At 27.9% G+C, this 115343-nt stretch carries 112 protein-coding genes and 1 other annotated feature (1 of these 113 running past the window's edge); of the genes, 108 read left to right on the forward strand and 4 right to left on the reverse strand.

Annotation, left to right across the window (positions count from 1 at the left end; genetic code table 11):
• Nucleotides 1-361 precede the first annotated feature (361 nt).
• From QZ321_RS00005 to QZ321_RS00295, 59 genes are all read left to right on the forward strand, one after another.
• Nucleotides 362-835: a C-GCAxxG-C-C family protein gene (locus QZ321_RS00005; protein WP_291739978.1), complete on the forward strand. Its 474-nt coding sequence runs from the start codon at nucleotides 362-364 to the stop codon at nucleotides 833-835.
• Between the two features lie 228 nt (nucleotides 836-1063).
• Nucleotides 1064-1354: a hypothetical protein gene (locus QZ321_RS00010; RefSeq protein WP_291739980.1), complete on the forward strand. Its 291-nt coding sequence runs from the start codon at nucleotides 1064-1066 to the stop codon at nucleotides 1352-1354.
• A 235-nt stretch (nucleotides 1355-1589) separates the two neighbouring features.
• Nucleotides 1590-2384: a histidinol-phosphatase HisJ family protein gene (locus QZ321_RS00015; protein ID WP_291750388.1), complete on the forward strand. Its 795-nt coding sequence runs from the start codon at nucleotides 1590-1592 to the stop codon at nucleotides 2382-2384.
• A 192-nt stretch (nucleotides 2385-2576) separates the two neighbouring features.
• Nucleotides 2577-2951 (forward strand): metalloregulator ArsR/SmtB family transcription factor, encoded by a 375-nt coding sequence (locus QZ321_RS00020; protein ID WP_291739984.1) that lies wholly within the window; start codon nucleotides 2577-2579, stop codon nucleotides 2949-2951.
• Nucleotides 2952-3329: a NifB/NifX family molybdenum-iron cluster-binding protein gene (locus QZ321_RS00025; protein WP_291750389.1), complete on the forward strand. Its 378-nt coding sequence runs from the start codon at nucleotides 2952-2954 to the stop codon at nucleotides 3327-3329.
• Nucleotides 3330-3668: 339 nt separating this feature from the next.
• Nucleotides 3669-4649 carry a hypothetical protein gene (locus QZ321_RS00030; RefSeq protein WP_294195878.1) on the forward strand — a complete coding sequence of 327 codons (981 nt, stop codon included), beginning with the start codon at nucleotides 3669-3671 and terminating at the stop codon, nucleotides 4647-4649.
• 344 nt (nucleotides 4650-4993) lie between these two features.
• Nucleotides 4994-5548 carry a metal-dependent hydrolase gene (locus QZ321_RS00035; RefSeq protein ID WP_291748116.1) on the forward strand — a complete coding sequence of 185 codons (555 nt, stop codon included), beginning with the start codon at nucleotides 4994-4996 and terminating at the stop codon, nucleotides 5546-5548.
• Between the two features lie 589 nt (nucleotides 5549-6137).
• The gene (locus QZ321_RS00040) at nucleotides 6138-6638 is read left to right on the forward strand and encodes a PRC-barrel domain-containing protein (protein WP_291748108.1); all 501 of its coding nucleotides are present in this window, start codon (nucleotides 6138-6140) and stop codon (nucleotides 6636-6638) included.
• A complete protein-coding gene (locus QZ321_RS00045) occupies nucleotides 6622-7650 on the forward strand; it encodes an AI-2E family transporter (RefSeq protein WP_291748106.1) in 1029 nt (342 codons plus the stop codon). Before QZ321_RS00040 ends, QZ321_RS00045 begins: the two co-directional genes overlap by 17 nt.
• A 66-nt stretch (nucleotides 7651-7716) precedes the next feature.
• Nucleotides 7717-7895: a binding site (T-box leader), on the forward strand.
• 89 nt (nucleotides 7896-7984) lie between these two features.
• On the forward strand, nucleotides 7985-10633 hold the full coding sequence (gene alaS / locus QZ321_RS00050; protein WP_291748103.1) for an alanine--tRNA ligase: 2649 nt from the start codon (nucleotides 7985-7987) through the stop codon (nucleotides 10631-10633).
• Nucleotides 10634-10764: 131 nt separating this feature from the next.
• Nucleotides 10765-11022: an IreB family regulatory phosphoprotein gene (locus tag QZ321_RS00055; protein WP_291743137.1), complete on the forward strand. Its 258-nt coding sequence runs from the start codon at nucleotides 10765-10767 to the stop codon at nucleotides 11020-11022.
• Nucleotides 11023-11102: 80 nt separating this feature from the next.
• Complete coding sequence (gene ruvX, locus QZ321_RS00060) at nucleotides 11103-11528, forward strand: Holliday junction resolvase RuvX (RefSeq protein ID WP_291743139.1); 426 nt, start codon at nucleotides 11103-11105, stop codon at nucleotides 11526-11528.
• A gap of 27 nt (nucleotides 11529-11555) precedes the next feature.
• The gene (locus tag QZ321_RS00065) at nucleotides 11556-11831 is read left to right on the forward strand and encodes a DUF1292 domain-containing protein (RefSeq protein WP_291743142.1); all 276 of its coding nucleotides are present in this window, start codon (nucleotides 11556-11558) and stop codon (nucleotides 11829-11831) included.
• Nucleotides 11832-11854: 23 nt separating this feature from the next.
• A complete protein-coding gene (locus tag QZ321_RS00070; protein WP_291743144.1) occupies nucleotides 11855-12316 on the forward strand; it encodes a Fur family transcriptional regulator in 462 nt (153 codons plus the stop codon).
• 62 nt (nucleotides 12317-12378) lie between these two features.
• On the forward strand, nucleotides 12379-14046 hold the full coding sequence (locus QZ321_RS00075) for a ribonuclease J (RefSeq protein WP_291743146.1): 1668 nt from the start codon (nucleotides 12379-12381) through the stop codon (nucleotides 14044-14046).
• Between the two features lie 173 nt (nucleotides 14047-14219).
• Entirely contained in the window at nucleotides 14220-16046 is a 1827-nt protein-coding gene (gene typA / locus QZ321_RS00080) for a translational GTPase TypA (protein WP_291743149.1), read from the forward strand.
• Nucleotides 16047-16140: 94 nt separating this feature from the next.
• Nucleotides 16141-17184 carry an endolytic transglycosylase MltG gene (gene mltG / locus QZ321_RS00085; protein WP_291748099.1) on the forward strand — a complete coding sequence of 348 codons (1044 nt, stop codon included), beginning with the start codon at nucleotides 16141-16143 and terminating at the stop codon, nucleotides 17182-17184.
• Nucleotides 17185-17202: 18 nt separating this feature from the next.
• Nucleotides 17203-17847, forward strand: a complete 645-nt coding sequence (locus tag QZ321_RS00090; protein WP_291748095.1) for an O-methyltransferase — start codon at nucleotides 17203-17205, stop codon at nucleotides 17845-17847.
• A 6-nt stretch (nucleotides 17848-17853) separates the two neighbouring features.
• Entirely contained in the window at nucleotides 17854-19098 is a 1245-nt protein-coding gene (locus tag QZ321_RS00095; RefSeq protein ID WP_291748092.1) for a U32 family peptidase, read from the forward strand.
• A 15-nt stretch (nucleotides 19099-19113) separates the two neighbouring features.
• The gene (udk, locus tag QZ321_RS00100) at nucleotides 19114-19731 is read left to right on the forward strand and encodes a uridine kinase (protein WP_291741393.1); all 618 of its coding nucleotides are present in this window, start codon (nucleotides 19114-19116) and stop codon (nucleotides 19729-19731) included.
• Between the two features lie 53 nt (nucleotides 19732-19784).
• Nucleotides 19785-21401 (forward strand): penicillin-binding transpeptidase domain-containing protein, encoded by a 1617-nt coding sequence (locus tag QZ321_RS00105; RefSeq protein ID WP_291741395.1) that lies wholly within the window; start codon nucleotides 19785-19787, stop codon nucleotides 21399-21401.
• A 347-nt stretch (nucleotides 21402-21748) separates the two neighbouring features.
• The gene (gene sigK, locus QZ321_RS00110) at nucleotides 21749-22444 is read left to right on the forward strand and encodes an RNA polymerase sporulation sigma factor SigK (RefSeq protein ID WP_291741398.1); all 696 of its coding nucleotides are present in this window, start codon (nucleotides 21749-21751) and stop codon (nucleotides 22442-22444) included.
• An 87-nt stretch (nucleotides 22445-22531) separates the two neighbouring features.
• Complete coding sequence (locus QZ321_RS00115; protein ID WP_291741402.1) at nucleotides 22532-23587, forward strand: type IV pilus twitching motility protein PilT; 1056 nt, start codon at nucleotides 22532-22534, stop codon at nucleotides 23585-23587.
• Between the two features lie 398 nt (nucleotides 23588-23985).
• Nucleotides 23986-25101: a cell division protein FtsZ gene (ftsZ, locus tag QZ321_RS00120; RefSeq protein WP_291741405.1), complete on the forward strand. Its 1116-nt coding sequence runs from the start codon at nucleotides 23986-23988 to the stop codon at nucleotides 25099-25101.
• A gap of 249 nt (nucleotides 25102-25350) precedes the next feature.
• Nucleotides 25351-26154 (forward strand): sigma-E processing peptidase SpoIIGA, encoded by an 804-nt coding sequence (locus QZ321_RS00125; RefSeq protein WP_291741408.1) that lies wholly within the window; start codon nucleotides 25351-25353, stop codon nucleotides 26152-26154.
• 13 nt (nucleotides 26155-26167) lie between these two features.
• Nucleotides 26168-26875 carry an RNA polymerase sporulation sigma factor SigE gene (gene sigE / locus QZ321_RS00130; RefSeq protein WP_291741411.1) on the forward strand — a complete coding sequence of 236 codons (708 nt, stop codon included), beginning with the start codon at nucleotides 26168-26170 and terminating at the stop codon, nucleotides 26873-26875.
• An 81-nt stretch (nucleotides 26876-26956) separates the two neighbouring features.
• Complete coding sequence (gene sigG / locus QZ321_RS00135; protein WP_291741414.1) at nucleotides 26957-27730, forward strand: RNA polymerase sporulation sigma factor SigG; 774 nt, start codon at nucleotides 26957-26959, stop codon at nucleotides 27728-27730.
• Nucleotides 27731-27840: 110 nt separating this feature from the next.
• Complete coding sequence (locus QZ321_RS00140) at nucleotides 27841-28119, forward strand: YlmC/YmxH family sporulation protein (RefSeq protein ID WP_291741417.1); 279 nt, start codon at nucleotides 27841-27843, stop codon at nucleotides 28117-28119.
• A 60-nt stretch (nucleotides 28120-28179) separates the two neighbouring features.
• Entirely contained in the window at nucleotides 28180-28638 is a 459-nt protein-coding gene (nrdR, locus tag QZ321_RS00145; protein WP_291741425.1) for a transcriptional regulator NrdR, read from the forward strand.
• 202 nt (nucleotides 28639-28840) lie between these two features.
• Complete coding sequence (gene pgeF, locus QZ321_RS00150) at nucleotides 28841-29578, forward strand: peptidoglycan editing factor PgeF (RefSeq protein WP_291748089.1); 738 nt, start codon at nucleotides 28841-28843, stop codon at nucleotides 29576-29578.
• Nucleotides 29579-29596: 18 nt separating this feature from the next.
• Entirely contained in the window at nucleotides 29597-30292 is a 696-nt protein-coding gene (locus QZ321_RS00155) for a response regulator transcription factor (RefSeq protein WP_291748086.1), read from the forward strand.
• A gap of 5 nt (nucleotides 30293-30297) precedes the next feature.
• Nucleotides 30298-31977, forward strand: a complete 1680-nt coding sequence (locus QZ321_RS00160; RefSeq protein ID WP_291748083.1) for a HAMP domain-containing sensor histidine kinase — start codon at nucleotides 30298-30300, stop codon at nucleotides 31975-31977.
• 288 nt (nucleotides 31978-32265) lie between these two features.
• Nucleotides 32266-33099: a phosphate ABC transporter substrate-binding protein gene (locus QZ321_RS00165; protein WP_291744247.1), complete on the forward strand. Its 834-nt coding sequence runs from the start codon at nucleotides 32266-32268 to the stop codon at nucleotides 33097-33099.
• A gap of 94 nt (nucleotides 33100-33193) precedes the next feature.
• Complete coding sequence (gene pstC, locus QZ321_RS00170) at nucleotides 33194-34087, forward strand: phosphate ABC transporter permease subunit PstC (protein WP_291748080.1); 894 nt, start codon at nucleotides 33194-33196, stop codon at nucleotides 34085-34087.
• A 2-nt stretch (nucleotides 34088-34089) separates the two neighbouring features.
• Nucleotides 34090-34914, forward strand: coding sequence for a phosphate ABC transporter permease PstA (gene pstA, locus QZ321_RS00175; RefSeq protein ID WP_291748078.1), 825 nt, complete (start codon nucleotides 34090-34092; stop codon nucleotides 34912-34914).
• A 38-nt stretch (nucleotides 34915-34952) separates the two neighbouring features.
• Nucleotides 34953-35717 (forward strand): phosphate ABC transporter ATP-binding protein PstB, encoded by a 765-nt coding sequence (gene pstB / locus QZ321_RS00180; RefSeq protein ID WP_291748075.1) that lies wholly within the window; start codon nucleotides 34953-34955, stop codon nucleotides 35715-35717.
• A 28-nt stretch (nucleotides 35718-35745) separates the two neighbouring features.
• Entirely contained in the window at nucleotides 35746-36402 is a 657-nt protein-coding gene (gene phoU / locus QZ321_RS00185) for a phosphate signaling complex protein PhoU (RefSeq protein WP_291748070.1), read from the forward strand.
• Nucleotides 36403-36516: 114 nt separating this feature from the next.
• Nucleotides 36517-37854 (forward strand): DUF512 domain-containing protein, encoded by a 1338-nt coding sequence (locus tag QZ321_RS00190; protein ID WP_291740566.1) that lies wholly within the window; start codon nucleotides 36517-36519, stop codon nucleotides 37852-37854.
• Nucleotides 37854-39173: a ribosome biogenesis GTPase Der gene (gene der / locus QZ321_RS00195; RefSeq protein WP_291748067.1), complete on the forward strand. Its 1320-nt coding sequence runs from the start codon at nucleotides 37854-37856 to the stop codon at nucleotides 39171-39173. The genes QZ321_RS00190 and der overlap by 1 nt, the downstream gene beginning before the upstream one ends.
• A 2-nt stretch (nucleotides 39174-39175) precedes the next feature.
• Nucleotides 39176-40168, forward strand: coding sequence for an NAD(P)H-dependent glycerol-3-phosphate dehydrogenase (locus tag QZ321_RS00200; RefSeq protein WP_291740564.1), 993 nt, complete (start codon nucleotides 39176-39178; stop codon nucleotides 40166-40168).
• A gap of 391 nt (nucleotides 40169-40559) precedes the next feature.
• Nucleotides 40560-42038, forward strand: coding sequence for a stage IV sporulation protein A (spoIVA, locus tag QZ321_RS00205; protein WP_291740561.1), 1479 nt, complete (start codon nucleotides 40560-40562; stop codon nucleotides 42036-42038).
• Nucleotides 42039-42212: 174 nt separating this feature from the next.
• On the forward strand, nucleotides 42213-42617 hold the full coding sequence (locus QZ321_RS00210) for a PBECR2 nuclease fold domain-containing protein (protein WP_291748065.1): 405 nt from the start codon (nucleotides 42213-42215) through the stop codon (nucleotides 42615-42617).
• 327 nt (nucleotides 42618-42944) lie between these two features.
• Nucleotides 42945-43913: an asparaginase gene (locus QZ321_RS00215; RefSeq protein WP_291748063.1), complete on the forward strand. Its 969-nt coding sequence runs from the start codon at nucleotides 42945-42947 to the stop codon at nucleotides 43911-43913.
• Between the two features lie 311 nt (nucleotides 43914-44224).
• Nucleotides 44225-45106 carry a YicC/YloC family endoribonuclease gene (locus QZ321_RS00220; RefSeq protein ID WP_291740555.1) on the forward strand — a complete coding sequence of 294 codons (882 nt, stop codon included), beginning with the start codon at nucleotides 44225-44227 and terminating at the stop codon, nucleotides 45104-45106.
• Nucleotides 45107-45120: 14 nt separating this feature from the next.
• Complete coding sequence (gene remA, locus QZ321_RS00225; RefSeq protein ID WP_291740554.1) at nucleotides 45121-45390, forward strand: extracellular matrix/biofilm regulator RemA; 270 nt, start codon at nucleotides 45121-45123, stop codon at nucleotides 45388-45390.
• Nucleotides 45390-46028, forward strand: a complete 639-nt coding sequence (gene gmk / locus QZ321_RS00230) for a guanylate kinase (protein WP_291740553.1) — start codon at nucleotides 45390-45392, stop codon at nucleotides 46026-46028. The genes remA and gmk overlap by 1 nt, the downstream gene beginning before the upstream one ends.
• Entirely contained in the window at nucleotides 46009-46227 is a 219-nt protein-coding gene (rpoZ, locus tag QZ321_RS00235; RefSeq protein ID WP_133014227.1) for a DNA-directed RNA polymerase subunit omega, read from the forward strand. The genes gmk and rpoZ overlap by 20 nt, the downstream gene beginning before the upstream one ends.
• Before the next feature lie 2 nt (nucleotides 46228-46229).
• A complete protein-coding gene (gene coaBC / locus QZ321_RS00240) occupies nucleotides 46230-47420 on the forward strand; it encodes a bifunctional phosphopantothenoylcysteine decarboxylase/phosphopantothenate--cysteine ligase CoaBC (protein WP_291748056.1) in 1191 nt (396 codons plus the stop codon).
• A 119-nt stretch (nucleotides 47421-47539) separates the two neighbouring features.
• On the forward strand, nucleotides 47540-49747 hold the full coding sequence (gene priA / locus QZ321_RS00245) for a primosomal protein N' (protein WP_291748053.1): 2208 nt from the start codon (nucleotides 47540-47542) through the stop codon (nucleotides 49745-49747).
• An 11-nt stretch (nucleotides 49748-49758) separates the two neighbouring features.
• Complete coding sequence (gene def, locus QZ321_RS00250; RefSeq protein ID WP_291748050.1) at nucleotides 49759-50202, forward strand: peptide deformylase; 444 nt, start codon at nucleotides 49759-49761, stop codon at nucleotides 50200-50202.
• A gap of 13 nt (nucleotides 50203-50215) precedes the next feature.
• Nucleotides 50216-51142 carry a methionyl-tRNA formyltransferase gene (gene fmt, locus QZ321_RS00255; RefSeq protein WP_291748047.1) on the forward strand — a complete coding sequence of 309 codons (927 nt, stop codon included), beginning with the start codon at nucleotides 50216-50218 and terminating at the stop codon, nucleotides 51140-51142.
• Nucleotides 51143-51160: 18 nt separating this feature from the next.
• Nucleotides 51161-51856, forward strand: coding sequence for a zinc metallopeptidase (locus tag QZ321_RS00260; RefSeq protein ID WP_291740541.1), 696 nt, complete (start codon nucleotides 51161-51163; stop codon nucleotides 51854-51856).
• Between the two features lie 10 nt (nucleotides 51857-51866).
• Nucleotides 51867-53180 carry a 16S rRNA (cytosine(967)-C(5))-methyltransferase RsmB gene (gene rsmB, locus QZ321_RS00265; protein ID WP_291748044.1) on the forward strand — a complete coding sequence of 438 codons (1314 nt, stop codon included), beginning with the start codon at nucleotides 51867-51869 and terminating at the stop codon, nucleotides 53178-53180.
• Between the two features lie 11 nt (nucleotides 53181-53191).
• Nucleotides 53192-54223: a 23S rRNA (adenine(2503)-C(2))-methyltransferase RlmN gene (rlmN, locus tag QZ321_RS00270; RefSeq protein WP_291740535.1), complete on the forward strand. Its 1032-nt coding sequence runs from the start codon at nucleotides 53192-53194 to the stop codon at nucleotides 54221-54223.
• Between the two features lie 15 nt (nucleotides 54224-54238).
• Complete coding sequence (locus QZ321_RS00275) at nucleotides 54239-54955, forward strand: Stp1/IreP family PP2C-type Ser/Thr phosphatase (RefSeq protein ID WP_291740532.1); 717 nt, start codon at nucleotides 54239-54241, stop codon at nucleotides 54953-54955.
• Between the two features lie 2 nt (nucleotides 54956-54957).
• Nucleotides 54958-57372 carry a Stk1 family PASTA domain-containing Ser/Thr kinase gene (pknB, locus tag QZ321_RS00280; protein ID WP_291740530.1) on the forward strand — a complete coding sequence of 805 codons (2415 nt, stop codon included), beginning with the start codon at nucleotides 54958-54960 and terminating at the stop codon, nucleotides 57370-57372.
• A gap of 129 nt (nucleotides 57373-57501) precedes the next feature.
• Nucleotides 57502-58365 carry a ribosome small subunit-dependent GTPase A gene (gene rsgA / locus QZ321_RS00285; RefSeq protein WP_291740528.1) on the forward strand — a complete coding sequence of 288 codons (864 nt, stop codon included), beginning with the start codon at nucleotides 57502-57504 and terminating at the stop codon, nucleotides 58363-58365.
• Entirely contained in the window at nucleotides 58365-59012 is a 648-nt protein-coding gene (gene rpe / locus QZ321_RS00290) for a ribulose-phosphate 3-epimerase (RefSeq protein WP_291740526.1), read from the forward strand. The genes rsgA (QZ321_RS00285) and rpe overlap by 1 nt, the downstream gene beginning before the upstream one ends.
• 2 nt (nucleotides 59013-59014) lie before the next feature.
• Nucleotides 59015-59653 carry a thiamine diphosphokinase gene (locus QZ321_RS00295; RefSeq protein ID WP_291748039.1) on the forward strand — a complete coding sequence of 213 codons (639 nt, stop codon included), beginning with the start codon at nucleotides 59015-59017 and terminating at the stop codon, nucleotides 59651-59653.
• A 322-nt stretch (nucleotides 59654-59975) separates the two neighbouring features.
• Here QZ321_RS00295 and rpmB read toward each other — a convergent pair whose 3' ends face one another.
• Nucleotides 59976-60167, reverse strand: coding sequence for a 50S ribosomal protein L28 (rpmB, locus tag QZ321_RS00300; RefSeq protein ID WP_005213497.1), 192 nt, complete (start codon nucleotides 60165-60167; stop codon nucleotides 59976-59978).
• Between the two features lie 218 nt (nucleotides 60168-60385).
• Here rpmB and QZ321_RS00305 point away from each other — a divergent pair, with 218 nt between their 5' ends.
• From QZ321_RS00305 to QZ321_RS00330, 6 genes are all read left to right on the forward strand, one after another.
• Nucleotides 60386-60736: an Asp23/Gls24 family envelope stress response protein gene (locus tag QZ321_RS00305; protein ID WP_195988894.1), complete on the forward strand. Its 351-nt coding sequence runs from the start codon at nucleotides 60386-60388 to the stop codon at nucleotides 60734-60736.
• Nucleotides 60737-60747: 11 nt separating this feature from the next.
• Nucleotides 60748-62394 (forward strand): DAK2 domain-containing protein, encoded by a 1647-nt coding sequence (locus tag QZ321_RS00310; RefSeq protein WP_291748035.1) that lies wholly within the window; start codon nucleotides 60748-60750, stop codon nucleotides 62392-62394.
• 98 nt (nucleotides 62395-62492) lie between these two features.
• Nucleotides 62493-64523 carry an ATP-dependent DNA helicase RecG gene (recG, locus tag QZ321_RS00315; protein WP_291748032.1) on the forward strand — a complete coding sequence of 677 codons (2031 nt, stop codon included), beginning with the start codon at nucleotides 62493-62495 and terminating at the stop codon, nucleotides 64521-64523.
• A gap of 112 nt (nucleotides 64524-64635) precedes the next feature.
• Nucleotides 64636-65193: a 16S rRNA (guanine(966)-N(2))-methyltransferase RsmD gene (gene rsmD, locus QZ321_RS00320; RefSeq protein ID WP_291748026.1), complete on the forward strand. Its 558-nt coding sequence runs from the start codon at nucleotides 64636-64638 to the stop codon at nucleotides 65191-65193.
• 15 nt (nucleotides 65194-65208) lie between these two features.
• Nucleotides 65209-65688, forward strand: a complete 480-nt coding sequence (gene coaD / locus QZ321_RS00325) for a pantetheine-phosphate adenylyltransferase (RefSeq protein WP_291743449.1) — start codon at nucleotides 65209-65211, stop codon at nucleotides 65686-65688.
• Between the two features lie 16 nt (nucleotides 65689-65704).
• Nucleotides 65705-66241 carry an ATPase gene (locus tag QZ321_RS00330; protein ID WP_294195910.1) on the forward strand — a complete coding sequence of 179 codons (537 nt, stop codon included), beginning with the start codon at nucleotides 65705-65707 and terminating at the stop codon, nucleotides 66239-66241.
• Here the strand turns inward: QZ321_RS00330 and ylbJ are convergent.
• On the reverse strand, nucleotides 66227-67462 hold the full coding sequence (gene ylbJ / locus QZ321_RS00335; protein ID WP_366665120.1) for a sporulation integral membrane protein YlbJ: 1236 nt from the start codon (nucleotides 67460-67462) through the stop codon (nucleotides 66227-66229). The two genes, QZ321_RS00330 and ylbJ, sit on opposite strands and share 15 nt — an antisense overlap.
• Before the next feature lie 9 nt (nucleotides 67463-67471).
• On the reverse strand, nucleotides 67472-68677 hold the full coding sequence (locus QZ321_RS00340) for a nucleotidyltransferase (RefSeq protein WP_291743821.1): 1206 nt from the start codon (nucleotides 68675-68677) through the stop codon (nucleotides 67472-67474).
• Between the two features lie 227 nt (nucleotides 68678-68904).
• Here QZ321_RS00340 and pta point away from each other — a divergent pair, with 227 nt between their 5' ends.
• The 19 genes from pta (at nucleotide 68905) to QZ321_RS00435 (ending at nucleotide 86315) form a co-directional block, all read left to right on the forward strand.
• Nucleotides 68905-69912, forward strand: a complete 1008-nt coding sequence (gene pta, locus QZ321_RS00345; protein WP_291743819.1) for a phosphate acetyltransferase — start codon at nucleotides 68905-68907, stop codon at nucleotides 69910-69912.
• Between the two features lie 33 nt (nucleotides 69913-69945).
• Nucleotides 69946-71145: an acetate kinase gene (locus QZ321_RS00350; protein WP_291743816.1), complete on the forward strand. Its 1200-nt coding sequence runs from the start codon at nucleotides 69946-69948 to the stop codon at nucleotides 71143-71145.
• A 159-nt stretch (nucleotides 71146-71304) separates the two neighbouring features.
• A complete protein-coding gene (locus QZ321_RS00355) occupies nucleotides 71305-71802 on the forward strand; it encodes a DUF177 domain-containing protein (protein ID WP_291743815.1) in 498 nt (165 codons plus the stop codon).
• Between the two features lie 12 nt (nucleotides 71803-71814).
• Complete coding sequence (rpmF, locus tag QZ321_RS00360; RefSeq protein ID WP_005213472.1) at nucleotides 71815-72000, forward strand: 50S ribosomal protein L32; 186 nt, start codon at nucleotides 71815-71817, stop codon at nucleotides 71998-72000.
• A 59-nt stretch (nucleotides 72001-72059) separates the two neighbouring features.
• Nucleotides 72060-73061 (forward strand): phosphate acyltransferase PlsX, encoded by a 1002-nt coding sequence (plsX, locus tag QZ321_RS00365; RefSeq protein ID WP_291749745.1) that lies wholly within the window; start codon nucleotides 72060-72062, stop codon nucleotides 73059-73061.
• A gap of 144 nt (nucleotides 73062-73205) precedes the next feature.
• Nucleotides 73206-73436 carry an acyl carrier protein gene (gene acpP / locus QZ321_RS00370; protein WP_133014202.1) on the forward strand — a complete coding sequence of 77 codons (231 nt, stop codon included), beginning with the start codon at nucleotides 73206-73208 and terminating at the stop codon, nucleotides 73434-73436.
• Nucleotides 73437-73557: 121 nt separating this feature from the next.
• Nucleotides 73558-74256, forward strand: coding sequence for a ribonuclease III (gene rnc, locus QZ321_RS00375; protein ID WP_291749740.1), 699 nt, complete (start codon nucleotides 73558-73560; stop codon nucleotides 74254-74256).
• A complete protein-coding gene (locus QZ321_RS00380) occupies nucleotides 74249-75280 on the forward strand; it encodes a radical SAM protein (protein ID WP_291749738.1) in 1032 nt (343 codons plus the stop codon). The genes rnc and QZ321_RS00380 overlap by 8 nt, the downstream gene beginning before the upstream one ends.
• A gap of 284 nt (nucleotides 75281-75564) precedes the next feature.
• Nucleotides 75565-79122: a chromosome segregation protein SMC gene (gene smc, locus QZ321_RS00385; RefSeq protein WP_291749735.1), complete on the forward strand. Its 3558-nt coding sequence runs from the start codon at nucleotides 75565-75567 to the stop codon at nucleotides 79120-79122.
• An 11-nt stretch (nucleotides 79123-79133) separates the two neighbouring features.
• On the forward strand, nucleotides 79134-80048 hold the full coding sequence (gene ftsY / locus QZ321_RS00390; protein ID WP_291749732.1) for a signal recognition particle-docking protein FtsY: 915 nt from the start codon (nucleotides 79134-79136) through the stop codon (nucleotides 80046-80048).
• 217 nt (nucleotides 80049-80265) lie between these two features.
• Nucleotides 80266-80595, forward strand: coding sequence for a putative DNA-binding protein (locus tag QZ321_RS00395; RefSeq protein ID WP_291749729.1), 330 nt, complete (start codon nucleotides 80266-80268; stop codon nucleotides 80593-80595).
• 16 nt (nucleotides 80596-80611) lie between these two features.
• Entirely contained in the window at nucleotides 80612-81961 is a 1350-nt protein-coding gene (ffh, locus tag QZ321_RS00400; RefSeq protein WP_291743665.1) for a signal recognition particle protein, read from the forward strand.
• Between the two features lie 39 nt (nucleotides 81962-82000).
• Nucleotides 82001-82246 (forward strand): 30S ribosomal protein S16, encoded by a 246-nt coding sequence (gene rpsP, locus QZ321_RS00405; RefSeq protein ID WP_291743667.1) that lies wholly within the window; start codon nucleotides 82001-82003, stop codon nucleotides 82244-82246.
• 61 nt (nucleotides 82247-82307) lie between these two features.
• Nucleotides 82308-82538: a KH domain-containing protein gene (locus QZ321_RS00410; protein ID WP_291749751.1), complete on the forward strand. Its 231-nt coding sequence runs from the start codon at nucleotides 82308-82310 to the stop codon at nucleotides 82536-82538.
• A 155-nt stretch (nucleotides 82539-82693) separates the two neighbouring features.
• Nucleotides 82694-83191 carry a ribosome maturation factor RimM gene (gene rimM, locus QZ321_RS00415; protein WP_291749726.1) on the forward strand — a complete coding sequence of 166 codons (498 nt, stop codon included), beginning with the start codon at nucleotides 82694-82696 and terminating at the stop codon, nucleotides 83189-83191.
• A complete protein-coding gene (gene trmD, locus QZ321_RS00420; RefSeq protein WP_291749723.1) occupies nucleotides 83181-83894 on the forward strand; it encodes a tRNA (guanosine(37)-N1)-methyltransferase TrmD in 714 nt (237 codons plus the stop codon). Before rimM ends, trmD begins: the two co-directional genes overlap by 11 nt.
• A gap of 113 nt (nucleotides 83895-84007) precedes the next feature.
• The gene (gene rplS / locus QZ321_RS00425; RefSeq protein WP_291743673.1) at nucleotides 84008-84358 is read left to right on the forward strand and encodes a 50S ribosomal protein L19; all 351 of its coding nucleotides are present in this window, start codon (nucleotides 84008-84010) and stop codon (nucleotides 84356-84358) included.
• Nucleotides 84359-84543: 185 nt separating this feature from the next.
• Nucleotides 84544-85497, forward strand: coding sequence for a ribosome biogenesis GTPase YlqF (gene ylqF / locus QZ321_RS00430; protein ID WP_291749721.1), 954 nt, complete (start codon nucleotides 84544-84546; stop codon nucleotides 85495-85497).
• Nucleotides 85497-86315, forward strand: coding sequence for a ribonuclease HII (locus tag QZ321_RS00435; RefSeq protein WP_291743676.1), 819 nt, complete (start codon nucleotides 85497-85499; stop codon nucleotides 86313-86315). Before ylqF ends, QZ321_RS00435 begins: the two co-directional genes overlap by 1 nt.
• Before the next feature lie 87 nt (nucleotides 86316-86402).
• Here QZ321_RS00435 and QZ321_RS00440 read toward each other — a convergent pair whose 3' ends face one another.
• A complete protein-coding gene (locus QZ321_RS00440; protein ID WP_291749718.1) occupies nucleotides 86403-86774 on the reverse strand; it encodes a YraN family protein in 372 nt (123 codons plus the stop codon).
• 167 nt (nucleotides 86775-86941) lie between these two features.
• On the opposite strand from QZ321_RS00440, the gene QZ321_RS00445 reads away from it, so the two are divergent.
• The 24 genes from QZ321_RS00445 to QZ321_RS00560 form a co-directional block, all read left to right on the forward strand.
• Entirely contained in the window at nucleotides 86942-87190 is a 249-nt protein-coding gene (locus tag QZ321_RS00445; RefSeq protein ID WP_291749716.1) for a hypothetical protein, read from the forward strand.
• Between the two features lie 92 nt (nucleotides 87191-87282).
• Nucleotides 87283-88806, forward strand: a complete 1524-nt coding sequence (locus tag QZ321_RS00450; protein ID WP_291749713.1) for a YifB family Mg chelatase-like AAA ATPase — start codon at nucleotides 87283-87285, stop codon at nucleotides 88804-88806.
• Nucleotides 88807-88820: 14 nt separating this feature from the next.
• Nucleotides 88821-89876 carry a DNA-processing protein DprA gene (dprA, locus tag QZ321_RS00455; RefSeq protein ID WP_291749711.1) on the forward strand — a complete coding sequence of 352 codons (1056 nt, stop codon included), beginning with the start codon at nucleotides 88821-88823 and terminating at the stop codon, nucleotides 89874-89876.
• A gap of 50 nt (nucleotides 89877-89926) precedes the next feature.
• Nucleotides 89927-92026 (forward strand): type I DNA topoisomerase, encoded by a 2100-nt coding sequence (gene topA / locus QZ321_RS00460; protein WP_291749708.1) that lies wholly within the window; start codon nucleotides 89927-89929, stop codon nucleotides 92024-92026.
• A gap of 154 nt (nucleotides 92027-92180) precedes the next feature.
• Nucleotides 92181-92957, forward strand: coding sequence for a GTP-sensing pleiotropic transcriptional regulator CodY (gene codY, locus QZ321_RS00465; RefSeq protein ID WP_291749705.1), 777 nt, complete (start codon nucleotides 92181-92183; stop codon nucleotides 92955-92957).
• 464 nt (nucleotides 92958-93421) lie between these two features.
• Nucleotides 93422-94123, forward strand: coding sequence for a 30S ribosomal protein S2 (rpsB, locus tag QZ321_RS00470; RefSeq protein WP_133014184.1), 702 nt, complete (start codon nucleotides 93422-93424; stop codon nucleotides 94121-94123).
• An 86-nt stretch (nucleotides 94124-94209) separates the two neighbouring features.
• The gene (gene tsf / locus QZ321_RS00475; RefSeq protein WP_294195921.1) at nucleotides 94210-95124 is read left to right on the forward strand and encodes a translation elongation factor Ts; all 915 of its coding nucleotides are present in this window, start codon (nucleotides 94210-94212) and stop codon (nucleotides 95122-95124) included.
• 69 nt (nucleotides 95125-95193) lie between these two features.
• Nucleotides 95194-95904, forward strand: a complete 711-nt coding sequence (gene pyrH, locus QZ321_RS00480; protein WP_291749640.1) for a UMP kinase — start codon at nucleotides 95194-95196, stop codon at nucleotides 95902-95904.
• Nucleotides 95905-95917: 13 nt separating this feature from the next.
• Entirely contained in the window at nucleotides 95918-96475 is a 558-nt protein-coding gene (gene frr / locus QZ321_RS00485; RefSeq protein WP_291743695.1) for a ribosome recycling factor, read from the forward strand.
• Nucleotides 96476-96573: 98 nt separating this feature from the next.
• Nucleotides 96574-97332: an isoprenyl transferase gene (locus tag QZ321_RS00490; protein WP_291743694.1), complete on the forward strand. Its 759-nt coding sequence runs from the start codon at nucleotides 96574-96576 to the stop codon at nucleotides 97330-97332.
• Nucleotides 97333-97351: 19 nt separating this feature from the next.
• Nucleotides 97352-98146 carry a phosphatidate cytidylyltransferase gene (locus tag QZ321_RS00495; RefSeq protein WP_291743692.1) on the forward strand — a complete coding sequence of 265 codons (795 nt, stop codon included), beginning with the start codon at nucleotides 97352-97354 and terminating at the stop codon, nucleotides 98144-98146.
• A 207-nt stretch (nucleotides 98147-98353) separates the two neighbouring features.
• Entirely contained in the window at nucleotides 98354-99334 is a 981-nt protein-coding gene (locus tag QZ321_RS00500) for an AI-2E family transporter (RefSeq protein WP_291749644.1), read from the forward strand.
• Between the two features lie 9 nt (nucleotides 99335-99343).
• Nucleotides 99344-100504, forward strand: coding sequence for a 1-deoxy-D-xylulose-5-phosphate reductoisomerase (dxr, locus tag QZ321_RS00505; protein ID WP_291749647.1), 1161 nt, complete (start codon nucleotides 99344-99346; stop codon nucleotides 100502-100504).
• 11 nt (nucleotides 100505-100515) lie between these two features.
• The gene (gene rseP / locus QZ321_RS00510; protein ID WP_291749650.1) at nucleotides 100516-101535 is read left to right on the forward strand and encodes an RIP metalloprotease RseP; all 1020 of its coding nucleotides are present in this window, start codon (nucleotides 100516-100518) and stop codon (nucleotides 101533-101535) included.
• Nucleotides 101536-101545: 10 nt separating this feature from the next.
• Nucleotides 101546-102595 carry a flavodoxin-dependent (E)-4-hydroxy-3-methylbut-2-enyl-diphosphate synthase gene (ispG, locus tag QZ321_RS00515; RefSeq protein WP_294195927.1) on the forward strand — a complete coding sequence of 350 codons (1050 nt, stop codon included), beginning with the start codon at nucleotides 101546-101548 and terminating at the stop codon, nucleotides 102593-102595.
• A 319-nt stretch (nucleotides 102596-102914) separates the two neighbouring features.
• Nucleotides 102915-104150 carry a cytosine permease gene (gene codB, locus QZ321_RS00520; RefSeq protein WP_291749697.1) on the forward strand — a complete coding sequence of 412 codons (1236 nt, stop codon included), beginning with the start codon at nucleotides 102915-102917 and terminating at the stop codon, nucleotides 104148-104150.
• Between the two features lie 12 nt (nucleotides 104151-104162).
• Complete coding sequence (gene codA / locus QZ321_RS00525; protein WP_291749656.1) at nucleotides 104163-105428, forward strand: cytosine deaminase; 1266 nt, start codon at nucleotides 104163-104165, stop codon at nucleotides 105426-105428.
• 137 nt (nucleotides 105429-105565) lie between these two features.
• Nucleotides 105566-106816, forward strand: a complete 1251-nt coding sequence (locus tag QZ321_RS00530; protein WP_291749658.1) for a hemolysin family protein — start codon at nucleotides 105566-105568, stop codon at nucleotides 106814-106816.
• Nucleotides 106817-106977: 161 nt separating this feature from the next.
• On the forward strand, nucleotides 106978-108123 hold the full coding sequence (gene fliB / locus QZ321_RS00535) for a flagellin lysine-N-methylase (RefSeq protein WP_291749662.1): 1146 nt from the start codon (nucleotides 106978-106980) through the stop codon (nucleotides 108121-108123).
• 115 nt (nucleotides 108124-108238) lie between these two features.
• Nucleotides 108239-108400, forward strand: coding sequence for a hypothetical protein (locus QZ321_RS00540; RefSeq protein WP_294195934.1), 162 nt, complete (start codon nucleotides 108239-108241; stop codon nucleotides 108398-108400).
• A gap of 37 nt (nucleotides 108401-108437) precedes the next feature.
• Entirely contained in the window at nucleotides 108438-108998 is a 561-nt protein-coding gene (locus QZ321_RS00545; protein WP_291749665.1) for a GNAT family N-acetyltransferase, read from the forward strand.
• Between the two features lie 308 nt (nucleotides 108999-109306).
• The gene (rsgA, locus tag QZ321_RS00550; protein ID WP_291749668.1) at nucleotides 109307-110392 is read left to right on the forward strand and encodes a ribosome small subunit-dependent GTPase A; all 1086 of its coding nucleotides are present in this window, start codon (nucleotides 109307-109309) and stop codon (nucleotides 110390-110392) included.
• Between the two features lie 123 nt (nucleotides 110393-110515).
• Nucleotides 110516-111457, forward strand: coding sequence for a ribonuclease Z (locus QZ321_RS00555; RefSeq protein WP_291749672.1), 942 nt, complete (start codon nucleotides 110516-110518; stop codon nucleotides 111455-111457).
• A 56-nt stretch (nucleotides 111458-111513) separates the two neighbouring features.
• Nucleotides 111514-115343 carry the 5' portion of a PolC-type DNA polymerase III gene (locus tag QZ321_RS00560; protein ID WP_291749675.1) on the forward strand. The gene runs 517 nt beyond the window's last position, so 3830 of the gene's 4347 nt are visible here — the first part of the coding sequence; it begins with the start codon at nucleotides 111514-111516; its stop codon lies beyond the right edge, outside the window.

Raw genomic sequence — 115343 nt, forward strand, 5'->3', positions numbered from 1 at the left:
GATTAGTTCTTACAATAACAGGTGGAGCTATAGCTTTCATTACAGGAAAAAGTAGTAAAACAATAAGAAAAGAAAAATAAAGTATAAATAAGGTTTATCTTATAAATTAAAAAAAGTCTACTAATCATTTTTAAATTAGTAGACTTTTTTATTTAATTAAGTTGTATATTTTTTACTTTAGAGTCTAGGAAAATTTATTTCAACTTATTTAAATTAATATTAAAAATCTTATAAAATTAAAATAAGAATATTTTTTATTGAAATAAATAATAATATTCGTTAAAATACGAATATAGAGGTTGATTTAACAGATAAAATTAACAAAAATAATCATTTATTTATTTTTAGGAGTGATTTTAAAATGCAAATGAAGAAAGAAATTAGTATTAAAAAAGTAAAAAAGGATGCAGAAGATTTATATAGAGGAGGATTTTTCTGTTCAGAAGCAGTTGTAAGCAGTATAAGAAGTAACTTTGAACTTGATATACCTGAAATTGTTATTGCAATGGCATCAGGTTTCCCAGTTGGAATAGGTAGATCGAAGTGTTTATGTGGAGCAGTATCTGGAGGGGTAATGTCATTAGGTTTATTTTTTGGAAGAACCTCTCAAAATGACCCTAAGGTTGAAAAAAATTTAGAAGTAGCAAAGGAATTACATGATTATTTTAAGGCTAACAATGGGAAAAACTCTTTATGTTGTCGTATATTAACAAAAGAATTTGATATGGGGCAAGGTGAACATAAAGAACAGTGCATTAATTACACTGGATTAGTAGCAGAAAAGGTTGCAGAAATAATAATTAGAGAATTTCGTTTGACAAATATTGATGAATAAATTTAAAAAATTTAAGCAAAATACAGGGTTTTAAGTGCTTTTGATAATTTTATTAAAATTATTTTATAAAAATTAATTTATGAAAAGTTAGAATTAATAACTCTTTGGGAAACGAGGATTATATTTCCAAAAAATCAATAACAAGTTTCGACACACTATTTTTAAAAAGTTATGTATAATAATTTTTGTAAAGCGGTAAGGTTCATTTTTAAGCAGGGGGAATAAGTTATGAGTACAAAGGATAAATTTATTGAATTAGCAGAGGAAGCTATAGAAATAATAAAAGAAGTAATTAACGATACAAAAGAAGAAAATCAATTAGTTGATGTAAATTATGTTGATTGTGGACGTGCTATAAGTTTCACATTAAAAAACAACAAAACTGTAGAATACAGTTTAAGCGAATTAGGGTACATTTTCAAAGATGATTTAGAAGGTTTTGAGATTTTTTCAATAAAGAGGTTTAGAGAGAGTTATATTAAACTTAACAACATTCAATCACAAACAGAAGCTTTATAGTTTAAGGGGTAAAACTAGTGTGACGTATACTATGGTAAAAGCACTTTTTTAGATTGAAGTATTAAAAGTTTAAATTTTAATAATATAATTTTAAGGGTTAGTACATGAATTAAATGTTAGGAGAGCTAGAGCATTTAATTCAGAAAGGGATGTACTAGCCTTTTTTATTTTTTTAAAATAAATTTATGCTATACTATGTCAGTGTAATAAAATTTTAAAAATAAGGAGAGCATATATGTATTTAATAGATTATCATATTCATTCAAACAATTCTTTTGATAGTAAGGAAACTATAATGTCAGTTTGTGAAGCTGCCATAGAAAAGGGAATAAATGAAATTTGCTTTACTGAACATTTTTCAGTTAAGAAAGGATTAAAAAGTCATGGATTTTTAAACTTAAAAAAATATAGTGATGAAATAAGAGAATGTAGGGAAATTTTTAAAGATAAGCTTATAATAAGAGCAGGGATTGAAATTTGTGAACCCCATGAAAATAAAGAAGAGTTAAAAGTGGTGCTTGAAAATATACCTTTTGATTTTATTTTAGGCTCAGTACATAATTTTGATTATAATGTTAGTCTTATAGCATACATGAATGGTAATTCAAAGGAGGAAAGCTATAAAAGATATTTTAAAGAAGTAAATAAGGTTTGTACTTCTCCTCATATTGATGTTATAGCTCATTTGGATTTGATGAAAAGATATGCTTTTAACCTGCATGGAAATTATGATTTTAATGATTATAAGGAAGAGATAGAGGAGGTTCTTAAAAATATAATTAATGCTAAAAAAGGAATTGAGGTTAATACCTCAACTTTAAGAAGTATGGTAAATGAAACTATGCCATCAATTGATATATTAAAAATGTATTATGATTTAGGTGGAGAAATAATAACTGTAGGTTCTGACTCACATAAAGCAGAAGATGTTGGGGCAGGTATTAAAGAAAGTATTGAGGTATTAAAGGCTATTGGATTTAAACATGTATATAGATTTGAAGGTAGACAAGCAATTCCAGTGGAAATTTAATATTAAAGAAGATTTTATATAAGTAGTAATTAATTATATTTACTGTATTTGGAAGAAAGGGTAAGTTAAATAATGAATTTACTCTTTTTTAGCTTGTTATCAAATTAATTTGCCTTAAACGGAATTTGAGAAAATTGATTAAGAGGAATACAATTTAATTAATCAATCACTTAATTAAATTGAGGTGTGTTTATGAATGAAGAAGTTAAAGTTTTTAAAGCCTTAGGTGATGAAACAAGGTTAAAGATACTTGTTTTATTATCTAATAAAAATGTATGTGCAAAGGGAATTGCAAAAAATTTAGAGATTTCAGAAGCCTGTGTATCACAACATATAAAAATTCTTAAAGAAGCAAGTCTTATAACTGCATATAAAGAAGGATATTACGTTATGTATGAGTTAAATAAAGAGGTTTTAGAAAGAACTAAAGGCTTTGTTAATCTTCTTATTCATGAAGATATAGATTCACTAAATAATAAATATAATTTTAAAATTGGTGATTTCAATATAGTTAAGTGTAAATCAATAAAATGCTGTTGCAGAAAAAAGTTTAAGGAGGAATTATAAATGAAAGTATGTTTTCCAGTTAAATCAAATGAAGGTTTAAGTAGTGTGCCTTATAATCACTTTGGTAGTGCTCCAGAGTTTGTTATTTGTGATTTAGAATATAATGATGTTAAATCTATAGGAAATGGAGATTTAGGACATGAACATGGAAAATGCCAACCTATTAAAGCTTTATCTGGTGAAGTTGTTGATGCTGTTGTAGTTGGTGGAATTGGCAAAGGTGCTATAGTTAAATTAAATTCTATGGGAATAAAGGTTTATCAAGCTACAAGTGGAACTATAGAAGAAAATATTAATTCATTAAAAAATGGTGAGCTTAAAGAATTTGATGCAAATCATACATGTAACCACGATGGTTGCTCACATCACCATCACTAAATTATATAATTAAATAGAAAAAATATTAAATAAGAAATAAAAATTAATAGATAAAACGATAAATAAAAACTTAGTTAAATTAAGGTTTGTGGTCTTAAAATGCTAATGCTGCATTATTCTAATAAAAGTGAATGGGATTTTAAAAAAGAACAAGTTGATAAGATTGCTATTATAAAAATGGAAGTTACAAATTGGTCTTGTAAAGAACATTAAATTTGTGTAACGAAAAAATAAAAAAATAATTTATAAGGGCTAAATATTCAAAGTGGATATTTAGCTTTTTAGTTTAAGAATAAAAAAATATAGGCTATAATATAAACATAGAAAGTTGGTGTTTATTTGGAAAAGGAGAAAGTGAAATTAGATGAAGTATTGAAATTTTTATTTTCAACATCCAATAAAGTGCTAGTAAAACTATTAAATGGAATATTTGATGAAAAGTTCGATGTAGATGAAGTTGAATTAACTGTAAGCAATAATGAGTTTGTTGAAGATGATTTAGGAATATTAAGAGGAGATATGTTTTTTGATATTCTAAATAAAAATCATAACAAGGCAAGTTATCATATAGAATTTCAAACAAAGAATGATAACACAATGGTTATAAGAATGTTTGAATATGGCTTTAAAAAAGGAAAAGAACAATTAAAAAATTCAAAGAAGTTTAAAGAAGAAATAAAAACAATATATTTTCCAAAGCAAAAAGTAATATTTTTTGAAGAAAACAAAAGCATTAAAAATCAATTAAAGTTAAAAATAATATTTCCAGATGAACAAGAAATAATTTATACAGTAGATGTAATAAAATATTGGGAATATACAGATAAAGAGCTTAAAGAAAAGAAGATGTATCCCCTAATGCCCCTGCAACTATTTAATTTAAGAAAAGAATTAGAAAAAGCTCATAATAAAAATGACTTAAAGAAGATAAAAGAATTATCTAAAAAAGCTAAAAATCTTGCAGAAAAGTTAGCAAAAGAATCAGCAAAGCTATTTGAAGAAGATGAAATATTAGGTGAAGATTTTCATAAAATGCTATTAGCAATACAAAACCTAATAGAATACTTAAATAGAAATTATATGAAAGATGAAAATATAGAAAATGAGGTGAATAAAATGACAAAAACATTATATGATCCTGAAGTTGAAAAAAGAGGAATAGAAAAGGGAATAAAACAAGGAATAAAGCAGGGAAGAGAACAAGGGATAAAAAGTGCCATAGAAAAAATGTTGTTAAAGGGAATGAAGGAAGCAGATGTTGCTAATATACTAGATACTGATATATCTTTAGTTAAAGAAATTCTAAAGAAAATAAATTAAAGACTTAAGTAAAAATAATTTAAAAGAAATAGAAAATAATTTTAAATTATTGGTAAAAATTATGGGAAAATTATTTAATTAAGGGAGCTAAAATTATATTGAAAATTTTTAATTCAATATTTTATAGCTCCTTTTAATTTTATTAATATAGTCCATATTGGAATAAGTTTTTTTATTTTCCCTTTATTTACTATATTTTTGATAATTAATTAACTTTATAAGGTTGAAGTAATAAATATTTATATAAAAAGTTGATTTTAATTTAGGAATAAAAAGAACGTACTTTCACTTTATAAAAAAATATAGTAAAATAAAAAATATTAAAAATATAAGGATGGAAACAAATGAAGGGAAAAGAACATATGATTGTTGGAACTACAGCAACAGCAACTATGGGAATTGGATTTTTAATTACCAAAACCTTTGATAGTGCTTTATATTTAGTTCCTTTAATTATTGGTGGATTTATTGGTTCCTATATGCCAGATATTGATTCACATAACTCTAAAGCAAGACAGGTTTTTAATAAAATATTAACCTTTATAATAATAGCAATTGTTGTAGGATATATGTTAGGAGTTGCCTTAAATATAAAAGATGTATTAAAATTTTTAGATAATAATTTTAAAAATTGTTTTGCAACAATTATGTTTTGTGTAACAACTATATTAGGAAAATTATCTCCTCATAGAATGTTTACTCATAAATGGCTTGGAACTTTAATGTTTTGTGGAAGTGTTTATTTAACAGGAAATATATATTTAACATTAGGTTTTTCAATGGGATATATGTTGCATATTGTTTGTGATAGATTTTCTCCACGAGGAAAAAATTTAAGATTCTTTGAATTTAAATTGCCATGTAAAAACTCTAAAAATAAAACAACAGTTTCATGGTAAAATTTTTTAATTATTTATAAAAATTTTTTAAAAAATAATATGGTAAATGTTTACAAATAGAAATTTAGGGTGTATAATATATTTATAGTAGTTGAAGGAAAGAAATTTAAGACTGCTAAATATAAAGTTTTTATAACATAAAAGCTAAAGGGGTGGTGCTTCTAAATGTCGTTATTAGATGATGTTCAGTTCTTGAACAAATATGATAGAGAGGAGGCGTGCATTAAGCTTAAAAATAAGCTGTCAATTGATGTTAAAGTTAAAGTGCATAAATGTTTTAAAAAAGGAGATGATCTAGCTATCTAATACATTTGTAAAGGAGGATAGAATTTTCTTTAATTAAAAAAATAAATTTTTAAACATTTTAATTTTAAAAGTAATTTAATAAAATAATTTAATAATGTATATAAAAAGGAGCTAGCTTTTTAGCTCCTTTTAATTTTTATATTTTATAGCTAATTTACTGATGTTCTACTTTATGACTTATTTAATAAAAAAATAAACTAAAACATAAAAAATGTACAAATTTTACTAATAATAACCATGGTATTTGCAAATACTATGGTTATTATATTTTAGAGGTGAAGATATGTTTAAATGGAGAGATTTTTACTTAATGAAAGTATATGATTCTAAAAATAAGTATATTGGTGTTATTGAAGACATTTCTATAGATTTAAATAAAGGAATTATAGAAGGGTTTGAAATTTCACCAGCTTCTATAATGAAAAAGCATACCTTTGTCCTTAGTGATTCAATTATATCTATAGATAATACAATGAAAATAAAAGAAGTTTCAAAAAGCAAAGGAATTAAATTTAAAAATATTAAATTTATAGATATATTAAATGAAAACAATACACTAATTGGTGTGCTTGAAGATTTAATAATAGATAAAGAAAGCTTTAGTATAAAAGGGCTTATTATTAGTTCAGGAATTTTCGATAAGATGTTTAAAGGAAAAGAAATAATAACACTAAAAAATTGTAAATTTTATGATGATTATATTTTATATAATGGAAATGAGCGTATTAAACTTAAAACATTACCTCATAATTTAGGGAGATTAAAGGATGTTAGCAAAGCATAAAAAATTAATTTGTAAATCAATAATAGCAATGGCTTTAATAATACTTAGTATTTTTATATATTTATATTTTACTCCAATAAGAGATGTTATTAATTTATTAGTAATTTCATTTATAATAGCATATACATTAAAGCCTCTAAGAAATTATTTTAGTGAAAAGCTAAATATATCGGCAAAAAAAAGTTCACTTTTAATTATATTTTTACTTTTATTATCCTTTGTAGGACTTTTATATAGCATAGTTCCTTCAATAATAAAAGAAAGTGGAAACTTTGGAATTATGTTAGATAGCATAGAAGAATATATTTTAAATCTTGCAGTTAAGTTTAAATTAGATAGGTTGCCAATTTTTGAAACTATATATATGCAAATTGGTGAAAAAATAAATATGATTTTAAGCAGTGCATCAACAAATTTAATAGATAATATGATTTTACTTGGTGAAAATATAGTTGCACTTGCAGTTGTACCTATTACAATTTATTATTTATTAGCTGATGGAGATTTAATTTACAAAAAACTATTATTAATTTTTCCAACTGATAAAAGAATTTTAATAAAAAATATAAATAATAATATAGATAAAATTTTAAGTAGATATATATTAAGTCAGCTCTTACTCTCCTTAATAATTGGAGCATTATCCTTTGTTTTATTATTAGTACTTAGAATAAAGTTTCCATTAGTTTTATCAATAATAAATGCTATAGCAAATATAATTCCATACTTTGGGGCAATTATTGGAGGTGTTCCTATAATTTTTATGGCACTTACAGGTTCTGTTACAAAGGGAATATTAGCAGCTATAGGAGTATTTTTAATTCAACAAGTAGAGGGAAACTTTTTAGCTCCAAAAATAACAGGGGATAGCACAAATATGCATCCTATAATAATTATTATTTTGCTTATATTAGGTGAGAAAATAGGTGGAGTAATAGGTATGGTTTTAATTGTTCCAATTGCTGTAATTATTAAAGTTGTATATGATGATATAGATTATTATTTATTTTAAAATGAGCTTTTATAGTTTATTGACATAAGCATTTAAATGAAATATAATTTTCTCATAAATACATAAAATAAAGCAATGAAGAGAATGAGTAAATATGATATAAATATTAAGAGAGGAAGTGGCTGGTGAAAACTTCTTATTTAACATATTGAAGCTATCTTGGAGCTTTTTTAACTTAAGTGATGTATATTTTTATATACATAATTAGGGTGGTACCGCGGAAATTATAAGTTTTCGTCCCTTTTCTTTAGGGATGGAGACTTTTTTTATTTGGTTAAATTCTAAAGTATAAAAAGTTTAATTACAATTAAGAAAAGAGATGGAGGTAAAAAACATGAAATTCATGGGAGCAAATGAATTAAGAGAAAGTTTTATTAACTTTTTTGAATCTAAAGAGCATTTAAGAATGGAAAGTTTTCCATTAGTGCCTAAAAACGATAATAGTTTATTATTAATAAATGCAGGTATGGCACCCCTTAAGCCATACTTTACAGGAATACAAAAGCCACCAAAGACTAGAGTTACAACTTGCCAAAAGTGTATTAGAACTGGTGATATAGAAAACGTAGGAAAAACTTCAAGACATGGTACTTTCTTTGAGATGTTAGGTAACTTCTCGTTTGGAGATTACTTTAAAGGTGATGTTATTCCATGGGCTTGGGAATATGTAACAAGGGTTTTAAAATTACCTAAAGAAAAATTATATGTAACAATTTATTTAGAAGATGATGAAGCTTATGAAATTTGGACTAGTAAAACAGATATAGACCCAAAGAGAATATTTAGATTAGGAAAAGATGATAACTTCTGGGAAGTTGGAACTGTAGGACCATGTGGACCATGTACAGAAATTCATTTTGATAGAGGGATAGATGTAGAACCTGTTACAAACGTAGAGGATTTTGTAGCTGCTTCTGATGCAGATAGAATAGTTGAGTTTTGGAACTTAGTATTTATTCAATTTGACAAACAAGAAGATGGAAGCTATGCACCACTTAAAAATAAAAATATAGATACTGGTATGGGGCTTGAAAGAATTGCAACTATAATGCAAGGTGTTGATAACATATTTGAAATTGATACAGTAAAGAATATAGTAAATAAAGTATCTTCACTTTCAGGTGTAGAATATGGAAAAGATGCAAATAGCGATATATCATTAAGAATAGTAACAGACCATGTTAAAGCTGTAACTATGCTTATATCTGATGGTGTTCAACCAAGCAATGAAGGTAGAGGATATGTTTTAAGAAGACTTTTAAGAAGAGCTGCAAGACATGGAAGACTTCTTGGAATTAAAGGATTATTCTTAAAAGATGTTGTAGATGCTGTTGTTGAAAACTATGGTGGAAACTATAAAATATTAGTTGAAAACAAAGATTATATAACTAAAATAATCACTTTAGAAGAAGAAAGATTTAATGAAACTATTGATGCTGGAATGAACATCTTAAATGGATATATTAAAGAATTAGAAGAATCTAACTCTAAAGTTTTATCTGGGGAAAAAGCATTTAAGTTATATGATACTTATGGATTCCCATTAGAGTTAACAGAAGAAATCTTAGAAGAAAAGAATATGACTGTTGACAGCGAAGAGTTCAAAAAGGAAATGGAAGCTCAAAGAGAAAGAGCAAGAAGTGCAAGAGGGGAAACTTCTTACATGGGAGCAGATGAAAGCCCAATAAACAAAGTAAAAGCTGATATTGAAACTGAATTTGTTGGATATACTTCTGTAGAAGGAGTTGGAAAGGTTGTAGTTCTTGCAACTGATGAAGAGTTTGTTTCAGAATTAAAAGAAGGAAGCAAAGGATATATATTAACTGATAAGACTCCTTTCTATGCTGAAATGGGTGGTCAAATTGGTGACACTGGTATGATTACTGGAAAAACTGGAACAGCTTATGTATATAACACTAAGAAAAATGTTGGTGGAAAGACTGTTCATTATGTTGAAGTTAAAAATGGAAGCATAAAAAATGGTGAAGAAGTTACTTTAACTGTAGATAGATCAAGAAGAGCTAATGTTTGTAAGAATCATACAGCAACTCATATGTTACAATCTGCATTAAAAGAAGTTATTGGTAGCCACGTTCATCAAGCAGGTTCTTTTGTTGATAATGAAAGATTAAGATTTGACTTTACTCATTTCCAAGCTATGACTTTAGAAGAAATACAAAAGGTTGAAGATTTAGTTAACGATAAGATAATGGAAGTTTCTTTAGTAGAAACTAAGCTTATGACAATAGAAGAAGCAAGAGAATCAGGAGCAACAGCGTTATTTGATGAAAAATATGGAGATAAAGTAAGAGTTGTAGCTGCTGGAGAATTCTCAAAAGAACTTTGCGGTGGTACTCATGTATCTAATGTTGGAGAAATTGGATTATTTAAAATAGTTTCTGAAACAGGTGTAGCTGCTGGTATTAGAAGAATAGAAGCTTTAACAGGAAGAGCTGCTATAAAATACATGGAAGAAAAGCAAAGATTATTAAGAGAAGCTTGCATGGCACTTAAATGTACTGAAAAAGATGTTTTAAAGAAAATATCAACTCAAGGTACAGAACTTAAAGAAAAAGATAAAGAAATTGCAGAACTTAAATCAAAGCTTACAAGTGGAGCTTTAGATGATATATTAGCTTCAGCTAAGGATATAAATGGAGTTAAAGCAATTTGTTATAGCCTAGAAGGTGTAGATGGAAATGCTTTAAGAGATTTAGCAGATAAGATAAGAAGTAAGATGGGCTCAGGAGTTGTAGTATTAGTAAGTAATCTAGGAGACAAAGTTAATTTAGTTACTATGGCAACTAAGGATGTATTAGATAAAGGAATACATTCAGGTAAAATAATTAAAGAAGTAGCTACTGTTGTTGGCGGCGGCGGTGGTGGAAGACCAGATATGGCTCAAGCTGGTGGAAAGAAACCAGAAAATATAAATAAGGCTATAGAAGTTGCATTCCAAACAATAGAAAATTTAGTAAAATAGTTTTTTAAATAGTATACAATTATATTATTTTAGGTTATAATATAAATAATAAAGTCGTATAAATCAAAGGATTAAAAATAAATAAAAAACTTTCGTAAGGGGGTGAAGTTGCTAAGTAGGCAACGAACGGTATGGATAATAATCTTGACAGAACAATGCAATTTGACTTAAGCATTAACAAAGAGGATTTAACTAAATCAATTCTAAACGATGTGTATATAGCATTGAAGGAAAAGGGATATAACCCAATAAATCAGTTGGTAGGTTATCTAATTTCAGGTGATCCTTCTTACATTACTAGTTATAACGGAGCAAGAGCTTTACTTAGAAAACTTGAAAGAGATGAAATACTTGAAGAGGTAATAAAATCTTATCTAGAAATAAAATAAAAGGTGCCCGTTAATCGGGCATCTTTTGTTTATTAAAAATTATTTTTATTCTCGATTTAATTAAACAAAGGAGAAACTTTATGAGAATATTAGGACTTGATATGGGATCAAAAACTATAGGTGTTGCTTTAAGTGATCCATTAGGGTGGACTGCCCAAGGAATTACAACAATAAGACGTACTAAAAAGGAACAAGACTTAGAAGAATTGCATAAAATATGCAATGAATATGGAGTAGAAACTGTAGTTGTTGGACTTCCTAAAAATATGAATGGAACTATTGGAGAGTCTGGAGAAAAGGCTTTAGAGTTTGCAGAGCTATTAAAAGAAAAAACAGGACTTGAAATAGAAATGTGGGATGAAAGATTAACAACAGTAGCAGCACATAGAGCAATGTTAGAAGCTGACCTTTCAAGAAATAAAAGAAAAAAAATAGTAGATAAAATAGCTGCAACATACATATTGCAGGGCTATCTTGACAAATTAAGATTAAGTAACAATAAATAATTCAAAAGAAAAGGAGACTAAAAAATAATGGAAAAAGATTTAAAAACAATACAATTATTTGATGAAGAAGGAAATGAGATAAATTTAAACGTAATAGCATTCTTTGATATGGTAAATCCTGAAACAGAAGAAAAGAGCGAATATGTTATAGTTCAAGAACAAGGATATGAAGACGAAAATCCTTTTGCTTTAAAGGTAGTAAAAGATGAAAATGATGAAGATATATTTGAATTAATTGAAAATGAAATAGAGTTAGCAGCTATAGAAGAAGCATATAACACTATTTTTATGGATGAAGAATAATAAAGAAATGAGGTGTTAAGTATATGAGTACAGTTAATATAGATATTGAATCATTAAAAGAAAACTTAAAACAAAAAGGATATAAGTTAACGCCTCAAAGAAGAGCTATAGTAGATGTAATCATTGAAAAAGAGGGAGAACACTTAACCGCAGAAGAAATTTATGATGAAGTTAAGAAGATATGTCCTGATATAGGTTTAGCAACAGTATATAGAACTGTATTATTATTAGAAGAAGTTGGTGTTATTTTTAAATTAGATTTAAATGATGGATGTAGCAGATATGAACTTGTTCATAGTGAAGAGGAGCATAGACATCATCATTTAGTATGTAATGAGTGTAAATCAGTATTTGAGGTTCAAGATGACCTTTTAGATGAACTTGAAGAAAGCATTGAAAATACATATGGATTTAAAATTTTAGACCATAGCGTAAAGTTCTTTGGAATCTGTGCTAACTGCGTAAAAAAACAAAAAGGTGAATAAAAGGATATTAGTAGTATGTATATACTTTAAAATACATAATGGAAGAGAGAAGGAGGGGACATATGAAGAATGAAAAAGCAAAGGTTAAGATTATTCCTTTAGGTGGAGTAAATGAAATAGGAAAAAACTTAACAGCAATAGAATACAAAAATGATATAGTTGTAATAGACTGTGGGCTTAAATTTCCAGATGAAGATATGTTCGGAATAGATTTAGTTATACCTGATATAACCTACCTTATGAAAAACAAAGAAAAAGTATCTGGAATATTCTTAACTCATGGTCATGAGGATCACATTGGAGCATTACCATATGTTTTAAAACAATTAAATGTTCCTGTATATGGAACAAAATTAACATTAGGAATAGTAGAAACTAAATTAAAAGAACATGGATTACTAAGTTCAACAGAGCTTATAAGAGTAAAACCAAGAGATGTAATTAGATTAAAGTCAGTATCAGTAGAGTTTATAAAAACTAATCACTCAATTGCTGATTCTGTAGCAATTGCAATACACACACCACTGGGCGTTGTACTTCATACAGGAGACTTTAAAGTTGATTATACACCAATTGATGGTGAAACCATGGATTTTGCAAGATTTGCAGAGCTTGGGAAAAAGGGAGTTCTTGCTATGATGGCAGACTCTACAAATGTTGAAAAAACTGGATATACAAATTCTGAAAAAATAGTTGGAGAAAGCTTAATTAGAATATTTGGAAAAACTAAGGGCAGAATAATTATTGCAACATTTGCTTCAAATATCCATAGAATCCAACAAATAATTGATGCTGCTTCTGTATATGGAAGAAAGGTTGCAGTATCAGGAAGAAGTATGGAAAATATAATGAATGTAGCTATGGAGCTTGGTTATATTGAAGTTGACAAAGATACTTTAGTATCTATTGACCACATTAATAAATATAATAATGACCAAATAGTTATAATAACTACAGGAAGTCAAGGTGAGCCAATGTCTGCATTATCAAGAATGGCATCATCTGAGCATAGAAAAGTAAATATTGTTGAAGGAGATACAATAATTATTTCTGCAACACCTATTCCGGGAAATGAAAAGCTTGTATCAAAAGTTATTAATCAATTATTTAAAAAAGGTGCAGAAGTTATATATGGTTCTAGAGAAAACATTCACGTTTCAGGTCATGCTTGCCAAGAAGAATTAAAACTTATGCAAACTTTAATTAAACCAAAGAACTTTATTCCAGTTCACGGTGAATATAGACATTTAAAACAACATGGAGAACTTGCTATAAAATTAGGGCTTGATCCTAAAAATGTAGTTATTCCTGAAGTTGGAGATGTAATAGAAATTACTAGAAGTAGCATTAAGAAAAATGGAAGTGTTATTTCAGGTCAAATATTTGTTGATGGACTTGGCGTTGGAGATGTTGGAAATATAGTATTAAGAGATAGAAAACATTTATCTCAAGATGGTATATTAACAGTAGTTGTAACTTTATCAAAAGAAAACAAAACTATAGTAGCAGGCCCAGATATTATTTCAAGAGGATTTGTATATGTAAGAGAATCTGAAGGATTAATGGATGAAGCAAAAGAAATTGTTAGAAGTACTCTGCTTGATTGTGAAGAAAAGAAAATTACTGATTGGGCAACATTAAAATCAAATGTAAGAGACGATCTTAGAGCTTATCTTTATGAAAAAACTAAGAGAAAACCAATGATACTACCAATTATTATGGAAATATAAGTATTAGTTGACAAGTATCAAAGATAATAGTAGAATAATTTAGAGATTTGGAAATTGGATACGAGTGTATCCAATTTTCTTTTTGGGTAAAATAATAATAGGTTTACAAGATTAAAAATTTAAATTTTAAACTTATTAATTTTTTAACTTTAAAGGTTAATGGAGGAAATTAAATGGAATTAATAACTAGAGATGATATTAGAAATATAGCAATAATAGCCCACGTTGACCATGGTAAGACAACCTTAGTTGATGCCATGTTTAAAGAAAGTCACGTGTTTAGATCAAATGAAAAAATGGACGAAAGAATAATGGACTCTAACGATTTAGAAAAAGAAAGAGGAATCACAATTCTTTCAAAAAATACTGCCGTTATGTATGATGGAATAAAAATAAACATAGTTGATACACCGGGACATGCTGACTTCGGTGGAGAAGTTGAACGTGTACTTAAAATGGTTGACTCAGTTTTACTTGTTGTTGATTCTTATGAAGGGCCAATGCCACAAACAAAATTCGTTTTAAAGAAAGCTTTAGAGTTAAAATTAAAACCAATTGTTGTTATAAATAAAATAGATAAACCAAATGCTAGACCAGAAGAAGTTATAGATGAAGTATTTGACTTATTCTTAGAATTAGGAGCTGATGATGAGCAATTAGATTTTCCAATCATATACGCTTCTGCTAGAGAAGGTTTTGCAAGATATAATTTTGAAGATACAAATTCAGGAATGGAACCATTATTTAGAACAATAATAAATCACGTTGAACCACCAAAGGGATACATAGATGAACCTTTCCAAATGTTAGTTACAACTTTAGATAGTAATGCTTTCGTTGGTAAAATTGCTATTGGTAAAGTACATAGAGGTAAAGTTAAGAAAAATCAAAGCGTTGCTTTAGTTAGACAAGATGGAAGTAAAGCAAACTATAAAATAACAGCTGTATTTGGATATAACGGATTAAAGAGAGAAGAAGTTGAAGAAGCTGGACTTGGAGACATTATAGCAGTAAGTGGTATCATGGATGCTAATATTGGAGAAACTATAGCTGATTCTTCTGCTCCAGAAGCATTACCATTCGTTGAAATTGATGAACCAACACTTAACATGAACTTCATGGTTAATGATTCACCATTTGCAGGTAAAGAAGGTGAATTTGTTACTTCAAGACATTTAAGAGATAGATTAATGAAGGAATTAGAAACTAACGTAAGTTTAAGAGTTAAAGAAATAACTCCAGATTGCTTTGAAGTATCAGGAAGAGGGGAACTTCACTTATCAGTTCTTATAGAAACAATGAGAAGAGAAGGTTTTGAATTACAAGTCTCTAAACCAAATGTTATCTTCAAAGAAGAAAATGGTAAAAAATTAGAACCAATGGAATACTTAACTATAGACGTACCAGAAGAATTCATGGGTGCTGTTATGGAAAAAATGGGACCAAGAAAAGCTGAAATGGTTAATATGACTTCAGCAGTTAATGGATATACTAGATTAGAATTCGTAATTCCTGCAAGAGGTCTTATAGGATTTAGAAATGAATTCATGACAGATACAAAGGGTAATGGTATAATGAACCACGTATTTGAAGGCTATGCTCCATACAAAGGAGAAATTGAATCAAGAAGCAGAGGTTCAATAGTATCATTTGAACAAGGTGAAGCTATTGCTTATGGTTTATTTAATGCTCAAGAAAGAGGTAGATTATTCATAACTCCAGGTACACCAGTATACCAAGGTATGGTTGTTGGAGAATGTTCTAGAGCTGAAGATTTAGATATAAATGTTTGTAAGGGTAAAAAATTAACTAATACAAGAGCTTCAGGTTCTGATGATGCTGTTAAATTAGTTCCAGTTACTACTTTAACATTAGAACAATCAATTGAATTTATCGGAAATGATGAATTAGTTGAAGTTACTCCAGAAAGCATTAGAATAAGAAAGAGATACTTAGATGCTGCTGAAAGAAAGAGAATGATAAGCAGAAGCAAAAAATAATTATTTAAATTCTTTATAACTTTATATAAAAGTATTATAATAGTGAATAGCTAATAGATTTTTAGCTATTCACTTTTAAATACAGGGGGTATTTATGAAAAAAGATATTAAAAATACCAAAAGGTCTTTTAGAAGAAAAAGATTTAATAAATTTAAAAGGAATATGATTATTTTATTGTTAATTACTTTAATAGCTTTAGCTTCTATTTATATATCAACTATTAAAAGACCCCTTAAAATTTCAGATTCAGAAGTTGTAACAGTAAAAGAAGGCGATAGTTTTTATAATATTGTAAATAGATTATCTAGTGAAAATAAAATTAAAAGTCCATTTATAATAAAAATTTATTCAAAGTTAACATCCCTTGACTTAGAAGTTATTCCAGGAACTCATACTTTAGATAAGAAGATGAGTGTAAAGGATATAGCGAGAACTTTAAAAGATAGTAATGATGAAAATAAAATAGTTTTAACTATTCCAGAAGGGTTTAATATAGAAGATATTGCAACTAGAGTAGAAGAAAAAGGAATTTGCACAAAAGATGAGTTTTTAAATGCAGTAAAAAGTTATCCACTACCATCTTATGTAAAAAACAATCCAGATAAAAGATTTAATTTAGAAGGATTTTTATTTCCAGATACATATAATTTTGAAATTGGTGTTAAGCCAGAGTACATAATAAAAACAATGATAAAGAGATTTGAAGAAGTGTTTAGTAAAATAACACAAGGGCTTAACATAAAAGAAGAAGATGTTGAAAATATAATTAATGTAGCCTCTATTATAGAAAAAGAAGCAAGGGTAGACGAAGATAGACCATTAATAGCTTCCGTAATTTATAATAGATTAAAACAAGATATGCCTTTGCAAATTGATGCAACGGTTATTTATGCGCATGGGTATTATATAGAAAGTGTAAGAAATAGACATTTAGCAATTGAATCAAAGTATAATACATATTTGCATAAAGGACTACCAGTAGGGCCAATATGTAACCCAGGTTCTCCATCTATAAAAGCTGCATTAAATCCAGCAAGTACAAATTATTTATTTTATCTATTAGCATCAGATAGTGAACATTATTTTACTGATAATTATGATGACTTTTTAAAAAAGAGAGAAAAATTAGGATATTAACATATACGGAGGTTTAGTATGAGCAAAATTACCTACGATTATATGGAAGGATATATAAGAGGATTAATACCAGAAAGTGAAGGAAGACTAAGAGAATTAGAAGTTTTTGCAACTGAAAATGGTGTACCTATAGCTCAAAAAGAAACAATAAAATTCCTAGAATTTATGGTTAGTATGAAAAAGCCATTAAGAATATTAGAACTTGGTACTGCAATTGGTTATTCTGCAATAATAATGCATGATGCAGCAAAAACAAATCCTCATATAACTACCATAGAACGAAGCGAAGAAATGATAACATATGCAAAAGAAAATATAAAATCTTTTGGACTTGAAGATAAAATAATTATTGAAGAAGGCGATTGCCTTGAAATATTAGAAAAACTAAAAGAACCCTATGATTTAATCTTTATGGATGCAGGTAAGGGACATTATAATCATTTTCTGCCGCATTGTTTAAGACTTTTAAAAGAAGATGGAATAATAATTGCTGATAATGTTTTATTTAGAGGCATGGTGGCAAGTGATGAATTAGTTAAAAGAAGAAAAATAACTATAGTCAAAAGAATGAGAACTTACTTAGATTTAGTATCACAAGATAAGAGCTTAATAACATCAGTAATTCCTATGGGAGATGGAATTGCTATTACAAAAAGGAGGTAATTTAAGATGAGAAGACCTGAAATATTAGCACCAGCTGGTAATTTAGAAAAGCTAAAAATAGCTATAGATTATGGTGCAGATGCAGTATACATAGGTGGAGGTAAGTTAAATCTTAGAGCCTTTTCAAATAATTTTTCAAACGAAGAAATGATTGAAGGAATTAAGTATTGCCATGATAGAGGAAGAAAGCTTTATGTAACATTAAATGTTTTTGCAAGAAATCATGATTTACCTTCAGCAGGAGAATATATTAAAGGACTTTATGATATAGGAGTAGATGCAGTAATAGTTGCAGACCCATCATTAATTGCAATTTGCAAGGAAGTTGCACCAAATTTAGAAATACATTTAAGTACTCAAGCAAATACTGTTAACTGGATGGCAACTAAATTCTGGCATGATTTAGGAGTTAAGAGAATAGTTTTAGCTAGAGAATTAACCTTTAAAGAAATAAATGAAATAACTGAAAATATTCCAAAGGGTTGCGATATAGAAGCGTTTATTCATGGTTCTATGTGTGTTGCATATTCAGGAAGATGTTTAATATCAAACTACATGATTAAAAGAGATGCCAATAAAGGTATTTGTGGTAATGTATGCAGATATAAATATCATTTAGTTGAAGAAACTAGACCAGGAGAATATTATCCAGTTATTGAAGATGATAACGGAACATATATAATGAACTCAAAGGATTTATGTATGATTCACTATATTCCTGAACTTGTTAAAAGTGGAATTTACTCTTTCAAGATTGAAGGAAGAATGAAGAGTGAATTTTATGTAGCTTCTGTTGTTAAGGCTTATAGAGAAGCATTAGATAGCTATTTAGAAAATCCAAGCAATTATAAATTTAAAGATGAGTGGATGGATATGCTTAGAAAAGTAAGTCATAGACCATATCATACTGGTTTCTATTTAGGAGTAAATGGAGAGCAAAATTATGATGATGCAGGGTATGTTAGAGACTATGAAATTGTAGGTATGGTAAAATCTTATGACCCTGAAACTAAAACTGCAACAGTTCTTCAAAAAAATAGAGTATTTGAGGGTGAAGAAGTTGAAATTTTAAGACCAGATGTACCATATTTTAAAATTAAACTTGAAGATATGTACGATTTAGATAAAGATAGAAAAACAGATGTTGCAAATAGAGCACATATGATGTTTACAATTAAGGTTGATACACCATTAAAAGTTAATGATATGCTTGTAAAAGCAAACAATGTTATTAATATTAATAACAACTAAGGAGGTCTATAACAAATGAAAAAACCTATTTTAATAGGAATTACTGGAGGAACAGGTTCTGGTAAAAGTACAATAGCTGATGCTTTATACTCTAACTTTTCAAAAGATTGTATAGCAATGATACAACAAGATATGTATTATAAAGATCAAAGTCATTTATCTATGGAAGAAAGAGTAAAAACTAACTATGACCATCCTATGGCTTTTGATAATGATTTATTAGTTGAACATTTAAAACAATTAATAAATGGAGAAGCTATAGAAAAGCCAAGTTATGATTTTACTGTTCATAATAGAGCTAAAGAAACTACAACTGTAGAATCAAGAGATATAATTTTAGTTGAAGGTATCTTAATATTAGAAGATGAAAGAATAAGAGATCTTTTAGATATAAAAGTTTATGTAGATACTGATGCTGATATAAGAATCTTAAGAAGATTAGTAAGAGATATAAATGAAAGAGGCAGAACTGTTGAATCAGTAGTTGACCAATATTTAAGCATTGTTAGACCCATGCATCTTCAATTTACAGAGCCATCAAAAAAATATGCAGATATAATTGTTCCAGAAGGTGGACATAACTATGTTGCAATAGACTTATTAATGGCAAAAATAAGAGATATACTTAAGTAATTTGAATAAAACACCTCATTTTAGTCGAGAATTTAACTAAAGGAGGTGTTTTTTTGTATAGCTATAAAATTGATAATAAAAAATCACTAATTGTTTGTATAGCATTTTTTAGTGTTTTTATTGCTTTAACTATAAGATTATATGTATTAATGATATATCCAACAACTTCTGTTCAAGGTGAACTTGAAAACCATCAAGTTGAATATACTAGTGATAGCAATTATAAGTTATTTGATACAAATGGAAATAATCTTATAAATTATAAAAATAAATATATTATGGTTATTGATACAAAACCTTTTAAATTAAATAATTATGAAGAAACATTAAAAGATTTATTAGCTTTAAACTTTATAATGAAGTCAGAAAATAAAGATTTTAATTTTACTGATATAATGAATCAAAGTGGTAAACTTTACTATACTATAACTCAAGAAACTTTTGAAAAAATAAATAACTTAAATGATATAAAAGGAATATACACTTATGTTTATAATGAACTAGACTTAAAAGAAAGATGGAGTGTAGAAAATATTATTGCATCTATAGATAAAGAAAATGTAAGCGAGGATTCTTTTGATAGTAATATTGTAAACATAATTAAAGATAATAAAAGACCAACAATAGGTTTTCATTTAGATGAAAAATCTATATATAGAAGTAATGACACAAACTATGGAGAAAATAATAAAAATATAAGACTTACTATTAATGGAGATTGGTCAAATGAAATAAGAGAGGTTTTAAATAGTGATGCTTATAGCACTTTAGATAATGTAGGGGTAGTTTTATTAGAACCTGATACAGGTAAAGTAAGGTCTATGGTACAAAAGGACGAATCAGAAGCAAATATTAATTTAGGTATAGGACAATTAGGGTTTGAGCCGGGTTCTATATTTAAAATTATAACAGAGGCTATTGCTTTAAATGAAGGTTTAATTAATATGAATGATAAGCTTTATTGTAGTGGTGCTATTTGTAGTAATGGTGGTAAATCACATGCTCATGGAAGCCTTACAATAAATGAAGCTTTTGAAGTTTCATGTAATGATATATTTGCAAAGCTTGGTCAATCTATAGGCTATGAAAAGATGTTAAAATATACTACTAACTTAGGCTTATACAATAAAGTTTTAGGTTTAAGTGGAGAAAATAGAGAAGAAGCTATAGGAGTGATGGCAAAGCCTAGTGATGGTATTAATAATTTTGCAATAGGTCAATGTATAACAGTAACACCGCTTCAAATTGCAGGAGCTATTAATGCAGTAGTAAATGATGGTATATATGTTAAACCATATTTTATAGAAGCATTAGTTGATGAGGATAATAATGTTATAGAAAGTACTCAAAATGAAGGAAACAGAATATTTACTTCAACTACATCAAAGTTAGTTAAAAATAGTATGAGTAATGTTATTGGAAAAGGAACTGGTATTGCAGCTAAAATAGAAGGAATAACTCAAGGAGGGAAAACAGGTACAGCTACAGGAGAAGGTGGAGGAACTACCCATGGTTGGTTTGCTGGATATTTTGAACTAGATAATAAATTATATACATTAGTAGTTGTAGCACCAAATATAAATGGTGTAGATGCAAATGGAAATGAATTAGGTGGGGGAAATACAGCAGCACCTATTTATAGAGATATAATTAAGGCATTAATGAAATAATATAAAATATTAAAAATGAAATTAAAATCGACAAAACAATATTATAAATAAAGTTAAAATTTATGAAATAATAATACAAATACATTATAAGAAAAGTTAAATTTAATATTTTGATTATACTTAGGTAATATATAAGAAGTAAGATTAAAAATTAATCTTACTTCTTAATATATACTTTTTTAAAAAATATTAATATTATGACAAGTTAATAAATAGTAAGATAATAGTTAATAGATTTTTTATATTTATATGTTTAAAATCTTGTCAAGAAAATTAATTTAAATTCTTTAAGCAATATTTCAAAAAACTATCATATTATATAATAAGCACTACTAGGAGGAAGCTTAGTGATAGTTATTGGTAATATATTGGAATTATTGTGCAGTAATGTATTTTTAACTGGGTATATTTCTGGTAATAATACCTTTCCACAGCCTTTAGATGAAAAAGAAGAACAAAAATATTTGGAGCTTTTAAAAGCTGGTGATAAAAAGGCTAAAGGCATACTAATAGAAAGAAACCTTAGATTAGTTGCACACATTGTAAAAAAGTATCAAATACCTAATAAAGATATAGATGAACTTATATCTATTGGTACAGTAGGATTAATTAAGGCTATAGATTCATTTGATGCATCAAAAGGTACAAGATTAGCTACATATGCATCTAGATGCATTGAAAATGAAATTTTGATGTTATTTAGAAGTAGTAAAAAGCAAAAAGGGGAAACTTTTCTTCATGATCCAATTGGAGTTGATAAAGAGGGAAATGAAATAAGCTTAATAGACGTATTAAGCAGTGACAAGGATTCTGTTATTGATAAGGTTGAAACTAACATACAAATTAAGGCTTTATACTCTAAAATAAATACTTCTTTAAATGAAAGAGAAGGAGAAATTATTAAAATGAGATATGGTTTAATTGATGGAAAATGCAAAACACAAAGAGAAATTGCAAGTTTGCTTGGTATATCAAGGTCTTATGTTTCTAGAATAGAAAAAAAAGCATTAAAAAAACTTAAAAAAGAATTAACCTTTAAATAAAAACTAAAATTTTAAAAAAGTTGAATTACTGGGCTTATTTTACTAAAATATAAATATACTTATAGATAAAGTAAGCGGGGAGATAAAATGTATTTATTAAAAGAAATATTAAAAAAGACTATAGAAATAAATGGTTCTGATTTACACTTAACTGTTGGACTTCCACCAACTATAAGATGTAATGAAAGGCTTATTCAAGTTGGAGAAGATAAGTTATTACCTAAGGATATGGAGGAGTTTTCTAAAGAAATTTTGGAAGAAAAATATGAAGAGTATTTAAAAGTTGGTGAATTTGATACTTCTTATTCTATTCAAGGGGTAGGAAGATTTAGAGTAAATATTTTTAAGCAAAGAAATAGTGATGCTATAGCAATAAGAGTTATTACACTTAAGGTTCCTACATTAGATAAATTAAATTATCCATCAGTACTTAAAGAAATTGTTAATAAAAAAAGAGGGCTTATATTAGTAACAGGACCAACTGGAAGCGGAAAAAGTACGACTTTAGCTGCTATGATAAATGAAATTAATAATACTAGACAAGCTCATATAATTACATTAGAAGATCCTATTGAATATTTGCATAAGCATAACAAGTGTATAATAAATCAAAGGGAAATTGGAAAAGATAGTCAAAGTTATAAAAATGCATTGAAGGCAGTTTTAAGAGAAGATCCAGATGTCATTTTAATTGGGGAGATGAGAGATTTAGAGACGATTTCTATAGCAATTACAGCTGCAGAAACTGGACATTTAGTTTTATCAACATTACACACAATCGGAGCAACAAAGACAATTGATAGAATAATAGATGTATTTCCGCCACATCAACAACAACAAATAAAAGTTCAATTATCCTCAGTATTACAAGCAGTTATATCTCAACAATTATTACCGAACATATATGAAGATGGAAGAGTAGGTGCCCTTGAAATTATGGTTACAACACCAGGTATTCAAAATTTAATTAGAGAAGGAAAGACATATCAAATTGAATCTGCTATTCAAACTGGTAGTAAATATGGAATGAGGACTATGGATATGTCAATTGCTGAATTATATAAAAAAGGTGTTATTTCAAAGGATACAGCAATGAGTTATGCAGTAGATAGAGAAATATTAAAAAGAATGATGATTTTATAAAAATAAAGGAGTGTAAGAAAGATACACTCCTTTATTTTGGAAAAATTTAAATAATTGTTAAAAAATAGAAGGTTTTTTTAGTGTACGTTGAATAGTATTTATGATAGAATTAAAATATAATATATTAATAATATTATTAATTAAATTTAAGCGTAAGCTAACTTAAGTTAAATTGGAAAATTTAGATACTTGTTTTTACAAAAGTAGAGAAAACATTACAAAATTCTTCAAGAATTAACAATTTGCTATTGTTAACAGATATTTAATGATGTAAAATTAGAATGCGGAATAATTTTTTATTTTATTTATTTTAAGTTATAATTAAAATTGAAGTAGTGAAGTTAATTTTATGAAAGTATTTAAATTACTAATAGAGAAAGTTTTAAGGAGGAGTTATTTTGTTAGATTTTGAATTAGATATGCAAGAATTAACTAATATAAAGGTAATAGGCTGTGGTGGTGGCGGTGGTAATGCCGTTAACAGAATGATAATTGAAGGATTAAAAAATGTTGAGTTTATTGTGGTAAATACAGATAAGCAAGCATTATTACTTTCTCAAGCAAATACTAAGATTCAAATAGGTGAAAAACTTACAAAAGGTCTTGGTGCAGGAGCTAATCCTGAAATTGGGAAAAAGGCTGCAGAAGAAAGTAGAGAAGAAATTGCAGAAGCAATAAAGGGAGCTAATATGGTATTTATCACTGCTGGTATGGGTGGTGGAACTGGTACAGGTGCCGCTCCAGTAGTTGCTGAAATTGCTAAGTCTATGAATATCTTAACAGTAGGTGTAGTTACTAAGCCTTTCCCTTTTGAAGGAAAGAGAAGAATGAGACATGCTGAAATGGGATTAGAAAACTTAAAACAACATGTTGATACATTAGTTATAATTCCTAATGAAAAACTTTTAGCTATGGCAGATAAGAAAACAACATTATTAGATTCTTTCAAATTAGCTGATGGAGTTTTAAGACAAGGGGTACAAGCGATATCTGACCTTATAACAATTCCTGGGGTAGTTAATGCCGACTTTGCTGATATTGAAACAGTAATGAAGGATAAAGGATTAGCTCACATGGGAGTTGGTTATGGAAAAGGTGATAACAAAGCTCAAGATGCAGTTAGACAGGCGATATCATCTCCATTATTAGAAACTTCTATTGACGGTGCAACAGGAGTTATAATAAACTTTACAGGTGGGGTAGATTTGGGAGCTATAGAAGTTTACGAAGCAGCTGAAATTGTTAGAGAAGCAGCAGATGTAGATGCTAATATCATATTTGGAGCAGTTATTGATGAAAGCTTAAATGATGAAATTAGATTAACTGTTATTGCAACTGGATTTGAAGAAGATAATGGTAATTTAGTTGCAAGTACTAGTGAGCCAAGAATTGAGCCAAAACCAGTTGAACCAGTAAAGAAAGAAGAAGAGCCAACTCAATATCACACTGACCCATTATTAGACTTAGATAGAGACAGTGTAAATATTCCAAGTTTCTTAAGATCAAGAAAATAGTTTGGTTAATATAAACAGATAGATTATGTAATTGAGATTTACATAATCTATCTGTTTTTTATTTTTTAAAATTTCATTATTTTTATAAAAAGAGAATAAAAGGAAGATTAAAAAAGTAATAAAATCTTTAAAGCAAAAACTAGTTATAAAATGTAAAAAAACTTGGTTTAAAACTTTGTTTAGACTACTCTAATATGACAAAAAAAATATACTAATAAATGTATAATTTATATATTAGGGGGCGGTTATATGGAGGTTTATATTGATATATATTTATTAGAAAATATAATAATCAATTTATTCTTATTGCTACTTACTTTTAAACTATTAAGACTTGATTACAAAAAAAAGAATTTATATTTATCTAGTTTATTAGGTGGAATATATGCGTTAGTTATTTTTTGTAATGTAAAGATTTTTAGTTCTATAGGAGTAAAGGTGTTAGTTCCAGCAATTATGATATACATTTCTATGAAAAATAGAAATTTTAAAATTGCGTTTAAATCGCTTATAGTATTTTTTATGCTTTCTTTTATGTTAAGTGGGTTGTGCTTTGGAACTATACAAATGCAAAATACATATTTAATTGGAGAAGAGTTTATTATTAAAAATAATTCAGCTAAGTTTATAGTTTTATCAACAGCTGTTATTTTTATTTTTATAACTCGAATTGTAGATTTACTTAAAGATAGAGCAATAGTAAAAAACCTTTTATATGATATATATATTACTGAAGGAAAAAGGACAGTACTAGTTAAAGGATTTTTAGATACAGGAAATGAACTAAGAGAACCAGTAACTAATTTGCCTTGTATAATTGTTGAAAATAGTTATTTTAATCAATTTGAAGTAGATGATGATAAAAAATTTATTATAAAATATGACACAATAAATGAAGTAGGTGAAGTAAAAGGTTTTAAGGGGCAAAATATTATGATTAGAAACGAAGAACTAAACACTTGGAGAAAGGTAGAAGCAGTAATATGTGGTTGTGAAAGAAAGCTAAGCAAGGATGATGAATTTCAAGCTTTATTATCAAGGGGTATAGTATAAGGGGGTAAAAATTATGGAAAAATTAATTTTATTTTTAAACAAAATTTTATCTAAGCTTAATGTTTTTAGAAAAAGGGTAGATTATATTGGAGGTAATGATGCCTTACCACCACCACTTAAAAAGGATGAAGAAGAAGAATTAGTAGATAAACTAAACACTGATGGGGAAAGTGTTAGAAATACTCTTATAGAAAGAAATTTAAGACTTGTTGTATATATAGCAAGGAAATTTGAAAATACAGGTGTTGGAGTTGAAGATTTAATTTCTGTTGGAACAATAGGATTAATTAAGGCTGTAAATACTTTTAATCCTGAAAAGAAAATTAAATTAGCTACTTATGCATCAAGATGTATTGAAAATGAAATATTAATGTATTTAAGAAGAAATAGCAAGGTAAAGGCAGAAGTATCATTTTATGAACCTTTAAATATAGATTGGGATGGAAATGAATTATTATTATCTGATATTTTAGGAACTGAAAATGATACTGTGTATAATTTAATTGAAGATGAAGTAGATAAACAATTATTATTTTTAGCTTTAAAGAATTTAAATGAAAGAGAAAAGGAAATTGTTAGATTAAGATTTGGACTTGCAGGAAATAGTGAAAAGACTCAAAAAGAAGTTGCAGACATTCTTGGAATATCTCAATCTTATATTTCTAGATTAGAGAAAAAAATAATAAATAGATTAAAAAAAGAAATAAATAAAATGATTTAGGTTGTCTTTAGTATAAAAGAATCCTCTAACGGAAATAATTAAAAATGCAGTATGTTATTACTTCTGAAGGAGTGATTAACTTTGATCGTTAACAAAGTTGAGATTTGTGGAGTAAATACTTCAAAATTACCAGTACTAAAGGAAAAAGAAAAAAGAGAGCTTTTATTAAAGATGAGAAGTGGAGACACGCAAGCAAGAGAAACTTTTATTAAGGGGAATTTAAGATTAGTTTTAAGTGTTATTCAAAGGTTTAATAATAGAGGAGAAAATGTAGATGACTTGTTTCAGGTAGGTTGTATTGGTCTTATGAAGTCCATAGACAATTTTGATTTATCCCAAAATGTTAAGTTTTCTACATATGCTGTACCTATGATAATAGGAGAAATAAGAAGGTATTTAAGAGATAATAACTCTATTAGAGTAAGTAGATCTTTAAGAGATGTTGCTTATAAGGCTTTACTTGTACGTGATAAACTTATTAAGGATAATAATAAAGAGCCAACCGTTTCCCAAATCGCTAAAGAATTAAATATACCAAGAGAAGAAGTAGTTTTTGCTTTAGATGCAATTCAAGATCCAGTTTCTTTATTTGAACCAATTTATCATGATGGTGGAGATGCTATTTATGTAATGGATCAAATTAGTGATGCTAAAAATAGTGATGATAGTTGGCTTGAAAATATATCTATAAAAGAAGCTATGAAGAAGTTAAATGATAGAGAAAAATTAATTTTAACATTAAGATTTTTTAATGGAAGAACACAAATGGAAGTTGCAGATGAAATTGGCATATCTCAAGCACAAGTTTCAAGATTAGAAAAGACAGCATTAAAGCATATGAAAAAATATGTATAGGACCCTTAGGGTCCTTTTTTGTTTGAAATTATTTTAATAAAGTAATGTATAATATCATATATATAATTATGGTAAATGATTTAAATACATATTTAAGGGGTGGGATATTTATGCAAGAGGACTTAATTTTATATTCAATAAATGCTATAAGGAGCATGGAAGTTGTAGATGTATCTACAGGAAGTAAACTAGGTTATATTAGAGATTGTAAAATTGATTTATCTACAAATAGAATAGTATCTGTATTTTTACCATCTAACTCAAAGGGGTGGTTTTCAAAAGAAGATGACATAGAAATACCTTGGGAAAAGGTAGTTAAAATAGGTGTTGATGTACTTATAGTTGATGCTTCAGGTATACAATTAATTACAGATGAAAATAAAATATAGAATAAATTAAAAAAAAATTGTATAATACAAATATAACTATAGGAGAAAGGCGTGATTTGCATGAAGTGTCCTTTTTGCTTTTTTGATGAAAGTAAAGTTGTGGATTCAAGATCTACAGATGATAATACAACAATTAGAAGAAGAAGAGAATGTAGTAAATGTGGACGAAGATATACTACATATGAAAAAATTGAAGATATTCCAATCTTAGTGGTAAAGAGAGATTTAACAAGAGAAAATTTTAATCGAGAAAAAATTGTAAATGGACTTATTATTGCTTGTCAAAAGAGACCTATTTCTAGAAAGCAAATAGAGGAATTAGCAGAAGATATTGAAAAGAGTATTTCTAATAATATGCTTACAGAAGTTGATTCTAGCTCTATTGGTGAAATGGTTATGGATAGATTAAAGGCTATAGATGAAGTTTCTTATGTGAGATTTGCATCTGTATATAGAGAATTTAAGGATATTAATACATTTTTAGATGAAATCAAAGGATTGATGACCAATAAAAGTTAATTAGGCTACCGAAGGGGTAGTCTTTTTTTATGGTATAATATTTATGAAGCTAATTATTAAATATTTATAAAAGTAGAGTTTTTAAGTGATTTATTGATTAAATAAGTGCTTAAGTTAAAATAATGTTAAAAAACATACTCATTAAATAGTAAAAGTATATATTAAATGGTAAAATACATTTATAAAAATTTAGAGGTGGATTATGAAAGTTTTAAATGTTAATGATTTTAAGGAGTTTAAAGATTTTTGGGTTTTAGAAGGTGAAAAAATTAATATTGTCTTTTCTAATGCAAAAATGGACAGAAGTTTTAACAGACATACAGAGGAAGGTGTTAATAATTTACTTTCACTTAAAGAGGATTTTGGTGTTTGTGAAGTTCAATATATAAGACAAATACATAGTAGTGATGTTTTAGTTTATGATAAAAGTAAAAAAGACTTTATTGAAAATGAAGGTGATGCAATAGTTACTAATGAAAATTCAGTAATTATTGGAGCTTTTACGGCAGATTGTGTTCCTGTAATATTAGTAGATGAAACAACAGCTACTATAGCAGCAATACATAGTGGATGGAAGGGAACCTTTAATGATATAAGTAAAAAAGCAGTAGAAAAAATGATTAAAGATTTTAATTGTGATTCAAATAATATAAAAGCATATATAGGGCCTCATATTAGACAATGTTGTTATGAAGTTTCAGAGGAGCTTAAAGAAAAGTTTATTAATAAGTTTAATATACCTAGTGAAAAACTTTTTAAGGGCAGAAATTTAAGTATGGAGTTATGTATACAAAAAGATTTAAAATCTATAGGGATTAAAGAGGAGAATATTTATTCTTTAAATTTATGTACTCATTGCGAAAAGGAAAACAAGCTATTTTCTTATAGAAAAAGTAATGGAACCTATGGAAGGTTATTTTCATTTTCTTATATTAAATAAATTATTGGGGTGGTAAAAATGGCTAATGAAAAAATATTAGTGGTAGATGATGAGGAACATATTGCAGAACTTATAAGTTATAACTTAACTAGTAATGGATATAAAGTTATTACAGCTAATAATGGTATTGATGCAATAAAACTTGCAATTGAAGAAAAGCCAAGTTTGATTTTGTTAGATTTAATGATACCAGGGAAAGATGGATATGATGTTTGTAAGGAAGTTAGAGGCAATAGTGAAGTTAAAAATATTCCTATAATAATGCTTACAGCAAAAAGTGAAGAATTAGATAAGATATTAGGTCTAGAACTTGGTGCAGATGATTATATAACTAAGCCTTTTTCTGTAAGAGAATTACTTGCAAGGGTAAAGGCTGTACTGAGAAGATTTTACATTGTAGAACCTGAAAGTAATGTATTAACCTTTGGAGATTTAGTTGCTGACTTTGAAAAAAGGGAAATTGTTATTAAGGATAAAAAATTAGATTTAACGCTTAAAGAGTTTGAACTACTTGAAATTTTAATTAGAAATAAGGGTAAAATTTTAACTAGAGATACTTTATTAGATAAAATTTGGGGATATGAATATATAGGTGAAACAAGAACTGTAGATGTTCATATTAGATATTTAAGAAAGAAAATAGAAGAGGATGATAAAAATCCTAAATTTATTGAAACTATAAGAGGAGTGGGATATAGATTTAACCCTAATTAGTATTTATGAAAAAGCGTATTATAACATCAGTAATTGTTACAGTTATATTTGCATTAATTATAGTAACCAGTTCATTTATTACATTAGTAAATATAAATACTATAAATGATGCAAAAGAAGCATTATCTATATATAATATTTGTATTTTAAAGGGTGATTATTCTAATGAGGATTTATCTATGTATAAATTTAAAGGAAATCCTGTTAGGTTTACTGTAGTAAATAAAGATGGAGAGGTAATATTTGACAATGAAAAATCTGAATTGGAAAATCATAAAAATAGAGAAGAAGTTATAGAGGCTTTTGATAGTGGTTTTGGAAGTAGTGTTAGATTTAGTAGTACATCATCTATAAACATGGTTTATTGTGCAACTAAAATAAATGATAATATGGTGATTAGAAGTTCAGTTCCTGTTAACAATATAAAGGTATTTACTTCAGGTGCTTTTAAATATTATGTTTTTATTGTTTTAGGAGTATTTTTATTATCTTTAATATTATCAATAAAGCTGGTTAAAGTGATTGTATATCCTATTAAGGAGCTTGAAAAGGTAACTGCTAAAATTGCTAGTGGAAATTTAAACAAAAGAGCAGTTGTTGGAAGCTATGATGAAATTGGTGTTTTAGCACAAACCTTTAATAACATGGCAGATCAATTAGAAATTAAGATAAATGATTCTTTAGATAAACAAAATAAACTTGAAGCTATACTTGAAAGTATGGAAAGTGGAGTAATAGCAGTAGATAATAATGAAAAGATTATATTAAGTAATCCCTATTCTAAAAGATTATTTGATTTAGAGGGAGATGTAATAGGTAAAAAGATTTCAGCTTGTATTATAGATTATGATTTAATTAATTTTATAAGAGAAGTGCCTGATATAGGTTCTAAAGAAATAAAATTATTTCATCCTGTAGAAAGAGAAATAAGAGTAAAAAAAGCACCTATTATAAGTGAAGGAAAAAGTCAAATAGGTATAGTAATAACACTTCAAGATATTACAGATATTAAGCGTCTTGAAAATATGAGAAGTGAATTTGTTGCTAATGTTTCTCATGAGTTAAAAACTCCGTTAACTTCAATTAAAGGATTTTCTGAAACCTTAAGATATGTAGATAATTTTGAAACTAAGAATAAGTTTTTAAATATTATTGATAAGGAAGCAGAACGATTAACTAATTTAATTAGTGATATTTTAGTACTTTCTAATATTGAAAACTTAAATAGAATGGATAATGGTAAGTTTAAGCCAAGGGAGGTTATAGAAAATATAATTGACATAGTTAAAAGAGAAGCCGATAAAAAGCAAATTAATATAGAATTTATAAATGAATTTGATGGTAATATTGTTGGAAGCAAAGATAAGTTCCATCAATTAGCTTTAAATTTAATAGAAAATGCAATTAAATATTCTAATGAAAATGGAAATGTAAAAATTATTACAACATCTAATAAAGAGTACTTTATTTTTAAAGTAATAGATGATGGTATAGGTATACCTAAAAATGATATTCCAAGAATATTTGAAAGATTTTATAGAGTAGATAAATCTAGGTCTACTAGAGGAACAGGGCTTGGACTTGCAATTGTTAAACATATTGTTAAATTATTTAATGGAGATATAACAGTTGACTCTGAAGTAGGAGTTGGAAGTTCATTTACTGTGAAAATTAAAAATAAATAGTATAAATAATAAAAATGAGCTTAGCATAATGAATTTTAATTCAATATGTTAAGCTTCTTTTTTATATAAAAATTTTATTTATAACCTATATAAAAGGTTATTTTAATAAATATGCTTATTTTTGATATAGTATCTCACTAATTATCAAAAATATTCTCATTTAACATTGTTTTAACATTTTTCTAACCTTATTTAACTTTTCAGTAATATTACTTTAACTTTATAGGAATAATATTATCTTGTAAGGTATATGAATAAAAATTCATTTATGAAAGTGGAGGAATAAAAATGAGAAGTACAAAATTGAAGTTAATGGTAGGAGCATTATTAGTAACTATGGTAGGAGCAACGTTCGTGGGTTGTGGAACTGATGATAGCACAGCTTCTAATGGGGGATTAACAATTTCAATTTCAGGGTCAACTTCAGTAGCACCATTAATGGAAAAGATTCAAGAAGAGTATGAAGAAGAAAATAATGTAACATTAGAAATACAACAAAATGGTTCTGGAGCTGGAATAAAAGATGTTATTTCAGGAATTTCAGAAATAGGAATGTCTTCAAGAGAATTAAAGAATGAAGAAAAAGCTTCTACTAAACAAGCAGTAGTAGCCTATGATGGAATTGCTTTACTTGTAAATCCAAGCAATCCAGTTAAGAACATATCTTTAGAAGATATTAAGAAAATATATACAGGAGAAATTACTAATTGGAAGGAACTTGGGGGGAAGGATTCACCTATAGTTGTTATTTCAAGAGAAGAGGGTTCAGGAACAAGAACTGCATTCCAAGAAATTGTTGGTTATAAATCAGAAGAGTTAATAAAGAATGCTACAATTTCAGATGGTAGTGGAGCTGTTAAAACTACTGTTGCTGGAAATGAAAATGCAATTGGATTTGCTTCTTTTGAATTTATTGATAGCACTGTAAAGGCATTAAATGTTAATGAAGTAGAGCCAACAGCCGAAAATGCCAAGTCTGGTGAATATAAAATGTCAAGACCATTTATTTTAGTAACTAAGGAAGATACTTTAACAGAAGAAGGACAAAAGTTAATTGATTTTATATTAAGTGATGAAGGACAAGAAATAGTTAAAGAAAAGAAATTAATAACTATAAATTAGTTTTTAAGTAATTGTAAAAATGTCTCATCTTTACTTGAGGCATTTTTACTATAATAAATAAATCAAACTTTTTATTACCATTAGGAGGACTAAAATGGTAGAGGAAAATAGAAATAATAAAAGTAAATATGTTATAGATAAGTTTACAAGAGCAATATTTTTAGTATGTGCACTTATTGCTGTAATAAGTTTAATACTTATTATAGGTTTTGTATTTTATAAAGGATTAAAACCATTTTTTGCAGAAGGAAAATCCTTTACTGAGTTTATCTTTGGAACTGAGTGGTATCCAACATCTGAAAATCAAAAATACGGAATATTGCCAATGATAATAGCATCAATTTATGGTACAGTAGGAGCTTTAATAATAGGAGTACCAATAGGATTATTAACAGCTATTTTTATTGCAGAAGTAGCTCCTAAGGGGTTATCTAAAATTATAATTCCAGCAGTTGAGCTTTTAGCTGGAATACCTTCTGTGTTATATGGGTTATTTGGTTTAGCAGTAATTGTTCCTTGGATTCAAAAAACTTTTAATTTAGCAGAAGGGCAAAGTTTATTGGCAATAATTATTGTACTTGCAGTTATGATGCTACCTACAATAATTTCAGTTTCTACTACTGCTATAAAGGCTGTTCCAAAAAGTTATAAAGAAGGTTCACTTGCACTTGGAGCGTCACATATAGAAACAACGTTTAAAGTTGTAGTTCCAGCAGCTAAGTCTGGTATAATTGCAGCAATAGTATTAGGTTGTGGTAGAGCAATTGGTGAAACAATGGCAATAATTTTAGTTGGAGGTAATTCCGTTCAAATACCAACATCTATTTTTGATAAGGTAAGACCTCTTACAAGTAATATTGCCTTAGAAATGGGATATGCAACACAGTCTCATCAAGAATTATTATTTGCAACAGGAGTTGTATTATTCGCATTTATTTTAATATTAAATTTAGTAATTTCAAAACTTTCTAGTAAGGAAGGTAAATAAAAATGAGAAAATTTAAAGAAAATGTTTTAAAGATACTATTATATTTATCAGCAATAATAACTGTTGGGATTTTAGTATTTATAATAGGGTTTATCTTTATAAAGGGTTATAAATTAATAGATTTTAATTATTTATTTAGTGGATATAAACCATCAGGTGGAGGTGGGATAAAACCGTTTATTATTTCAACATTATATACTGTTGGATTATCATTACTTATAGCAACACCAATTGGGGTGCTTTCAGCTGTTTATTTGCAAGAGTATGCAATGCAAGGAAAGCTTGTTAAGATAATTAGATATTCAACAGAATCATTAGCAGGAATACCATCAATAGTTTATGGATTATTTGGAGCAGCATTTTTTGTAGGTGCATTAAAGTTTGGCTATTCTCTTTTAGCTGGATCACTAACGCTTTCAATAATTATATTACCAGTAATTATTCGTACAACAGAAGAATCTTTAAAGGTTGTTCCTCCTTCTTATAGAGAAGCATCATTAGGACTTGGAGCAACGAGATTTCAAACTTTATATAAAGTAATACTTCCAAGTGCTATACCAGGCATACTTTCAGGAGTAATACTTTCTATGGGACGTGTAATTGGAGAGTCAGCGGCACTTTTCTTAACAGCAGGTACAGTTTATAAAATCCCAACAAGCATAATGTCAAGTGGTAGAACTTTAACAGTTCATGCTTTTCTTGAAACTAAGGAAAAGGGAGATATAGCATCAGCAGCTGCTGCAGGAATAGTTTTAATTGTGATGATTTTAATATTAAATTTATTAGCTAAATTTATAAGCAAAAAATTCAATAAGGCTAATTATTAAGAAGTTAAAGAAAAGCATATAGATTTTGAGGTGTAAATATGTCAAATATAATAAAGCCAGAAATTCAAGTTAAAAATTTAGAATTGTTTTATGGTGAAAATAGAGCATTAAAAAATATTAATTTAGATATAGAAGCAAAAAAGGTTACAGCATTAATAGGACCTTCAGGCTGTGGAAAATCTACATTTTTAAGAACCTTAAATAGAATGAATGATTTAATTGAAGGTGTTAAGATTAATGGAGAAATTTTAATAGATGGCAAGGATATATATAAAGAATATGATGAAATAGACCTTAGAAAAAAGGTTGGTATGGTGTTTCAAAAGCCAAATCCATTTCCTATGTCAATTTATGATAATATAGCGTATGGTCCAAGAATACATGGTATAAAAGATAAAAAAAGATTAGATGAAATTGTTGAAAAAAGCTTAAGAGGAGCAGCACTTTTTGATGAAGTAAAAGATAGATTAAAAAAATCTGCATTAGGTTTATCTGGGGGACAACAACAAAGATTATGTATAGCTAGAACTATAGCTGTATCTCCAGAAATAATTTTAATGGATGAGCCTACATCAGCATTAGATCCAATTTCAACTAATAAGATGGAAGAACTTATGGATGAGTTAAAGAAGCAATATACAGTTGTAATTGTTACTCACAATATGCAACAGGCAGGAAGAATTGCTGATAAAACTGCTTTCTTCTTATCTGGAGAGGTAATTGAGTATGGCAAAACAGAAGATATTTTTTATAGACCAAAAGATAAGAGAACAGAGGATTATATAACAGGAAGATTTGGATAATATTTAGTTTTTATGGGGGATGAGGATAATGACAAGAAATCTTTTAGATAAGAGAATGAAGTTATTAAGAAGTGAACTTGCTGAGATGGGAAGTTTAGTTGAAAAGCAAATATATAATAGTATAGAAGCTTTTAAAAATAAGGATATGAATCTTGTATTTAAGGTTACGGAAAATGATGATAAGGTTGATGAACTTAATAGAAAAATTGAAGAACAATGCTTAAAGTTTATGGCTATGGAATCTCCTGTTGCTTCGGATTTAAGGAAAATATATGCAACTTCTAAAATAGTTACAGACTTAGAAAGAATTGCAGATTATGCAGTTGATATATGTAAAATAACTAAGAGAGTTGAATTAGATGTTTTAGGAAAAGAATGTGAACCTATTTGGCAAATGGTAGATATATTAAGAAAAATGATTAATAAATCTATTCAAGCATTTGTTTTAGGTGATATAGATTCAGCTTATGAAATATGTAAGATGGATGATGAAGTTGATATATTATACCGTGGATTGTTTAGTGATATGTTAAAGAAAATGTCAAAGGATGAAGAGATGATAAATAAAGGTGCTCAAATATTATTTGCATCTAAATACCTTGAAAGAGTAGGAGATCATGTAACAAACATTTGTGAATGGATAATTTTTTCTGCAAAAGGTGATTATGTAGATTTAAATGAGTAATAATAAAGAATATAGGTTAACCTATATTCTTTTTTACTTAACTGTTAGTTGACTGAATAAGGTTATTAGGTTAATATATCATAGAGATGATAGGTAATTATAGGAGTGGACATTATGAAGAATGTAATAACAAGTGTAATGCCTGATAGTATTGCTGAAGAAGTCGGCATTGAAGAAAATGATATTTTATTATCAGTAAATGGAGAAAAGATAGTTGATATTATAGACTACAGGTTTTTAACTAATGATGAAGAAATAGTGCTAGAAATACAAAAGCCAAATGGAGAGATTTGGGACTATGAGATAGAAAAAGACTATGGAGAAGAGTTAGGTCTTGAATTTGGTGGCGGTATTATGGATAAAGCAAAAAGATGTAGCAATAAGTGTATGTTTTGTTTTATAGACCAAAATCCAAAGGGAATGAGAGAAACTCTTTATTTTAAAGATGATGACTCACGTCTTTCATTCTTGCAAGGAAATTTTGTTACTTTAACAAATATGAAAGATGAAGACATAGATAGAATTATAAGATATAGAATAAGTCCTATAAATATTTCTGTACATACAACAAATCCAGATTTAAGAGTGAAAATGCTTGGAAATAGATTTGCAGGAACTGTATATGAAAGAATGAAAAAACTTGCAGATGCAGGAATAGAAATGCATTGTCAAATAGTTCTTATACCAGAAGTTAATAATGAAGAAGAACTTAAAAGAACTATTACTGACTTATATGAATTATATCCATCAGTTTCTAATATTGCAGTAGTTCCAATTGGAGTTACTAAATATAGAGAAGGTTTAGCAGAAGTAAAAACATTTACTAAAGAATCAGCTAAAAAAGAATTAGAAGCTATTATAGAATTACAAAAGAAATTTATGGAAGAAATAAATGATCCATTTGTAAGATTTTCAGATGAATTTTATTTAGTTTCAGGTATAGATGTACCAGAAGAAAGTTTTTACAATGGATATGAACAAATAGAAGATGGAATTGGTATGATTAGATGCTTTAGAGAAGCTATAAATTATACTGCTAAAGATTTAAAGAAAAATATAAAAGGAACTTTTTCAGTTCCAACTGGAAAACTTGCTTTTGATGAAGTAAAAAGTGGAATGAAGAAGTTAATGGAAGTTAACCCTAATATTAAAATAGATACATATAAAATTATTAATCATTTCTTTGGAGAAACAATAACAGTTGCAGGTCTTCTTACAGGAATAGATATAATAAATCAGTTAAAAGGAAAAATTGATAGTGAGTACTTAATTATGCCAAATAATATGTTTAGAAAAGGATATGAGTTAGGACCAGCTGAATATATTATGTTAGATGATACAAAGATAGAAGACATAGAAAAAGAATTAGGAGTTAAGGTTCTTGTATGTGACCATACAGGAGAAGATATAGTAAGCATAATAAATGATGCATGTCAGGAGGATGAAGAATAATGGCAAAACCAATAGTAGCTATAGTTGGAAGACCAAATGTAGGTAAATCTACATTATTCAATAAACTAGCAGGAAAAAGAATTTCAATAGTTCAAGATACACCAGGTGTAACAAGAGATAGAGTTTATGCAGAAGCAGAATGGTTAAATCATACTTTTACTATGATTGATACAGGTGGTATAGAGCCAGAAAATCAAGATATAATAGTTAAACAAATGAGAAGACAAGCAAATATTGCAATAGAAACTGCTGACGTTATAATGTTTGTAGTTGATGGTAAAGAAGGATTGACAGCAGCTGATAATGAAGTTGCTACAATGCTTAGAAAATCAAAAAAGCCAGTTGTATTAGTTGTTAATAAAATTGATAACTTAAAAGATGAAGAAAATGCTTGGGAGTTTTATAATTTAGGTATAGGTGACCCAGTTGCTGTATCAGCAGGTCAAGGAAAAGGTCTTGGAGATATGCTTGATATGGTAGTGTCTCACTTTGATTCTATTGCTGATAAAGATGAAGAGGAAGATGACATAAAAATTGCTATGATAGGTAAACCAAATGTAGGTAAGTCATCATTAATAAATAGATTATTAGGTGAAGATAGATTAATAGTATCTGACATAGCAGGAACTACAAGAGATGCTATAGATAGTAAAATTGAAAATGAATTTGGTAAGTTTACTTTAATTGATACTGCTGGTCTTAGAAGAAAGAGTAAAGTTAAAGAAGAAATTGAAAGATATTCAGTTATTAGGACTCTTGCTGCTGTTGAAAGAGCTGATGTTTGTATTTTAATGATAGATGCAACTGAAGGCGTAACAGAACAAGATGAAAAGATTATAGGATTTGCTCACGAATTAAATAAAGCTATAATGGTAATAGTTAATAAGTGGGATCTTATTGAAAAAGATGATAAAACAATGGATAATTATAAAAAGGATTTACAAAGTAAGCTTAAGTTCATAAAATATGCTAAATTCTTATTTATATCGGCATTAACAGGTCAAAGAGCACATAGAGTTCTTGAAGTTGCTAAAGAATGTTATGATAATTATAATAAGAGAGTTGGAACTGGTGTATTAAATGACGTTATTAGTAAGGCTATATTAATGAAAGAACCACCAGTAGTAGCTTTAAAGAGATTAAAAATATATTATGCTACTCAAGTAGCTACAAAACCACCAAAGTTTGTGTTCTTTGTTAATGATGTAAATGCAAGACATTTCTCATATGAAAGATATTTAGAAAATCAATTAAGAGATAATTTTGATTTTGGTGGAACTGGAATACAAATAGAATATAGGGAGAGAAAGGATAGTTAATTATGAGTAAGGTAACTTTTTTAGGCGGAGGAAGTTTTGGAATTTCCTTAGCTATTTTATTAGCACACAAAGGAAATACAGTAGCAGTATATGATAGAGATAGTTCTGTTGTAGAGGATATAAATGTAAATAGAAGAAATGATAAATTTATTAAAGGATTAGATGTGCCTAAAAATGTTACAGCTTATAATAGCTTAGAGGAAGCTATTACAGATAGTGATTATGTTGTATTAGCTGTTCCCTCTCATGTAATAAGAAGTGCTGCTAAAAGCATTAAGGGATTAGTAAATGAAAATATACCTGTAATTTGCATTGCAAAGGGAATTGAAGAAGGTAGCAATAAAACTTTAGTTGAAGTTATTGAAGAAGAAGTTAAAAATCCAGTTGTAGTATTATCAGGACCAAGTCATGCAGAAGAAGTTGCATTTAATATTCCAACTACTGTTCTTACTTCATCTAAAAACATGAAGGTAGCAGAAGAAGTTCAAGATTTATTTATGACTAGCACATTTAGAGTATATACCAATGATGATTTAGTTGGAGTTGAAATTGGAGGAGCTGTAAAAAATATTATAGCTCTTGCAGCAGGAGTATGTGATGGATTAGGATATGGAGATAATACAAAGGCTGCATTAATGACAAGAGGTATGGCTGAAATAGTAAGAATAGGTACTAAACTTGGCGGAAAAATAGAAACATTTTTAGGACTTACTGGTATGGGAGATTTAATAGTTACTTGTACTAGTATGCATTCAAGAAATAGAAAAGCTGGATACTTAATTGGAACTGGTAAAACTAGAGAAGAAGCAGTAAAAGAAGTAGGAATGGTAGTTGAAGGAATAAAAGCTTGTCATGCTTTTTATAACTTAAAAGAAAAGTTAAATGTTGAAATGCCAATAACAGATGCCCTTTATAAAGTTCTTTTTGAAGATAAAGATGCAAAAAGCATGGTAAAAGAATTATTAGAAAGAGATAAAAAAGCTGAAAATTATTAATTTAAAAGGTAAAATTACAAAGAATGTAATTTTACCTTTTTTATGTATAGGAAAGTATAAAATTTTAAATAGCTGAAAATTAACTAAAATTTAGCTTTAGGATATTTTTTTATATATAAATTTTTGAATATATTGATATAAAATATTTTGCTATTTTTTTTATAATATATTTTAAAAAATAATATTAAATTATGTAAAAATAATATTTCAAAGTACATCATAAATATTTATCATAGAACATATTTTTAACTATATAGATATCTAAGAAAAAGACGTATCTAGCGCTAGAAATAAAAAATTTTAATTAAATGAATAAAATTAAAAAAATAGTATACTTTTTTTTAGATGAGAATATATATATAGTGTTAAAAATAAATAGGAGGGTGTACTTATGAGCGATTTCAATATATATAAGGATATTGCAGAAAGGACTCAAGGTGACATATATTTAGGTGTTGTTGGACCAGTTAGAACTGGAAAATCTACATTTATTAAAAAGTTTATGGACCTTATGGTTATACCAAAGATTGACAATGCTTATAAAAAAGAAAGAGCCAAGGATGAATTACCACAAAGTGGATCAGGGAAGACTATTCATACTACAGAGCCTAAATTTGTTCCTAATGAAGCTGTAGAAATAACTATTGATGAGGATATTAAATTAAAGGTTAGAATGGTAGATTGTGTGGGGTATATTGTTAAAGGTGCTTTAGGATATTTAGAAGATGAAGAGCCTAAAATGGTTAATACTCCATGGTATGAATATGAAATACCATTTGAAGATGCTGCTGAAATTGGAACTAGAAAAGTTATAACAGATCATTCAACTGTTGGACTTTTAATAACTACTGATGGTAGTATTACAGGTATAAATAGAGAGGAATACTTAGAGGCTGAAGAAAGGGTAGTAGAAGAGCTTAAAGCAATTAACAAGCCTTTCATAGTTGTACTTAACACCAAAAACATAAACTCTCCTGAAACAGACGCATTAAAGGAAGATTTAGAAAAAAGATATAATGTAGAAGTTCAGGTCATGGATGTATATAACATGACAGAAAAGGATATTGAGAAATTATTTAAGCATGTACTTAAGGAATTCCCTGTAAAAGAAATAAATATAGACATGCCTGTTTGGGTTGAAAACTTAGAGCCAGATCACTGGCTAAAAAAAGAATTTTTCAAAGTTATAAAGGGAATGTGTCAAAGTGTAGATAAAATAAGAGACATAAAACCAGCCTTTAGTGATGCAAAAGAAAATGAATATTTAAGTTCATCAGATTTAAGTGCTATAAACCTTGGTGAAGGTACTGCAAGAATATTACTTAAACCAAGTGAAAATATTTTCTATAAAGTACTTAGTGAAAATTGCGATGTTGAAATTGAAAGTGAAAGTGACTTAATAGCTCTTGTAAAAGATCTAAATATTGCAAAACGTGAATATGATAAGATTAAAGATGCTTTAGTTGATGTTAGAGAAACAGGATATGGTCTTGTTGCTCCACAATTAAGTGAAATGAAGTTTGAAGAACCTGAAATAGTTAAACAAGGAACTAAGTTTGGTGTTAAACTTAAAGCTAGTGCTCCATCATTACACTTCATTAAAGCTGACATTAAAACAGAAATTAGTCCAATAATGGGTTCTGAAAAAGAAAGTGAAGAACTTGTTAATGCACTTATGGATCAATTTGATAAAGATCCTGCATCATTATGGCAAAGCAATATGTTTGGTAAATCATTAGAAGTATTAGTTAAAGAAGGACTACAAAATAAGCTATATAAAATGCCAGAAGATGTTCAAGTGAAAATCCAAAAAACACTTCAAAAGATTATAAATGAAGGTAATGGCGGATTAATTTGTATAATCCTATAACATAAAAGTAATCTACTGCTAATTTTAAATTTTAGCAGTAGATTATTTTTGTGCTGAATACAAGTTAAAATGCAATTTTTTTATATTTTAGTGTAGACTCTTTAAAGATTAGAATAGAATATATTAAGCAGAGATAGTATTTATGCTTAATATATTATAGTAAAGAGGGATAGTATGGAAAGCAAATTTTGTACCTATAAAAGAGTAGGATATTTAAGGCAAAAAGTAGCCAAGGAGTTAGGTATAGAGTTTACTGGAGTAATATACGCATCTCCAGGAGTGCTAAAACATATTATAAAGAGGCATGGTAGGCAATTAGATAGGCAAACTAGAAATGGTATCCTTGATTGGATGAAAAAAATATTAGAAGAACCTGACTATGTGGGCATTTATAAAAATGAAGGTGGACAGACTGCTGTAGAATTTATTAAGAGAGTTTATACTAATTTGCTTTTGGGGGTAGAGCTAGATGAGGAAAATCAATATATTTATGTAACCACAATGTATCCGATAACTGATAAAAAAATAGAAAACAGAATTTATAGTGGTAAGTTAATTAATATCAAAGGAAAAAAATAATTTATTTGATATAATTTTTGGTAAAATGTATAATATTAAGATGTAGATAGAAGAAGATTATTGAGGTGAGAAAGGGCTCCTCATGCGCTGAAGATTTCAGTAAACAGAGATGCAGGAAATGTCGACCTGCCAGTAATCAAAAATAGAAATTGAATTTATAAAAATGTTAAATTTTATAGCTTAATTATTAAGATGTACAAAAATATATCATTTAATTTAGTAATTATTAATAAGGAAAATTAATGGTATTTCCATAAGTTATATCATTAATTTTCTTATTCATTTAAGATTTAATAGATAATGAAATGCAAAAACTGGAGGATAAAAATGAAAAAAATAGCTGTAGTATTTAATGGTGGAACAATATCTATGAAGGTAGATGAAAGAATAAAGGCTGCTGTACCAAGTTTAACTGGAGAAGAAATAATGTCAATGGTTACAGGAATAGAAGAATTTGCAGAAATAGAATCTTATAGTTTTTCAAGTCTTCCATCACCACATATGACTTTTAAAACTATGCTAGACTTAAGTAAGTTTACAAAAGATTTATTAGAGAGAAGTGACATTGATGGAGTTGTAATAACTCATGGAACTGATACTTTAGAGGAAACAGCATACTTTTTAGATTTAACTATAAAAAGTGAAAAGCCAGTTGTAATTACTGGAGCTATGAGAAGTGGTTCTGAATTAGGCTATGATGGACCATCAAATTTAGCAGCATCAATTTGTACTGCTATTTCAGAAGATGCAAAAAATAGAGGTGTACTTGTTTGCTTTAATGGAGAATTAAATTCTGCATCAGAAGTTACAAAAGCAAATTCAATGGCATTAAATGCTTTTAGAACCCCAAATTTTGGGCCTATTGGAATAGTTGATAATAATAAGGTTATGTTTTATAGAGAAACTAAAAATACTGAAAAATATGATGTTAAAGAAATAAAAAATGATGTTGCATTAATAAAATGTGTTGCAGATATGGATTCATCTTTTATTGAATTTGCAATAAATAAAGGTTATGGAGGAATAGTTATTGAAGCACTAGGAAGAGGTAATGTTCCACCTAAAATGGTAGATGGAATAAAGTTAGCATTAAATAGTGGACTTCCAGTAATTATAGTTTCTAGATGCTTTGAAGGAAGAGTACATGAATCTTATGGATATGAAGGTGGAGGAAAAATGCTTAAAGATTTAGGAGTAATTTTTGGAGATACTCTTCCAGGACAAAAAGCAAGAATAAAATTAGTATTGGCAATAAATAGTGAAATGAATAAAGAAGAAATTATTGGACAATTTTAAAAATATAAATGGTACATAATTTTATTAAGTTAGGAAGAAATAAGATAATTTAAAGCTTTGTTTAATAATTTATATTTTAAAATTAGTATTTATATTTAAATATTAGTTTTATAGAAATATTTATTTAATTATTTGCATAGATAAAGAAGTTAATTATATATATCTTTATCTATGCATATTTTTTTATTTAAAAAATAAATGTTAACAATTTGTAAACAAAATGTTGACATTTAAACTAATAAAATTATAAACTATGATAATAAAAGAATTTTATATTGCGTTAATAGTCCATAGAAGGTAAGGAGAAAAATATGATTAGGAGCATGACTAGCTTTGGAAGAAGTAGCAGTGAAGAAGGAGAAAAAAGAGTTTTCACTGTTGAAATGAAAAGTGTAAATAGTAGATATTTAGATGTAAATATTAGAATGCCTAAAACATTAATTTCTTTAGAAGAAGAGATTAGAAAAATGATAAGTAATTCGCTTAACAGAGGAAAAGTTGATGTATTTATTAACTTAAAGAATTACAATGATGGCAGTGGGATTCCAAAGGTTGATATTAATTTAGCTCAAGGATATTTAAATTGCCTTAAGGAGATAGAAGCCAAATTAGGTGTTAAAAATGATATTTCAGTAATGCAAATTGCAAGATTTCCTGAAGTTGTTACTATAGTTGAAGAGGAAGATAAAATAGAAGTAGTTTGGCAAGAACTTAAACCTCTTATAAGTGATTCTTTAGAAATGATGACTAAAATGAGGGAAGTTGAAGGTGACAAGCTAAAAGAAGATATATTATCTAAGATTTCTATTATAGAGCAACTGGTTTTAAAGGTTGAAGAATTTGCAGATACTATCCCAAAAGCTTTTAAGTTAAAGCTTGAAGAAAGAGTAAAAGAGTTATTAGGAAACATAGATATAGATGAAAATAGAATTGCTATGGAAGTTTGTATGTTAGCAGATAAAGCAACAGTAGATGAAGAAATAATAAGACTTAGAAGTCATATAAGTCAAGTTAGAGAAACTTTAAACTTAAAAGAGCCAGTTGGTAGAAAACTTGATTTTATAGTTCAAGAAATGAATAGAGAAACTAATACTATTGGTTCAAAATCTAGTGATATCCAAATGACTAATATAGTTATTGATATAAAAAATATACTTGAAAAGATAAGAGAACAAGTACAAAACATAGAGTAAATAGGAGGATAGTAATGGGAATAAAATTGATAAACATCGGTTTTGGTAATATAGTTTCTGCAAATAGGCTTGTTGCAATAGTTAGTCCAGAATCGGCACCGATTAAGAGAATAATTCAAGAAGCTAGAGATAGAGGAATGCTTATTGACGCAACTTATGGCAGAAGAACAAGAGCTGTAATAATAACTGATAGTGACCATGTTATATTATCAGCAGTTCAACCAGAAACTGTTGCACATAGATTAGTAGCTAAAGATGAAACTGTAGATGAGGATGATGAATAATGCAAAATAATAGAGGACTATTAATTGTAATTTCCGGTCCTTCAGGTGCAGGAAAAGGAACAATATGCAAGGCGCTTTTAGAAAAGCGTGATGATTTATTTATTTCTGTTTCTGCAACAACAAGAAGTCCAAGAACTGGAGAAGTTGATGGAATAAATTATCACTTTTTGACTAAAGAAGATTTTATTTCTAGAGTGGAAAGCAATGATTTTTTAGAATATGCTGAAGTACATGGAAATATGTATGGAACTCCAAAGTTCAAAGTAGAAGAAATGTTAGCTGAAGGAAAGAATGTTATTTTAGAAATAGACATTCAAGGAGCTTTAAAGGTTAAAGAAAACTTTAGTGAGGGAGTGTTTATATTTATATTACCTCCATCAATGGAAGAATTAAAGCAAAGAATAATTAAAAGAGGCAGTGAAACAGAAGAATCATTAATGACTAGATTTAAAAATGCATATCAAGAAATAAACTATGTTTCTAAATATAATTATGCAGTAGTTAATGATGAAATTGATACGGCAGTTAATAAAATAGAAGGAATAATTGCCGCAGAAAAATGTAGAGTAGATAGAATAAAAGATACAATATTATTAGATTCTAAGGAGGGCTTAATTCATGAACAACTCTATGATTAATCCATCAGTGGTGGACTTATTAAAAAAGGTAGAAGATAGATATTCTCTAGTTATTGTAACATCAAGAAGGGCAAGACAAATAATAGATGGTAATGAACCATTAACTTCAAATCCTTCAAAGAAACCATTAACAATAGCTATCAATGAAGTAAATGAAGGTTTAATTAGTTATCATAAAAATAATGAAGGAATAAAATAATCATGAGTAAATGTGTTGTTATTGGCGTTACTGGAGGAATTGCAGTTTATAAGGCATTAGATGTAATTAGTGCATTAAGAAAAAAAGATATAGAAGTACATGTTATAATGACTGAAAGTGCAACTAAATTTGTAAACCCTCTAACATTCCAATCTATAAGTCAAAATATGGTTGTTACTGATATGTTTGCAGAGCCTAAGGCTTGGGAAATCCAACATATATCATTAGCTCAAAAGGCTGATTTAATGTTAATTGCTCCTGCAACAGCAAACATAATTGGAAAAGTTGCAAATGGTATAGCTGATGATATGTTATCAACAACTATAATGGCTGCATCTAAAGCTAAGGTGATATTTGCACCAGCTATGAATACTAATATGTATCAAAATAAAATAGTTCAAAATAATATAGAAAAGTTAAAAAACTTTGACTATGATTTTATTGAACCAGCTAGTGGAAGATTAGCTTGTGGAGATGTAGGAATTGGGAAACTTGCAGATGTAAATACTATTGTAGAAAAAGTATTATCTGAATTAAATGATAAGAAAAAGGATTTAGAGGGAAAAAAAGTTTTAATAAGTGCAGGACCAACAATTGCACCAATTGATCCAGTAAGATATATAACTAATAGATCAACTGGAAAAATGGGATATTCTATAGCTAAAGAGGCAAAAGATAGAGGTGCAGAAGTTGTTTTAGTTTCAGGACCTACTAATTTAAATCCACCTAAAGACGTAAAAATAATAAACATAAAAACTAATGAAGAAATGAAAAATGAAATTTTTAAGTATTTTGATTGGGCAGATATAGTTATTAAATCAGCAGCAGTTGCAGATTATAAGCCTAAGGAATACAGCACAGAAAAAATCAAAAAAGGTGAGGGAGATTTAAATCTTTCTTTAACTAGGGATAATGATATATTAAAATCTTTAGGAGAGATAAAAACTCACCAAGTTTTAGTTGGATTTGCAGCAGAGAGCAATGATGTTTTAAAGAATGCAGATAAAAAGCTAAAAAATAAGAATTTAGATTTTATAGTTGCAAATGATATTACAGCTTCTGATACTGGATTTGGTAGTGATGATAATAAAGTAGTTATTCTTTCAAAGGATAATGAAAAGTTAGAGCTAGAAAAAATGAGTAAAATAGAAGTTGCAAGTAATATATTTGACATGATTTTGAAAAAGCGCTAATTGCGCTTTTCTTTATATATAACAATCTTATTTAAATTTAATTATTCAATGAACTCTTATGAGTTTAAATTTAATTGTGAAATTTTTTGTAGCAATTAATATGAAGTGAGGGTGATAAATTGAATTTATATGCAGAAATAATATTAAATTCAGATGCATTAGAAATTGATAGACCTTTTACATATAAGATTCCAGTAGAACTTAAAGAAAGAGTTAAAATTGGGCAAATAGTAAAGGTTCCTTTTGGAACTAAAAATAAAACATCAGAAGGTTTTGTGCTTGCATTAAAAGGAGAAGAAGAAATTGATAAAAGTTTCAGAGTGAAAAAAGTTGCTAGCATAGTAACAGATGAACCTATTATTGATAAAAATGATATTAAGCTTATTTATTTTTTAAGAGAAAAATATTTATGTAAATATATTGATGCTTTTAGGTTACTTATTCCTGTTGGAATTATGAAAGGTGCTAAAAGTAAAAGTAAAAAGGTAGTAGTCTTTAAAAGTGATGATTTAAGTTCTATAAAAAACTCAGAAGGTTATATAGAAATTATAAATTTTTTAAAAGAAAATTCAGGGAAGTATACAAAGACTGAACTTATTAACAATAATTCAATTTCTAAGTATAAATTAAATAAATTAATAGAAAATGGATTATTAGAGGTAGAAGAAGAAATTGTTTTTAGGTATAATAATAGAACTTATAATATAGATTTTGAAAAAGAATTAACAGCTCAGCAAAAGCAAGTATTAGACGAATATATTAATTCTAGTGATAATTTATTTTTACTTAAAGGTGTTACTGGTTCTGGTAAGACTGAAGTATATATGAGAATGGTTGAAGATGCATTAAACAAAGGTAAGTCTGCAATTGTATTAGTGCCTGAAATTTCTTTAACTCCCCAAATGATTGAAAGGTTTAAGGGGAGATTTGGAAAAGATGTTGCATTATTTCATAGTAAGTTATCTGATGGTGAAAGATTTGATGAATGGTTTAGAGTAAAGTCTGGAAAAGCTAAGCTTGTAATAGGGGCAAGAAGTGCTACTTTTTTACCAGTAAAAAACTTAGGCCTTATTATAATTGATGAAGAGCATGAAAACACATATAAGTCAGATCAAAATCCTAAATATCAAACTAAGGAGGTTGCAGAATTTTTAAGTAATCAAAAAGGATGTAAAGTTGTTTTAGGAACTGCAACTCCAACTATAGAGACCTTTTATAGAGCTTTAATAGGTGAACTTAAATTATTAGAATTAAATTCAAGAGTTGATGGCAAAGCTATGCCACCTATGAAAGTAGTAGATATGAGAAATGAATTAAAAAGTGGAAATGCATCTTTATTTAGTAGGGAGTTATTTAATGAAATTAAAGAAAAGCTTTCTAAAAAAGAACAGATAATATTATTTTTAAATAGAAGAGGTTTTTCTACTTTTGTATCATGTAGAAGTTGTGGTTATGTGTTTAAGTGTGAGGAATGTGATATTTCTATGACATATCATAGAAATGGTCTTCTTGTTTGTCATTATTGTGGAAAAACAAAGAGTACTCCAAAAAAATGTCCTAAGTGTGATAGCAAATATGTTAAATTTTTTGGAGCAGGAACTCAAAGAGTTGAAGAAGAAGTAAAAAAGTATTTTAAAGAGGCTAAGGTTTTAAGAATGGATGTAGATACTACAAGAAGCAAAGATTCTTATGAAAATATCTATAATACATTTAAAGATGGAAAGGCTGATATTCTTATAGGAACTCAAATGATTTCAAAAGGACTTGACTTTAAAAATGTTACACTTGTAGGAATATTAGCAGCAGATATGTCAATAAATATACCAGACTATAGAGCTTCTGAAAGAACTTTTCAAATAATTACACAAGTTGCAGGAAGAGCAGGAAGAGGAGAAAAGCAAGGTAATGTAATAATACAAACATATACTCCAGATCATTACAGCTTAAAATATGCTATTAATTATGATTATGAAGGTTTTTATGAAAGAGAGTTTACAGTTAGAGCATTAATGAAATATCCTCCTTTTGGAAAGATATTATTAATAAATGCTATATCTAAAAAAGAGGATTTATTAAAGCAATTTATGCATAAAATATCTAATGGAATAAAACTATTAGTAGAAAAGGAAAAAGATATAGATGTTTTAGGGCCGATACCTTGTTTAATAGCTAAAGTTAAAGAAAATTATAGATGGCAAATTGTGATAAAAGGGGAATTTGAATCAGAATTTGCTAAAAAAATTAAAGAATTACTTTATGATAAGAGCAATAACGTATATAATGATATACGAATAAGTATGGATATAAATCCAAATAATTTATTCTAGGAGGAGATAAAATGGCAATTAGAACTATTAGAACTATAGGAGACGATGTTTTAAGAAAAAAGTGTAAAGAGGTTACAGAAATAACTAAAAGAGAAATAACACTTATTAATGATATGATAGACACTATGTTTGAAGCAAATGGTGTTGGATTAGCTGCTCCACAAGTTGGTATACTTAAAAGAATATTTGTTATAGATGTTGATGATGAAAATGGAACAATGGTATTTATTAATCCTGAGATTTTAGAAACTAAAGGAAGCCAATGTGGCGAAGAAGGATGTTTAAGTGTTCCTGGAGAATTTAGTGAAGTTGAAAGACCAAACTACGTAAAGGTTAAAGCACTAAATGAAAAAGGTGAAGAATTTATTTTAGAGGGAGAAGGATTATTAGCAAGAGCTGTATTACATGAAAATGATCATTTAAATGGTGTTTTATATGTAGACCTTGCAAATTAGGAGGAATGTATAAATGAAAATTGTATTTATGGGAACTCCTGATTTTGCTGTTCCATCTTTAGAAGCTTTAATAGAAAAGTATGGTGTAGAGGCTGTTTTTACACAGCCTGACAGACCAAAGGGAAGAGGTAAAAAAATGGCCTTTTCTGCTGTTAAAGAAGTAGCTGTTAAGCATGATATAAAAGTCCTTCAATCAGAAAAATTAAAAGATGATAGAGAAGCGATAGAATATTTAAAGGAACTTAATCCAGATTTTATAATAGTTGTTGCTTTTGGGCAAATATTAACTAAAGAAGTTTTAGATATTCCAAGGTTTGGTTGTATAAATTTACATGCTTCGTTGCTTCCTATGTATAGAGGAGCAGCTCCTCTTAATTGGGTTATAATAAATGGAGAAAAGAAATCAGGTAACACAACAATGCTTATGGATGTTGGATTAGATACTGGAGATATGTTATTAAAAGATGAAGTAGAAATCACTGAAAACATGACAGCAGGAGAATTACATGATATATTAATGGTTAGAGGTGGAAATCTTTTAATAGAAACAATTGAAGGAATCGTAAATGGAAGTTTAAAAGGTATAAAGCAAGAGGGTGAAACTTGCTATGCAAAAATGCTTTCTAAAAATACTGGTAAGATATCTTGGAATAATAGTGCTTTAGATATCCATAATTTAATTAGAGGGCTTAACCCATGGCCAATTGCACATACTACATACAAAGATGAAAATATGAAAATATATGAATCTGAAGTTTTAGCTGAAAATAGTAGTAAAGAACCGGGAACTATATTAAGTGTCAATAAAGCAGGAATTAAAGTTAGTTGCAAAGAAGGTATTTTACTAATTAAAAAAGTTCAATTCCCAAATGGAAAGCCATTAACTATTGAACAATATATAAATGGAAAAGATATTGAGGTTGGTTATAAAATGGTATAAAATGGAAGGTGATGTTTTGTGTTTATTCCAGGACTTTATTTTGACAGAACTATAATTTTGTTATTGCCTGCAATGATAATTGCATTTTGGGCACAATCAAAGGTAAGTAGTACTTATAAAAAATATAGAACTGTAAGGACTATGAATGGATATACAGGAGAGAAAGTTGCTAGAATGATACTTGATGCAGCGGGGCTTTATAATGTTCCAGTACTTGAAACTAGTGGAGAATTAACAGATCATTATGATCCAAGAAGTAGAGTAATAAGATTGTCTAGAGATATTTACTATGGAACAAGTATAGCATCAGCAGGAATAGCTGCTCATGAGGTAGGTCATGCAATTCAACATCAAGAAGCTTATAAGCCTTTAGTTTTAAGAACATCTATTGCTAGGGCTGTTAATTTTAGCAGTCAGGCATCAATATTAATTTTCATGATTGGTTTACTTTTTAGTATTCCATTTCTAACAAATTTAGGTATTGTATTTTTTACTGTGGCAGTAATTTATCAATTAATAACATTACCAGTAGAATTTAATGCTTCAAGAAGAGCACTAAATATATTAGAAAATAGAAATATATTATATGGTAATGAAATTAATGGAGCAAAAAATGTATTAAGTGCAGCAGCGATGACATATGTAGCAGCTGCGTTAATGTCAATTTCACAATTAATAAGACTAATTGCAATTAGCAATAGAAATAATGATTAAGAGGTAACGTATGAATAGTAGAGAAGTAGCATTAAACATAATTAATAGAGTTTTAATTGAAGGAGCATATTCTAATTTAGTTTTATCTAATGAATTAAATGAATCAGATTTAAACGAAAAAGATAGAGCTTTAGTAACAGAGCTTGTTTATGGAACTATAAGAAGAAAGAAAACATTAGATATGATAATTTCTAATTATATAAAAGACATATCTTTAATGGATGAAAGAGTGCTAAATATTTTAAGAATGGCTATATATCAAATGCACTTTTTAGATAAAGTTCCAGAATTTGCAGCATGTAATGAAGCAGTTGAACTTGCAAAGCAAATTTCAGTTCAAGACTCAAAGTTAGTTAATGGAATATTAAGAAGCTATACTAAAAATCCAGATGATATGGATGTAAAAGATAAAATTGATAGATTAGTATATCAATACTCTTACGAACCATGGTTTATAAGAATGATATATAAGCAATATGGAGAAGAAAACGGAAGAAAAATATTAGTTGGATTAAATGCAACTCCAAAGGTAACTGTTAGAGTTAATGCAAGTAAGGCAGACTATGATGAAGTTTATGAAAGATTAGAAGAAATGGGTTATGATGTAGAAGAAGGATATGCTTGTCCAGAAGCTATAATAATAAAAGGTGGAAGTTCTATCGAAAATAATGATTTATTTAAAGAAGGACTAATCACAGTTCAAGATGAAAGTGCAATGCTTGTATCACCTCTTTTAGATTTAAATTCTGGAGATGTTGTTTTAGATCTTTGTGCCGCACCAGGAGGAAAAACAACTCACATAGCAGAATTATTAGAAAATGAGGGTAAAGTACATTCTTTTGATTTACATGAAAATAAATTATCATTAATAAATGAGAATTTAGAAAGATTAGGATTAAATAACGTAGAAGTAGAAGCTATGGATGCAACAAAATTAGATCCTAAATATGTTTCTTATGCTGATAAGGTATTAATAGATGTACCTTGTTCAGGACTTGGTATAATAAGAAAGAAACCAGAAATTAAATGGAATAAATCTAGAAAATCACTTAAAGATTTAGTACCAACTCAAAGAGAAATAATGGAAAATGCTTGGACATATTTAAAAAATGGTGGTACTATGATTTATTCAACTTGTACTTTAAACACTGAGGAAAATCAAGATAATATTGAATGGTTCTTAAATAAACATAAAGATGCAAAAATAGAAAAAATATTCTTAGGAAATATGGATAATTTAATTTATAATAAAGATGGTTCTTTAACAATATTACCAAATGAATATATGGATGGATTCTATATTGCTAAGATTTCTAAAAAGTAGTAGGTGAACAAATGTATAATATTTTAGATTTTACATTAGAAGAGTTACAAAATTGGATGAAGGAAAATGGTGAAAGTGCTTTTAGAGCAAAGCAAGTTTTTTCTTGGATTTATAAAGAGGTATGGACTTTTGATGAAATGAAAAACATACCAGGAAATTTAAAGGAAAAGCTTAAAGAAAACTTTACTATTGAAATTCCTAAAATTATAGAAGTATATGAATCTAATGTAGATGGCACTAAAAAGATGTTATTATCAATGAAAGATAATAATTTAATCGAATGTGTTCTTATGAAATATAAACATGGAAATTCAATTTGTGTATCTACTCAAGTAGGTTGTAGGATGGGGTGCAAATTTTGTGCCTCTACAATTGGGGGTAGAATAAGGGATTTAAGTTCTGGCGAGATACTTTCAGAGATAATGGTTGCTCAAAAGTTCTTAGGAGAGAGAATTTCAAATGTTGTTTTAATGGGAAGTGGAGAACCTTTAGATAATTATGATAATGTAATTAAGTTTTTAAACTTAGTTAATGCAGAATATGGATTAAATATAGGTCAAAGACATATAACATTATCTACATGTGGAATAGTACCTAAAATAATAGAACTTGCAAATTTAAATTTAAGCATTACATTAGCAATTTCATTACATGCTTTTAGTGATGAAAAGAGAAAAACTATAATGCCTATAGCTAATAAGTACAGTATTAATGAAATATTAGAAGCTTGTAGATATTATATGAATAAAACTGGACGTAGAATAACATATGAATATTCTTTAGTATCTGGTGTTAATGATGGAAAAGAAGATGCTAAATCTTTAGCAAAATTATTAAAAAATATGAATGGTCATGTTAATTTAATTCCAGTCAATGAAATTAAGGAAAATGAGCTAAAAAGACCTTCTAAAAAAACAATAGAAGCTTTTGAGGAAATATTAAAAGCACAAGGGATTGAAGTTACAGTAAGAAGAGAAATGGGTACAGATATTAATGCTGCTTGCGGACAGCTAAGAAGAAGTTATATAGATACTCAAAAATAAAGGGGAGATTTTAAAATGGTGGGTATAAAAAGTGATGTAGGTATAGTTAGAGTTTTAAATGAAGATTATGCCTCATATATTGAAGAGGATGATTATAAGTTATATATAGTAGCTGATGGTATGGGAGGTCATAATGCTGGAGAAGTAGCTAGCGAAATGGCTGTAAATGCAGTTAAGTCATATGTAAAATATAATTATAAAAATTATGGTGATGATGTTCTTGAAAGAGCAATAATTTTTGCAAATGAAAAAATATACGATAAAGCAAGGGAAGATTCAGAATATAAAGGTATGGGAACTACTTTAGTTGCTGCATTAGTATATGAAAATAGAGTTATTGTTGCTAATGTTGGAGATAGTAGTTGTTTTGGAATTGATAATAATGATATTATTAAAATTACAAAAGATCATTCTTTAGTTCAAGAGCTTATAGACTGTGGAAGCATAACTGAAGAAGAAGGAAGAAATCATCCAAAGAAAAATGTTATAACTAGAGCATTAGGAACAAGTAATTTAGTTAAAGTTGATATATTTAAAATAGATATAAATATCTATAATAAATATTTGTTATGTACAGATGGATTATCTAATGAAGTATTAAAAGAGGAAATACTAATGGAAATAAATGATATTAGTGACTACAATACTGCCTGTGACAAGTTAGTTTTATTAGCCAAAAATAGAGGGGGAAGAGATAATATTACGGTCTTGCTATTTGGAGGAGAGGTGTAGAAATGATTGGTGAAGTATTAGGTAACAGATATGAGCTGATAGAAAAAATAGGAGAAGGTGGAATGGCAATAGTCTATAAGGCTAGGGATAATAAGTTAAATAGATTAGTTGCTGTAAAAATCCTAAAAAAGGAATTTGCCAATAATAAAGATATTTCAGATAAATTTAAGAAAGAAGCAACAGCTTTAGCTAATTTTTCAGATGCTAATATAGTTAATATATTAGATGTTGGACACGAGGAAGAAGGAAATATTGATTATTTTGTTATGGAATATGTTAGTGGTAAAACACTAAAAGAATTAATAGTTGAAAATGGAAAATTAAATTATACAGTTTCTATTGGAATAGCAACTCAAATAGCAAAAGCTTTAGAATGTGCACATAAAAATAATATTATTCATAGGGATGTAAAACCACAGAATATATTAGTTACAGAAAGTGGAATGGTAAAGGTTACTGATTTTGGAATAGCTAAAAGTTCAACATCAGCTACTATAACTAATACTACAACAATAATGGGATCAGCACATTATCTATCCCCAGAACAAGCTAAAGGTACATTTATTGATTTAAGATCAGATATTTATTCTTTAGGAATAGTTTTATATGAAATGGTAACAGGGATACTTCCCTTTGATGCTGAATCACCAGTTACAATTGCATTAAAGCATATCCAATCAGAACCAATTGATCCTAAGAAGTATGCACCTTCAATACCAGATGGATTAAATAATTTAATAATAAAGTGCATGAGCAAAGAACCTATAAATAGGTATCAAAATTGTAGAGAGTTAATAAATGATTTACAAAAGATAAAGGAAAATCCAAATACATCTATTAATGCAAAAATGAAATATGATGATGATAGAACAATTATAATGGAACCTATTAGACCTGAAAGTATTGTAAACACAGATGTTAATGTAGAGCGTAAAAAATCATCATATACAAAAGCTGATTTTGAAAATGATGAAGACGAAAATGAAGAAGAGCATGAAGAAGATTTTAGAAGTTCAACAACTAATTTAAAGAAAAATAATAATAGTAAAAAAAATAATAATAATAAAAATAAAACTATTATAATAATAGGTGCCATAGCTATTGCAGTTTTATTAATAGGTGGAATTGCATTTGGTTATAAATCATTAACTGGTGGAAATAGTAGTATAAGCAGTAGTAAAACGGTGCCAGTCCCTGATATAACTGGAATGACAGTAGAAAATGCTACTAAAGAATTAAAAAAGGTAGGATTAAAAATTAAAGTTGTAGAAACTATCGAAAGTGATAAAGAGGAAAATACTATAGTAGAAATGAATCCGGTAGCAGATACAGAAGCTAAAAAAGGTGATACTATAGAAGTGAAAATTTCTGGTGGTTTATCTAAAGTAATTGTTCCTGATTTAAGAGATTATGACGTTAATTATATAAAGGACTTATTAAAACAAAAGGGTTTAGATTGGAATATTAATTATCAATATAGTGAAAATATTAAATCAGGATATTTAATAAGTCAGTATCCAGAAAGAGATAGTGAAGTTGTAAAGGGAAGTGTAATTGAACTTACTATAAGTCAAGGGAAAAAAGAAAAATTTGTATCAGTATCTAATTACTTAGGACAAAATGTAGATAATGCAAAGAAAAATTTAGAATCTTTAGGATTAACAGTTATACTTAAAGAACAATCAACTGATAAAGAGTCTGAAAATGGAATTGTATTAAGCCAATCTCTTGAAAGTGGAACTAAGATTTCTGCAGGTGCAAAAATAACTTTAACTTATGGAAAATATACTCCACCTAGTGATATAGATGTTAGTCAATATTTAAGTGTTGGTATGTCTTTAGCTGATGCTACTAGTGCTTTAAATTCAGCAGGAATATCCTATTCTATATCAGGGGCTAATGTAAGTGGAAGTGATATGAGCTTATATGTTGTAAAGGGATTTACTAATAAAATTAAACAAGGCGAATCTGTTAAAATTCAAGTTGAAAAAATAAAAGTTCCTGAACAGGTTAAGCCAAATGAGCCAAATGAACCAAATGAAGATAATAAAGAACCTACAAATCCAGAAGGTGGGGATGGAACAAATGATGGAAATAATAAACCAGGGGATACAGATGTTTCAAAACCAGGTGATGAGGATTCTGAAGAAGTAGGTGCAGGTGTAAATTCAGGAGGTAATAATACTAAACCTGGAACAAATAACTCACAAAACACTAATACAAAGCCAGGATCAAATAATTATAATTCAAGTACTGATTCTGGAGTTTCTACAGATGTAAATCAAAAGGAAGAATCAACAGACAATAATTCTAAAGAGCCTGTAGCAGATAATTATACTATAAATACTGATAATGGAAATTTATCAGATGAAAATTCAAAGGAAGATAAAAATAAAACTGATTCAAAAACTGAATAAGACAATTAAGAAAATAAGATTGCTTTAAATTAAGCAATCTTATTTTTAAAACTTTTTTAAATAAAATATTGCATTTATTTAAAAATATTGTTTATTATAAATAAGAAGAGTAAAAAGTTTGGAGGTATTATGAAAGGAAAAATAATCAAAGGAATTGGTGGATTTTATTATGTGAAAACTGATGATGGGTTAATAGAATGTAAGGCAAGAGGTAAGTTTAGACATAAAGATATGAAGCCCTTAGTTGGAGATAATGTAGAGATATTAATAGATAAGGGTAAGGGAGTTATTTGCGATATTAACGAAAGAACTTCTGAACTTATTAGACCTACAGTAGCAAATGTAACACAAGCATTTGTTGTTTTTGCTATAAGGAATCCAGATATTAATTATGATTTATTAAATAGATTTTTAGTGCTATGTGAGCATAATAACATAAAAGCAATAGTTTGTTTAAATAAGGTTGATTTAGTGTCAGATGAACAAAAGGAAATAGTTAAAGAAAAAATAAATGCTATTGGATATGAAGTATTATTCATTAATGCTAAAAAGGGTTTAGGAGTTGAGTCATTAAGAGAAAAACTAAATGATAACGTAACAGTTTTATGTGGTCCATCAGGAGCTGGAAAATCAACATTAATTAATACCTTAACAGAAAGATATCATATGGAGACAGGAGAAGTTTCTGATAAAATAGGACGAGGTAAGCATACTACTAGACATAGTGAACTTATAGATGTAGAAAATGGATACATAGTTGATACCCCAGGTTTTTCAACATTAGAAGTAACTTTTATTGAAAAAGATGATTTGAAATATTGTTTTCCTGAATTTGATGAATATAATAACAAATGTAAATTTAGAGGCTGTATGCATCATAAGGAGCCTAGTTGTGCTGTAAAAAATGCAGTTGAAGAAGGTAAAATTAATAATTTTAGATATGAATTTTATATAAGAACTTTAGAAGATATAATTAATGGGAGGAAGTATTAATGATTAAAATAGCACCGTCTATATTATCAGCAGATTTTTCAAAATTAGGAGAGGAAATAATAAACTTACATAATGCAGGAGCAGATTTTATTCATATTGATGTTATGGATGGAGAATTTGTACCTAATATTACATTTGGTATGCCTGTAATAAAGGCTATAAGAAACAAGACAGATAAAGTTTTTGATGTACATTTAATGATAAATAATCCTCAAAGATATATTGATGAATTTATTTTAGCTGGAGCAGATATAATAACTTTACATTATGAAGCAGAAAAGCATTTAGATAGAGCTATACAATATATTAAATCTAAAGGGGTTAAGGCTGCTATTGCTTTAAATCCAGCAACACCAACAATGGTTTTAAAAGATATAATTGCAAATTTAGATATGGTTTTAATAATGTCTGTTAATCCAGGATTTGGGGGTCAAAAATTTATACCGTATTCTTTAAATAAAATTAGAGAAGTTAAGGAAATGGCATTAAAAGCTAATAATCCTAATATTTTAATTCAAGTTGATGGTGGAATTGATAAAAATAATGTTAAGGATGTTATTGAAGCTGGTGCTAATGTTATAGTAGCAGGATCTGCAGTTTTTGGTGATGGAAATTTAGAGGAAAACATTAAGGCTTTAAGAGGATAGACATGAATTGTTTAATAGTAGCTGGAGGGGTTAAACCAAAAGAAGAAATTATTAAAAGTTATTTAGATAAATGCAAGTTAATAATTGGAGTAGATAAAGGTTGTAATTATCTTTTTGAATCTAAAATAAAACCAAATTATATTGTAGGTGATTTCGATTCTTCAAATTTAGATATAGTAGATAAATTAGTGAAAGATGGAGCTGTAAAGTATAAGTATAGCTGTGAAAAAGATTTTACAGATTCAGAAGAGGCCTTTGAGCTAGCAATTTCTAAAAACGTAGAAAAGATTATTTTTTTAGGTTCAACAGGAGAAAGATTTGATCACACATTAGGTAATTTAGGTTTATTATTAAAAGCTTTAAATGCAGGAGTATTTGCAGAAATCGTTGATGATAGAAATAAGATGTTTTTAGTTAATAAAAATACTATTATTAAAAGAGATAATAAATATAAATATGTATCTTTTTTAGCTTATGATAATACAGTAGATGAGTTTAGCATAATAGGAGCTAAATATGAATTAGATAGATATATTTTAAAAATTGGGGATTCTAGAACTGTATCTAATGAATTTTTAACTGATGAAATAAAATTAAAACTTTCTAATGGTACTTTGCTAGTAATATACTCCAAAAATTAAAATAAAAAAATTAAAAAAATAGGCACTACTTCTTAGTTCTTTGCATAATATGTATAGTAAGGAGTGGTGTTTTTATTTTAAATAAACACTAAATTTAAATGTTTAAACAATGGAAAATGAATGGGGGGTTAATTTTGAAAATTGTTGCTATCAAATTACCAAAATTTTTATCATCTATAATTAAGTTTTTTAAAAGGAAGTAAGTACATAGGAGAAGATTAGCAAATGCTATTAAGGATAGAATTCCTTTAATTTATACATTATTAAATTTTTAATAATAAAAAAAGCAATTGAATTATTCAATTGCTTTTTTTATTTGAACTTATATTGCTCTTTCAACCTTACCAGATCTTAGGCATCTTGTACAAACGTGAACAGTTTTTGGTGTTCCGTTAACTAAAGCCTTTACTCTCTTTATGTTAGGAGCCCAAGTTCTCTTAGATTGACGATGTGAGTGTGAGTATTGAGTTCCAGATACTACACCTTTATTACAAACTTCGCATCTTCTTGCCACTTGAAAACACCTCCTTATGTTTGAAGATAATTTCTCTTCAATAGGACAAAATAGATTTTAACATAGGTTATATAAAAAATGCAAGGCTATTTCAAAAAAATATTAAAAAAAATTATATTATGTTGTTAAATAGCGAATGAATAGGATAAATTTACTTGAATTAATATAGTAACTAATATACAATAATTTATATGGAAAGATAAAAAGGAGGGTTTTCTATGGTAGGATATTCAAATGACCTTGGAAGTATACATTACTCTGAAGAAGTATTAGGGAAGATAGTAGGGTTATCAACAATGGAGTGTTATGGTGTTGTTGGGATGGTTTCTAAAAACGCTACTGAAGGCTTATGGGAGTTAATGAGAATTGAGAATTTAAGCAAAGGTGTTAAATTAAGGTTTAATGATGAAGATAAATTAATAATAGAATTATCAATAATGGTTGAATACGGAACTAAAATTTCTGTAATAGCTAATAATATAATTCAAAAGGTGCGTTATAGTGTTGAAAATTATACTGGACTAAAGGTAGCTTCAGTTACAGTTAATGTTCAAGCGGTAAGAGTCTAGGAGGGAACAGGATGAAATATGATAGAATAAACGGCCAGGATTTTTATAATATGGTCGTTAATGCTAGTAATAGATTATTAGAAGAAAGTGATTTTGTTAATGCGTTGAATGTTTTTCCTGTACCAGACGGTGACACAGGAAGTAATATGTCAATGACTTTTAAAGCTGCTGTAAAAGAAATAGAAAATTTAAATTCAGAATCTATTGGAGAAACTTCAAAAAAGTTAGCTAAGGGTGCTTTAATGGGAGCAAGAGGTAACTCAGGTGTTATCTTATCTCAAATTCTTAGAGGTATTTCTAAAGGATTAGAAGGCAAAACAACTGTTAACAGTACTGAATTTGCAAATGCTTTTTTAGAAGGAAGTAAAGCAGCTTACAAAGCAGTAATGAAACCAACGGAAGGTACTATTCTTTCAGTTATTAGAGCTGCAGCAGAAGGTGCTGTAAGAAGTAATAAAACTGATATAGTTGAGCTTTTAGGAGAAGTAGTAGTTGAATCAAAAATAATGTTAGATAAAACTCCAGATCTTTTACCGGCACTTAAAAAGGCTAAAGTTGTAGATTCAGGTGGGATGGGATTATATATAATCTTACAAGGAATGTATGATGCATTAAAAGATGGAATAAAAGCAGAAATAAAAGATATAGCTTCTAAAGCATCAACTGGAACAGGAGCTCAAGCTATAGAAGATATAGATATTAAGTTTGGATACTGTACAGAGTTTATAATATTAGGAGATGCATCTAAAGCTAAGGCATTCCAAGATGAAATTGAATCTTTAGGCGATTCTATGATAGTTGTTGGGTATGATGATGTAATAAAGGTACATATTCATACTAATGATCCTGGTTTAGTATTATCTAAGGCAGTAACAGTAGGTGAATTATCTAAAATTAAGATAGACAATATGAGAGAAGAGCATAGAGAAGTTTTAATGTCAAATGAGGAATATGCAGCAGGAAAAGTTGAAGAAGTGGAAGAGGAATCTTTAGCAGAAAAGAAAAAGTACGCTTTTGTTTCAGTTGCTATGGGAGAAGGAATAACTCATGTTCTTAAAGATTTAGGTGTTGATTATGTAATTGAGGGTGGTCAAACAATGAACCCTTCAACTCAAGATATGATAGAATGTATATCTAAGTTAAATGCTGATCATATATTTATTTTACCTAATAATAAAAATATAATAATGGCAGCAACTCAAGCAGCAGAAATATCAGATAAAGATGTTAGAGTTATACCAACTAAGAGTATTCCACAAGGTATTACTTGTATCACTATGTTTAATGCAGAACATGAAGTTGATGAAAATGAGGCTGCTTTAGTAGAAGCATTAGAACTTGTTAAGACAGGCTCTGTAACTTATGCAGTTAGAGATACTGAAATGGATGGAATTGAAATTAAAGAAGGTAATATGCTTGGACTTATTGAAGGAAAAATAAATAAAGTTGGAGATGATTACTTTAAAGTTGCAGAAGATATTTTAGAATCTATGGTAGATGAAGATAGTGAACTTATAACTGTATTCTATGGTAAAGATGTAGATGAAAGTAAAGTAGAAGAGTTTACAGAAAAATTAGAAGAAAAGTATGAAGATTGTGATGTACAATTATATAAGGGAGATCAACCTTTATACTACTTTATAATGTCTGTAGAATAATTATTTTTAAAAGCACAAGGAGAAAACTTTCTTGTGCTTTATTTTTTTTATTTGATATTATAAAATTATATTTATTATTAAAGGTTAGGAGAAATTAAATGAATATATCACAAGATGTAAAATATCTAAAGGGTGTTGGCCCTAAATTGCTAGAAAAATTAAATAGATGTGGGATATTTACTATTTTGGATTTGCTTTTATATTTTCCAAGAGATTATGAGTTTTTAAGAAGTAATATTCCTTTTAATGAAATAAATGAAGATGATAAACAGGTATTAACTTGTGTATGCATGGGGATAGATAGAGATGTTAGGACTAAAACAGGAAAGGTATTAACTACTATAAGATTTAATTACTTAGGCAATTTAGTTTTAGGAAAGTGGTTTAATCAAGGTTTTGTAAAAGGTACATTTAAAATTGGTCAAAGTTATGATTTAATGGGAAAGTTTAAAAAAGTTAGTAATAGACTTGAAGTTATTAACCCTATAATAGGAGTTAAATTAGCTAAAGAAAATGAAATAGTACCTAAATATAGTTTAAAAGGTGATTTAACAGATAAAATGTTAATAAAGCTTATAGGACTTTGTTTAGAACAAATAAATATAAAAGATAATTTACCTAAATATTTATTAGAAAAATATAAAATGACTAATTTAGATTTTGCAATAAAGAATATTCATTTTCCTAAAGGAAGAAGGGAACTTGAATTATCTATAAACAGATTAAAATTTCAAGAGCTATTTACATATTCAATGAAATTATTGATGCTTAAAAAGAATTTAAAAGCTAAAAATGGAATTGAGTTTAAGTTAGTAGAAGAATTAAGAGATTTAAAAGAAGAATTACCCTATAGTTTAACTAATGCCCAAACAAGAGTAGTAAGGGAAATATTAAGAGATCAAAAAAGTCCATGGCCAATGAATAGATTAGTACAAGGTGATGTTGGAAGTGGGAAAACAGTAGTAGCCTTAATTGCTATGTTTAATGTTATTAAAAATGGATACCAAGCAACTTTAATGGTACCTACGGAAATATTAGCTAATCAGCATTATTTAGAGGCTAAAAAGTTGTTAGAGCCTTTTGATGTACATATTGAATTATTAACAGGAAGCACTTCTTTAAAAGAAAAAAGGCGCATAAAAGAACTTATAACTACAGAAGATCCTGTAATAGTAATAGGAACCCATGCTTTAATTCAAGAAGATGTGGATTTTAAAAATTTAGGGTTAGTTATAACAGATGAACAACATAGATTTGGAGTAGAGCAAAGAAGTAAGCTTATAAATAAGGGAAGACATCCTGATGTTATGGTAATGACAGCAACACCAATTCCTAGAACATTGGCTTTATATGTATATTCAGATTTAGATATATCAGCTATAGATGAATTACCACCAGGAAGAAAGCCTATAGATACAAGATTTTTTAATGAAAATGAAAGATTTTCTGCTTACGATTTAGCATTAAATGAAATAAATAAAGGTCGTCAAGTTTATATAGTATGTCCTTTAATTGAAGAAGATGAGGATATGAAATTAAATTCCGTTGAAAAATTATATGATGAATTAAGTGAAGGAATATTTAGAGGAATATCTATAGAAATTTTACATGGAAAAATGAAACCAAAGGAAAAGGATGAAATAATAAATAGGTTTAAGGAAAATAAAACAAAAGCTATAATTTCAACAACTGTTATAGAAGTTGGTGTTAATGTTCCTAATGCGTCTGTTATGATAATTGAAAATGCAGAAAGGTTTGGACTTGCACAGTTACATCAATTAAGAGGAAGAGTTGGAAGAGGTAGTTATGAATCTTATTGTATGTTAATTGCAAAGGCAAAAAGTGAAAATACTAGAAAAAGAATGGAAATTATGACTAAATCTACTGATGGATTTTATATATCTGAAGAAGATTTAAAGCTTAGAGGATCTGGAGAAATGTTTGGAAGAAGACAAAGTGGAGAGGAAGAGTTTATTTTAGCTAATATATATGATGATATAAATATATTAAGGTGTGCTAAAAGTGAGGCAAAAATATTATTAGAATCTAATGATGAAGAAAAAGTTAAGTTTTGCAATGAAGTAAAAAATTCTTTAGAGAGATGGAGTAAATATATTTGCTTTAATTAGATTAATTACCAAATTTTAATTATAGTAATCACTTAATATAACATAATAAAAAATTGTTAATAAATTAATTATATGTTAGAATTAGAATGTTAATAACAAAGGAGGAAATTAAATGAGAATTATAGCAGGCAAAGCAAGAGGACGTAAATTAATACCTCCATCAACTATGGAAACTAGACCTACTTTAGATAGAGTTAAGGAAGCTATGTTTAGTACAATACAAAATTATTTGTTAGATGCAGTAGTAATTGATGTATTTGCTGGAACAGGTAGTTTAGGATTAGAAGCAGCAAGTAGGGGGGCTAAGGAAGTATATTTAGTTGATAAAAGTCCAGTTACTTTTCCATTATTAAAAGAAAATATAAAAAATTTAAAGTTTGAGGATTGTTGTTTTCCTTTAAATATGGATTCTTATGAAGTTCTTAAGAACTTAGCTAAAAAAGGAAAAATAATGGATGTTATTTTTATAGATCCACCTTATTGTAGAGAAATGATTCCAGAAGCAATTAAGATTGTTAAGGAAAATAATATGTTAGCTGAAGATGGTATAATTGTAACTAAAATAGATTCTATAGAAGAAATTTATGATGGGTATGAAAATATTAAGTTATTTAAAAGTAAGAAATATGGTAATACAACTGTTTGTTATTATAAATATATTAAAGGTTAGTATGGGGAGAGCATTATGAGAGTAGCAATTTATCCAGGGAGTTTTGATCCTATTACAAATGGACATTTAGATATTATTACAAGGGGATCAAAGGTTTTTGATAAACTTATAGTTGGTGTTTTAGTCAATGTTGATAAGGTAGGGTTATTTCCTATTGAAGAAAGGGTAGAGCTAATAAAAAAAGTAACTAAGCATTTAGAAAATGTTGAAGTTGTAAGTTTTAATGGGCTTTTAGTTGATTTGGCTAAAAAAAATAATGCAAGAGTTATATTAAAAGGATTAAGAGCTGTATCAGATTTTGAATATGAATTTCAAATGGCATTGATGAATTCTCAATTAGATTCTAATGTGGAAACTTTATTTATGACTACATCTGCAGCTAATTCATTTTTAAGTTCTTCGTCAGTTAAGCAAGTTGCTAAATTTGGAGGAAATATTAATGGTTTAGTTCCAGATGAGATAATTGATGATGTTATTAAAAAGATTAAGGGATAGAAAGTAGGGGGATATTTTGGAAAAAACAGAATCAGATGTTATTGAATTATTAGTATATTTACAAGAGATGGTGGAAAGTTCACCAAAGATGCCGATTACAGGGAAAACAATTATTGATAAAAAAGAATTTAATGAAGTAATAGATCAAATAATTCATTACTTACCAGAGCAAATTAAAAGAGCTCAATGGGTTGTTAACGAAAAAGATAAAATTCTTAAAGATGCACAAAAGGAATTTGATAACATTAAAAAAGAAACAGTTGAAATAATGAAGCAAAATGTTGAAACTCATGATATAGTTAGAGAAGCTAAAATGAGAGCAAGTGAAATAATAGCTCTAGCACAAAGAGATGCTAAAGCTATTAGATTAGGTTCTAGAGAGTATTCAAATGAAATTTTAACTCAATTAGATGCTGAAATAGAAAAGCAAAGAGAACAATTAATAAAATGTATGCAAGAAAGTTTTGAAAAAGCAGCAAAAGAAATAGATACAAACTTAACACTAACTGGAGAAACAATTAAGGGGAATATAGCTGAATTAAGAATGATGTAGCTTTTTTATAAAGGAAACTATTAAAGTTAATATTAGTAAAAATAATAAAATTAATGATACTATTATCGAAATACTATAATTATTAATATTAGCTGTGGAAGTATAAGCTGTATATTGTATTGAAAAAATACTACTTATTATAAATGTTATAGCAAAGCTTATTATTCCTTGGATAAATTTTATAAAGCTATATTTTGCTATTGAAACATTATATTTATAAACAAATGAGCTTATTTGAGCTATTACTGACAATCCAGAAAAAGAGCAAATAAAGCTTATTATTGCTAATTTAAATGGAAGTGTTAAAGGTAAGGTTGTTATAAGCTTACAACCATTAGTAAATTCAACACTACCTAGAAAAAATCCATAAATCGAATACTTAGGAAGATTAAAAAAGTTTTCTATATTATTAAAAACAATGCTTATATAAGCATTGTTTTTTATTATGCTTATAATTATAGAAAATAGTATTACAAAAGCACCAACTTGTAATGTTGTATTAATTCCGTTATCTAAAGCATTTTTTAAAGCAGATCCAAAACCACTATTACTTTCAGATAGTTCATTTTTGATATTATTTTTAGATACATCCTTCATGGAAGAACGTTTTTTCCTTTTGTTAATTGTTAAAATACCTACAATTATAGGAGATAAATAGTTTGCTATAAGCAAAATAAAGCCTAGTTTTATATCACCAAGCATAGTAGCTCCAATTGAACCAACTATAAACATTGGGCTAGCATTACTTGCTATATTTAAAAGTCTTTCAAATTCATTTCTATCTATGTATCCCAAGGAATAAAGTTCACAACAATATTTACAGCCAAGAGGGTAACCACTTAAAAAGCTAGCAACTATTGGAAATGAAGAAGATTTTGAAAGTTTAAGGGGTTTGCAAAGAATTGGACCTAATATTTTTGAATATAATCCAACTCCATCATAGGAAATTAAAAGGTTACATATTACTGAAAAAGGAAAAATTGTTGGAATAATTGTTTTTACAACTAAACTTACACCAACTAATGAAGCATTTATACAACTTTCTAAATTATATACAAAAATAAAAATAAACATGGTTATTAAAATGCACATAAAATAATTGTGGTTTTTGTTAAATAGTTTAAAAAGTAGTAACAATAGAAAAAATATGATTATTAATAAAAAAATAATACTATACATGGTATTCGCCCTCCATCTATAGTATTTATATGCAGTATACATAAAGTATTATTAATATTTTATTATTGGACTTTGAAGATAATCATTATTTGGATTTACTTTATTATTTAAATTTGAGTAAGCAGCTGTGGCTTGTATATCAAATTTAAGCAAAGGATTGTTAGTAAACCTAGGTACTTTAGTAATAAGTGGAATACTAGAATTCTTTTTTATTAATGATAAAACTTCTTTCCCTATATTATTAAACCCTAAAATTCTTGAGTAAAGATTTTTTGAATCATCTATATTTAAAAAGTTTGAAGAATCAAGTCCTAAATAAATATGAGTTAAAATTCTTGAAATCTTACTATAAGTATATCTTTTGCTCTTTACTTTTAAAATAAAATCTTCATAAGAATTAGATAAAGTTATTTCTTTTATTATTTTATTTTCTAATCCTTCCTTTATTTCATAAAGATTGTTAAAATTTATACAGTTTGTTTGAATTTTATATTTTATAAATTTATACATATCATCATCAAAGACAAGAGGATAGTTTTCATCTTGCAATTTACTAAATATTTCATAAGATTTCTCTGGAATTAAGTTTTTTAAATTTTCTAAAGAACTTTTATTTTTTAATAACTCTCTAATTGAGGTAGCTGATGAAAAAGAATTAGAAATAATTTTATCATTATAGCTAGATCCTTCTCTTTTTAAAGTAAAAGGTTTGATTGTACTATTAAGTTTAAGTAGGGCTTTTATGTACTCTATACCTAAAATATTATTTGATGAAGTTATTATTTCATTTATTTCTTCACATTTTAAATATTCAATCAATGCTTTTTCACGAGCTTTTGCAAAGGTATCACCATTAGATAGATGGTTTTTCATTAAAGCTTTAAATTCTAAATTTTCATTAACTAAAACATTAGAGATTTTCATTAGCTTATTTATATCACCAGATTCTGAGCCGAAAAATAAATTGTTAACAACGCCAAGATTATTAAGAATTGAAACAGAACCTTTTGCAAAAAATTCAGCAGATGAAACTGCATAAAATGTAGGGAGTTCTATAACTAAATCTACTCCATTATTTAAAGCCATTTCAGCTCTTTTCCATTTATCGATTATAGAAGGTCCACCTCTTTGAACAAAATTACCACTCATTATACAGACAATAGCATCGGCATTTGTATTTTTTCTAGCTTCTTTTAAATGATAAAGATGCCCATTATGAAATGGATTATATTCAGTAATTATACCTGTAATATTCATATTTAAACTCCTTTTTGGGAAATATACAAATATTATAGCATAGAGAATAAAATCTAAAAGTCTTTTAATAATTTTTATTACACAATATTAATGTGAAGTAAAATTCAGAAAATTTATAATATAAAGAATTAATTTTTTAAGCAATTTAGGTATTGAAAAATATATGCTCATAGGAGTATAGTAATATTGAAGGTGAGACCGTACAAAGTCGAAAGGGGAAATTAAATATGGAACTTATGGATAAATTATGGAATGCGGCTAAGGAAAATAAGCAAAGAATAGTTTTACCTGAAGGGGATGAAGAAAGAACTATAATTGCTACTGAGAAAATTCAAAAATTAGGTTTAGCATTTCCAATCCTAGTTGGGAATGAAGAAAAAATATTAGAAAAGGCTAAAGAGCTTGGAGTTGATTTAACTGGTGTTGAAATAGTTAATCCGGATAAGTCTGAGAGACTTCAAGATTATATAGATGCATTTTATGAATCAAGAAAAAGCAAAGGTATGACTTTAGAAAAAGCGGATAGAATAGTTAGAGACCCGTTATATTTTGGAACAATGATGGTTAAGCTAGATGATGCAGATGGAATGGTATCAGGTGCCGTTCATACAACTGGGGATTTATTAAGACCAGGTTTACAAATAATTAAAACTTCACCAGGAGTATCTGTTGTATCAAGTTTCTTTATAATGATGGTACCAGGATCTAAGTATGGAGAAGATGGAATGTTATTATTCTCAGATTGTGCTGTTAATCCAAATCCAAACTATGAACAATTAGCAGCTATTGCTATAGCAACTGCTGATACAGCACGTAACCTTTGTAAGGTAGAGCCAAGAGTTGCAATGTTATCATTTTCAAGCATGGGAAGTGCTGACCATGAATTAGTTGAAAAGGTTAGAAAAGCAACGGAACTTGCAAAAGAATTAAGACCAGATTTATTAATTGATGGTGAATTACAATTAGATGCAGCTATAGTAGAAAGTGTTGCAGCTCAAAAAGCACCAAATAGTAAAGTAGCTGGTAAAGCAAACGTATTAATATTCCCAGATTTACAATCAGGTAATATCGGATATAAATTAGTTCAAAGATTTGCAGGAGCAGATGCTATAGGACCAATGTGTCAAGGATTTGCAAAACCAATTAATGATTTATCAAGAGGTTGTAATTCAGAAGATATAGTTAATGTTGTAGTATTAACTGCAGTTCAAGCACAAGCTCAAAATGCAAAATAGAAAAATTTAACAATTTAATAGAGGTGTTTAAATATGAAAATTTTAGTTATAAACTGTGGAAGTTCTTCGTTAAAATATCAATTAATTGATATGACAACAGAAGAATCATTAGCTCAAGGTTTAGTTGAAAGAATCGGAATTGAAGGTTCTGTTTTAACTCAAAAAGTTGAAGGTAGAGATAAATATATAGTAAAACAACCTATGGCAGACCACAAAGATGCAATAAGATTAGTTTTAGAAGCTTTAGTTGATGAAAAAAATGGTGTTATTTCTTCAATGGATGAAATTTCAGCAGTTGGTCATAGAGTTGTACACGGTGGAGAAAAGTACAATAAATCTGTTGTAATTAATGAAGAAGTTAAATCATATATAGAAGAATGCTTTAAATTAGCTCCACTTCATAACCCAGCAAACATGATAGGAATTAATGCTTGTGAAGAATTAATGCCAAATACACCAATGGTAGCTGTATTTGATACTGCCTTCCACGGAACTATGCCAGAAGAAGCATATATCTATGCTTTACCATATGAATTATACAAAAAACATGGAATAAGAAAATATGGATTCCACGGAACTTCACATAAGTATGTTTCACAAAAAGTTGCTGAAGTTATGGGGAGAGACGTTAAAGATTTAAAAATAATCACTTGTCATTTAGGAAATGGTGCAAGTTTATGTGCTGTTAAAAATGGTGTATCTGTTGATACTTCAATGGGATTCACTCCACTTGAAGGTGTTGCAATGGGAACAAGATGTGGTAATATAGACCCAGCTATAGTTACTTTCTTAATGAAAGAAGAAGGATTATCAGCTGATGAAGTTAATGATTTAATGAATAAAAAATCAGGAGTTCTTGGAGTATCAGGATTAAGCTCAGACTTTAGAGATATTGAAGATGGAGCATTTAAAGAAAAGAATCCAAGAGCAATATTAGCACTTAAGGTATTTGAATATAAAGTAAGAGCTACAATTGGTTCATATGCTGCTATAATGGGTGGAGTAGATGCTATAGTATTTACTGCTGGTGTAGGAGAAAATGGTCCAGAAACTAGAGAAGAATGCTTAAAAGGATTAGAATTCTTAGGAGTAGAAATAGATAAAGAAGCTAACAATGTTAGAGGTAAAGTAAGAGAAATATCTAAACCTGGATGCAAAGTTAAAGCTTTCGTTATACCTACAAACGAAGAATTAATGATTGCTAGAGATACTTTAGAATTAATACAAAAGTAATTTATATATAAGGCTTGACTTTTAATGTCGAGCTTTATATAATAAATTGTGTTTGAATTCAGTAAATTTTAGCGAGGAGTGAAATATTGCTTTAGCTCAAGCTGTACATAATGTATAATATACCTTAAGGGTATGAGGATTATATCCAGAGCTTAAGATATGTTAATTAATTTTTCAGATTTATTATCTAAAAAAAATAGAAAAAAACAAATATCTTTATCATTCGAGTTAGAACCATTTGAATTCGAAGGAGAAGAAATTAGAGCAATTGAAAAAGTTTCTGTAGAAGGAGTTGCAATATCAGAAAATGATGTTATAGTAATAAATGCTTCTATAAAAACAAAACTAAAGCTAAGTTGTTCTAGATGCTTAGATACCTTTATCTATCCAATAGATATTGATATAGAAGAAAGGTTTACAAACAATAAAGAACTTGATAGCGAGGAAATTATGTTTGTAGATGGTGATACATTAGATATTACCGAAATTATTGAAAATAGTATTATTTCAACCTTACCTATCAAAAGACTTTGCAAAGAAGACTGCAAGGGATTATGTTCTCAATGTGGTGTAAATAAAAATATTGAAAATTGTAGTTGTTTAGATTACGATGTTGATATTAGGCTTGCAAAGCTTAGAGAGTTGTTTGGGGAATAAGGAGGTGTAATAATGGGAAATCCAGCTAGAAAGACATATAGAGCAAAGAGAGATTCTAGAAGAGCTCAAACTTTTAAGTTAAGCTTACCAGGAATAGTTGAATGTCCACAATGCCACGAAATGAAGATGGCTCACAGAGTTTGTAAGAACTGTGGATTCTACAAAGGTAAAGAAGTAGTTGCTTCAACTGAAGAATAAAAGAAAGTCATATGACTTTCTTTTATTTATATATAGAAAAATATTAGGGGTGAAAGAAGATGAGAATTGCTATAGACGGTATGGGTGGAGATAATGCACCACAAGCAGTTATTGATGGTGTATTACAAGCTATTAAAGAATTTAATGATATAGAGTTTTTTATAACAGGACCAGAAGATATAATAAAAGAACAATTAAATAAGGAAAATTATAATGGAGATAAAATAACTATAGTGGATGCTAAAGAAATTATTTCAACTAATGAACATCCAGTTATGGCTATAAGAAAAAAGAAGAATTCAAGTTTGTGTAAAGCTTTAAATTTAGTTAAAGAAAAAAAGTGTGATGCAGTTTTATCAGCTGGAAGTACTGGTGCTTTTTTAGCAGGGTGTAATTTTATTGTAGGAAGAATTAAAGGGGTAAAAAGGCCTGCATTAACTCCAATAATGCCAGGTAAGAATGCTCCATTTATGATTGTAGATGCAGGAGCAAATGTAGATTGTAAGCCAGAATATTTAGTTCAATTTGCTCATATGGGTAGAGAGTACTATAAGGGTGTATTAGGAATAGAAAATCCAACTGTAGGATTAGTTAATATTGGTGCTGAAGAGGAAAAGGGTAATGAATTAACTAAGAATACATACCAATTATTAAAGAATGAAAAAGGATTAAAGTTTGTAGGGAATGTAGAACCTAGAGATGTTACATTAGGAGATACTAATGTTCTTGTTTGTGATGGTTTTGCAGGAAATACAATTTTAAAAATGTATGAAGGAACAGCATCTACTTTATTAAAGATAATAAAAGATGAAATTTTTTCTTCGGGAATTACATCAAAACTAGGAGCAGTTTTATTAAAACCTGTATTTAGTAATATAAAGAAAAAATTTGATTATAAAGAATATGGTGGAGCACCATTTTTAGGTGTTGATGGAATTTGTATTAAGGCGCATGGAAGTTCTGATGGAAAGGCTTTTAAAAATGCAATAAGACAAAGCAAACAGTTTTATGATAGCAAGGTTTTAGAAAAAATTAAGGAAGAATTAGAGCTAAAAGCTTAAAACAATATAAAAGTTTATTATTAATTGTTAAATAAAAGAAAAATAACTTTATTAAATGTTTTCATAATAAATATAAGTAATGTATATTGACGATAATAAAAATATATAATATTATCTAAATGGGTGTGTTTAGGAGGTGAAATAATGTTTGAAAAGATTAGAGAAATCATTGCTGATAAGTTAAGTATTAATGAAGACGAAATAACTATGGATTCAGCATTTTTAGAAGACTTAAATGCAGATTCTTTAGATATAGTTGAACTTATAATGGCTTTAGAAGATGAGCTAGATATGGAAATTCCAGACGAAGATGCAGAAAACTTTGTAACTGTTGGAGATGTAGTTAAATTTGTAAAGTCACATGTTGAGGAATAAATAAAATCCCGCAGTAATTTGCGGGATTTTATTTATAAATTTTATAAAAATCAAAATAGTTTATTCTTGAATTTGTTTAACATAAGCAAGTTGAAGAATAAACTTGAAGGAGTGTAAATTAATGAATAGTTTCTATCAGAGAGAAGCTGAGGATATAATAGGTATAAAATTTAATGAACCTAAGTTATTACTAACAGCTTTAACTCATTCATCCTATGCAAATCAGCATAGAGATGAAGAGTATAATGAAAGATTTGAATTTTTAGGAGATTCCATTCTTCAAGTATGTATTACTGAATATTTGTTTTTAAACTATAGAGAAAAAAGTGAAGGAGAATTAACAAAAATTCGTAGTTTAATTGTTTGTGAAAATTCTTTACATGAAATAGGAAAGTCTTTAAACTTAGGTTATTTATTAAGAATGAGCAAGGGTGAAGAGTTAACTGGAGGAAGAGAAAGGATATCGTTAATAGCTGATGCTGTAGAAGCGTTAATAGCTGCTATATATTTAGATAAAGGATTAGAGTTTACAAAGGATTATATTATTGCTAGATTTGAGGATATAATAAAGCGTGCAATAAATAATGATATAATACTTGATTATAAAACAAGATTACAAGAGCATCTTCAACAAAACGGAGAAATTTCTATAGTATATGAACTAATTAAATTTGAAGGTCCTCCACATAGAAGAAAGTTTTATACAAAGCTTATTATAGATAATAACGAATTTACTTGTGGTGAAGGTTATAGTAAAAAGGAATCAGAGCAAAATGCAGCAAAGGCTGCATTAAAGATTTTGGAGGATAAAAATGAGTAAAAGTTATTATATAATTCCTGTTTTTATTTCTCATCAAGGATGCCCTCATCAATGTGTTTTTTGTAATCAAGATAGGATTGCTGGAAAATATGAAGAAGTTTTTGCAAGTGATGTTAGAAAAATAATAGATGAATATTTAAGTACAATAAATAGTAAGTGTGCTACTATTGAAGTATCATTTTTCGGTGGTACATTTACTGCAATTAATGTTAATAAACAAAAAGAACTTTTAGAAGTTGCTAGAGAATATAAAGAAAGAGGATTAATACATAAAATAAGACTATCAACAAGACCAGATGCTATATTGCCATATATATTAGGATATTTAAAGGAATATAAGGTTGATATAATAGAACTTGGAGTTCAATCATTAGATGATGAAGTTTTAAGAAAAGCTGGTAGAGGACATAGTGTTAGTGATGTAGAAGCTGCATCTAAGCTTATTAAAGAAGCAGGATTTGTTTTAGGACATCAAATAATGCCAGGATTACCTGGTGATAGTTTTGGAATTGATATAGAAACTACAAAAAAGTCAATTGAGATGAAACCTGATATATGCAGAATATATCCATCATTAGTAATTAAAGATACTCCAATGGAGGATATGTATATTAGAGGAGATTATGTGCCATATTCTTTAGAAGAAGCTGTATATATTAGTGGTGAAATGTTAAAGTTATATAATGAAGCTAAAGTTAAAGTAATTAGAATTGGATTACAACCAACAGATACAATTACTACAGGAAAGGATATAGTAGATGGACCTTTCCATCCAGCTTTTAGGGAATTAGTAGAAGGACGTTTAATTTGTGAAACTTTAGATAAAAAGTCTCCAAAAGAAAAAGATATTATAGTTGAGATAAATGAAAAAGATATTAGCAAATTATACACTAATAAAAAACAATATTTTAAGTCTTTTTTAGATAATAGAAAAGGGAAGGTATATGTTAATACCAATAATAAAGTAAAAAGGGGCAAAGTTAAATTAACAATTATAGATAAAAGAGAAGAATTTAAGATATAATTATAAAGTTTAAATTTTAGAAATCAAAAGAATGTAAATTAAAATGACAAGAGACAAAGATAATATAACAAGATAAATATATTCTTGTGTAAGTGCTTTGAATCTTGTCATTGTTTTATTGATATTTTTTTAGCTTTGCTATAAACTAAATAAAGAATGGAGTGAGGGTTATTATGAAAGCAAAGACAAGAGAAAAAATGATATATATAATTACTGTTTTTATGCTTATAGTATTTTTATTAAGTTTAGTACCAGCTTTTATATAAAAGATAAGGAGTGTATTTATGTTTTTAAAATCACTTGAGATACGTGGATTTAAATCTTTTGCAGATAAAACTGAGTTAAGATTTAAAGGAGGGGTAACTGCAGTTGTTGGTCCTAATGGTAGTGGAAAAAGTAATGTTTCTGATTCTGTAAGATGGGTTCTTGGAGAGCAAAGCGTCAAAAATCTTAGAGGTGGAAAGATGGAAGATGTTATTTTTTCAGGAACACAATTTAGAAAACCTTTAGGATTAGCTCAAGTTTCTCTTACTTTAGATAACTCAGATGGAACATTATCAACAGATTATAATGAAGTAACCGTAACTAGAAGAATATTTAGATCAGGTGAAACAGAGTATTTAATTAATAATCAAAAATGTAGATTAAAAGATATTACTGAATTATTTATGGATACAGGTATAGGTAAGGAAGGATATTCTATAATTGGACAAGGTAAAATTGATGCAATATTAAGTGGTAAGCCTGAAGATAGAAGAGCTTTACTTGAAGAAGCTGCTGGAATAGTTAAATATAAATCTAGAAAAGAAGAAGCAGAAAAAAGGCTTGATAATACTGATAGTAATTTAGTTAGAATTAGAGATATAATAGCAACTTATGAAGAAAGACTTGAACCGTTAAAGGTTGAAAAGGAAAAAGCTGAAAAGTATAAAGTCTTAGCTGAGGAACTAAAGGTAAAAGAAGTATCAATATTAGTTAATAATATTGATAAAATATCAAAGGATATTGATATTTTATCTAATGAAATAGAAAAAAGAGAAAAATCTATAGAAGAAAAAAGAGAAAAGTTTAAGATTCATAAAAGTATTTTAGATGAATTACAAGATAAGATAGAAAATATAGAAAATAAAAGTAAATTAGAAAAAGATGAATATTATACAAAGAAAGAAGAGTATACAAATCATATAAGGGATATTGATCTTTTTAAGGAAAGAATTAATAACTTTAAGTCTTTAATAGAAAAAGAAGAAAATGAAATAAAGCTTTTAAAAGAAAATTTAGAAAAGGTTAACTTAGAAAAAAGGGATTTAGAAGAAAAGTTAAATGAAAGAAGTAAAGAAAATAGTGAAAAGGCTTTAGAAATTAAAAGTGTTGAAAGTTTAATTGATGAAATAAGCACAAAAATTAATAAAATTGAAAAAGAGCTTAGTATTTTAAAAAATAATGAATTTGAAATTATATCTAAAAATTCTGATATTACTAATAAAATTCAAAGCTTAGAAAAAGAAATAAAAGAAAAGAGTTATACACAAGAAAATTTAGATAAGTCAATAGTTACCTTAGAGGGAAATTTATCTATTAATATAGGAACTATTGAAGAAGTTAAGGCAATGCTTATAAATGCAAAAGATAATATTTTAAAATTAGAAGAAGAAATAATATTAGTAAAAAGAGAGTTAACAAAAACTCATTCACTTTTAAATAGTCAAGATAATAAAATTAAAATATTAGCTAAAAAAATCAATGAATCAGAAGCTACTCATAATACTTTAGAAAATTTAGAAAAGCATTACGAAGGATATAATAGAACTGTAAAAAACTTAATGGAACATGTTGCAAAAGGAAAAGTTTTTGGAGTAAAAGATATTAAGGTTCTTGGTGAAGTTTTTGAGGTAGAAAAGAAATATGAAGTTGCTATAGAAATAGCTTTAGGTGGAGCAATTTCTAATGTAATAACTATTAGTGATATTGATGCTAAAAATTTAATTTCTTATTTAAAAAGTAAAGGCTTAGGTAGAGCAACCTTTTTACCATTAAATATTATTAAAGGCAAAAAACTAGAAGTACCTAATGAAATTAAATCAGCTAAAGGGTATATTGGAGTTGCTTCAGATATTATAAAATATGATATGAAATATAAGGGAATTATAGATTATAATTTAGGAAGAACTATAATTGCTGAAAATATGGACTATGCTATTAATATATCTAAAATTGCTAAGCATAATTATAAGATAGTTACATTAACTGGTGAGGTAATTAATCCAGGTGGTGCATTAACTGGAGGTAGCATTCAAGGTAAAAGTGTTAATCTTTTAGGAAGAAAAAGAGAAATTGAAGAGTTAGCAGAAAATATAATAAATCTAAAAGATGAGTATAATAATGAAGTATCTAAGTTTAATGATATAAAGGTAAAAATAAAGTCTTTAGATGAAGAAATATTAAATAAGAGAGAAGAAGTTCATAGTAAAAATATAGAGTTAACAGTATTAGAAGGAGAAATGAAAAATCTTTTAAGTGACAAAGATAAATTAAATAAAAATATTGAAAGCTCTAAGAAGCAAAAAGATGAAAATAACAATATAATTAACTTATTAACAGAAAAATTAAAAAATAAAAAAGATGAACTTGATAAATTAGATGTTAAAAGCTTTGAGAGAAAAGAAAAGGTTAAATTAATTGAAGAGGAACTTTTTAATAATAATAATGAAAGAGATTCTTTAAAAGAAAAATTAGTTAATTTAAAAGTTAATAATGCAACTTTAGAAGAAAGTCTTCAAAACCAAAAAAGTCAAATATCTTTTAAAAACTTAGAAATAAAAGAAAAAGAAAATAAAATAGCAAATTTACAAATTGAAGTTTCTAATAAGTATAGTAGTATTACAGCTTTATCTGAAAATGTGAAAAGTAAAGAAGGTATATTAAAAGAAATAGAAAAGAGAGTTTTAGAACTTGAAAATTCATTTAGGGAAGATGAAATAATTAAAGCAGAGCTTAAAGAAAGTTATAAAGCTAAGGAAAGCGTAACTAGCGAAGAAATAGAAGTAATAAGAATAGAAGAAAATGAATTAAATAAAAAATCTATACAATATGCTAAAATAGAAAGTGAGCAAGAAGCTTTTTATAATAGGTTAAATAGTGAGCTTAATTTAACTCTTGCTGAAGCAAAAGAAATAGCTGTTAAGATAGAAAATATAAATAAAATTAAAGATGAAATTCTTATATTAAAATCAAAAATAGCATCTTTAGGAACAGTTAATTTATCTGCTATAGTTGAATATGACGAGGTATGCGAAAAGTATGAATTTATGTCTTCCCAAGAATTAGATTTACAAAAAGCTAAAGAAGAGTTAATGGAAGTTATAAATGAAATGACTATTCAAATGCAGGAATTATTTAAAGAAAACTTTAAGGTATTAAATGAAAATTTTGGTGAAACCTTTAGAGAATTATTTAAAGGTGGCCATGCAGAACTTATTTTAGGTGGAGAGGATATTTTAAATTCTAATATAATTATAAATGTTGAACCACCAGGAAAGAAGCTTCAAAATATAAATTTAATGTCTGGTGGAGAAAAAGTTTTATCAGCAATAGCTTTATTATTTGCAATATTAAAAATGAAACCAACTCCATTTTGTATACTAGATGAAATAGAGGCAGCTTTAGATGATGCTAATGTTTATAGATATGCAGAGTTTTTAAAAGCCTTTGCAAAAAACATTCAATTTATAGTAATAACACATAGAAAAGGAACAATGGAAGCTAGTGATGTGATGTATGGTATAACCATGGAAGAAAAGGGAATATCTAAAGTAGTATCAGTAGATTTGTCTAAAAATTAGGAGGAAATAATATGTTTGGTAAATTATTTAATAATCTTAAAAATGGATTAACAAAAACAAGAAATGCATTAACAGATAAAATAAATGAGGCTTTAAATTTAGCTGTAACAATTGATGAAGATTTATATGAAGAATTAGAAGAAATACTTATTATGGCTGATATAGGTATGGATACTACTATGGAAATCATTGAAAGATTGAAAGATAAAATTAGAAAAGAAAAAATTAATGATGTTGAATTAGTTAGACCAGCTTTAAAAAGTGTAATTGCTGAAATGATGATAGATGACAATAAAGAAAATACCGAAGAGAAGTCTGGGAAAGAAGTTATTTTAGTAATAGGTGTAAATGGAGTTGGGAAAACTACTAGTATAGGTAAATTAGCTTCAATGAATAAGAAAAAAGGCAAAAAGGTTTTATTAGCAGCTGCTGACACATTTAGAGCAGGTGCTATAGATCAGTTAGTTGTTTGGAGCGAAAGAGCAAAGGTTGATATTGTTAAGCATGAAGAGGGTTCAGATCCTGCAGCTGTTGTATTTGATGCTATTAATGCTTCTAAATCAAGAGGTGTAGATTTACTTATATGTGACACAGCAGGAAGATTACACAATAAGAAAAATTTAATGGATGAATTAGGGAAAATAAATAGAGTAATAGATAGAGAACTTAGTGATGCAAATAAACAAACTTTATTAGTTTTAGATGGAACAACAGGACAAAATGCAGTAATTCAAGCTAAGCAATTTATGGAGGTATGTCCTATAGATGGTATAGTTTTAACTAAACTTGATGGAACTGCTAAAGGTGGAGTTGTAATTTCTATAAAAAACACTCTTAAAATACCTGTTAAATATATAGGTGTAGGGGAAGGTATTGAGGATTTACAAGAATTTGATGCAGAAAGTTTTGTAGAAGCATTATTTTAAGTTGAGATTAATTTTTTTATAGATAAAAAATTTTGTTGCGAAAATTAGTATTAGTAATTAAAATAACTATAGGTACCTAATTGGTATAATCAAATAGGAATAGTAAGAGTTTGACATTTTAATTTATAATAAAAAATAATTTTAAAGTGTTAAGTAAAAATACTTGACACTTAATTATTATTCTGTTAGAATCTCAAATGTGGGTAAGGTGATATACATGGAAGATAGAGTTGAGATTTCCTTGCTAATGGATTATTATGGTCCATTGCTTACGGAAAAGCAAAAGAGTATCATGGAGCTATATTACAATGATGACTTATCCTTAGCTGAGATTGCTGAATTAAATAGCACTAGTAGGCAAGCAATTCATGACCTAATAAAAAGATGCTACAAACAATTTCTATCCTATGAAAGTAAATTAAATTTACTTGAAAAGTCTTTAGAAAAAGAAAAGAAAATTTCAGAATTCTTAAATCAAGTTAATGAAAAATATTCTTTGATGGCTGAAGACTATATAAATTATAAAGAAACTCTAGAAAATTTATAGGCATAGGAGGGTTAACATGGCTTTTGAAGGTTTAGCTGATAAGTTACAAGAAACGTTTAAGAAACTTAGAGGCAAAGGTAAATTAGGCGAAAAAGATATTAAAGAAGCCATGAGAGAAGTAAAGCTTGCGTTATTAGAAGCTGACGTTAACTTCAAGGTTGTAAAAACTTTTGTTAAAAATGTTAGTGAAAAATGTGTTGGTAGTGAAGTTTTAGAAAGCTTAACACCTGCTCAGCAAGTCATCAAGATAGTTAATGATGAACTTACAGATCTTATGGGAGGTAGTGAAAGTAAAATAGACTTCTCTGGTGTTGGGCCAACTGTTATTATGTTAGTTGGACTTCAAGGGGCAGGGAAAACCACAATGGCTGGTAAACTTGCACTACAATTAAGAAAAGATAAAAATAAAAGACCTTTATTAGTTGCTTGTGATATATATAGACCAGCAGCAATTAAACAATTAGAGGTTGTAGGAAAGCAAATTGACATTCCAGTTTTCCAAATGGGTGATAAAATTAGCCCTGTACAAATTGCCAAAGAAGGTATAAAATACGGTAGGGAAAACGGAAATAATGTTGTAATTATAGATACAGCTGGTAGACTTCATATAGATGAAGAGCTAATGACTGAACTTAAAGATGTAAAGGCTGAAGTTAATCCTTCAGAAATCTTACTTGTTGTTGACTCAATGACAGGACAAGATGCTGTAAATGTTGCAGAAACCTTTAATGAAGCACTTGATATCTCAGGCGTTATATTAACAAAACTTGATGGAGATACAAGAGGTGGAGCTGCTTTATCAATTAGGCATATGACTCAAAAGCCAATTAAATTTATTGGTGTTGGGGAAAAGATGAATGATTTTGAAGTATTCCATCCAGATAGAATGGCTAGTAGAATTTTAGGAATGGGTGATGTACTTTCATTAATCGAAAAGGCTCAAGAGGCAATTGATGAAAAAGAAGCTAAAGAGTTAGGTCAAAAGATGATGGAAAATGACTTTACTTATGATGATTATTTAACAGCTATGGAGCAAATGAAAAAGTTAGGATCATTAAGTAAAATCATGGACATGATACCAGGAGTTCCTAAAGAGATGAAAGAAATTGACTTTGATGCTGGTGAAAAACAATTAGCAAGAGTAAAAGCAATAATTTATTCAATGACTCCAAAGGAAAGAAAAAATCCAAAACTTATAGTAGGTTCGTCTTCAAGAAAGAAGAGAATAGCTAATGGTTCTGGTACATCATTACAAGAAGTTAACAAACTCATAAAAGGACATGAAATGATGAGAAAGCAAATGAGGCAAATGAAATCATTGACTAAAAAGTCCAAAAAAGGTTTATTTGGTAAATTACCTTTTTAAAGAGTTTATATATATATTACTTTAAAGGAGGTGAAATTAATGGCAGTAAAAATCAGATTAAGAAGAATGGGTGCTAAAAAAGCTCCTTTCTACAGAGTTGTTGTTGCTGATTCTAGATGCCCAAGAGATGGAAGATTCATCGAAGAAATCGGGTACTACAATCCAATAACTGAACCAGCTGAAATCAAAATCGATGAAGAAAAAGCTACAAAATGGATAAAAAATGGTGCACAACCTACAGATGTAGTTAAGAGACTATTCAACACAGTAGGACTTAACAAGTAATTTTTAGGAGGTGAACTCTGCAAAATATATACAATTTAGTACATAGTATTTGCAGACTTTTATGAAAGATTTAGTTGAAATAATTGCTAAATCCTTAGTGGATAATCCAAATGAAGTTCATGTAAATGAAGTTCAAGGAGAGCAAGAATTAATTCTTGAATTAAAGGTTGCTCCTGAAGATATGGGTAAGGTAATAGGCAAACAAGGTAGAGTAGCAAAAGCTATTAGAACTGTTGTAAAAGCCGCAGCACTAAACGAAAAACAAAAAGTAGTAGTTGAAATTATCGATTAAAGAGTTAGGATTTTCCTAACTCTTTTTTTATTTTAATTAAAACTTTAAAAATATTTTTTATAATTCATATAATCAATAATTATTTTGCTAAAATATAAAAAGTTTGATATAAATAATATATGAAAAAATTAAACTAACATAAGAGGTGAATATAAGTGAGTAAAAATTTAAAAGTAGGTAAAATAGTAAATACTCATGGTTTAAAAGGTGAAGTTAAGGTTATTCCATTAACAGACAATATGAGAAGATTTGATGATTTAGAATATGTTTTAATTGAAGGTAAAGAGGTTAATATAGAAAAGTGTAAATATCAAAAAGATAGAATAATAGTTAAGCTTGAAGGCATAGATAAAATAGAAGATGCAGAAAGGCTTAAAGAAAAGTTTATGGAAGTAGAAAGAGAAAATGCAGTTAAACTTGAGGAAGATTGTTACTTTTTAGCTGATTTAAGAGAGTGCATAGTATTTGATACAAATGGAAAAGAATTAGGTAAGATATATGATGTTATACAAACTAAAAACAATGATGTATATTGGATAAGAAAACCTAAAGAATTATTAATACCGGTTCTTAAAAGTATAGTATTAGATATTAATATAGATGAAAGAAAAATTACAGTAAGACCAGTAGGAGAATGGATGGATGAAGATTAGTATTCTAACTCTATTTCCTGAGATGTTTGATATTTTTAATCATAGTATTATAGGAAAAGCTAAAGAAAAAGAATTAATATCAATTGATACCTTAAATATAAGAGATTATACATTAAATAAACATAAAAAAGTAGATGATTATCCTTATGGTGGTGGAGCTGGAATGGTTATGGCAGCTCAACCAGTAGTTGATTGTATAAGAGCTTGTAAGGAAAGTAATAATGGAAAGGTAATTTTTTTAGGACCAAAAGGTAAAACTTTTAATCAAGAGTTAGCAACAAAGTTATCAAAGGAAGAAAACTTAATTTTTCTTTGTGGTCATTATGAAGGAATAGATGAAAGAGCTTTTAAGGAAGTTGATATGGAAATTTCATTAGGAGATTTTGTATTAACAGGAGGAGAAATGGCTGCTATTCCAGTCATTGATTCTATTTTAAGATTAGTACCAGGAGTTTTAAATAAATCTGAAAGTCATGAAGATGAATCATTTTCAGAAGGATTACTAGAGTATCCACAATACACAAGACCAGAAGTATTTGAGGGGGAGGCTGTACCATCAGTTTTATTATCAGGGCATCATGAAAACATAAGAAAATGGAGAAGGCTACAGTCTTTACATATAACAAGAGAAAGAAGACCCGATTTATACAATAATATAATACTTACAAAAGAGGATAAAAAATTATTAAATAGCAAAAAATAATAGCTTGAAATGTAAAAAAACTTATGTTACAATAACTCCTGTGCTAGTACGGGCGTTCCGCTGTCAAAGTATTTGTTAAGAGCGTCAATTATCAATTTAGGAGGGAATGCACGATGAACGAAATATTAAGAGCTATAGAAGCAGAACAAATGAGAAATGACTTACCAAACTTCAATGTTGGGGATAACGTTAAATTACACGTTAAAGTTAAAGAAGGTAACAGAGAAAGAATACAAATGTTCGAAGGAACTGTTATTAAGAGACAAAACGGTGGTTTAAGAGAAACTTTCACAGTAAGAAGAATTGCTTACGGTGTTGGAGTTGAAAGAACTTTCCCAGTTAACTCACCAATCATCGAAAAGATGGAAGTTACAAGAAGAGGTAAAGTAAGAAGAGCTAAGTTATTCTACTTAAGAGATAGAGTAGGTAAGGCTGCTAAAGTTAAGGAATTATTAACTAGATAATTTAAAGTTAATAAAGATATTAAGGGACTTAGTATTAAGTCCCTTTTTGTTTGCAATAATATAAGTAAGATTCTAAATTTTAATTTGGATAATAGAAATTATGACTAAGAATTTGGAAAAAGTTGTTCAATATAAAAAGTAATACTTAATTATAAATAATACATATTAAAAGGGAGGAATAATTAATGGCTACTATAAATTGGTTCCCGGGGCATATGAAAAAAACAAAAAGGGAAATACAAGATAATTTAAAGCTTGTTGATGCAGTAATAGAAATTAGAGATGCTAGAATTCCAAGGAGTTCTGCAAATCCTGATATAGATAAACTTTGTGCAGGAAAGCCAAGATTAATTTTATTAAATAAAAGTGACTTAACAGAAGCTAAGGTAACTAAGGAGTGGATAAATGAACTATCTAGTGATTCTGTTAAGGTTTTGGAAGTTAATTGTTTAAAGGGGCAAGGCTTACAACAAATAAAACCAGCACTTTTAGAACTTCTAAAAGAAAAACATGAAAGAGCTAAAGCTAAGGGTTTAGTTAAGTTTATGATGAGAGTAATGGTAGTAGGTGTTCCAAACTGTGGTAAATCTACATTTATAAATAAAATGGCAAGAAATAATATTGCTAAAACTGGAGACAGAGCTGGGGTTACAAAAAGTAAGCAATGGATAAAAACAGCTTTTGATATGGAAATGTTAGATACACCAGGAGTTTTATGGCCTAAATTTGAAGATGAAAGAACTGCTTTAAATTTAGCTTTCGCAGGTTCTATTAAAGATGAAATAATGGATATAGAAGAATTAGCATATAAGCTTGTTGAAAGACTTCAAGAATATTATCCAGAGAGATTAATAGAGAGATTTGGAATTGAAGAAATACAAGAAAATCCATTAGATAATTTAGATGCTATTGCAAGAAAAAGAGGATGTATAATGGCACGTAATGAAATTAATTATAATAGAATTGCTGTTATGCTTATTGATGAATTTAGAGGCGGAAAGCTTGGTAAAATTTCTTTAGAGCGTCCAGATGATGTTTTTGAGGAAGAAGAAGTTGTTGCTAAGGAAGAAACTGAAAAAGAAAGAAAAAGAAGAATAAGAAAAGAAAAGAGAAACGAAAAGAAAAAGGAAAAAAGATAATGGATATATTAACTACAGATATTAGCACTTTAAGTTTTAAAGCTGTTAAGGAAATGGTAGATAAAATAAAAGTTAATGAAATATATAAGTCTAAAGAGTTAATTTATATTATAAATGTATTAAAAAATGATAAAAGAAAAAATATCAATAGTTTAGGTGATAAGCTTAAAAAATCAAAAGAAAAAATAGAAAATGAAATTAAAAGAGTTAGAAATATGTATAACTTTGATAAATCATTTGTGGGTTATAATATTATTGCAGGGGTAGATGAAGTTGGTAGAGGTCCTTTAGCTGGTCCTATAGTTTCCTGTGCAGTAGTTTTAGATTTAAATGTTATAGATGAAGATTTAATTTTATGGATTAACGATTCTAAAAAATTAAATGAAGGAAAAAGAGAAGAATTAGCATCAATAATAAAAGAAAAAGCATTATCATATTATATAGCTTCTCGTAGTTCTTATGAAATAGATGCAAGAGGAATAGGAGTTTGTAATAATGAAGTTTTTTTAGAAGCTTGTAATAACTTAAAGGTAAAACCAGATTTAGTATTATCTGATGGATATACAGTTAAGGGTATACAAATTCCAAATAAATCTGTAATTAAAGGTGATACAAAGTCAGCTTGTATTGCAGCTGCTTCTATAGTAGCTAAAGTTTATAGAGATAATTTAATGAAAGAGTATGCAAAAAAGTATCCTAATTATGCTTTTGAAGAAAACGTTGGATATGGAACTACAAAACATATAGAGGGCATAAAAAATTATGGCACTACCAAAATACATAGAATGTCTTTTTTAACTAATATATTATCTAAGTAACTATTTTAAAATTATTATTTTAAGTATAGATTGATAAAAAATTATATATTTTTACAGATAGATTTTGCTTTTAAATAATAAAATTAATTAATAGGTTCTAAATGAATCTTTTATATGATTTACTTTAAAATTATTATTTAATTTATTAAAGTTAACTTCAATAACATCATATCGAACATTGTAGTTATTGTATTTTTCATATAGTAAATACATTTCAGATAATTTAATAATTTGTTTTTGTTTATAGTAGGTAACAGCTTCAATTGGATTTCCAAAGGAGTTTGTATACCTACTTTTTACTTCGCAGAAAATTATAATATCATTTTTTATAGATATAATATCTATTTCACCATATCTATTTCTATAATTCATGTCTAATATTTTATATCCATTATTAATGAGAAAATCACGGGCTATGCTTTCACCATATTTTCCAATTGCCTTATTGTAGTTTTTCATATTTTCACCTCTTTATATAAGTTTTAGAATATATTTAATAATAGACTTTGATGGAAAGTTTTATTCAATATTTAAATGATATAATTTACTAATAATAAAATTTTAGTTAAATATTTATATTTATTAAAAATTAAATAATTAATAAAATATTTTAAAAGGTGATTAATATGGATTTAGGAAAGTTTAATAATTTAAGTGAATTGATAGATTCAATTAATTTGGGTTTAGATATAGAATTTTATCTTTTTGAAATTAGATATAATATATCTCCTGGAGATGATGAATATTTTATTTGTGAATGTCCTAATGGGAATGCAGTATATTATAAAAATGGATTAGATATGGTTAATAACTATAAAATAAATGATAAATTATTAAAAGATTTATGGAGTGATATTGGATTATATTCAATGTAATTTATTGAAAAAATTAAGATTACTTGTATTAATAATAAAGATAATGTCAAGAATCAACACTATAATAAAAATGAAAAAAAGGGGTTGATTTATTGGCTATAAATATAATTAGTGCTACCCATAGAGGATTAGATGGAGTACTTATAAATGTTGAAGTTGATATAACTAAAGGGGTTCCAAGCTTTTCGATTGTTGGCCTTCCAGATACATCTATTAAAGAATCTAAAGAAAGAGTAAGGCTTGCAATAGTAAATAGTGGATATGAGTTTCCTTTAGGGAGAATTACTATAAACTTAGCTCCTGCTGACGTGAAAAAAATAGGAAGTCTTTTAGATTTACCAATAGCTCTTGGGATATTAATGGCATCAAGGCAAATTGAAAGAAAGCCACTAGATAACTATATAATTTTTGGAGAACTTTCATTAAATGGTGAGTTAAAAGGAGTTAAGGGAGCAGTACCAATTATTTTTGAAGGTGATAACAATAAAAAGCAAAACTTTATTTTCCCTCTTGAAAACTTAAAAGAAATGAGAAATTTTGTTTTAGGAAACTTCTTTCCATTTAAAACTTTAAATCAAGTAATATCATATATACAAAATGAAGATTTACTTCCTTATAAAGGAGAAAAGAAAATAAAAGATAAAGAGATTTTTATTAATAAATTTGAAGATATAATGGGACAATACACATCGAAAAAAGCTATGGAAATTGTAGCTGCTGGAAATCATAATATAATGCTATTTGGTTCTCCTGGCTCTGGAAAAACAATGCTTGCAAAAGCCTTGCCTTCAATATTACCACCTATGACGATAGAAGAACAACAAGAAGTTGCAAAAATATATAGCATATCAGGACTATTAAGGGATGGATATAATATTTCAAGACCTTTTAGATCTCCACATAATACTATAACTAAAAGTGCATTAATTGGTGGAGGAAAAGATGTAAAAGCTGGCGAAATAACTTTAGCTCATAATGGAATTTTATTTCTAGATGAAATATTAGAGTTTAAAAGGGAATTACTAGAACTTTTGAGGCAACCTTTAGAAGATAAGGTTATAAATATTTCAAGACTAAAGGAAAGTTATACATTGCCAAGCAACTTTATATTAGTAGGAACTTTTAATCCGTGTCCTTGTGGGAAAATGCTTGATTATGATTCAGGATCAACTTGTACATGTACTGAATTAGAAAAAAAGAGATATATAAATAGAATGTCTAGAGCGCTTTTAGATAGAATTGATATATTAAATTTTGTTCCAAGAATAAAAATAACTGAAATTGCAGGAGAAAAAGATAAAATTAATTCTGACAATATGCGACATGATGTGATTTTAGCAAGAGAAATTCAAAAAGAGAGATTTAAGGGAACAAAATACAGATATAATTCTGAAATTATAGGTAAAGATGTTTTAAATTTATGTAGTATTAATAAAAATGCTAAAAAGGTTTTAGATGAATATTATCGTAGATATGATATAACTCTTAGAGGCTATACTAAGATAATAAAAGTAGCTAGAACTATAGCAGATTTAGATTGTAGCAGTGAAATTATGGATTATCATATTATTGAAGCAGTAGGATTTAGAAAAAATGTTTTTGGAGAAATAATATAAGGAGAGTTTGAAATATGAATAGGCATGAAATATGGTTTATAGCATTAAAAATATCAAATTTATCTAAGATAAAATTAATAGAAAAGTATAATAACGAAGAAAATATTTATAATAATATTGATAATATAATTAATGATAAATTATTGTACAAAAATTTTTTAGCTAGATTAAGCGAAAAAAATAGCATTGAAGAAGAAAAATTAGAGGAATATTTATTTAAAAATAACATAAAGTATGTAACATATTCATCTAACAATTATCCAAAAAAATTAAGAAATATTACTAATCCACCATATGTTTTATTTTATAAAGGGGATATAGAACTTTTTGATTATAATATGGCTGCCGTTGTCGGCTCTAGAAAAAATACTACTTACGGCGAACAAGTTACAAAGCTTATAGCATCAGAGTTATATAATCTTTCTTATGGAGTTGTAAGTGGAGTTGCAGCAGGTATAGATTCAATAGCTCATAAGGAGATATTAAAGAAAAATGGAAAAACAATAGGGGTTTTAGGATGTGGTATAGATGTTGTTTATCCAAAATATAATAAGCAATTATATGAAGAAATTTCAGAAAAGGGCTTATTGATATCAGAATTTTTACCATCTACAAAACCACTACCATATAATTTCCCTCAAAGAAACAGAATAGTAAGTGGATTAAGTAATGGAGTAATTGTTGTAGAAGCATCTGATAAGAGTGGATCTTTAATAACCGTTGATTATGCAATTAGTCAATCAAGAGATGTTATAGTCGTTCCAGGATCAATTTTTAATCAAAATAGCAAGGGGTGTAATTTATTAATTTATCAAGGAGCACGCCCTTTTTTGGAAAAAGATGATTTGTGCGAATTTCTTAATGTTATTAAAAAAGACATTAAAAATAATGCCAAAAATAGTATTAAAAAGTGTTTGTTGGATGTAATAGGGAGAGAACCTATACATATAGATAAAATAATGGAAAGGCTAAATATTGACAGGATAGCTTTATTTGAGTTATTATTTGAAATGCAAAATGAAAATGAAATTATTTGCCTACCAGGCAATTATTATGCGAAGATTAGTTAGATAGTTTTAGGGGGGTAAAAGCTCCTAAGAGATAAATAGGAGTTGATGGTATGGGTCAGAATCTTGTTATTGTAGAATCACCTGCAAAAGCAAAGACTATAAGTAAGTATTTAGGAAAGAATTATACAGTAGAAGCTTCAATGGGGCATGTTAGAGATTTGCCTAAAAGTAAATTAGGTGTTGATATAGAAGATAACTTTAATCCAAAATATATAACTATTAGGGGAAAGGGAGAGTTAATAGCTAAATTAAAAAAAGCAGCTAAAAAAGCAGATAAAATTTACCTTGCAACTGACCCTGATAGAGAGGGAGAAGCAATATCATGGCATCTAGCAAATATATTAAAAATTTCAGAAGATGATACATGTAGAATAGTATTTAATGAAATAACTAAAAGTGCAGTAAAGGAATCTATAAAAGAAGCAAGAAAAATAAATTTAAATTTAGTTGATGCTCAACAAGCAAGAAGAGTGTTAGATAGACTTGTTGGATATGAAATAAGTCCTATACTTTGGAAAAATGTTAAATGGGGATTAAGTGCAGGAAGAGTTCAGTCAGCTGCATTAAAACTTATTTGTGATAAGGAAGAAGAAATAAAGGCTTTTGAACCAAAGGAATATTGGACAGTAGATTGTATTTTAAAAAAGGAAAGAAAAAAATTCCCTATAAAGTTAACAAAATACGAAAATAAAAAATTAGAAATAAAAACAGAAGAAGAAGCTAATAAAATAATAAAAGACTTAGAAGAAAATGATTACAAGGTACATAAGGTTAAAAAAGGTAGTAGATTAAAAAATCCATTACCACCATTTACAACAAGTACTTTGCAACAAGAAGCTTCTAAAAAGCTTAATTTTATGACTAAAAGAACTATGTCTATAGCTCAAGCTCTTTATGAAGGGGTTGAAGTAAAAGGGTATGGTACAGTTGGTTTAATAACTTATATGAGAACAGACTCTGTAAGAGTATCAGAAGAGGCACAGGGAAAAGCTGTTGATTTTATAAAACAAAATTATGGAGAAGAATATATTCCGAAAGTACCTAGAATATATAAAGGAAAGAAAAATATTCAAGATGCACATGAAGCTATAAGACCTTCTCATATTGACATAACTCCAGAGATAGCAAAGTCAAGTTTATCAGCAGAGCAATATAAGTTATATAGTTTAATATGGAAAAGATTTATTGCAAGTCAAATGAGTTCATGCTCACTAAATACAAATAGTATAGACATAATAAATGGTGAGTATTTATTTAAAGCTTCTGGTTCAACTATTAAATTTGATGGTTTTATGAAAGTATATGATTATACAACAGAAGATGATGAAAATGATGTGACACTGCCAATATTAGAAGAAGGCGAAATATTATCATCGGTTTCTGTTGAAGGAAAACAACATTTTACTCAGCCACCAGCAAGATATACAGAAGCATCTTTTGTAAAGCTACTTGAGGAAAAAGGAATAGGAAGACCTAGTACTTATGTACCAACAATTTCTACATTATTAAGTAGAGAGTATGTATCAAGAGAAAAGAAAAATTTAATACCAACAGAATTAGGCTTTATAGTAAATAATATAATGTCGGATTATTTCAAACAAATAGTTGATGTTGATTTTACAGCTGATATGGAAAGAAAGCTTGACTATATTGAAGAAGGTAGCGAAGAGTGGAAGGGTGTAGTTGGAGAATTTTTTACGCCTCTTAAAGTAGCCATAGATAAAGCAGAAAAGGAAATTTCAAAGGTTGTAATTGAAGATAAAGTAAGTGATGTTCCATGTGATAAATGTGGAAGAATGATGGTTATAAAACGTGGAAGATATGGTACTTTCTTAGCATGTCCTGGATATCCTGAATGTCATAATGCAAAACCAATAGTAGAAGAACTAGAAGTTCCATGTCCTAAATGTGGAGGAAAAATCTTAGCTAAGAGAAGTAAAAAAGGAAAGAAATTCTTTGGGTGTTCTAATTATCCAAATTGTGACTTTGTAAGCTGGAATGAACCTATAAAAGAAGCATGCTCAAAATGTGGTAGTTATATGACTGCTAAGTATTCAAAAACTAAGGGAAAGTATGCAGTATGTTCAAATGCCGAATGTGGAAATACTATGCCTTTAGAAGATGATAACGAAAAGAAAGATGATAAATAAGTATTTATTATAACCCTTGTCGAAAGATTGTAAAAAATGTTGTAAAAAAAAATCTTATATGATACTATTAGATTAAGAAAAAATTTTTTAAAATTGTGATAATTTTGAAAATTAATACTAGAGTGATAAAGGTTATGATGGGGGGAATATTTAGTTGTTATCATTATTAAATAAAACTAGAAGACTAAATAAAATACTGCAAAAGGGTGGAGCAGATCCTGTAGTATTTGATGATATATGTAAACTTTTAAGTGAAGTATTAGAATGTAATGTATATATAGTTAGTAGAAGAGGAAAACTTTTAGGACATACCTTCTCAAGAGACTTTGAGTGCAGAATAATGAAAAAATATGTTTTAGAAGAAAATAGATTTCCAGTATCATATAATGAAAGCTTATTAAAAATTACAGAAACTTTAGCGAATTCTAAAAGTAATGGTAATTGTGTATTTAAAGGAGAAGGTGCTTGTGAAGTTTCTAATAAAATATCTACTATAGTTCCCATAATAGGAAATCGTGAAAGAATGGGAACATTAATACTAGCTAGATTTGGAGAAGAGTTTACAGAAGAAGATTTAATATTAGCAGAACATAGTACAACTATTGTAGGAATGGAAATGCTTAGAGCTAAACAAGATGAATTAGAAGAAGAGGCAAGAAAGAAAGCTGTAGTTCAATTAGCTATTGGAACTTTATCTTATTCAGAACTTGAAGCTGTAGAGCATATATTTAATGAACTTGAAGGTAATGAAGGATTATTAGTTGCATCAAAAATTGCAGATAAAGTAGGTATAACAAGAAGTGTCATTGTAAATGCTTTAAGAAAATTTGAAAGTGCTGGAGTAATTGAATCAAGATCTTTAGGAATGAAGGGAACTCATATTAAAATTTTAAATGAAAAATTAGTAGAAGAGTTAAAGAAAATAAGATAAAAATTATATCTTAGATTAAATAAAACTCTATATAATAAAGAAGGCTATCAAATGTTGAAATAAAAGTATTTTAATATTTATAGCTTTTTTTATATAAAATTTTAAAGTTTAAAAATTTATATAAAAAGAGATTAATTTTATATGTAAATATAACTAATTAAGCTTAGCTTTATTTTAATATGTTTTATATTTTTAAATTAGGATATAATATATAATGTATATTTTAAATTTTTAAAAAACTAAGTATTTTTATTAAAATTTTAAATAAATAGTATGATAAATTTATTGTTTTATGACGTGAAAGATAAAATATACAAAAAATATGTTGCTAGTATATAAAGCTTATGATATACTAACCTAGGTAAATAAATACGCACACAATCCAATTTATAAAGTTGGTGCTTAAAAATTTAAGTAGCTTTATAGGAATGAAGATTGTGGAGGAAAAACCAGGAGGTAACAAAATGTCAGTAATATCAATGAAACAATTATTAGAAGCAGGCGTTCACTTTGGACACCAAACAAGAAGATGGAACCCTAAGATGGCTCCATATATATTCACAGAAAGAAACGGAATATATATAATAGATCTTCAAAAGACAGTTAAGAAGGTAGAAGAAGCTTATAACTTCATCAGAGAAGTATCAACAGAAGGAAAAGACATTCTTTTCGTTGGAACTAAGAAGCAAGCTCAAGAAGCTATCCAAGAAGAAGCTGTAAGATCAAACATGCACTTTGTAAACAACAGATGGTTAGGTGGTATGTTAACTAACTTCAAAACTATCAAAACTAGAATTAAGAGATTAGAAGAATTACAACAAATGGAACAAGATGGAACATTTGATGTTTTACCTAAGAAAGAAGTAATTAAGCTTAAAGGCGAAATGGAAAAATTACAAACTAACCTTGGTGGAATCACTAATTTAGATGTTAACAACATAGGAGCTATGTTTGTAGTTGACCCAAGAAAAGAAAAGAACGCTATATCAGAAGCTAAAATATTAGGAATTCCAGTAGTAGCTATAGTTGATACTAACTGTGATCCAGAAGAAGTTGATTATGTAATTCCAGGAAATGATGATGCAATAAGAGCTGTTAAATTAATAACTGCTAAATTAGCTGATGGAATCATCGAAGGAAGACAAGGCGAACAATTAGCTGAATAGTAATTTTAAGAGGTAGGTGAGGGAAACTTCATTTACCTTTTAACCTAAAATATGGTTTACATTTAATGTTAAGGAGGAATTTAATAATGATAACTGCTAAATCAGTTAAAGAATTAAGAGAAATGACTGGTGCAGGAATGATGGACTGCAAAAAGGCATTAGTTGAAACAGAAGGAAACATAGAAAAAGCTGTTGAATTTTTAAGAGAAAAGGGATTAGCTGCTGCTGCTAAAAAAGCAGGAAGAGTTGCTGCTGAAGGTATAGTTAAGACTTTCGTTTCAGCTGATAAGAAAACTGCTGCTATGGTAGAAGTTAACTGTGAAACTGACTTCGTTGCTGCTAATGAAGAATTCGTTTCATTTGCAACAAAGGTTGCAGAAATGGCTGCTAACACTTCAGCTACAACTGTTGAAGAATTAGTTGCTGAAAAATTTGATGGTGAATCTACTGTAACTGAAGCTTTAACAGCTTTAATCGCAAAATTAGGCGAAAACATGACAGTAAGAAGATTTGTTAAATTCAACATAGAAAACGGAGCTATTGCTAGCTATATCCACGGTGGCGGGAGAATTGGAGTTATGGTTGAAGTTGCTAGTGAATCTACAGACATAGCTGTATTAGAAGAAGTTGCTAAAGAAGTTTGTATGCAAGTTGCTGCTGCAAATCCTTTATTCTTAAGCAGAGAGCAAGTAGATAACGAAGCTTTAGAAAAAGAAAAAGAAATCTACAGAGTTCAAGCATTAAATGAAGGAAAACCAGAAAATATCGTTGAAAAAATGGTAATGGGAAGAATTCAAAAGTACTACAAAGAAGTTTGTCTTTTAGATCAAGCATGGGTTAAAGATGGAGATAAGTCAATATCTAAATTCTTAGAAGAAAAATCTAAAGAAGTTGGTTCTCCAATAACTGTTACAAGATACGCTAGATTCGAAAGAGGAGAAGGTATCGAAAAAGTTGAAGAAGACTTCGCTGCAGAAGTTGCTAAGACTATGGGTATGTAATATTAAGAGAACACTTTAGTGTTCTCTTTTTTTAAAGAAAATACTACATATATACCAGGAGGGATTACAATGGCAAATATTGAATATAAGAGAGTAATGTTAAAAATATCAGGTGAAGCCTTATCAGGAACAAATGGATTTGGATTTGATTTTGATGTAGTTGGAAGAATTGCAAGAGAAGTTAAAACTCTAGTAGATATGAATGTTGAAGTAGGTTTAGTTGTAGGTGGCGGAAACATATGGAGAGGTAGAACTGGGGAAGGTATGGACAGAACTACAGCAGATCATATGGGCATGTTAGCTACTTGTATAAATGCATTAGCACTTCAAGATGCTTTAGAAGGTATAGGAGTTAAAACAAGAGTACAAACTGCTATAGAAATGAAAGAAATAGCAGAGCCTTTTATAAGAAGAAGAGCTGTTAGACATTTAGAAAAAGGAAGAGTTGTAATTTTTGGAGCAGGTTCAGGAAATCCATATTTCTCAACTGATACTGCAGCAGCATTAAGAGCAGCTGAAATTGAAGCAGATGTTATCTTACTTGCTAAAAATGTTGATGGTGTTTATGATAAAGACCCAAATAAGTTTGCAGATGCTAAAAAATATGATAAACTAACATATATGGAAGTTATTGAACAAGGATTACAAGTAATGGATACAACCGCTACTACATTATGTATGGATAATAATATTCCAATATTAGTTTTTGGTATTAGTGAAGAAGGAAATATCAAAAAGGTAATAGAAGGAGAAAAAATAGGTACAATAGTATCTAAATAATAGGGAGGATTATATGATAAAAGAATTATTAGGTACAGCAGAAACGAAAATGCAAAAAACAATTTCTGTTTTAACTTCAGATTTAACAACATTAAAAGCTGGTAGAGCTAATCCAAAGATGCTTGATAGAATACAAGTAGAAGCATATGGTGGATTATGTCCAATTGAACAAGTTGGTAATATATCTGCTCCAGAACCAAGAATGTTAGTTATAACTCCTTGGGATAAGTCATTATTAAAAGATATTGAAAAAGCAATTTTAAAATCTGACTTAGGAATTAACCCTTCTAATGATGGATCTATAATTAGATTATTAGTTCCTGAATTAACAGAAGAAACAAGAAAAAATCTTGTTAAAAATGTTAAAAAGTTAGGTGAAGATGCCAAAGTAGCAATTAGATCTATAAGAAGAGATGCTAATGAAAAGATTAAAGCATTAAAAAAGGATGGACATATTTCAGAAGATGAAGTTAAAAAAGGTGAAGAAGCTGTTCAAAAGAAAACAGATCAATTTGTTAAAGAAATAGATTCACTTGTTGTAGCTAAGGAAAAAGAAATTATGTCAATTTAAAACCTGCTATTTAGCAGGTTTTTTTCTTAATTAATTAAAAAAAGAAAAGTTTTAGGATATGGGTTTTATATTAGGTGAATTGGAGGTAAGATAGGGAAATGTTTAATTTTTTTAAAAGTAGTAAAATTAATGAAGAATTGAATTTAGAATTAGATGAAAAAAATATTCCTAAACATGTAGCAATAATCATGGATGGAAATGGAAGATGGGCAAAGCAAAGAAATATGCCAAGAACCATGGGACATAAAGCAGGAGTAGAAACTATTAGAAAAATAGTTAAGGAAGCTGATAGATTAGGAATAAAATTTATTACTTTATATGCATTTTCAACTGAGAATTGGAAAAGACCAAAAGATGAAGTTAATGCTTTAATGAAATTATTAGTTCAATATTTAAAAAGCGAAGTTAGTGAACTACATAAAAATGGAGTTGTATTACGAGTTTTAGGTGATATAAGTGAACTTCAAGATGAATGTAGAAAAGAAATTGAAGATTCCATAGAATTAACAAAAAATAATACTGGATTAGTATTAAATGTTGCTTTTAACTATGGAGGAAGAGATGAAATAGTAAGAGCTGTAAAAAATATAGTTACTGATATTGAAAATGGTAAAATAAATAAAGGAGATATTACAAAAGAAAGATTTTCAAATTATTTATATACAAATAATTGTCCAGATCCAGATTTAATAATAAGGCCATCAGGTGAACAAAGAATAAGTAATTTCTTATTATGGCAATGTGCATATTCAGAGTTTTGGTATTCAAATGTAAATTGGCCTGATTTTAGTGAAAAAGATTTACAACAAGCAATTTACGATTATCAAAGTAGAAATAGAAGATATGGTGGAGTTTAATTTAGGGGAGGTTAAATGAGTGAAATTAAATAGTAGGTATTTGGGGGCAGTTGTACTTGCTCCATTATTAATTTTTGTACTTTTAGGTGGTTTACCATTAAAATTATTTACTATAGCAATATCAGTATTTGGGTTATACGAATTTTATAACGCTTTAAAAACAAAGGAAATTAAAAGCATTCCGATAATTGGATATTTATTGTTGATTATTTATTATGTTCTTAATAACGATTTTGAAAAAATGATGTATGTTTTAATTATATCTATGGTAATTGCATTAATAATACCAATAATTGATTTAAAATATTCTTTTGTAGATGTAGCTATAACTTTTTTAGGGTTTATCTATGTAGTGATATTATTTAGCTTTATTCCTTTAGTTAATCAAAAAGTTGGTGGTCAATTTTTAGTATGGTTAATATTTATTGGATCATGGCTTTCTGATACAGTAGCTTATTATTTTGGTAGATTTTTTGGTAAACATAAACTTTGTCCTAAGGTAAGTCCTAAAAAGACAATAGAAGGATCAATTGGTGGATTCTTAGGTGCTACTATTGGATGCGGAATATTTGGAATAATAGTTAATTCATATGTTCCAGAAGTAAATATAATTCACTTCTTTTTAATAGGAGCCTTATGTGGAATAATGGGTCAATTTGGAGACTTAGTTGCGTCGTCTATTAAGAGATATGTTGGTTTAAAAGATTACAGCAATCTTATTCCAGGTCATGGGGGAATATTAGATAGATTTGATTCAATTTTATTTAATGCAGTAGTTGTTTTTTATTATTTAACATTTATAGTAGGAATTTAATAAAATTAAGAGTTGTATAATATTGAAATTTTTTTAATTTAATATTATACAACTTTTTTTATTATATAGAGGTATCTATTAATAATAATTGCTATTTTAGTAAAGATTATTTTATTACTTTTATAATTAAAATATATTCTAAATTAAAATATATTTTAATAAATTTAATAATGTATATATTGCTAAATTTATCAAAAAGGAGGAAAAATGAGGTTATATAATGGATATAAAAAACACTATCAATATCAAACATTATTAGATTTATTAGTTTTACTTTTAGTATTTGTAGTTATAACATTTGTAATAAAAAATTACTTTAAACCTTTCATGACAATTTTAGTTTTAATAATTGCATCAACTCCCGTATATGATATTATAAAAAAACTAATAAATAAAAAAGAAATTGCAGGAACATTAACTATTTTAATAATAAATATATTGTTATTTTGTTTTATATTTTATTTTGGAAATTCTATAATAGATTTAATAAAGAGTTTTTATTTTGAACATATAGATAAAATAAAAGATTTTATAGATAATATTAGTAAGGTTTTTAATATTGATATAAAAAAGCTTTTAACTAATAATTCACATAGTTTAACTTCTTTAACTTTTAAAAGTGGGCTTGCAATAACTGGGCAAAGCATTTTATCTTATACAATTGCAAATATTTGTGTATATTTTATTTTAGTGGATAAAAAATTAATTTTAAAATTATTAAATTGTTTATTACCTTATGATATTGTAGATACTATAAGAGTAAAAAAGAATAATTTGAGAGAAGTAGTAAAAATTGAATTAAAATTGGTAATTATATGTATTGTTATTACTATTATAGGATTTAAGATATTGAGAGTTCCTAGTTCTATATTTTTAGGAGTTGTGTGTGGTATATTAGATATATTACCATATGTAGGAACTATAATTGTATTTATTCCAATTATAATATACAATATAATAATGAAAGAATACTTGCTAGTAATTGGGTTAATAGCTTTATATTTATTATTACAAATAGTAAGAGAAATATTAGAACTTAAGTTTCTTAGTTCTAAATTAGATATTCATCCATTAGTAGTAATGCTTTCAATGTATATAGGTGCAGAAATATTTGGGATAATAGGATTATTAGTAGGGCCTATATACTGTTTAATTGCAAAAGATATAATATATGAAGGAACATTTTAGGAGGTATTAATGAAAAATATTTCAATTTTAGGGGCAACGGGTTCTATAGGAACTCAAACTCTAGATGTAATAAGAAACTCAAGTGAAAAAATTAATCTTATTGGAGTTAGTGCTAATTCATCAGTTAATAAGATTAAAGAAATAATAATTGAATTTAACCCAAAATACGTAGCTATGATGGATAAGGATTCAGCTAAAATTATAAGGGGATTTTGTAATGATAAATATCCTAATATACAAGTTTTTGATGGTATGGAAGGATTAATTAAAATTGCAAGTTTAGAAGAAATTGATACTGTTGTAACTTCTGTAGTTGGTATGATAGGATTAAAACCAACAATGGCAGCAATAGAAGCAAAAAAGGATATAGCTTTAGCAAATAAGGAAACATTAGTTGTTGCTGGTGAGCTTGTTATGAATAAAGCAAAAGAGAACAATGTAAAAATATTACCTGTAGATTCTGAACATAGTGCTATATTCCAAAGCTTAAGTGGATATAAAAATAAAGATATTAAAAAAATATTATTAACTGCATCTGGAGGACCATTTAGAGGAAAAACTATGAATGATTTAAAAGATGTAACAGTTAAGGAGGCGCTTAAACATCCTAAATGGAATATGGGACAAAAAATTTCCATAGATTCAGCAACATTAATGAATAAAGGGTTAGAAGTTATAGAAGCTCATTTCTTATTTGATTGTGACTATGATAATATTGAAGTTATAGTTCATCCACAAAGTATAATTCACTCTATGGTTGAATACAAAGATGCTAGTGTTATTGCTCAATTAGGATCACCAGATATGAGATTGCCTATTCAGTATGCATTAAATTATCCAGAAAGAAAAGAAATGATAGCAAATCCAGTTAATTTTTATGAGTTAGGAGCATTAACTTTTGAAAAACCTGATTTAGAAACATTTAAATGTTTAAAATTTGCATATGAAGCTGGTAAAATTGGAGGATTAGCACCTACTATATTAAATGGTGCAAATGAAGAGGCAGTAGCACTTTTATTAAAAGAAAAAATAAGATTTTTACAAGTGGCAGAAATAATAGAAGAGTGTATGCAAGAGTTTAAAGAAAATTATTATGATGAACTAACTTTAGATAATATTATAAATTTAGATAAAAAAGTTAGAGAATATATTAAAATGAAGTGGAGTTAGGGGTGATGTAATTGTATATAATAATGGCAATATTAGGTTTTAGCTTATTAATAATTGTTCATGAATTAGGACATTTTATTATGGCTAAGGTTAATGGAATAAAGGTAGAAGAGTTTTCAATTGGTATGGGACCAGAAATTTTTTCTAAGCAGGGTAAAGAAACTCAATATTCATTAAGGTTATTTCCTATTGGTGGATATGTAAAAATGCTTGGTGAAGAAGAAGCTAGCGATGATGAGAGGAGCTTTTCAAGTAAATCTCCAATAAGAAGAATTAGTGTCATAATAGCTGGTGTTACGATGAATGTTATATTTGCAATAATTGCATTTGCAATTATAATTAGTAATAGGGGGTATGCAGAACCAATAATAAGCAAACTGGCCGATAATTCTCCTGCTATAGAATCTGGATTAGAAGTTGGAGATAGGATATTAAGCATAGATGGTTCAAAAGTATTTACTACTACAGATGTTTCTCTTGGAATTCAAATGGCAAAAGGGGAGTCAGTAGATTTATTAGTAAATAGAAATGGAAATAAAAAAAATATTACTGTTACCCCAAGATTAGTTGAAGAAAATGGGAGTCAAATATATCAAATAGGATTTTATTATACACCTGTTGAAAATCCAAGTATAATTCAATCAATCAAAGAATCCTTCAATGAAACTATTTCATTAGTAACTCAAACTTATAAAAGTTTAGTAATGATGGTTACAGGAAAAGTAAACTTTAAAACTGATGTTGGTGGTCCTGTTACAATAATAAAAATGTCAACACAAGTTGCTAAAAGTGGTTTATTATCATTAACATATTTTTTAGGATTCCTTAGCATTAATTTAGCAGTGTTTAATTTATTACCTTTCCCAGCCTTAGATGGTGGATGGACAGTTATTTTATTAATTGAACTTATAACTAGAAGAAAGGTTCCAGACAAAGTAGTTGGAGCATTGAATTATGTAGGATTTATCGTATTAATAGGATTTATGATAATAGTAACATTAAAAGATATATTATTCCCTATTAGTTTATAGGAGTGGAAAAATGGAAAGAAAACTTACTAGAAAAGTTAAGGTTGGAAGTGTTTATGTTGGTGGAGATTCATCAGTTTCTATCCAATCTATGACAAATACAGATACAAGAAATGTAGAAGCTACATTAGATCAAATCAGAGTTCTTCATATAGCTGGATGTGAAATAATAAGATGTGCTGTACCTGATATGAAGGCAGCTGAAGCTATAAAAGAGATTTGTTTAGGATCTCCAATACCTGTAGTTGCAGATATACATTTTGATTATAGATTAGCGCTTAAGTGTATTGAAAATGGAATTAGTGCAATTAGAATTAACCCAGGGAATATTGGAAGTGTAGAGAGGGTAAAAGCTGTTACAGAAGCGTGCAAAGCTAAGAATATTCCAATAAGAATAGGAGTTAATTCTGGTTCATTAGAAAAGGATATATTAGAAAGAGATGGTAAGCCAACTGCTAAAGGACTTGTTGAATCAGCATTAAGACATGTTAAAATCCTAGAAGAACTAGATTTTCATGATATAGTTATTTCAATTAAGTCGTCTAACGTGCCTATGATGATAGAAGCTTATAGATTAATGAGCACTAAGTGTGATTATCCACTTCATTTAGGGGTTACAGAATCAGGAACTGTATTTAGAGGAACTATAAAATCTACGCTTGGAATAGGGACTTTATTAGCAGAAGGAATAGGAGATACCATAAGAGTATCATTAACAAGTGATCCTATAGAAGAAATTAAGGTTGCTAAAGAAATGTTAATTTCTTTAGGCTTAAGAAAGCAAGGCATGACATTTGTATCTTGCCCAACTTGTGGAAGAACGCAAATTAATCTTATAAAGATTGCTGAAGAAGTTGAAAAAAGACTTGAAAACTGTAATAAAAATATTAAAGTTGCAGTAATGGGATGTATTGTAAATGGTCCTGGAGAAGCAAGAGAAGCAGATATTGGTATTGCAGGTGGAAGAGGTGAAGGATTAATCTTTAAAAAAGGTGAAATAATTAAAAAGGTTAAGGAAGAAAACCTTATTGATGAATTAATGAAAGAAATAGAAAATTTATAGAAATATAAATATCTCTAATGATAATCTAATGATTAGGTTGTTTTTAGAGATATTTTTTTAAAGCTTAAAAATATGTTGACTTTTTAAGATAAATAAGTATATAATGACTTCAAGAAAACTAGTCCTTTAAAATTAATCCAGAGAGATTAAAAAGGTCGGAAATTGTACGACAGGTAAAGTTTTAGATACTATATTATTAATAGAATCTAATTTTAAGTAGTAACGACCTTTCTTTAATATAGAAAGGTCGTTTTTTTATTTAGGTGCTGGTTTTTAAATTTATGTTTAAGGAGATTTAAAAATGGAAGTAAATTTAGAAATGAATGAAAAGCTTATTAATGAGGATCATGATTATGCCTTAACCCATGTACATAGTAAAGATAAAAAGGGTCTTTTTTCAATGTTTGTTGTTATGCTTGGATTTACATTTTTTTCAGCTAGTATGTTAACTGGAGGAAATTTAGGGACAGGCTTATCATTAAAAGAGTTTTTTATAGCAGTTTTTTTAGGAAATTTAATTTTAGCTTGTTATACAGGATTGCTAGCATACATAGGGGCAGATACAGGGCTTTCAATGCATTTACTTGCTAGATATTCTTTTGGTGAAAAGGGCTCATACCTTGCATCTTTTGTAACTAGTATTACACAAATAGGATGGTTTGGCGTTGGAATAGCTATGTTTGCAATACCAGTAGCTAATAGATTTAATATAAATTTATATATATTAGTGGCAATAACAGGATTATTAATGACAGCAACAGCTTATTTTGGAATGAAGTCTTTAACAATATTAAGTGCAATAGCAGTACCTGCAATTGCAATATTAGGTAGTTCATCAGTATTAATTGCAACTAACTCTGTTGGTGGAGTTCAAGGATTAATAAATATACAGCCAACTAGCAAAATGGCATTAGTAACAGCAGTAACTTTATGTGTTGGTTCATTTATAAGTGGAGGAACAGCAACTCCAGACTTTGCTAGATTCTCAAAAAACAAAAAAGTAGCAGTAGGAACAACTGTAGTAGCGTTCTTTATAGGAAATTCTTTAATGTTTTTATTTGGAGCAGTTGGTGCAATGGTTACAGGAAATTCTGATATAGCAGATGTTATGTTTTCGCAAGGATTAGTAATACCAGCAATATTAGTTTTAGGTTTAAATATTTGGACAACAAATGATAATGCAATTTATACAGCAGGCCTTGGATTATCAAATATAACTAAGCTACCTAAAAAGCAAATGGTAGTTATAGGAGGGCTTATTGGAACAATTGGCGCAATATGGTTAAATAATAATTTTACAGCCTTTTTAACTTTTTTAAATTCAATGTTACCTCCAGTTGGTGGAATTATAATAGCTGATTATTTCTTTATAAAAGATAGAAAATATGATAATATTGAAAAGGCAGAGTTTAAAAGTGTAAATTGGATTGCAATAATAGCTTTTTTAGTAGGATTTATTGTTGCAAATGTTATAACAGTTGGAATTATAGCTGTAAATGCGATATTAACAACTATGGTAGTTTATGTAATAGGCACAAAAATAACTGATAAATAAGGTGAGGACAATATGTTAATTAAAAATGTAAGATTTTTAGGAAAAGAAGAATTATTTGATATAAGAATAGTAGATGGAAAATTTACGGAAATATCTAAAGGGTTAAAAATAATAGATAATGAAGAAGTTATAGAAGGAAATGGAGCTTTAGTTTCTGCTCCATTTATAGAACCACATATACATTTAGATACTACTTTAACAGCAGGAGAACCAGAATGGAACAAAAGTGGAACTCTTTTTGAAGGTATAGAAAGATGGTCTCAAAGAAAAGAATTTTTAACAAAAGAAGATGTTAAAGTTAGAGCTAAAAAAGCAATAGAATGGCAATTAGCAAATGGAATTCAATTTATAAGAACACATGTAGATGTTACTGATGAAAGCTTAGTTGCATTAAAAGCTATGATTGAAGTAAGAGAAGAAGTAAAAGATTATGTTACATTACAAATTGTAGCTTTTCCTCAAGAAGGAATACTTTCTTATCCTAATGGATTAGAACTAATAGAAGAAGCTATAAAATTAGGAGCAGATGTAATTGGAGCTATACCTCACTTTGAATTTACAAGAGAATATGGTGTAGAATCTATTAACAAAATATTTGAACTAGCTAAAAAATATGATGTATTAGTAGATGTTCATTGTGATGAAATTGATGATGAACAATCAAGATTTTTAGAAGTGGTTGCTACAAGGGCTTTAGAAACTGGACTTAAAAATAAGGTAACAGCAAGTCATACTACAGCAATGGGTTCATATAATGATGCATATACATATAAGTTATTTAGATTATTAAAGATGTCAGGAATAAATTTTGTTTCAAATCCTTTAGTTAATACTCACTTGCAAGGAAGATTTGATACATATCCTAAAAGAAGGGGTATTACAAGAGTTAAGGAATTAAATGAAGCTGGAATTAATGTTTCATTTGGTCATGATGATATATTTGATCCATGGTATCCAATGGGAACAGGAAATATGTTAGAAGTAGTTCATTTTGGATTACATGTATGTCAAATGATGGGCTATGACGATATAAATGAATCATTAAAGTTTATATCAACTAATAGTGCAAGAACTTTAAACATTGAAGATAAATATGGAATAGAAGTAGGCAAGCCGGGTAATTTAATATTATTAAATGCTGAAAGTGGTTATGATGCTGTTAGAAGAAGAGCAGAAGTTTTATACTCAATAAGGGAAGGAAGAATTATTGCTAAAACAGTGCCAAGTAAATCATTTATAAATGTAAATGAAGAAAAAGAAGTAACATTTAAAAGATAGTATAAAAATAGATGAGTTATTTAACTCATCTATTTTTTTTATATTTAAATTTAGGAAAACCATTTTTTATAATATTTTTAATTATTAAACATATATTTGTAATAAACTAAAATATTAAAAATGGAGTGATTATTTAAATGGATGATAATGTCCCGATATTAATTGTTGTTATTGCTATTCTTATAATTATGTCTGCTTATTTTTCAGCAACTGAAACAGCTTTTTCTAGTTTAAATAAGATTAAATTAAAAAATTTAGCTGTAAACGGAAGTAAGAGGGCAGAAAATACATTAAAACTTACTAAAAAATTTGATAGTATTCTTTCAACTATACTTATAGGAAATAATATTGTAAATATAGCTTCAGCATCAATAGCAACTATAGTTTTTACTGAATTTTTTGGAAATGCTGGTGTAACACTATCAACAATTGTTATGACTATAGTTGTATTAATATTTGGAGAAATATCTCCTAAAAGTTTAGCAAAAGAAAGTCCTGAAAAATTTGCAATGTTTTCTACACCAATATTAAAGGGATTATTAATTTTATTTACTCCACTTAATTTTTTGTTTGGATTATGGAAAAGAATAATTTCTAAAGTAATAAAGGTTGAAGAAATTTCAATAGAAGTGGAAGAGGAGTTATTAACTATTGTAGAAGAAGCTGAGATAAAGGGTGGAATTGATGAGCATGAAAGTAAATTAATACGCTCAGCAATAGAATTTAACGACTTAGATGCAGATCAAATATTAACGGCTAGAGTAGATTTAATTTCAATACCTAAGGAAGCTACAATAGAAGAGGTAAGAAAAGTATTTAAAGAAAATAAGTTTTCTAGAATTCCTGTTTATGAAAGTAATATAGATAATATAATTGGTGTTATACATGAAAAAGACTTTTATGATATATTAGATGAAAATAAAGATACTATTGATAGTATTATAAAACCAATAGTGTACGTAACTTCAAATACTAAAATTTCAGAGCTTTTAAAAAAGTTTCAGTATCTTAAAAATCACATGGCTGTAGTTATAGATGAATTTGGTGGTACTATGGGAATTATTACATTAGAAGATGTATTAGAGGAATTAGTAGGTGAGATTTGGGATGAGCATGATGAAATTGTTGAATATTTTAAAAGGTTAGATGAAAATAGATATTCTATTATATGTAGTGTTTCTCTTGCTGACTTTTTCGAAGAGTTTAGTATGAAGGAAGAAATAGATGATTTTGAAGTTCAAACTGTTAATGGATGGATTGTAAATGAGTTTGGATATTTACCAAAGATAGGAGAAAGTTTTTTATATAAGAATTTAAATATATATATTTCTAAGATTGAAGGAAGAAGAGTTAAAGAAATAATTGTGGAAAAGCTTATAAAAGAATAATATAATTAAATTTTATCAAGCAAATATAATTGATATAAAGATTTCAATTATATTTGCTTGAATTTTTTTTAATTATTTTTGCTTACAAAAAATTATGTTTTGATGTATTATATATAAGAAATAAATTTATATAGTGCTTACTATAATGATTGGAGTAAAAAATGAAAGTAAATATGTTTATGCCAAAGTATATGTTAACTTTTAAATGCATTGGTTCAAAGTGTGTAGATACTTGTTGTGCAGGTTGGGATATAAATATAGATGAAGATACATATAAAAAATATATTAATTGCACTGGGGAGCTTAAAGATTTAGTAAAAGATAAGTTTAAAGAAAATAAAAATAGTAATGATTATTTTAATAAGGGATTTATGATTTTAAAGGAGCATAATAAATGTCCATTTTTAAATGATGATTTACTATGTGATATACATGGAAATGTTGGAGAAGATAACTTATGCATTACATGTAAAAGATTTCCAATGGTATATAATATTGTAGATGATATATATGAAAAATCAGGATTAGCATCTTGTCCTGAGGTTTGCATAAAAGCATTTTTAAATAAGGATAAAATGGAGTTTATTGAAAGTAAAGAAAATTTAGATGAAAGTGCAATTGAAATAAGAAGAATAATTGATACTGAAGCTTTTGAAGGAAGTGATAGCTTACTTCAATATTTTTGGGATATAAGAATAAATTCTATAAATATAATACAAAATAGAAAATTTTCTATTGAAGAAAGATTAGGGATATTAAAGAGTTTTTATAATAAAATTGATGAGTATCATAATGAAAAAGATTTTGCAGCAATAGAGCAACTTTTAGAAGAATATAATGAAGGAAATATTGAATTTGATTCTTTAAAAATTTTAAATTTAAATGAAAGTAATGAATTTTATTTAAGTCTTTTAGATGAAAAGTTAGTAAAAAATATAAGAAGTGTTAGATTAAAAGAATGTATTAAAGAATATGAAAAAGAAATTTTAAAGATAGATGATATTGCAAAGTACATAAATGATGAAAAAAGTATATTAAAATTAATAGATGAATATTCTTATATTTTAGAAAACTATTTAGTAAATCAAATATTTAAAGATTTACTTCCATTTAATAAAGGAGAAAATTTGAATTTAAGTATAAATTTATTAATTAATACTTATAAGATAATAAAATCATATATAATTGGAATAGCTTTAAATAATAAAGGAGTAAATGAAGACTTAATTTTAAGAGTTATACAAAGCTTAAGCAAGGATATAGAGCATAATAAAGTATTTAAAAATTTATTAGAATCAGAAATATAAATAATGAAATGTGTTACTAAAATTAGATTTAACTGTTTAGTAACACATTTTTCTTAGCTTAAATTTGTTATAATATTTAATATATAAGATTAAAGGGGGTATGTGTAAATGAAATATGATTGTGGATTTGCTAGGGAAAATAAATGGTTTAGATATCGTGCAGCAGCTATTATTTATAAATAAATTAGAACAATATAAAGCATATCCAACATTTTTTAGAGAAAAATTAAAAAATATAAAAAACGAAATTGAGCATATTATTACTTATGAAAAATAAATTTTAATAGGAATCAGTACATTAAGGAGAGGATTATATGGAAAATTATAAGAGGATTGAAACTAAAAGATTAATATTAAGGGAATTTAGTCATGCAGATTTTAAAGATGTACATGCATATTCAAGTAATTTAGAAAATATAAAATATATGATATGGGGACCTAATAGTGAAGAAGATACAATTGAGTTTTTAGATGATTGTATTTCTAATATAGATGAAAAACCACGTACAAAATATAATTTTGCTATTACCTTAAAGGAAACTGGGAAAGTAATAGGAGGATGCAGTGTTTATTTAAATAATGAATTATATGAAGGAATGTTAGGATGGATAATTAATAAAAATTATTGGAAACAAGGATATATGACAGAAGTAGGAAAAGAATTAGTTAGATTTTCATTTGAAGGTTTGAAGTTACATAGATTGTATGCAACTTGTGATGCTGAAAATTATGGATCATATCGTGTTATGGAAAACTTAGGAATGAGAAGAGAAGGGCATATTGTAAAGAATAGAAAGTTTACAGGCTTTGAAGATGAATGGCATGATGAGTTATTTTATGGAATATTATATGAAGAATGGATTAAGAAAAATTAAGCTCACAAAGAGAAATAAAATTTATAGAAATAGATATGGGTATAAATTTTAAAATATTATAGATATAAGCAATAAACAATGATAAACTAGGTATAGGAATAAGATTTCCTATACCTTAAATTATTTAAAGTTAAAATTTATAAGGAGTGATGTTTTATGATGAAAAATATAAACTTAAAAATGGATATAGTAGTAAATAGTGAGGTTGGTATTAAATAACCTTACAAACTATGTAATGAAAAACTAATACCTCCTCACTAAAGGTTTATTTAAAAATTAAATTTAAAGTGAATTTTGGAGGAATAAAATTGAATAAAACAAATTTATATAAAGTTGGATTAAATAAAAGATTTGAAAATGAAGCTTCTATGTATGATGAAAATTTATATTTAGCAAGGATATCTGTTCAGCATAAGGATAAATATAATGTTATTACTGAAGAAGGAGAATGTTTAGCTGAGGTTTCAGGTAAGTTTAAACATGAAGCTCTAGGCACAGAGAGTTTTCCTGCTGTTGGTGATTGGGTTATGGTTGATAGATTAAATAACTCAAATGGAAATGTAATAATTCATCATGTCTTAAGAAGAAAAAGTGCGTTTGAAAGAAAGGTTGCTGGAAATAGAAGAGATATTCAAGTGGTAGCTGCTAATGTAGATATTATTTTTATATGTATGGCACTTAATAATGATTTTAATATTCGTAGGTTAGAAAGATATATATCAGTTGCATGGGATAGCATGGCTACTCCAGTAATAGTATTAACAAAGTCTGACCTTTGTAATAATATTTTAGAAAAGCAATTAGAAGTTGAAAATATAGCAATAGGTATAGATGTTTTAATAACTAGCTCAATAAATGGTGAAGGTTATGAAAAGGTTAAAAATTATATAGGAAATGATAAAACAGTAGCATTTATAGGTTCATCAGGAATCGGAAAATCTACTCTTATAAATAAGCTAATGGGGGAAGATATACTTCTTACTAATGGATTGAGAAATGATGATAAGGGTAGACACACTACAACATATAGACAGCTTTTAGTATTGCCGCAGGGAGGTGTAGTTATAGATACTCCGGGTATGAGGGAATTACAACTTATTACTGGTGATACTGATAAATCTTTTTCTGATATAGAAGAATTATCATTAATGTGTAAGTTTTCTGATTGTAAACATGAAAGCGAACCAGGATGTGCAGTAAAAAGAGCTATAGAAGAAAATAAGTTAGATAAAAAAAGATTGGAAAGTTATAGAAAGATTCAAAAAGAGTTAAAGTATGCTAACTTAAATTCAAAAAAATTAGAAAAAGAAAAAATTAACAATATGTTCGCTAGTGTTGGTGGAATGAAAAATGCTAAAAAATATATTAAGGAAAAAAATAAAAAAAGATATTAATAATATTAAAAAGAAGTATCCTTTATTTAGGATATTTCTTTTTGTATTTACAATATGCTTTTAAAAATTTATAGTAAAGAATATGATTATAATAAGAAATAAAATATAAAGTTGGTGATAGTAATGGTTGATTTATGTTTATTAGGCTGTGGAGGCGGAATGCCTATGCCCTTTAGAAATTTATCTTCCACTCTTCTAAATTTTAAAGGAAGAAAGATTCTTATAGATTGTGGAGAAGGAACACAAGTTTCAATGAGAATAGTTGGATGGGGATTTAAATCTATAGATGTTATTTGTATAACTCATTGTCATGGAGACCATATTGTTGGGCTTCCAGGTCTTTTATCTACTATAGGAAATAGTGGTAGAATAGAACCCTTAACAATAATTGGACCAGAAGGAATAACAGAAGCAGTAAATGGATTAAGAGTTATTGCACAATATTTACCATTTGAAATTAATATAATTGAAAATCCAAAAGAAGTTAATTTAAATGTAAGTAAGGAAAATCTAAAAGTAGTATCTAAAAATGGGGAAATAAGATTAAATTTTATAAAGCTTGATCATTCCTCTCCATGTTTAGGATATAGTTTTTATTTTAAGCGTGATAGAGAGTTTTTATTAAAAAAAGCTGAAGAAAATAATGTTCCCAAAATTTTATGGAGCAAACTTCAAAAGGGAAATGAAGATATAATTATATATGAAGGTAAGGAATATATAAAAGAAATGGTTTTAGGGGAAGAGAGAAAGGGCATAAAATTAAGTTTAATTACAGATATCAGGCCTCAAGACAAAATGATTGAATTTATAAAGGAAAGTGATTTATTTATTTGCGAAGGTACATATGGAAATAATGAAGATATAGAAAAAGCTGTTAAAAATAAGCATATGACATTTGCAGAAGCTGCAAAACTTGCAAGGAATGGTAATTGTAAGGAGTTGCTATTAACTCATTTTTCTCCAGCCATGATTAACCCTAAATTATATGAAGATAATGCAAAAGATATTTTTGTAAATACTATAATTGGTGAGGATAGACTTATTAAGAGTCTTAGTTTTACTTAAATAAATTTATGCTATAATTATATAGCTAAAAATTTTAACAAATTGGGGGTAAAAAAGTGAGTGACGATATTATAAAAAAACTAACCCTTGAGATAAATAAACAAGAGAGCTTAGAAGATAAGGAAATTAAAATAATAAAATTTCAACTTCTAAGAAAAAGTATGATTTTAAAGGTTGTTTTAAGAGGGAAAGAAAATTTAGCCCTTGAAGAAGAAGAATTAATTAAAAAAATTATTTGTAAAACTTTAATGATAAGAATTACTGTAGAAATAGTTTTTTATAGAGATGCGTCCGATATTAAATTAGAAGAAGTAATACAAAATCATTGGATAGAATGTATTTCTGAAACAATTAAAAAAACACCATTATGTAAAAGTCTTTTGTTAAATTGCAAAAAAGAAGTTAATGAAAATAAGATATTTGTATTTAATGGTTATGATAAATTAACAGAACATTTAAAAGCAAAGGGTGGAGAAAAGAGCTTAGAAGATGCTGTTAAAACTATATTTGGAATAGCTTGTAAGTTTGAAATAAAATATGATCCTGCTATGGAAGTAGTAATAGATTATAAAGAAAGAGAAAAGGAAGAAAAAGAACTATTAAATAAAGCTATGCAAGCTAGGGTTAGAGAAGTAAGTAAAGAGCAAAGTAGAATAAGTAAGCCTATAGAGAAAAAGCCAGTTGAAAAGAAAACTTATGAAAAGAGAGAAAATGCTTATAAGAGAGAACCAAAAGCTGAAAATGCTATATATGGTAGAAATATTACTATTGAAGCTACTCCAATAAATGAAATAAATGAAAGATCTGGATATGTTGCAGTTTTAGGGGATGTATTTAAAGTAGAAACTATGGAAACTAAAACTGGTAAAATAATATTAACATTCTATATAACTGACTACACTAGTTCTATAACTGTTAAGTGCTTCTTAAAGCCACAAGAAAAAGATGAAGTCCTTGATAATGTTAAAAAGGGACTTTATTGTAAGGTTAGAGGTGAAGCGGTATATGACACTTATCAAAGAGAAGTAGTCATAATGGGTAGAGATATATTAAAAATGAAAAAGATTGAAAAGCTAGATAACTCTGAAGAAAAGAGAGTTGAATTACATTGTCATACTACAATGAGTGCAATGGATGGAGTTACACCAGTTTCAAAAATAATAGAAAGAGCAGCAAGGTGGGGGCATCCTGCCATAGCAATTACAGATCATGGAGGAGTTCAAGCATTTCCGGATGCGCAAATTGCAGCTAAAAAGAATAAGATAAAAGTTATTTATGGAGTAGAAGGATATTTAGTAGATGATGGTATACCATTAGCTTTAAATGAAAAGGGTCAAGGTTTAGAGGATAGTTATGTTGTATTTGATTTAGAAACAACAGGATTTTCATCTAAAAATGACAAAATTATTGAAATAGGTGCAGTTAAGATTCAAAATGGAGCTATTGTAGATAACTTTAGTGAATTTGTAAATCCAAGAAGACCAATACCATATAAAATAACTGAACTTACAGGAATTAATGATGATATGGTAAGTGATGCACAATCTATAGAAGATATTTTACCAAGATTTTTAGAGTTTATTGGTGATTCAATTGTAGTTGCACATAATGCAGGATTTGACTGTAGTTTTATTTCTAAAAACTGTAATGATTTAGGATTAAGCTTTGAACCAACAATAGTAGATACAGTTCCTTTATGTAGATTTTTATATCCAGAATTAAAGTCTGTAAAATTAAACATTGTTGCAAAGCATTTAGGAGTTAAGCTTGAAAGTCATCATAGAGCTGTAGATGATGCTAAAGCAACAGCTGATATTTTACTTGAATGTTTTAAAAAGATAAAAGAAGAATTAGAAATAAATACATTAAGAGAATTAAATAAAGTCTTTTTAGAAAAAGTTGATATTAAAAAATTACCAACTTATCACATAATAATTTTAGCAAAAACACAAGTTGGAATTAGAAATTTATATAAGCTTGTATCAGAAGCACATATAGATAATTTCTTTAGAAGACCCAGAACAAAAAAATCTAGACTTATGGAAATGAGAGAAGGACTTATAATTGGAGGTGCTTGTGAAGCAGGAGAAATTTATAGGTCTGTAGTTGGTGGCAAAAGTGATGAAGAAATAAAAGAGGTAATGAGCTTTTATGATTATGTGGAAATTCAACCTATTGCAAATAATGCCTATATGATTGAAAAGGGTTCTGTAAAGGACGAAGATGAACTCAAAGGTATTAATAAAAAAATTTATGATTTAGCAAAAGAAATTAATAAGCCTACTGTAGCAACTTGTGATGTTCATTTTTTAGATCCATATGATGAGGCATTTAGAAGAATAATTATGGCAGGTCAAGGATTTGGAGATGCAGATAATCAGCCTCCACTTTATTTAAGAACTACAGAAGAGATGTTAAAAGAATTTTCTTACTTAGGAGATGAGATTGCAAGGGAAGTAGTTATTAAAAATCCTAAAGCAATATCAGATTCTGTAGAAGAAAATTTAAAGCCTATTCCTGATGAAACTTATCCGCCTAAAATTGAAGGTGCAGATGATGATATTAGAAATATGACAATGAATAAAGTTCACTCAATATATGGTGATAATCTTCCAGAAGTAGTTCAAAAAAGATTAGATAAGGAATTAAATTCTATTATAAATAACGGATATGCTGTACTTTATCTTATTGCACAAAAGTTAGTTGCAAAATCTTATTCTGATGGCTATCTTGTAGGATCAAGAGGATCAGTTGGTTCTTCTTTTGTTGCAACTATGTCTGACATAACAGAGGTTAATGGATTACCACCACATTACGTATGTCCTAAGTGTAAGAAATCTCATTTCTTTTTAGATGGTTCTGTAAGTTCAGGGGCCGATTTAGAAGATAAAGATTGTCCAGATTGTGGAGTGCCTTATATAAAGGATGGGCATGATATTCCTTTTGAAACCTTTTTAGGATTTGAGGGAGATAAGGAACCTGATATAGATTTAAACTTTTCTGGAGACAATCAAGGTGATATTCATAAATATACTGAAGTTTTATTTGGAAAAGGATATGTATTTAAAGCTGGAACAATAGGTACAGTTGCAGAAAAAACAGCTTATGGATTTGTAAAAAAATATTTAGACCAAAAGGGAATAATTGCATCACAAGCAGAAATCGAAAGATTAACTATTGGATGTACAGGAATTAAGAGAACAACTGGTCAGCACCCAGGAGGAATTATGGTTGTACCTAATTATACAGATGTTTATAATTTTACTCCGATTCAAAGACCAGCAGATGATTCCACATCAGATGTTACGACTACACATTTTGATTATCATTCTATTTCAGGAAGACTTTTAAAGCTTGATATACTAGGTCACGACGATCCGACAGTGCTTAGAATGTTACAAGATATAACTGGTTTAGATCCAAAAACTATACCACTTAATGACAAAAAAGTACTGTCTTTATTTACATCACCTGAAGCTTTAGGTGTAACAAAAGAAGAACTTGAATGTGAAGTTGGTTCTTATGGTTTGCCAGAGTTTGGAACAAAATTTGTTCGTCAAATGCTTGTAGATACACAGCCACAAACATTTTCAGATTTAGTTAGAATTTCAGGTCTTTCTCATGGTACAGATGTTTGGCTTAATAATGCTCAATACTTTATTAAGGAAGGATACACTACATTAAGAGATTGTATTGCAACAAGAGATGACATTATGGTTTATCTTATGTATAAAGGTGTTGAGCCTAAAACGGCATTTACAATAATGGAAAGTGTAAGAAAAGGTAAGGGATTAACACCAGAATTTGAAAAAACAATGAAAGAAAACAAAGTTGAAGATTGGTATATAGAAAGTTGTAAGAGAATAAAGTATATGTTCCCTAAAGG

It is taken from the genome of uncultured Clostridium sp. (assembly GCF_910588715.1).
Classification (GTDB): Bacteria; Bacillota; Clostridia; order Clostridiales; family Clostridiaceae; genus Clostridium.

Coding starts and splice junctions, on each gene's coding strand:
- QZ321_RS00005 (WP_291739978.1), top strand. CDS start 362: ATGCAAATGAAGAAAGAAATTAGTATTAAAAAAGTAAAAAAGGATGCA.
- QZ321_RS00010 (WP_291739980.1), top strand. CDS start 1,064: ATGAGTACAAAGGATAAATTTATTGAATTAGCAGAGGAAGCTATAGAA.
- QZ321_RS00015 (WP_291750388.1), top strand. CDS start 1,590: ATGTATTTAATAGATTATCATATTCATTCAAACAATTCTTTTGATAGT.
- QZ321_RS00020 (WP_291739984.1), top strand. CDS start 2,577: ATGAATGAAGAAGTTAAAGTTTTTAAAGCCTTAGGTGATGAAACAAGG.
- QZ321_RS00025 (WP_291750389.1), top strand. CDS start 2,952: ATGAAAGTATGTTTTCCAGTTAAATCAAATGAAGGTTTAAGTAGTGTG.
- QZ321_RS00035 (WP_291748116.1), top strand. CDS start 4,994: ATGAAGGGAAAAGAACATATGATTGTTGGAACTACAGCAACAGCAACT.
- QZ321_RS00040 (WP_291748108.1), top strand. CDS start 6,138: ATGTTTAAATGGAGAGATTTTTACTTAATGAAAGTATATGATTCTAAA.
- QZ321_RS00045 (WP_291748106.1), top strand. CDS start 6,622: ATGTTAGCAAAGCATAAAAAATTAATTTGTAAATCAATAATAGCAATG.
- alaS (WP_291748103.1), top strand. CDS start 7,985: ATGAAATTCATGGGAGCAAATGAATTAAGAGAAAGTTTTATTAACTTT.
- QZ321_RS00055 (WP_291743137.1), top strand. CDS start 10,765: ATGGATAATAATCTTGACAGAACAATGCAATTTGACTTAAGCATTAAC.
- ruvX (WP_291743139.1), top strand. CDS start 11,103: ATGAGAATATTAGGACTTGATATGGGATCAAAAACTATAGGTGTTGCT.
- QZ321_RS00065 (WP_291743142.1), top strand. CDS start 11,556: ATGGAAAAAGATTTAAAAACAATACAATTATTTGATGAAGAAGGAAAT.
- QZ321_RS00070 (WP_291743144.1), top strand. CDS start 11,855: ATGAGTACAGTTAATATAGATATTGAATCATTAAAAGAAAACTTAAAA.
- QZ321_RS00075 (WP_291743146.1), top strand. CDS start 12,379: ATGAAGAATGAAAAAGCAAAGGTTAAGATTATTCCTTTAGGTGGAGTA.
- typA (WP_291743149.1), top strand. CDS start 14,220: ATGGAATTAATAACTAGAGATGATATTAGAAATATAGCAATAATAGCC.
- mltG (WP_291748099.1), top strand. CDS start 16,141: ATGAAAAAAGATATTAAAAATACCAAAAGGTCTTTTAGAAGAAAAAGA.
- QZ321_RS00090 (WP_291748095.1), top strand. CDS start 17,203: ATGAGCAAAATTACCTACGATTATATGGAAGGATATATAAGAGGATTA.
- QZ321_RS00095 (WP_291748092.1), top strand. CDS start 17,854: ATGAGAAGACCTGAAATATTAGCACCAGCTGGTAATTTAGAAAAGCTA.
- udk (WP_291741393.1), top strand. CDS start 19,114: ATGAAAAAACCTATTTTAATAGGAATTACTGGAGGAACAGGTTCTGGT.
- QZ321_RS00115 (WP_291741402.1), top strand. CDS start 22,532: ATGTATTTATTAAAAGAAATATTAAAAAAGACTATAGAAATAAATGGT.
- QZ321_RS00125 (WP_291741408.1), top strand. CDS start 25,351: ATGGAGGTTTATATTGATATATATTTATTAGAAAATATAATAATCAAT.
- sigE (WP_291741411.1), top strand. CDS start 26,168: ATGGAAAAATTAATTTTATTTTTAAACAAAATTTTATCTAAGCTTAAT.
- QZ321_RS00140 (WP_291741417.1), top strand. CDS start 27,841: ATGCAAGAGGACTTAATTTTATATTCAATAAATGCTATAAGGAGCATG.
- nrdR (WP_291741425.1), top strand. CDS start 28,180: ATGAAGTGTCCTTTTTGCTTTTTTGATGAAAGTAAAGTTGTGGATTCA.
- pgeF (WP_291748089.1), top strand. CDS start 28,841: ATGAAAGTTTTAAATGTTAATGATTTTAAGGAGTTTAAAGATTTTTGG.
- QZ321_RS00155 (WP_291748086.1), top strand. CDS start 29,597: ATGGCTAATGAAAAAATATTAGTGGTAGATGATGAGGAACATATTGCA.
- QZ321_RS00160 (WP_291748083.1), top strand. CDS start 30,298: ATGAAAAAGCGTATTATAACATCAGTAATTGTTACAGTTATATTTGCA.
- QZ321_RS00165 (WP_291744247.1), top strand. CDS start 32,266: ATGAGAAGTACAAAATTGAAGTTAATGGTAGGAGCATTATTAGTAACT.
- pstC (WP_291748080.1), top strand. CDS start 33,194: ATGGTAGAGGAAAATAGAAATAATAAAAGTAAATATGTTATAGATAAG.
- pstA (WP_291748078.1), top strand. CDS start 34,090: ATGAGAAAATTTAAAGAAAATGTTTTAAAGATACTATTATATTTATCA.
- pstB (WP_291748075.1), top strand. CDS start 34,953: ATGTCAAATATAATAAAGCCAGAAATTCAAGTTAAAAATTTAGAATTG.
- phoU (WP_291748070.1), top strand. CDS start 35,746: ATGACAAGAAATCTTTTAGATAAGAGAATGAAGTTATTAAGAAGTGAA.
- QZ321_RS00190 (WP_291740566.1), top strand. CDS start 36,517: ATGAAGAATGTAATAACAAGTGTAATGCCTGATAGTATTGCTGAAGAA.
- der (WP_291748067.1), top strand. CDS start 37,854: ATGGCAAAACCAATAGTAGCTATAGTTGGAAGACCAAATGTAGGTAAA.
- QZ321_RS00200 (WP_291740564.1), top strand. CDS start 39,176: ATGAGTAAGGTAACTTTTTTAGGCGGAGGAAGTTTTGGAATTTCCTTA.
- spoIVA (WP_291740561.1), top strand. CDS start 40,560: ATGAGCGATTTCAATATATATAAGGATATTGCAGAAAGGACTCAAGGT.
- QZ321_RS00210 (WP_291748065.1), top strand. CDS start 42,213: ATGGAAAGCAAATTTTGTACCTATAAAAGAGTAGGATATTTAAGGCAA.
- QZ321_RS00215 (WP_291748063.1), top strand. CDS start 42,945: ATGAAAAAAATAGCTGTAGTATTTAATGGTGGAACAATATCTATGAAG.
- QZ321_RS00220 (WP_291740555.1), top strand. CDS start 44,225: ATGATTAGGAGCATGACTAGCTTTGGAAGAAGTAGCAGTGAAGAAGGA.
- remA (WP_291740554.1), top strand. CDS start 45,121: ATGGGAATAAAATTGATAAACATCGGTTTTGGTAATATAGTTTCTGCA.
- gmk (WP_291740553.1), top strand. CDS start 45,390: ATGCAAAATAATAGAGGACTATTAATTGTAATTTCCGGTCCTTCAGGT.
- rpoZ (WP_133014227.1), top strand. CDS start 46,009: ATGAACAACTCTATGATTAATCCATCAGTGGTGGACTTATTAAAAAAG.
- coaBC (WP_291748056.1), top strand. CDS start 46,230: ATGAGTAAATGTGTTGTTATTGGCGTTACTGGAGGAATTGCAGTTTAT.
- def (WP_291748050.1), top strand. CDS start 49,759: ATGGCAATTAGAACTATTAGAACTATAGGAGACGATGTTTTAAGAAAA.
- fmt (WP_291748047.1), top strand. CDS start 50,216: ATGAAAATTGTATTTATGGGAACTCCTGATTTTGCTGTTCCATCTTTA.
- rsmB (WP_291748044.1), top strand. CDS start 51,867: ATGAATAGTAGAGAAGTAGCATTAAACATAATTAATAGAGTTTTAATT.
- rlmN (WP_291740535.1), top strand. CDS start 53,192: ATGTATAATATTTTAGATTTTACATTAGAAGAGTTACAAAATTGGATG.
- QZ321_RS00275 (WP_291740532.1), top strand. CDS start 54,239: ATGGTGGGTATAAAAAGTGATGTAGGTATAGTTAGAGTTTTAAATGAA.
- pknB (WP_291740530.1), top strand. CDS start 54,958: ATGATTGGTGAAGTATTAGGTAACAGATATGAGCTGATAGAAAAAATA.
- rsgA (WP_291740528.1), top strand. CDS start 57,502: ATGAAAGGAAAAATAATCAAAGGAATTGGTGGATTTTATTATGTGAAA.
- rpe (WP_291740526.1), top strand. CDS start 58,365: ATGATTAAAATAGCACCGTCTATATTATCAGCAGATTTTTCAAAATTA.
- QZ321_RS00295 (WP_291748039.1), top strand. CDS start 59,015: ATGAATTGTTTAATAGTAGCTGGAGGGGTTAAACCAAAAGAAGAAATT.
- QZ321_RS00305 (WP_195988894.1), top strand. CDS start 60,386: ATGGTAGGATATTCAAATGACCTTGGAAGTATACATTACTCTGAAGAA.
- QZ321_RS00310 (WP_291748035.1), top strand. CDS start 60,748: ATGAAATATGATAGAATAAACGGCCAGGATTTTTATAATATGGTCGTT.
- recG (WP_291748032.1), top strand. CDS start 62,493: ATGAATATATCACAAGATGTAAAATATCTAAAGGGTGTTGGCCCTAAA.
- rsmD (WP_291748026.1), top strand. CDS start 64,636: ATGAGAATTATAGCAGGCAAAGCAAGAGGACGTAAATTAATACCTCCA.
- coaD (WP_291743449.1), top strand. CDS start 65,209: ATGAGAGTAGCAATTTATCCAGGGAGTTTTGATCCTATTACAAATGGA.
- ylbJ (WP_366665120.1), bottom strand. CDS start 67,462: ATGTATACTGCATATAAATACTATAGATGGAGGGCGAATACCATGTAT.
- QZ321_RS00340 (WP_291743821.1), bottom strand. CDS start 68,677: ATGAATATTACAGGTATAATTACTGAATATAATCCATTTCATAATGGG.
- pta (WP_291743819.1), top strand. CDS start 68,905: ATGGAACTTATGGATAAATTATGGAATGCGGCTAAGGAAAATAAGCAA.
- QZ321_RS00350 (WP_291743816.1), top strand. CDS start 69,946: ATGAAAATTTTAGTTATAAACTGTGGAAGTTCTTCGTTAAAATATCAA.
- QZ321_RS00355 (WP_291743815.1), top strand. CDS start 71,305: ATGTTAATTAATTTTTCAGATTTATTATCTAAAAAAAATAGAAAAAAA.
- rpmF (WP_005213472.1), top strand. CDS start 71,815: ATGGGAAATCCAGCTAGAAAGACATATAGAGCAAAGAGAGATTCTAGA.
- plsX (WP_291749745.1), top strand. CDS start 72,060: ATGAGAATTGCTATAGACGGTATGGGTGGAGATAATGCACCACAAGCA.
- acpP (WP_133014202.1), top strand. CDS start 73,206: ATGTTTGAAAAGATTAGAGAAATCATTGCTGATAAGTTAAGTATTAAT.
- rnc (WP_291749740.1), top strand. CDS start 73,558: ATGAATAGTTTCTATCAGAGAGAAGCTGAGGATATAATAGGTATAAAA.
- QZ321_RS00380 (WP_291749738.1), top strand. CDS start 74,249: ATGAGTAAAAGTTATTATATAATTCCTGTTTTTATTTCTCATCAAGGA.
- smc (WP_291749735.1), top strand. CDS start 75,565: ATGTTTTTAAAATCACTTGAGATACGTGGATTTAAATCTTTTGCAGAT.
- ftsY (WP_291749732.1), top strand. CDS start 79,134: ATGTTTGGTAAATTATTTAATAATCTTAAAAATGGATTAACAAAAACA.
- QZ321_RS00395 (WP_291749729.1), top strand. CDS start 80,266: ATGGAAGATAGAGTTGAGATTTCCTTGCTAATGGATTATTATGGTCCA.
- ffh (WP_291743665.1), top strand. CDS start 80,612: ATGGCTTTTGAAGGTTTAGCTGATAAGTTACAAGAAACGTTTAAGAAA.
- rpsP (WP_291743667.1), top strand. CDS start 82,001: ATGGCAGTAAAAATCAGATTAAGAAGAATGGGTGCTAAAAAAGCTCCT.
- QZ321_RS00410 (WP_291749751.1), top strand. CDS start 82,308: ATGAAAGATTTAGTTGAAATAATTGCTAAATCCTTAGTGGATAATCCA.
- trmD (WP_291749723.1), top strand. CDS start 83,181: ATGAAGATTAGTATTCTAACTCTATTTCCTGAGATGTTTGATATTTTT.
- rplS (WP_291743673.1), top strand. CDS start 84,008: ATGAACGAAATATTAAGAGCTATAGAAGCAGAACAAATGAGAAATGAC.
- ylqF (WP_291749721.1), top strand. CDS start 84,544: ATGGCTACTATAAATTGGTTCCCGGGGCATATGAAAAAAACAAAAAGG.
- QZ321_RS00435 (WP_291743676.1), top strand. CDS start 85,497: ATGGATATATTAACTACAGATATTAGCACTTTAAGTTTTAAAGCTGTT.
- QZ321_RS00440 (WP_291749718.1), bottom strand. CDS start 86,774: ATGAAAAACTACAATAAGGCAATTGGAAAATATGGTGAAAGCATAGCC.
- QZ321_RS00445 (WP_291749716.1), top strand. CDS start 86,942: ATGGATTTAGGAAAGTTTAATAATTTAAGTGAATTGATAGATTCAATT.
- dprA (WP_291749711.1), top strand. CDS start 88,821: ATGAATAGGCATGAAATATGGTTTATAGCATTAAAAATATCAAATTTA.
- topA (WP_291749708.1), top strand. CDS start 89,927: ATGGGTCAGAATCTTGTTATTGTAGAATCACCTGCAAAAGCAAAGACT.
- rpsB (WP_133014184.1), top strand. CDS start 93,422: ATGTCAGTAATATCAATGAAACAATTATTAGAAGCAGGCGTTCACTTT.
- tsf (WP_294195921.1), top strand. CDS start 94,210: ATGATAACTGCTAAATCAGTTAAAGAATTAAGAGAAATGACTGGTGCA.
- pyrH (WP_291749640.1), top strand. CDS start 95,194: ATGGCAAATATTGAATATAAGAGAGTAATGTTAAAAATATCAGGTGAA.
- frr (WP_291743695.1), top strand. CDS start 95,918: ATGATAAAAGAATTATTAGGTACAGCAGAAACGAAAATGCAAAAAACA.
- QZ321_RS00490 (WP_291743694.1), top strand. CDS start 96,574: ATGTTTAATTTTTTTAAAAGTAGTAAAATTAATGAAGAATTGAATTTA.
- QZ321_RS00500 (WP_291749644.1), top strand. CDS start 98,354: ATGAGGTTATATAATGGATATAAAAAACACTATCAATATCAAACATTA.
- dxr (WP_291749647.1), top strand. CDS start 99,344: ATGAAAAATATTTCAATTTTAGGGGCAACGGGTTCTATAGGAACTCAA.
- ispG (WP_294195927.1), top strand. CDS start 101,546: ATGGAAAGAAAACTTACTAGAAAAGTTAAGGTTGGAAGTGTTTATGTT.
- codB (WP_291749697.1), top strand. CDS start 102,915: ATGAATGAAAAGCTTATTAATGAGGATCATGATTATGCCTTAACCCAT.
- codA (WP_291749656.1), top strand. CDS start 104,163: ATGTTAATTAAAAATGTAAGATTTTTAGGAAAAGAAGAATTATTTGAT.
- QZ321_RS00530 (WP_291749658.1), top strand. CDS start 105,566: ATGGATGATAATGTCCCGATATTAATTGTTGTTATTGCTATTCTTATA.
- fliB (WP_291749662.1), top strand. CDS start 106,978: ATGAAAGTAAATATGTTTATGCCAAAGTATATGTTAACTTTTAAATGC.
- QZ321_RS00540 (WP_294195934.1), top strand. CDS start 108,239: ATGATTGTGGATTTGCTAGGGAAAATAAATGGTTTAGATATCGTGCAG.
- QZ321_RS00545 (WP_291749665.1), top strand. CDS start 108,438: ATGGAAAATTATAAGAGGATTGAAACTAAAAGATTAATATTAAGGGAA.
- QZ321_RS00555 (WP_291749672.1), top strand. CDS start 110,516: ATGGTTGATTTATGTTTATTAGGCTGTGGAGGCGGAATGCCTATGCCC.